Genomic DNA, 94,120 nt, shown 5'->3' with positions numbered 1-94,120 from the left:
GGATGCCTGAATGTAGGTCCGCATTGCCTCGGCATCCGCTTCGATCCGGTCGATCCGATATTTTACGAGATCCCCGATTGAGATGAGGCCGATCATCCGCCCTTCCTCCACGACCGGTAAGTGGCGGATGCGTCGACGCGTCATCAGCGACAGCGCGCCAAGCGCCGCCTCATCGCGCGTCACCGTGATTGCCGGGGCCGTCATCACGTCACCCACTGCCCGCTCCAGCGCTGACGCGCCGTGTTCCGCCAGCGCATGGATCACGTCCCGCTCGGAAAAGATGCCGACGACATCCTCACCATCCAGCACCGGTACCGCGCCGATACGATGCTGCGCGAGCAACGCCACCGCTTCGGCAACGGTGGCGGTTCGGGCGATCGCGGTTACGGCATCGCCCTTTGCTTGCAGAATCGCTTTGATAGTCATGGCATCCTCTCCTTGGCCCATGTGCGTCAGCGGCTCATTTCGAGTCTCGCCGGGCTTGAAAGACTCCTCCTTTCGGGATCAAAGCGCAAGCGTGGACGTGCAACCATCAGCCCTCGACAAACCCGATGCGGCCGCGTTCGCTTGGGCGCGCTTCCGGCGCATCCTTGGCTGGATGGCGGTCGGCACCGCGATCTTCATCGCCCTAGCGATTTGGGCGCTGGAGATGGCTTACGGACCACTGTCGTGGGTAGCGATCCTGGCGGTGATCGGCGGTGGTGGCGGGTCGATCATGCTGGGTGCTGTGCTGATGGGGTTAAGCTTTTTCAGCTCGGGTACCGGCCATGACGAAGCCGTTGAAAGGTTCGACGGCTGACGATCAATCATCGTCGATCTGCCGGTATCGCAACGTGACACGTCCGTTTGCCGGTACCGTCACCGGCAAACGCAGGGCTCCGTCGCGGCGCACGGGAGTGACCGAAGCTTTACGGACGCGACCCGGTACGGCGAGGATTTCCGCCTCGAACCGGATCGGCCGAGGGTTCGCATTGCGGACGATCAGCCCGTATTCCTTCCAATGCTTGCCGCTGGCCGCGTGGACCGCCTCGACGGTCACTTGCGTCGCGTTGGCGACGTCGATCTCGACATCCTCGCCGATCGCCTTGTCGGCGATGCCCCCCTCGCCTACCAGCAGCGGCACGCCGGCGCGCGGTGCGAAGACCGCGACCGGACCTGCCGGCAGCGGTAGTCCAAGGCCGGCATCCTTGCGGTTGCGCGCACGCAGCACGGTGCGGACCGGGCCGGGATTGCCCTCGCGCAAGCGCACCCGGTAGAACACCTCGACCGGCACGGCGCCGCGATGGAGCAACGCGACCTGCTTCTGCGCCCGCGCCGCGACGGTCGTACGGTCAGGAACACGGTACAGCTTGAGATCGCCCAGATCCTCCTGAACCGCCATTCGCGCACCCGTCACGACGATATCCATCGCCGCCATCGGCGGCGGTGGCGGCGGTGGTAGGGCAAGTAAATGCATCGTTTCCTCCTTTACCTCCGGCGCAGACAGACATTGCAACGCGATCGACCGAATACCGCTACGCTCCCACGCATACGGCGCGCGCCCCTCACGCTTCACCGTGCCCGCAACCACCATCGTCTCGGCATCTGGAAAGCCCGTGACATCGCTGCTCGCCAGCGTCAGCCAGGCGACCAGATCGGCATGCGCGCCATCCGGGCTGAGTGTCGCGACGTAATTGGCCTGCCAGTCGAACCCCCAGGCGAGGTAGGACAGCGTGACCGTCACCGTGCGCGCGACTGGCGAGTCGAGCAGGATCGACAGCGTCGGCTTGGCGGGCAGCGCGGGCGGCACGCCGTGATACCCGATCGCCCCCTGCCCGCCGTGACAGTCGACCGCCTCGAACCCCTGCGCGGTCTGAACGATCGCCGCGCCATCCGGGCCGGAGCGGAGGATACCTTCCTCCTCGCGCACCTGCTTGCCGATATGACGGCGGATCGTCACCGGGCGGCCGAAGCTCGCCGCATACAGCGTGCGCGGCGACAAAAGATCGGCGTCCAGGTTCTTTTCGCGTACGCCGTCGGGCAAGCCGCTGACGATCGCACTTTCCGGCAGGATCCCCGCCGCCACGCCCTGAAAGCGCACCACCGCTGGCCCCGCCGGCAGCGTCAGCGTGCGCCGTTCGGTAATCAGCGCATAGCCGCGTGCCCAATTGCGATCGATCGCCGTCTTCGCCGCACGGTCGGGCGCGCGGTAGATCGTCACCGCCAGCCCGGCGGGTGCCGGAGAGTCGATCGCCGGCGGCTCCTGCCCAGCCGCCGGCGCGGCGAGAACCGCCAGCAGGGCAAGGGCCCTCCGCACGCGCGGCATCAATAGCGGGTGTCGAAGGTCGCGGTCAGCGTCGCCGAGCCGTTGGCGGGGACAGTCACCCGCCACACCGCCTCGTCCGCACCCGGCCGCTCGCTCTTCTGGCTCTCCTCGACAATGCGCGTGTCGTGCCCCCCGCCGTCGAGTCCAGCCTGCGCGAGTTCCACCATGGCGGCGTCGCTACGCGCGTTGGTGAACTGGTAGCGCATCGTCGTGCGCCACCGTTCGTCGCCGACCCGCTCGCGCTTCTCGACGGTGGGCAGGATCTTCACGTCGAACGCCTCGCCCGTCTTCAGCGCGAGCGCGGATCCCATCGGCGTATGCGGGATCGCGCTTTCGCCGATGAACTGCGGGCTGCCCCGCACGTCGCGCATATACACCCGCACCGTGCCGGCCGGCAGCGCATCCCCCAGCCCACCCTCCTTCGCGGCGGAGAATTGCAGCACGGTGTCAACGCTCTGCGCCTCGCTGAGCTTGCCGAGCCAGCTGTTGCGGTAGGAATACGCCTTGCTGGCGGGCACGCCGGTCGCGTTGAGGAAACTGACCTGCTTGGTCTGCGCGTTTGCGATCGTGGTGCGGTCACGCAGCGGATAGACGTAGAAATCGCCGAGCTGTTCACGCGACGACGTTTCCGTGCCTGACTTATTGCCGCGCGGACCGGTGTTGCCGAACCGGTTGGGCCGGTAGGTGTCGTTGTCGTCGCCACCGACCGTACCCGCCACCAGCAGCGTCTTGGCGTTCGCGAACGTCGTACCGCTGGTGTTCGACAGCGTGATCCAGCCCTGCACGTCGAGCTTACCGGCGCGTGCGTCGAACAAGGCGACGTAATCCGCCTTCCACGCGAGCCCGCGCGACAGATAGCTGAGCGTCACCGGCCGCGTTCCGGCGATCGCCGCGTCGAGCGTGATCGACAGCGTCGGTCGCGCCCGCAGTCCCGGCGGCAGCGCCGGGAACACGACATGCGCATTGTCACGCAGAACCTCAATGCGATCGCCGATCTGGACGATCGTGCCGCCGTTGTTGGCCAGTACGCGCGCACTCTCGCGCGTTTCGGTGCCGGTGGCGGGATTGGTCCGCACCACCGTCACGGTCTGGCCGACCGCCTTGTTCATCAGCGCGTTGGGGGAAAGCAGGTCGTAGTCGAAATTCTGTTCGACGATGCCCGCGTCGGGCGCGGCGAGGGTGACGGTCTCTGGCCGAATTTGCGCGGACACGTCGGGAAATTCCTCGCGGCTGATACCGCGCGGTAGCGTCATCTGCCGCGTGTCCTGCACCAGCGCGAGATCGTTGTTGTAGATGGTGACCGCGACATCGCCCTGCCGGCTCGGGCCAGCGGGCGCGGACTGCGCAAAGGCGGGTCCGGCGATCAACGCAAGCACCCCGCCACAAATCGAAAGCCGCATCGCCATCTCCCCCGTTCTGGCCGTTAGCGTTGCGCTACGGCTGCTACGCGGGGATGACAATGCGGCTCGAGAAATCGCCGATTGGGGAAGATCTACGCTTCGACGGGCGCGGTCGCGGGCGGACGACCACGGCGGCGGCGCGGTTTCTCCGCCTCGCCGTCCGTCGCAGCAGGGGCAACCTCGCTCGCCTCACTCGGCGCGGGCACCGGTGCGGCGGTGAGCGACGGCGGCAGCAACCCGGCGTCGAACGTCGGCGCGGCCTCACCCTCAGCCGGCAAGACCCGACGCGGACGGCCACGACGGCGCGGCTCGGCGGCCGGCGCCTCGGCCTGCGGTGCCTCGACCGTCGACACTTCGGCAACTACGCCGGCGGTTTCCGGCTCTACCGCAGGCTGCTGCTCGGCGCGGCCTTCTTCGGCACGTGCCTCACCGCGCGTATCCGGGCGATTGTCCTGACGCCCTTCCTGCCGAGCGTCCTGACGCGCTTCCTGTCGGTTGCCATCGCGCTGCGGGCGACAATCCTCGGTGCCGCGTTCCTGACGATAGTCCTGGCGATCCTGCCGCTGCGGGCGCTCGCCACCCTCGGCGTTCACGCGGCGCGGGCGTTCCTCGTCGTTGCCGCGGCCGCGCTGGGCATCGCCATACTGACCCCGTCCCTCACCACGCTGCGAGCCGTCCTGACCGGTCTGGTTACCCTGCTGGCCCTGACCATTATGGCCGCCGTTTTGAACGTGGCCGTTGCCGTTCTGCTGGCGCGGCTGTTGCTCGTTGCCGGCGGGCTCACCCTCGTCCTCGTAATCCTGCTCGTCCTGGTCGAACGTGTTGGCGCCACCGGGCCGACGGCCCTGCTGCTGCGCCTGGTTGTTCTCCTCGAAGCGTGAGCGCGTCTCGGCCAGCACGCGGAAATAATGGTCCGCGAACTGGAGGTAATATTCGATGTTGACGCGGTCGCCCTGCATCTGCGCATCGCGCGCCAGCGCCTTGTATTTCTCAAGCAGCTGCGCCGCGTTGCCACGCGCCCGGTTGTCGATACGATTGCCAGTGTCCTGGCCACGCCCCGAATTACCACCCTGCGGGCGCTGCTGCTGCCCGCCACGACCGCGACGACGGCCGGCTTGACGATTGTTGATCAACTGCTTTTCGTCCTGTCCTACGAAACCAAACCGGCGTGTGCTCCACGAACCTGTGAATGCAAGCCCCTCGGCCATTCTGACGCCACATCAGGGCGCCGAAAGCCTGCCACGATCGCCGGACCACAGCGATTGCATGACGAAGGGGGCGGGCAACCGGCCGATCTCAACCCGTGAAGGTGGTATCGCGTGCCCCAACACCCCTTCGATAGCGGGTGACGCAGCATTCTCCAAGCACAATATTGTTTTCGCGCTGCGACAGATCAAGTGGCGATCACCGCCCGCGCGTGCCCGGCGAGGTCACGGCGCAACGCGACGGTAAATCCGGCAGCGTCGAGCAGTTCGGAAACGGCGTCGGCCTGCGTAGCCCCGATCTCCAGGATCGCGGCACCTCCTGGCGCAAGCAGCGCGCGCAGTTGTGGAACGATGCGGCGATAGTCGTAGAGTCCATCCGCGCCCGCGAACAGCGCCGCACCCGGTTCATGGTCGCGCACCTCGCGCGGCAACCGCTCGTCCGTGCCGATATAGGGCGGATTGGCGAGGATCAGGTCGAAGTGTCCGGTCACGTCCGCCGCCCAATCGCCCAGCCGGAACGTCGCGCGCGCCGCCATGCCGAGGTTGCCGGCGTTGCGGCGCGCATAATCGAGCGCCGCTGGTGAGGCGTCCACGCCCAGCCCCGTCGCGTCCCGCCAATGATCCAGCGTCGCGAGCAGCAACGTGCCCGGTCCGGTACCGAGATCAAGTATCGTCTTCGGGGGCGCCGCACCGAAATGGTCGATCGCCGCCTCGATCAGCGTCTCGCTGTCGGCACGCGGCACCAGCACGCCCGGGCCGACCGCCAGGTCGATCGTCCAGAACGCACGGGAGCCGGTGATATACGCGATCGGTTCGTGCGCGAGCCGGCGTGCGACCAGCGCGGCGAACGCGGTCGGCGCAGGATCGTCGAGCCGGGCTAGCAACAAGGCTTCGCGGCTCGTTCGCATGGCATGCGCCATCAGCAATTCCGCGTCGAGACGCGGTGTCGGCGACGTCTCCGCGAGATCACGCGCGGCAGCGGCGATGGCGTGGCGGGCGGTCATTAGGGGCGCGTCGCGGCAAAGCCGCGCCGTCGGACGGCGCAAGCGCCGCCGGCCGCGCTTCGGTGTGGTCTGCCGCAGCATGCGGCAGACTGCCCTGCGTTACGAATCAAGGCTCGCCAGCCGGTCCGCCTCGTCCTCGGCGATCAGCGCGCCGATCAGATCGTCCATCTCACCCGCCAGAATTTCCGGCAAGCGGTGCAGCGTCAGGTTGATGCGGTGGTCGGTCACCCGCCCTTGCGGGAAATTGTAGGTGCGGATCCGCTCAGATCGATCACCCGAGCCGACCATCGACTTGCGCGCGCCGGCCCGTTCGGAATGGAGCCGCTCGCGCTCCTGCTCGTACAGCCGCGTGCGCAACACCTTGAGCGCCTTGGCCTTGTTCTTGTGCTGCGATTTCTCGTCCTGCTGGATCACCGTCAGGCCGGTCGGGATGTGGACGATCCGCACCGCCGAATCGGTGGTGTTGACCGATTGCCCGCCCGGCCCGGACGACCGGTACACGTCGATGCGCAGATCCTTGTCGTCGATCTTGATGTCGACGTCTTCCGCCTCGGGCAACACCGCCACCGTCGCCGCCGAGGTGTGGATGCGCCCGCCCGCCTCGGTGGTCGGCACGCGCTGGACCCGGTGCACGCCGCTTTCGAACTTCAGCCGCGCGAACACGCCCTTGCCCTCGACCGAGGCGATCGCCTCCTTGAAGCCGCCGCTTTCCGACGATGATGCCGAGATCAGCTCGACCCGCCAGCCCTGCCCCTCGGCATAGCGCTGGTACATGCGGAACAGGTCGCCCGCGAACAGTGCCGCCTCATCCCCGCCGGTGCCAGCGCGGATTTCGAGCATCGCCGCGCGTTCGTCCGCCGCGTCGCGTGGCAGCAGCGACAGCGCCAGCGCGCGCTCGGCCCGCGACAACGCGGCGCGGATCGTGTCGATCTCCTCGCGCGCCATCGCCTTCAGCTCGGGATCGCCATCCTCCTCCATCTCGGACAGCACGTCGAGTTCGGCGCGCAGCCGCCGCACCTCGCCAGCCGCGCGGGCGACCGGCTCCAACTCGGCATATTCCTTCGACACCGCGACGAAGCGATCCGACGGCAAATCGCCGGTCGCCATCTGCGCCTGCAACTCGTCGCGCCGCGCCTCGATCTGCGCGATCCGTTCGGGGGAGATACCGCCGCTCATGTCTGAGATGTGCCGCCAATCACTGCTTCTACTTTCGCTGCGTCAACGTCCTCCGGTCGCAGGATGCGATGTCCGACGTGAGCCTCGCCGTCGCGAAGATCGAGCGAGACCGCAATCGCGGGGTTCAGCTTCAGCGCCTTATCATAGCGCTTCTTGGGACTGCCCGACGCGAACAACTCGGCGCTGAATCCGGCTCGCCGCAGCGCCGACACCATCGCGAAAGAGCTGATCTCAAACGCCCGGTTCTCGACCACGACTGCCACATCGAGCGCTTCCACAGCCGGCTCCGCCAGCAGCATCGCCAGCCGCTCGATTCCCGCCGCCCAGCCGACACCCGGCGTCGCCGGTCCGCCGAGGCTCTCGATCAACCCGTCATAGCGACCACCGGCAAGCACCGTCCCCTGCGCGCCGAGCCGGTCGGTGACGAACTCGAACGCGGTATGGCGGTAATAATCCAGCCCGCGTACCAGCCGCCCGTTGCGCGTCCACGCCACGCCGGCCGCATCCAGCCCCTTGGTCACGCTTTCGAAGAACGCGCCGGCCTCGCTGGTCAGGTAATCGTCGATTCCCGGCGCGACATCGGCAATCGGCCGGTCGCGCGGGTCTTTGGAATCGAGGATGCGTAAGGGATTCTTGTCGAGCCGGGCGAGGCTATCCTCGCTCAGATCGCCGCGATGCGCCTCGAAATGCGCCACCAGCGCGGCGCGCCACGCATCGCGCGTTTCGGCATCGCCCAGCGTGTTGAGCTGCAACGTCACGCCCTCGGCAATGCCAAGTTCGTGCAGCAACTGATCGGCCAGCACCAGCAACTCGACGTCGGCGGCAGGCTCGGCCGCGCCGATCACCTCGGCGTCGATCTGGTGGAACTGGCGGAAGCGGCCCTTCTGCGGGCGTTCGTAGCGGAACACCGGGCCATGCGTGGCGAGCTTCAGCGGCGCGTACTGCTGCCACCCCTCGGTCAGATACGCGCGCGCGATGCCGGCGGTGAACTCCGGGCGCAGCGTCAGCGAATCGCCACCGCGATCCTCGAACGTGTACATCTCCTTCGACACCACGTCCGTCGTCTCGCCGAGCGAGCGCGCGAACACGGCGGTGGATTCGAACACCGGGATCTCGAGCCGCTGAAAACAATACAGCCGCCGCACCCGGTCGAACGTGTCGACCACCGTTGCGAAACGGCGCTGTTCCTCGCCGAAAATATCCTGCGTGCCGCGGATGCGTTTTGGGGTTTCGATGCGTGCCATAAAGCCGCGTCCTGTAGGCGCTGTCAGCGTGCTTGAAAAGCGGCTCCGCAAAGCGCAAGCGCTCAGCCCATGCAACGCCTCCACCTTGGCCAGAAAGTCGCGCCGCCGCGCTTCATCGCATTTGGCATCATCTTCGTCATCGGCCTGATCGCGGCGATCCCGCCGCTCGGCTGGAGCCGGGGCGCGATGGCCGCGTTCGATGCCGCCGCCCTCGTCTTCCTGCTGCTCGTCACCACGCTGCTCCGCCATGACGAGGCCGACCAGATGCGGCGCAACACGCGCACCAACGATGCCAACCGGGTCGGTCTGCTCGTCCTCACCGGGGTCACGATGCTCATCATTCTCGTCGCCGTCGGCAAGGAGATGCAGGGCAAAAGCGACCCGTGGGTGATCGCGCTGGTGGTCGCGACGCTGGTGCTGGCGTGGCTGTTCTCGAACACCATTTATGCGCTGCACTATGCGCACCTGTACTACGGCGAGGACGAGGATTCGGGTAAGGACGCCGGCGGCCTCAACATCCCGAAATGCCAGGAACCGGATTACTGGGATTTTCTGTATTTCAGCTTCACGCTCGGCATGACGTTCCAGACATCGGACGTGGAGATCACCTCGCGTCGGATGCGCCGCGTCGTGCTCGGCCAGTGTCTCGCGGCGTTCGTGTTCAACCTCGGCGTGCTGGCCTTCACGATCAACACGCTCGGCAGCGGCGGGAACTGACTGCCCGAACGGACTGGACGGAGGCGCGACAGCCGGTCTAGGCTGGGTGCATCATCCCTGCTTTCGCTGGATTTTCATGCACCGCACACTTGCTCTCGCGCTCGTCGCCCTTGCCGCCGTTTCCCCCGCCGCAATTTCCCCCGCAAGGGCCGAAAACTCCAAACCGCAGCCGGTGCCGTTCGTCGATACGATCCCGGCCCCGCGCGACGTGGCGTTTTCCGGTACGGTCACGCTCAACATCGACGCGACCGATACCAAGCGCGGCATTTTCACCACGCAGGAGACGATCACCGGCGTGAGCGCAGGGCATATGGTGCTGCTGTTCCCGAAGTGGCTGCCGGGCAACCATTCGCCTACGGGTCAGATCGACAAGCTCGCCGGGCTGCACATCATGGCTGGCGGTAAGGAAATCCCGTGGACGCGTGACCCGGTCGACGTCACCGCGTTCCATCTTGACGTACCGCAGGGCGCGAACGCGCTCGACATCAAGCTGCAATTCCTGTCCGCCACCAAGAGCGATCAGGGTTCGATCGTGATGTCGCAGAACCTGCTGCGCCTCCAGTGGAACTCGATGAGCCTGTATCCGGCCGGTTACTTCACCCGTGACATCCCGGTGCAGGCGACCGTGACCTACCCGACCGGCTGGGCCGCCGCCTCCGGCCTGCCAGCGACGGCGAACGGCTCGGTCTATCGCTACCAAGTGACCAACTACGAGACGCTGGTCGATTCGCCGGTGCTGGCCGGGCGCTATTACAAGAAGTGGGCACTGTCGCCGCGCGTGAACCTCAACGTGTTCGCCGACAATGCCGCCGAACTCGCCGCCACGCCCGAACAGATCGATGCGCACAAGCGCCTCGTCACCCAGGCGGTCAAGCTGTTCGGCGCGCAGCATTACGACACCTATGAGTTCCTGCTGGCGATCTCCGACCAGATCGGCGGCATCGGCCTCGAACACCACCGCTCGTCGGAGGACGGCGTGAAGCTCGGCTACTTCCTCAACTGGAAGGACGGCCCGGGCCCGCGCAACCTGCTGCCGCACGAATACACGCATAGCTGGGACGGCAAGTTCCGCCGTGGCGCCGAGCTGTGGACGCCCGATTACCGCACGCCGATGATCGACAATTCGCTGTGGGTCTACGAAGGCCAGACGCAGTTCTGGGGATATGTGCTGCAAGCGCGTTCGGGCATCGTGTCGAAGCAGGACACGCTCGACATGTATGCCGGGATCCTCGCGCAGCTCGATAACCGGCCGGGCCGCAACTGGAAGCCGCTGATCGATACCACCAACGATCCGACCATGTCGCAGCGCCGCCCGCGCGGCTGGGTCAGCTACCAGCGCTCCGAGGATTACTACAACGAGGGCCTGCTGGTGTGGATGGAGGTCGATTCGATCCTGCGCCGCGAATCGCATGGCAAGAAGTCGATCGATGATTTCGCCCGCGCCTTCTTCGGTCTGACCGATGGCGACTTTGGCGAAGTCACGTTCAAGTTCAGTGACGTGGTGAACACGCTCAACCAGATCCAGCCGTACGATTGGGCCGGGTTGCTGTCGAAGCGGCTGACCGAGGTCGGCCAGCCCGCGCCGATCACCGGCTTCGCTGCCAACGGCTACAAGCTCATCTATACCGACACGCCGTCGCCTTATGCGAAACAAGCCGAGAAGACGCGCAAGATCAACGATTACAGCTACTCGCTTGGTGTAACCGTCGGCAAAGAGGCGGAAATCACCGCGGTCGGCTGGGACACGCCGGCGTTCAAGGCGGCACTCACCCCCGGCGACACGATCGTCGCGGTCAACGGCACCGCCTATAGCGACGACGTGCTGAAAGCCGCGATCACCGCCGCCAAGACCGGCACCACCCCGATCACGCTGCTGGTCAAGCATGACGACGGGATCGAAACCGTCGCGATCGATTATCACGGCGGCCTGCGCTACCCGCATCTCGAAAAGATCGGCACCGCAGAGGGTGGTCTGGATCACTTACTGCAACCGCGCTAACGGGCTGCCACAGACACCTCAGGACAGGATAGCAGAATGCGGATCGACATGATTCCCACCGGCAAGAACCCGCCGGAAGACCTCAACGTCATTATCGAGGTTCCCGTCGGCGGTGAGCCGGTGAAGTATGAGTTCGACAAGGCGAGCGGCGCACTGTTCGTCGATCGCATCCTGCACACGCCGATGCGCTACCCGGCGAACTACGGCTTCATCCCGCACACGCTGTCGCCCGATGGCGACCCGCTCGACGCGTTGGTGGTGGCACGTTCGCCGTTCATCCCGGGCTGCGTGGTGCGCGTGCGCCCGATCGCGGTGCTGAACCTGGAAGACGAAGCCGGCGGCGACGAGAAGCTGCTGACCGTGCCGGTCGACACGACCTTCCCCTATTACAGCAACATCGGCGAGGGAAGCGACCTCCCCGAGATCGTCATGCAGCAGATCGAACACTTCTTCACCCACTACAAGGATTTGGAGAAGAAGAAGTGGGTCCGCGTCGGCAAGTGGCTCGGCGCCGACGATGCCAAGCGCATCGTGATGGAATCGATCGAACGTTACAAGCAGTCGGGCAAGGAACCGCACGCGGTTTGATGACGTGAGGGCGTGTTCCACGTGCCGTGGGACACGCCTTTAACCCTCAGGCATCGTCGGCAAGGATCGCCAACGCTACCGCATCGCGATTACATCGCAGCGCCGCCCAGCGACCGATCGCGGCGCGCATACCTCCGCCAACCACTCGCCGACCGCTATCAGCGTTCCGCCAGCCCCGTCAGCGCAGTTCCGGACAGCCGCTGGACGGTCCACGCATCCATCGCCTCCGCACCGATCCGGCGGTATAGTTCGACAGCGGGCGTGTTCCAGTCGAGCACCCACCATTCAAACCGTGCGCAGCCACGCTCCACCGCCACGCCGGCGAGATGCCGCAGCAACGCCGATCCCGCCCCGGCGCCGCGTGCGGCCGGCGTGATGTAGAGATCGTCGAGCCAGATGCCGCGCCGCCCGGTCCACGTCGAGAAGGTGTGGTAGAACACCGCCATGCCGACGCGAACGCCGTCGACCTCCGCGATCAACGCCTCGGCCGCCGGCTGCGCGCCGAACAGCGCCGCGTGCATCAGCGCCTCGGTCGACACCACGGCGTCGGGCGCCCTCTCGAACGCCGCCAGTTCGTGGACGAAGCTCATGATGGTCGGCACGTCGTCAGCGCGTGCGAAGCGGATCGTCAAGGTCACAAGGCAGTCTCCAGCACGGCCACCGGCGCACGGACGCGCAACCCGGCCAGACACCCGCAGATGATGAGCGCCGCGCCGGCCAGCGTAAACGGCGACAGCGTTTCCGAAAACACCAGCCAGCCAAGCAGCGACGCCCAGATGAACGCGGTATATTCACTCGGCGCAAGCTCGCTCGCCCGGCCACGCGCATAGGCCCAGGACAGCAACATCAGCGATGTCGTCGCCAGCATCGCCGCACCGACCAGCGCCAGCCAGTGCGCAGGCGCCGGTAGCGTGGCGAAGACCGGCGCCACGGCCAGCATGATCGCGGCGACGATGGCGGTCTGGAAGAACGCGATTTCGACCGGGCGGGCGACCTGCGCCTGCTGCCGCATCAGGACGATGTTCCACGCATAGCACAATGCTGAACCCAGCACCGCCAGCGAGCCGAGCGCCGCCTCCGCCCCCAAGTCCGCGCGCGCCTGTCCGGCGAAGATCACGCCGACGCCGGCGACGGCGATGCCCGAGCCGATCAGCGCGCCCCGCCCGATCCGCTCCTTCAGCACGATCGCCGCGAGCAGCATCGCGGCCAGCGGTGCGACGAACGTCAGCGACACCGCCTGCGCCATCGGCACGCGCGCCAGACCCCAGAAGAACAGGATCGTCATCGTACCCGAGATGCAGCCGCGCAGCAGATGGACCCGCAACACCGCGGGTGCCGGCCAGCGGGTGCGCGTCGCGATGAAGATCGTCCCGGTGATGACCGTTCCCGCCACGCTGCGCCACAGGATCGCATCATAGGCGCCGATCGCAAGCGAAAGCCCCTTCATCACCGCGTCCATCGTCGAGAACACAGCGATACCGACGGTCGCAACGGCAAAAGGCATGACAGGCGAAGCGGGGCGCATTACGCGCACGCTCTAGCGTGCGGGCGGCGTTCCGTCTGCGACAAAGACGCCCGGCAATGGTGCGTCCGGCGGATAAGACCAGTGGATCAGTCGATCCGCATCGTATCGCCGCTGATGCTGACGGTGCTCATATGCCGCAGATAGCTCTGCCCGAGCAACGAGACGTCGCTTTCCGCCAACACCACGCCGCTGATGTCGCTCGCGCGTTTGCCGTCGAGATCGATGCCGGCGATCCGCACCGCCTGCCCGCGCACCGGGCCGGACGCACCGCGACCGATCACCTCGAAGTGCGCCGGGTCGAAGGCGATGTGCGCCCGCCGAGCATCGTCCTGCGTCAACGCCACGGTGTCGGCACCCGTATCGACAACGAAGCGGATCGGTTCGTCGTTGACGTTGGCGACCGTCAGGAAATGCCCGCTCGGCGCGCGATCGATCACGGTCGGCACGGGCGTGGCCTCGGCCGGCGCAGCGGGAGCGGTTGCCGCCACCGCCGGGGCACGCTTCGCGGCCGGCAGGGCAAGCCCGATCGCGATGCCCGCGACGGTGACGATGGCGAACGCGAGCTTCATATGCGCGACGCTAATGTGTGGCGCTTGCGGGCGCGTTGACGGGGATAGTTAATGCAGGAGCGCGCTTATTCCGCCGCCACCGCCTCCGGCACCGCCGCCGCTTCCATCTCCGCCGCCTTGGCTTCGACCAGCTTGACGATATGGTCGAGCATCTCGTCGTCGCCGATCGTGTGCGCGGTGACGCCCGACAGATACACCATGTGCTTGCCGTTGCCGCCGCCGGTCAGGCCGATATCGGTTTCGCGTGCTTCGCCGGGGCCGTTGACCACGCAGCCGAGCACCGACAGCGAAAGCGGCGTGCGGATATGCTGGAGCCGCGATTCGAGCGCCTCGACGGTACGGATCACGTCGAAGCCCTGCCGCGCGCACGACGGGCACGACACCACGCGCACGCCGCGGTTGCGAATGCCGAGTGCTTTCAGGATCTCGAACCCGACGCGGACTTCCTCCTCGGGCTCCGCCGACAGCGAAACGCGCAGCGTGTCGCCGATGCCGTACCACAGCAGCGAACCGATCCCGATCGCAGACTTCACCGTCCCGCCGACGAACCCGCCCGCCTCGGTGATGCCGAGGTGCAATGGGCAATCCACCGCCTCGGCGAGCTGCTGATAGGCGGCGACCGCGAGGAACAGGTCGGACGCCTTCACCGCCACTTTATATTCGTGGAAATCGTGATCCTGGAGCAGCTTGATATGGTCGAGCGCGGATTCGACCAAAGCGTCCGGGCAAGGCTCGCCGTATTTCTCGAGCAGATGCTTTTCAAGACTACCGCCGTTCACGCCGATGCGGATCGCGCAGCCGTTCGCCTTGGCGGCGTTGACGACTTCCTTGACACGTTCCGCCGAGCCGATGTTGCCGGGGTTGATGCGCAGGCAGGCCGCCCCCGCGTCGGCCGCTTCCAGCGCGCGCTTGTAGTGAAAGTGGATGTCCGCGACGATCGGCACGTGGGCAGCGCGCACGATCTGTTTCAGCGCGGTCGTGCTCTCCACGTCGGGGCAGGACACGCGGATGATGTCGACCCCGGCCTCCTCGCAGCGGCGGATCTGGTCGACCGTCGCCTTGATATCTTCGGTCGGCGTGTTGGTCATCGTCTGCACCGTCACCGGCGCATCGCCGCCGACGGGAACGTTGCCGACCATGATCTGGCGGCTCTGACGACGGACGATATCGCGCCACGGACGAAGGGACATGGGGAGATTCCTTGTGGGTTCGCCGGCGCATATAGCGCTTTGTGCGGCGAAGGTGAACCTCTCCCCTTCCCCCTTTCTAGAAGGCTGAAGGTTCAGGAAGCGCGCACGCCCCGCCGCAGGAACGTCTTTGCGCGCAGCTCCGCATTCTCGCGCAGGTTCATATAGGCAAGGTTGTAATCGACCTTATGATAATTGCCGATCGGGATCATCATGTCGACGAACGCGCGGCTCGGTGCCGTCACGTACAGTGCGCCGTCATCGCAGCGCGCCGCGACCAGCCCCGGTTCGACCGCGCGGGGCAGCGCCGCAGACCCGTGCAGCCACCCGCCCCTGTCGAGCCGCGCCGGCGCCCACGCGTCCCCGGTCGACCAGTCGAGCGGATTGATGCAATAGTGCGGTCGCCTGAGCGCGTCTGTCGGGAAGCCGGATTGCTCGGCCACGAACACGCGCTGGCGCGAGGCATTGTGCCCCTCGGCATAACTCGACCACGCGATCACGCAGCCGGTATCGTCGGCATGCTGGCAGGGCCGGGTCGTGCGAAGCGCACGAAACCAGTCGCGCTCGATCCAGGCACCGATCAGATATGCCGCGATCATCTGCCGCGCCACCGGCCGCCCGTCGATCTCGCGCTCGATCAGCAGCCGCCCGAGCCGCGAACCCTGGCTGTGCCCGGCAAGGATGAAAGGCCGTCCCCGATTCCACACCAGGAACTGCCGGAACGCGCGCGCTACGTCGGAATAGGCGACCTCGGTCGCGCGCACGCTGCTCTCGCTCCACCGCACGTAGCCGCCAAGCGTCATCTGCCGGTAGCGCGGCGCATAGATCGCGCAGCAGCCGTTGAACACGCTCGCCTGATCACGGATCGTGGTGCCGGCGACGCGCGCGTTGAGATCGGCATCGTGCGTGCTGGCATTCCACTGCTCGCCGCTGGTGAATACGGTCGGGTAGAGGAAGAACACCGCCACCTTCGCGCGGCGCTGATCGACCTTTCGGACGCCGGCCGGGCCATCGTCGGCCGGATCGTGCATGTCGGGCAGCGACACCCATTCGGAACGCTCCGCGTAATCGGGTGCTGGCGGCGTGCGCGCGGGATCGAACGGTACGGCCGGCGGCTGGCTGTCGGTCGAACTGCCGAACGCGCCGAAGAACTGCGGGCGCGCCTCGCCGGCGCCGAACATCACCAGCAGCCCTGCACCGCACACCGCCATAGCCTGCCTGAACCGCATCCGTGCCCCGTCTTGCCGCACGCCCCACCGCGCTTGCCGCGCCGTAGCATGGCGTAGCCCGCCCGCGTAAGCACACTTCTGTTACATTTGCGGGGGTGGCGCTCACGCCCACGCGGCCATAGAGAGCGGCGATGGAACGGCATCACGGCATGGACTGGCTGCGGATCGGCGCCTTCGCGCTGCTGATCCTCTACCATATCGGCATGGTGTTCGTGCCGTGGGATTTCCACGTGAAGACCGCGCACCCGATCCCCTGGGTGGCGATTCCGATGATGGCGGCGAACAGCTGGCGGCTCATGCTGCTGTTCGTGATTTCCGGCTACGCCAGCCGCGCGTTGCTGTCGAAAGGCACGAAGCTCGGCCACTTCATGGCGACCCGCAGCACGCGGCTGCTGATCCCGCTGATCTTCGGCGTAGTGGCAGTGGTGCCGGTGCAGCCGTGGATCGAATTGGCCGTCAAATACCATTACCCACACGATTTCGGCTGGTTCTGGCTGCACGACTATTTCGGCTTCCACCGCCTGCACGGCATCGGGTTGCCGACGTGGCAGCATCTGTGGTTCGTCGGGTATCTGTGGTGCTACACGCTCGCGCTGACGGTGATGATCGCGCTTGGCGGCTGGCTGCGGGCGCAGCGGGCGTTCGACTGGGTCTTCGGCACGGTGCTGATCGTCATCGTGCCGATCGCGTGGCTGCTCGCCGTCGACATGCTGCTGCCCGGCGCGCGCGAGACGCATGATCCGCTCCACGACAGCGTCGCGCACCTGCATTACTTCCCCGGCTTCCTGTTCGGTTTCGCGCTCGCCCGCTCGGAAGCTGCGATGGCGACGATCGGGCGGTGGTGGAAACCGGCGGGCGTGGTTGCGCTGCTCGCCTATGCCGTGGTTGCCGCGATTGAGTGGCGCTGGCCCGGCAACACTATGCCCGCGCACCCGTGGGGTGTCACCTTCGCCACCGCGCGGGTGGTGCAGGGCTGGTGTTCGGTGATCGCGCTGATCGGCATCGCCGACCGCTATTGGAACAGCGACACGCCGTGGCGCCGCACCCTCACCGAGGCGGTGTTCCCATTCTACATCGTCCACCAGACCATCATCGTGCTGGTCGAATACTGGCTGCTGCCGCTCCACGCCGCCCCGCTGGTCGAGTTCGCGGTGCTGGTCCCGGCCACGGTGGCTGGATGCTGGGCATTCTATCTGATCGGGCGCGAGGTCGGCTGGCTGCGGCCGTTGATCGGGCTGAAGCGGCGCGTCAAGGGGGCGACGATATGAGCTGGGCACTGGCGATTCATGGCGGCGCGGGCGGCATGACGCGCGAGCATCTCCCGCGCGCGACCGATACCGGTGCGCGCGCCGCCTTGGCCGAGGCATTGCGGGCTGGCGAAACCGTGCTGGCCGCCGGCGGCGCGGCGCTCGACGCGGTTGAGGCGGCGGTCAAGGTGCTGGAGGACGATCCGCACTTCAATGCCGGGCGCGGCGCGGCGCTCAGCTACGAGGGCGTTGCCGAACTCGATGCCGCGATCATGCATGGCGCGACCCGTGCGGCCGGGGCGGTCGCCGGCGTTACCGCGACCCGCCACCCGGTCACCCTGGCGCGCACGGTAATGGAGCACAGCCCGCATGTCCTGCTCGGTGGCGCCGGCGCGGAAGCGTTCGCGCTGGAGCACGGAATCGAGCCGGCGACGCAAGACTGGTTGGTCCTGCCCGAACGCCGCGAGCAACTCGCCATCATGCGTGCGGCGAAGGGCGGCGCGTTCGATGTCGAGATGAAGTTCGGCACGGTCGGCGCGGTCGCGCGCGACGTTCACGGCCACCTCGCCGCCGCCACCTCGACCGGCGGCGTCACCGGCAAACGCTGGGGCCGAATCGGCGATTCGCCGCTGATCGGCGCGGGCACCTATGCCGATGACCGCGCCTGCGCCGTCTCCGCCACCGGCTCGGGCGAGTATTTCATCCGCACCGCCTGCGGCCATGAGATCGCCGCGCGCATCCGCCTGGGCGGCGAGGATGCGGCGACGGCAACGCGCGGCGTCCTCGCCGAGATCGTCGCGATGGGTGGCACCGGCGGCATCATCGTCATGCCGCGCGCTGGCGCGCCGATCTGGAGCCTCGCCACCAAGGGGATGTACCGTGGCCGCATCAGCGACGGCACGCCCGTGGAGGTCGCGATCTACGCCGACGAGTGACCGCGCGCTTTCACCCGCACACCGCAGCGGGTATGGCGCGAGCCATGATTCGTCCTGTCGCGTTCCTCGCCGCCGCCGCGCTCGTCAGCGTCGCCGCCCCTGCCAGTGCCTATTGGGAGTTCGGTCACGAGACGATCGCAAAGATCGGCTACGCCAACGCCAGTCCGAAGGCGCGCGCGGGCGTACGCCGCCTGCTCGCCCATGCCGATCTGCTCGACACGCCCGAGTGCAAGGCATCAACCATCGAAGGCGCAAGCACTTGGGCGGATTGCGTCAAGCCGCTGAAAGGTGCCGACGGCAAACCGCGCTTCGGCTACGCCTACACATGGCACTTCCAAGACGTGAACGTCTGCGCGCCGTTCAGCCTGACCGAGGCCTGCAAGGACGGGAATTGCGTCTCCGCGCAGATCGAACGCGACGTGAAAACGCTGCGTGACCGCCACGCTCCGATGAAGGACAAGGTGCTGGCGCTGGTGTTCCTGATCCATTTCACCGGCGATCTCCACCAGCCGCTCCATGCCGGTGAAAAGGGCGACAAGGGTGGCAACGACGTGAAAGCCACGTACGGCACGCTCATCAGCCCGCGCCTCAACCTCCACTCGGTCTGGGACGGTTACCTCGCCGAGCGCGCGATCACCACCGGCCCTACGCTGGTGCGACGTTACCCTGCCGCCGTGCGCGCGCGGATCGCCGCCGGCACCGTGACCGACTGGAGCCGCGAGAGCTGGCAGGTCGCGCACGATACGGTCTATGAAAGCGCCCTGCATGGCGACGCCTGCGCCCCCACGCCGCCGCGCGTCACGCTGAGCGAGGACGACATTGAGAGGCTCGTGCCGATCGCCCGCCTCGAAGTGGAACGCGGCGGCCTGCGGCTGGCGAAGCTGCTCGACAAGGCGCTCGGCTAAGCTTCAACGGTCGTCGCGAAAGCCCCAGCGCCAGCGCAAGCCGCCATCGGTCTTTCGCGCCACCAGCACGCAGAACGCCGCGACCAACGCGACCGTCACCACGATCCGCTCCGCCGGGGTCGGCATCAGCCGAACCGCCGCGATCGTCACGACCGAGAACACGATCGTCACCAGCCAGCCCTGCCACGTCACCGGAGTCGCGCCATAGCCGAACGCCTTGGGCACGAACCAATAGCCCTCCCGCGCCCGGAAATGCGTCTTCACATCCTCAAGCATCGTCATCCTCCGCCTTGGGTGGCCGGCCGCGTCGGGCCGGTTGGGGCGCCTCGAGCTTTACCCCCCGCCGCGTCAGCGCCTCGCGCAACAGGCATTCGAACTCGGCGTTGACGCTCCGCAGGTCGGCCGCCGCCGCCCGCTCGACCGCAGCGTAGAGCGCGGGGTCGAGACGCAACGGGAACGCCTTGCGGGGCGCGTTCGCCACTATTGGTACAGCGTACCGGTGTTGACGACCGGCTGGGTATCGCGCTCACCACACAGCACGACCATCAGGTTGGACACCATCGCCGCGCGCCGCTCGTCATCGAGCTCCACCACGTTTTTCTCGCTGAGCAGCGCCAGCGCCATCTCGACCATGCCGACCGCACCCGCCACCAGCGTCTGCCGCGCCGCCACCACCGCCTGTGCCTGCTGCCGCCGGAGCATCGCGCCGGCGATCTCGGGCGCGTAGGCGAGATGGGTAAAGCCGCACTCGTCCACTGTGATCCCCGCCACCTTGAGCCGGGCGAGCAGTTCCTCGCGCAATTCCGCGCCGACCTGATCGTGATTGCCGCGCAGGGTGATCTCCTGATGCTCATAGTCATCATAGGGGTAGCGCGCGCCGATCGTGCGCACCGCCGCCTCGATCTGCACCACCACGAACGCCTTGTAATCGTCGATGTCGAACAGCGCCTGCGCGGTGTCGGTCACGCGCCACACCACCTGCGCGGCGATCTCGATCGGGTTGCCGCGCAGGTCGTTCACCTTGAGCCGCTCGGAGATCATGTTGTTGGCGCGCACCGACACCTTCTTGTGCCCGAGCCACGGCAACAGCCAGCGTAAACCCGTGTTACGGTCGGTGCCCTGATACGATCCGAACAGCGTGATCGCCATCGCCTGGTTGGGCTGAAGCATGTAGAAGCCGCACGACACGAACAGGAACACGACGATCGCCACCGTCAGCACGCCGCCACCCAGCCGCGGCGCGTCATTCAGCAGCGAGGCGCCCCACAACCCCGCACCAACCGCGGCCAACAGCACCACCAGCATGACATAGCCGCTGAACGTACCCGCTGCGCGTTCGCTCGACAGTGTCAAAGCGGTATTCCGCGATCCCGACTCGACCATCATTCCCTCCCGTTAAGTGATATCACATTTATATCATACAGGGTGGCGCGACAAGCGGGATCAAGCACCCATGAAAAAAGGCGCGGGGATCAGCCCCCGCGCCTCCTGGATTGCTGGGGGAAGACGATCAGTTCAGGACGATCGTCACCGCACGGCGGTTCTGCGCCCAGCTCGCCTCGTCCGAACCGAGTGCGATCGGGCGTTCCTTGCCGTAGCTGATCGTCGAGATCCGCGACGGGTTCACGCCGCGCGACGCAAGATAGTTCTTCGCCGAATTGGCGCGGCGGTCGCCCAGCGCGAGGTTGTACTCCCGCGTGCCGCGCTCGTCGCAATGCCCTTCCAGGCTGATCGGTACGTTCGGATATTTGATCAGCCACGCGGCCTGACTGTCGAGCGTGGCGCGCGCCTCGCCGTTGATGTCGTACTTGTCGAGATCGAAGTGGATCGTGTTGCTCGTCACCGAGCGTTCGAAATCGGCGCGCGAACCGGGCACGACATTACCGTACCCCCCAGCCTGCGATGCATCCGGGCCGGTCGCGCTCGGCGGCGGCGGCAACTGCGCGGGCGGCTTCTTGGCGCAACCCGCCACCGCGATGAGGGATGCGGTGATGAGCAGGGTCGTGGTCAGTTTTGCCATGTGGCTTCTCCTTCGATCGTTCAGCTCTCGGATGGTGCACGCAAACGCATGGGGGCAGCCCCGCACAGGGTGGGGCAATATCACATCAGGGGCGTAACGGTCCCCAAGCCGGATCGGATCCATCAAGCGGCGTGGATAGCCTGCGTTCGTTCACGCCGGTCAGGTCGACCGACCACAGATCGGCGGTGCCGCCACCGCCACGCCCGGAGCGGAAGAACATCAGGACACGGCCATTGGGCGACCAGGTCGGGCCTTCGTCCTGCCAGTCGTCGGTGAGCAGTCGCTCTTCGCCACCGGCCGGGCTCATCACGCCGATGCGGAAATTCCCGGCCATGCGCGTGAAGGCGATGAGGTTGCCGCGCGGGCTCCACACCGGTGTCGCATAGCGCCCTCCGCCAAAGCTGATGCGCCGCTGTTGCGATCCGTCCGCGTTCATCACGTAAAGCTGCTGCGAGCCCGACCGGTCGCTTTCGAACACGATGCGGCTGCCATCCGGCGAATAGCTGCCGCCAGTGTCAATGCCCGGCGTATCGGTCAGCCGCTGCGCCTGCCCGCCCGCCAGTGGCACGCGGTAGATGTTGGTGCTGCCGGCGACCGCCTTGGAGAACAACACCCAGCGCCCATCCGGAGAAACCCGTGGCGCGAACGTCAGATTGCCGGCCGGTACAAGCTGCCGCTGGCTATGGCTGGCGATATTGTAGACGTAGATCGCCGGCTTATCGTTGATGTAGCTCATATACACGATCGAGCGTTGGTCGGGCGTGAAACGCGGCGTCAGCACGATCGACTGGCCGTTGGTAAGGAAACTGTGGCCGGCGCCGTCCTGATCCATGATGGCGAGGCGCTTGACCCGCTTGCCCTTCGGCCCGCTCTCCGCGACGTACACCACGCGGCTGTCGAAATACGGGCCTTCGCCGGTCAGCTTGGAATAGACCATGTCGGCGCACTTGTGCCCAGCCCGACGCCATTCCCCCGGCGACACCACGAAGCCCTGCCGCGCCAGTTCGGTGCGCGCGAACACGTCGTACAGATAGCAGCCGACCGTCAGCGTGCCGTCGCCGTTCGCGCGCACGAACCCCTGCACCAGTGCGGACGCACCCGCCCCGCCCCAATAATCGAACGTCGGCGCGGTGACTTCGGGATAGGGCACGCCCTTCAGCGCGCTCGCCGGGGACGGTTTGAACAGGCCTGAGCTTTTGAGATCGTTGGTGACGATCTGCGACAATTGCTGGCCGAGCGCATCGGTGCGCCCCGCCGGCGTGTCCACCGCCTGTGCGGTCGGGAACGCCGGGATGGCGATGCCGAGCGGCGCTGCCTGCCCGCCCGTCACGTCCACCACCAGTTCGCCCGAGGGCTGACCCGCCGGCTGGCCGCTTACCGGGCCGGGCGCCGGGGATTGCGGCGGCTGCGGCGCGGGCTCGGACTGCGCAACCGCGCCGGCACCGATCAGGCCGGCCGCCAACGTCAGGATGGTCTTGTGAAGCATGGTCCTATCCTCAACCGGGCAGATGAAAGCGCAAGGTGAAACTCTTCCACCCGCGTGGCACGTCGTAAAGCTCGGGCGGCAGACCGCGCAGCGGCGTGCAGCCCTTGAACGAGGCAATCGCCGCGCGATCGACCGCTTCGACATAGCGTTCGTTCTCGTTGTCGACGCCGCCATGATCGCTGTCGATCACCGGCGTGCCGGCAAGCGACCCGTCCCGGTTGATCTGCAGCCGTACCTTGACGAGGATCCGCGACACGCCGGGTCCGCTGACATGCTGCTGCGCCGCGCACGGCTGCACCTGCCGCTGGATCGCCGAACCGATATCGGCGGCGGCCTGCGCGTTCATCACCGCACCGGGAGCGGCGGCGGATGGTTTGGCGGCCGACGGGCTCTGGGTCAGGCCTTTGCGGAAATCATCGTCGAGCAGCGATCCGCGTGGGCGCTTGAGCGTGGATTTGGCATCGCCGCCGGTGCCCTTGGCTTTGGTCGGCGGGGTCTGCGCCTTGGTCGGCGCGGCGGCGGCGTGCTTCGCTTCGCTCTTGGCGGTGGTCGGCTTCGCCTCGCTATGCTTCGCCTCGCTCTTGGCGGTGCTTGGCTTGGCCTCGCTGTGCTTAGCCTCGGCCTTGCTGTTCGCCTTGGTCGTCGCCTTCTTCGGCTCGGCCTTGGCCTCCTTGGCCTCGACCGGCTTCTTCTCCGGCTTGGGCTTCTCGGGTTTCGGCACGGGCTTCGGCACGGGCGCGGGTTCCGGCTTTGGCTTGGGCCTCGGCGCGGGGGCAGGCTCCGCCTTCGCAACCGGCTTCGGTTTGGGGGCGGGCGCCGGCTCGGGCGCGGGCTTGGGCGGCGCGGGTGCCTTTTCCGGCTGCGGCGCAGGTTCGGGCTGCGGCTCCGGCGGCGCGGCATCCTCGGGCGGGCCGGCGTCGGGCGATTTCGACTGCGCGGGCGGCTCGACCGACTTGGGCGCCTGCGCCTCGATCGCGACATCCTCGGCGAGCGACACGTCGATCGGCTTGGGCTTGTACAGATCCGGGTTGACCGGCGGATGAAACGCCAGCGACAGACACGCGAACAGCAGGATATGCCCGGCGACGGCGATGCCGAGGCCAATCTTCTCGGTGCGCTGCATCAGCGCACGCCTCCCGCCCGGACCATTTGGTTCACCGCTCGTCCTGCGGCGTGGTCAGCAGCGCGACGCGATTCAGCCCGGCGCGGTTGAGTTCGCCCATTACGCGCATCACCTTGCCGTAATCGAGCGCGCGGTCGGCGCGCAGGAAGATCTGCGGGGGCTTGCCGGTGGCATCGGTCTTCTGCGCGACCTGGGCGAGCACGTCGGGCAGCAGATCGTCCGTGACGAGCGCCTTGTCGACATGCAGCGTCCCGTCCCGCTCGACCGATATTTCGACCGGCTGCTGCTCCTGCTCGAGCGCCTTCGCCCGGCTATCGGGCAGATCGACCGGCACGCCCGCGGTCATCAGCGGCGCGGTCACCATGAAGATGATGAGCAGCACCAGCATCACGTCGACCATCGGCGTGACGTTGATGTCCGCCATCGGCGCGCGCCGCCCGCGCCCGCGCTGCGAGGGGAGGTTCATCGCCACCGGTCAGCGCTTCCCGTCGGCTTCGAGCTGGCGGCTGAGCGTGGCGTGGAAACCATCGGCGAAGCGGTTGAGCCGCGCCTCGATTCTGTTGATGCCGTGGCTGAAGCGGTTGTACGCGATGACGGCGGGAATGGCGGCGAATAGGCCGATCGCGGTAGCGAACAGCGCCTCGGCGATGCCGGGGCCTACCGCCGCCAGCGACGAATTCTGCTTGGCGGCGATCTCGGTAAAGCTGTGCATGATGCCCCACACCGTGCCGAACAGCCCGACGAACGGCGCGACCGAACCGACCGTCGCCAGCACGTTCAGACCGTCCGACAATTCAGCGACCTCGGCCGCCGCCGCTGCGTCCATCGCCGTCGCCAGCCGCTCACGCGTGCCGCCCCGGTCGATCGTCCCGCCCACGGTCGAGCGGCGCCATTCCTTGACGCCGGCTGCGAACACCCGTGCGGTCGGCAGCTTGCTCTCGCTTTCGGTCCGGTAGAAGGCGTCGATATCCTCCGCCTTCCAGAAATCGCGCTCGAACCGCTTGATGCCTTTGCGGATCTTGCCGAGCCGCAGGAGGAAACCGATGATGATCGCCCAGGTCCAGACGCTGGCGAGCAGCAGCCCGGCCATCACGATCTTTACGATCCAGTCGGCCTGAAGGAACAGCGCGATCGGCGACAGGCTGGTCGCATCGGTGTTTAGGATCAGGTTCACGCGGGTCTTTCCCCCTGGTTCGTTTCTGGTTGCGCTGCGCGTTCGGGCAGGAAACGCCCGAACGCCTCGATCCACGCCGCCGGCTGCCTTCGCGCGCGGCCCGAAGGCGCTGCGAAGGCGACCGTGACGTGGCCTTCCGCGAGTACAACCGCGCCGCGCCTGACTCGTTGCTGAATGACCAGCCGGGCCGCGCCGAGTTTCTCAAGCCGCGTCGTCACCACCACCGCGTCGCCCAGCCGCGCCGGCGCGCGGTAGCGGATCGCCAGATCAGTGACGACATAATTGCCCTCGCCACCCGCATGCGCGGCCTGCTGGTCGATCCCCAGCACGCGCAGCATGTCCGAGCGGCCGCGTTCCATGAACTTCAGATAGTTGGCATGGTAGACCATGCCGGACAGATCGGTATCCTCGAAATAGACGCGCACCGGCAATTGGTGCTCGTCTCCCACGATACGGCCTTCGGTCGGCAAATCGGTGTCGCGCGCTGGCATCGTGACTGGCTGTACCGAAGCGGGACGCCCGCGCAAACCCCGTCGTATCGGAGTTTTTGGGTGAAGCGGCATATCATCACGTACTTCACCCTCCCCGACGCAGCCCGGGGAAGGCAGCAAGGGAGCCTATCCCCGCTTCGCCAGCGCGACGTCCGCTTCGCCGACCAGCGTGGCGATGATGTCGGCGATCGGTTCTTCCTTGGTGACCATCCCGACCGACTGGCCCGCCATCACGCTGCCATGCTCGACATCGCCGTCGATCACTGCGCGGCGGAGAGCGCCCGCCCAGTAATGTTCGATCTGCAACTGCGCCTCGACCATCGCCGTCTTGCCGTCGTCGAGCGAAAGCGCGACCTCGCGCTGCTTGGCGCTGAACAGTTCGCCGCCGGCGTTCTTGAGCGCGCGCACCGGGATCACCGGCAGGCGCGGATCGAGCTGCACGCTCGCCACCGCATCGCGGGCGGAGGCGCGCAGGAACGCCTTCTTGAAATTGGGGTGCGCAATCGATTCGGTCGCGCAGACGAAGCGCGTGCCGAGCTGGACGCCCGCCGCGCCCATCTCGAGATACGCGGCGATCGCCTCGCCCCGGCCGATCCCGCCCGCCACGAACACCGGCACCTTGTCGGCGACTTCGGGCAGGATCTCCTGCGCGAGCACGCTGGTCGAGACCGGGCCGATATGCCCGCCCGCCTCCATGCCTTCCACCACCAGCGCATCGACGCCGCTGCGGATCAGCTTCTTGGCGAGGCTGAGCGCCGGCGCGAAGCAGATCAGCTTGGCGCCGCCCGCCTTGATCGCCTCCAGGCTCCCCGCCGGCGGCAGCCCGCCCGCCAGCACGACATGCGTGACCTGATGACGCGTGCACACCGCGATCAGCTCCATCAGCTGCGGGTGCATGGTGATGAGGTTGACGCCGAACGGCTTGTCCGTCAGCGCCTTGGTGGCGGCGATCTCGGCATCGAGCAGCGCAGGCGTCATCGCGCCGCACGCGATCAGCCCGAAGCCGCCTGCATTCGACATCGCCGCGACAAGGTTGCGCTCCGACACCCAAGACATCGCGCCGCACAGGATCGCCACCTCGCTGCCGAGGAATTCGACGCCGCGCGCCATGAGTTGGGTGAGGCGCGCCGCGCCGGTCGTGCTGGTCATGCAGCGGCCATAAAGTCTCGTGCGCGAAAAGAAAGCATGGCCGTTGCGTCGCACATGCTTATCTTAGGGAATGCTCCGCCAGTCCGTCGCAGAAATCCTCGTCACCACGCCCGGTCAGGGGCTGCATAGCTGCACCGATGCGGTGGCGCGCTGGGTGGCGGGCACCGGCATCGACACCGGGCTGCTTACGCTGCTGCTGCGTCACACCTCCGCTTCGCTGCTGGTGCAGGAGAACGCCGCGCCCGCCGCCGCGCGCGACCTCGAACGCTATTTCGCCAAGATCGCGCCGGAAAGCCGTAGTTACGAACACGACGACGAAGGGCCGGACGACATGCCCGCCCACCTACGCGCCGCGCTCACCGCGACCAGTCTGTCGATCCCGGTGGCGGGTGGCCGCATGATGCTCGGTACCTGGCAGGGCATCTACTTGTTCGAACACCGCCGCGCCGCCCACCGCCGCCGCATCGCGGTGCATCTGATCGGCGAATAACCGCTTGGGGCCTGCCGCCGGTTCGGTCATGATCGCCGCGCTTCTTCCGGGGGAACATCGATGATCGCCAAGCTGCTCTGCGCCACCCTGCTGTGCCTGCCTGCAATGGCGTTCGCGCAGACGCCGCCGCCCGCGATCTTCACCGATCCGCCGCGCGATGCCGCCGCGCCCGCCCGCATGGAGGTGCTGCACGTCCCCTCGCACGGCGTGAGCATCAATGCGGTCGGCTATCTCGCGGCCGGCAAGGGCATGCACCCCACGCTCGTCCTGCTGCACGGCCTGCCTGGTAACGAAAAGAACCTCGATCTCGCGCAGGCGGTGCGCCGCGCCGGCTGGAACGTCGTCACCTTCAACTATCGCGGGTCGTGGGGCAGCCCCGGCACCTACAGCTTCACGCATTGCATCGAGGATACCGATGCGGTGCTCGATTTCCTGAAACAGCCGGCGGTGGCGGCGAAATACGGCATCGAGACCACCCGGCTGGTGCTCGGCGGGCACAGCCTTGGCGGCTGGACGACCGCGCAGGTCGCCGCGCACCGCCGCGACCTCAAGGGGGCGATCCTGATCTCGGCGGCGGACATGGCGAGTTCGGCGACCCTGCCGCGCGACCAGCGTATCGCCTTCCTCGCCGACAATCACGAAACGTTGCAGTCCAGCAACGAAGCGCTTGCCGACGAGATCGCTGCCAATGTCGCGACGTTCCGGCTGAACACCACCGCGCCCGGCCTCGCCAAGACGCCGCTGCTGGTAATCACCTCAGACGATGGCCTTGCGCCGGCCGACGAGGCGCTGGTGGCGAAGGTCCGCGCCGCCGGCAACGCCCGCGTCGCGACGCAGCACCATGCCACCGACCACAGCTATTCCGATGCGCGCATCTGGCTGGAAAGCGCGGTGGTGACGTGGCTGGCGACGCTGCCGTAACGTCCCCCAGCCCTTCCCCGGCCTTTACCGGGGAGGGAAGTGACCGCCCGGATCAGGCGGCGACATCCTCCGCATCCAGCCCGTAGGCGGTATGCAGCACGCGGACCGCCAGCTCGGTCTCATCCTCGTGGATCAGCACGCTGACCTTGATCTCCGAGGTGGAGATCGCCTGGATGTTGATGCTGCGCGCGCCAAGCGTCGTGAACATCGTCGAGGCGACGCCAGCATGGCTGCGCATGCCGACGCCCACCACCGAAATCTTCGCAACACGCGTATCGTGCACCAGTTCGGCGAAGCCGATCTTCGCGCGCGCCTGATTGAGCGCCTCGATCGAGCGCGCGAGATCGGCCTGCGGCACGGTGAACGTCACGTCGGTCGACCCGGCGTTATGCGCGATGTTCTGAATGATCATGTCGACGTTGATGTTCGATCCCGCCAGCGGCTCGAAGATCGCCGCGACCGCGCCGGGGGTGTCGGGCACCGCGGTCAGCGTGATCTTGGCTTCGTTCTTGTCGTGCGCGATGCCGGTGATGAGCTGGCGTTCCACGTCGTCTATCTCCTCTTCGCCGACAATCATCGTGCCGGGCAGTGTATCGGCCATCGGTGCGTCCGGCCCCGTGAACGAGGACAGCACCTGCACGCGAACCTGTTCCTTCATGGCAAGACCCACCGATCGCGTCTGCAACACCTTGGCGCCGACGCTGGCGAGTTCGAGCATTTCCTCATAGGTCACGCGCTTCAGTTTGCGCGCACGCGGCACGATGCGCGGGTCGGTCGTGTAGACACCGTCCACATCCGTGTAGATGTCGCAGCGGTCCGCCTTCATCGCCGCCGCCACTGCCACCGCCGAAGTGTCCGATCCGCCGCGACCCAGCGTGGTGATGCGCTGGTCGTCGGTCACGCCCTGGAAGCCGGGGATCACCGCCACCTCGCCGCGCGCCAGACTTGCGTCGAGCGCCACCGTGTCGATCGTGCCGATCCGTGCCGAGGCGTGCGCGTCCGACGTGTGGATGGGGAGCTGCCAGCCGAGCCAGCTGCGTGCCGGTACGCCCGCCGCCTGTAGCGCGATGGCGAGCAAGCCGCTCGTCACCTGCTCGCCTGCCGAGACAACCACGTCATATTCCTTCGGGTCGTAAAGCGACGACGCCTCGCGGCAGAAGCCGACCAGCCGGTCGGTTTCGCCCGCCATCGCCGAGACGACCACCGCGACCTGATTGCCGGCTTCGACCTCGCGTTTCACCCGCGCCGCCACACTCCGGATGCGCTCCATGCCGGCCATCGAGGTGCCGCCGAATTTCATCACGATGCGGGCCATTGGGGTGTCGCAAAATCCTTGGGTTGGAAGGGGCGTCCTGATAGGAACCGGGTGAGACGATGGCAAGCCAAGCTAAGGTTAGGGCCAGCAAAGCCCAGCTAAGCCGCTTGCTCTGGCCCGAGCGAACGACGGGCACACGCGCAACCTTCCCACGCAGGTGAGTTTATGACAGCCACGACGATCGACCCGAAGGAAGCCGCCCACTTCGGCACGCTCGCTGCCGAATGGTGGGATCCGAAGGGCAGTTCCGCGATGCTGCACCGGCTCAATCCACCGCGGCTGCGCTACCTGCGCGAACAGATCGACGCGCATTTCGGCGGCGACCAGACCAGCTTCACCCCGCTCGCCGGCAAACGTGCGCTCGATGTCGGCTGCGGCGCGGGTCTGTTGTGCGAACCGCTCGCCCGGCTGAGCGCGAGCGTGACCGGGGTCGACGCCGCGCCGGAGAACATCGCCGCCGCCGCCGCCCACGCCGCCGCCTCCGGCCTCGCCATCAACTATCGCACCGGCAGCGTCGAGGGGCTTGGCGGCGAGACGTTCGATCTTGTCACCAGCATGGAGGTGATCGAGCACGTGACCGATCCCGCCGGTTTCGTAGGTGGCCTTGTCGGTGCATTGGCCGAGGGCGGGCTGCTGGTGATGTCCACGCCCAACCGCACGCCCGTGTCGCGGCTGGCGATGATTACCGTCGGCGAAGGCTCGGGGCGCATCCCGAAAGGCACGCACGACTGGGACAAGTTCCTGACCCCCGACGAACTGGAAGCACTGCTGACCGCCGCAGGGATGCGCGTGATCGACCGGCGTGGCCTTAGCTTCTCGCCGGCCAAGGGCTTCGTGCTGAGCGACGACCTCAACCTCGATTACTTCCTCACGGCAGTGCGCGGCTGAAGCGGAAAGGAATAGCACCGGAGGACGGATTGCGCCCACTTGCGGCCAATGCGTGTCCCGGCTTACATCGTCGAATGCTATCTCCGCTTCCTCCGACACTCAAATGCGTCGCCAGCATTGTCGAAGTAAGAACCCAGTCAATTGTACTGTCAGGACGAGGTGAGTTAATTCGAGCTTTTTTAGGACAAGAAGAAAAACGGAGCGGTCCCCTTGAGGTGTCTCTCTCGCCAGATGATGATGATGGCAACGCTACCGCTATCGTGCGATATGGTATCGATGTGCCATACCGCTCTATTGGCGGTTTGATTTACTACGCGCAAGTTGCGAAATTGCGTGTGGCTGGGTGGGCTTTTCAGCCGCCGGTATGTCCGCCGGAGAAGACACGCCCGTAATCTCGAATGTCCACGCACCAGCGAGAGCAAGACATTCCCGCCTACAAGCCCACTCGCTTCTCAAGCCACCGCGCCGCCACCTCGGGCGACTGCTTGTCGGCATCCCGATCGACCAGATAGTTCGCCTGCCGCATCGCCGCGACGGGGACGCGCCCGATGAGCGGCCGCAGCGCCGCCTGGAACCGTGCATCATGCGCGTGAGCCGGCGACAGTAGCAGGATCGCGTCATACCCCGGGATCGCGCCCTTCGGGTCGGACAGCACCGTCAGCCTGTCCGCCGCGATCCGTCCGTCGGAGGAGAAGGCCGGGATCACGTCGGCGGCACCACTTTCGAGCGCGCGGTACATGAAGGTCGGCTGGTACGGATGCGCCGAGCCGAACTCCAGCCCATAGGCGCGCTTCACCGCCGCCCACTCGGGCCGGTCGAGGAATTCGATATCGGTCGCCAGCCGCAGCCCGTGCGCGATGGGAACCAGATCGGCGATCGTCTTGACGCCGCGCCGTGCCGCATCGTCGCCCCGCATCGCAAAGGCATAGGCATTTTCGAAGCCGAGCTTGCCCAGCACGGTCACGCCACGCGTCTTCTTCGCCCAGTCGCGCACGCCGGCCAGGATGGCATCGCGCGACGGCACGTCGCTGCGCTTCATCGTGTCGGCCCAGATCGTGCCGGTATAGTCGACATAGACGTCGATCGTCCCGCTGGACAGCGCGTTAAGCGCCACGCCCGAACCCAGCCCCTCGCGGTACTCGACCTGGTAACCCGCCGCCTCCAGCCGGTGTCCGATCACGCGGGATAGGATATATTGCTCGGAAAAGCTCTTGGCGCCGATCACCACGCGCTTGCCGCCGCCCTGCATCCACATCGGCGCGAACGCGAGCGCCACCCCCACCGCCAGCACCGCGACCGCACCCAAGACGCGTCCGCGCCGGCGCGCCGCGATGCCGTGTTCGACCAGCCCGAGCAGAGCGTCCACCGCCAGTGCGAGCGCCGCCGCGCTGAAACATCCGGCCAGCACCAGCGCCCAGTTCTGCGTCTGGAGGCCGGCGAAGATCATGTCGCCAAGGCTCGGCTGGCCAACCGTGGTGGACAGGGTCGCCGCGCCGATCGTCCAGACCGCGGCCGTGCGGATACCGGCCATCACCACCGGCGCGACCAGCGGCGCCTCGACCAGCCGCAGCTTCTGCCACGCGGTCATACCCACCCCGTCCGCCGCCTCGATGATCGCAGGATCGAGCCCGGTCAGCCCGGTGACGGCGTTTCGCAGGATCGGCAGCAGCGCGTACAGCGTGAGCGCAAGCAGCGACGGCACGAAGCCAAGCGCTGGTATCCCGCCGCCTACGAGCGTGGAAAGCGACAGCAGGAGGGGGTAGAACAACGCCAGCAACGCGAGCGTCGGGATGGTCTGGATCAGGCTGGCGAACCCGAGCGTCACGCGCGCCACGTGTGGCCGCCTGGCCGACACGATCGCCATCGGCAGGCTGATGACGATGCCGAGCAGCAACGCGGAAAACGCCAGCAGCAGGTGTTGCGCGAGGAGTGGCGGCACGCGCTGCATCGCATCGAGAAACCCGCTCATTCCCGCCCCGCCGATCCGATACTGCGGCGGCTCACAGGTGTCCGCCGATCTCACGCAGTCGGCGTGCCTGTTCGCGCGGCACCGCGACCAGCGCATCCGCCTCCGCGCCGCCTTTCCCGGCGAGCAACGCTGCCGGCACCTCGTCCGCGACGATCCGCCCGCCTGCCATCACCAGCACGCGGTCGGCGAGGATCAGCGCCTCGGCCATATCGTGTGTCACCATGATGGTGGTGAGGCCAAGCCGGTCGTGCAGCGCGCGGATCGCCACCCCCAACTGGTCGCGGGTGACGGGGTCGAGCGCGCCGAACGGTTCGTCCATCAGCATCAGCCCCGGTTCGAGCGCGAGCGCGCGCGCCACACCCACGCGCTGGCGTTGACCACCAGATAGCGCATCGGGCATCCGCTTCGCGAAATCCGGCGGCAGGTCGACCAGATCGAGCAACTCGGCAATACGGCCTTGCTGATCCTTCTCACCCGTCAATCGAAAGCCGATTGCGATGTTCTCCGCCACACTCAGGTGCGGAAACAGGCCGATGTTCTGGAACACGTAGCCGATCCGACGCCGCAGCGCGAACGCCGCGCCCTTGGTCACGTCCGCGCCGGCGATATGGATCGCGCCGCGGCTCGGCTCGATCAGGCGGTTGACCATCTTCAACAGCGTCGACTTGCCCGATCCCGACGCGCCGACCAAGGCTACGAAACTGCCGCCGGCGATCTCGATCGACACGTCGTCGACCGCGACCGCACCGCCCGCGTAAATCTTGGAAGCGCCTACAAAGGCGACCGGAGGGCCGGTTTCGCGGGAGAGTGCCATCACTGCGGTTGTGCGGGAGGTACGGCGATGCGTCAAACGCGAAACGCCGCCCGACTTGCGTGATCGCCTGCCTTGCTGCCGCGCCTGCACCCGGCAGACCAGGGGGCCGCGTCAAACATCGGCTGCATTGCCGTATCCCGTGCGGCATGCGAGCAACAGCCATCCAGTCAACCTGAGCCACGTCGCTGTCTCTGGCCCGCGCAACAGCAACCATAAAGGCCATCAACACACACGCGCACCGGGACCGTCCGGCCCTGCAACGGCCCGCTGCCGTGGCCGGATTGTCACGCTTTTGCGAAATCGTCATCACCCCGTAACGACATGGGAGCCAATTGCCGCAACGCGGCGTTACGCGGCGATTATATACCGAGTGCATGCAGGGGATTTGCCAGTGTCGAAGTTGTTCCACCGCGGTTTTGCCGCCGCTCTTCCGGTCGCCGTGCTGCTTGCCGCCGCTCCGGCGTCCGCGCAGACGGAGGGCGCGGCTGCCAATGCCGATCTTGCGGCGAAGCTGGGTGGCGACAATGTTACGGTCGGCGTGGCTGGCGCGTACCTGCCGGATTATGAAGGTTCGAACGACTACCGCTTCACGCCTGCGCCGGCAGTGATCGGCCAGTTCAAGGGCTTCGCCTTCTCGTTGATCGGCAACCGCGCCTCGATCGACCTGATCCCGAACCGCCCCGGCCAGACCCTCGATTTCCAGGCCGGCCCGATCGGCGTGATCAACTTCAACCGCACCTCGCGCAAGAACATCGACGATCCACGCGTCCGTGCGCTCGGCAAGATCGATACCGCGATCGAACTCGGCGGCTATGTCGGCATCGGCAAGACCGGCATCATCACCAGCCCGTATGACAAGCTGTCGGTATCGGTCAGCTACCGTCACGACGTGTCGAACGTGCACGATAGCGGCATATGGCAGCCGTCGATCAACTATCTGACCCCGCTCAGCCGCAAGGCCGCGGTCGGCCTCGTCGCATCCGCGGAACATGTCGAGCGCGGCTATGGCCAGACCTACTTCAGCATCTCGCCGACGCAGAGCATGCTGAGCGGCCTGCCGACGTACAACGCCCGTTCCGGCTGGAAAGACTATCAGGTCGGCGGCTTCTTCACCTATTCGCTGACCGGCGATCTGCTGCACGGCGTGAAATTGGTCGCAGGCGGCAGCTATTCGCGGCTACTCAACAGCTATTCGTACAGCCCGATCGTCCGCACCGCCGGCAACCCGAACCAGTGGATCGGCGCGGCCGGGCTTGCGTACACCTTCTAAACCGTCTCTACGGGGCGCATGTGTGCGTCCCGCTGCGACTCCGGCCGTTCTTGCCCTGCGTGGGCGGGGGCGGCCGTGTCGTATCCGGCCTGGCCGATGGCGCGCACCCTGGCTCCAGGTGACACGCCGGAAGGACGAGAATGACTGCCCTGCACGAGGATGCTCCCGAAACCCGTGACGAGACGCAAAACGAGCGCCGCGCCTTCTTCCGCACCGCGCTCGGCGCTGCTGCGATTACCGCGACGGGCGCCGCCGCGCTCACCGTCAGCGGGGTCGCCTTCGCCGATACCGTCGCCGATTCCTCGATCGTCAATTTCGCGCTGAACTTCGAATATCTGCTCGCGCAATTCTACGGCCTCGCGGCAAACGGCGCTGGCCTCCCCGCCGCACAGTTGACCGGCGCGGGAACCGCCGGGGCGGTAACCGGCGGCCGGCAGGCGACCTTTACCGATCCCGTCGTGGCGCAGATCGCCAGCGAATTCGCCACCGAGGCCGCCGCGCGCGTCGCTTTCCTGCGCACAACCGCAGGCGCCGACGTAATCGCGCAGCCCAAGATCGACCTCGACGTGACCGCCACCAGCGCGTTCAGCACCGCGATGCGCGCCGCCGGTCTCGTCGCCTCCGGCGCGGGCTTTGACGTGTACGCGAGCGACAGCAACTTCCTGCTCGCCGCGTTCCTGCTCGAGGATGTCGTCGCAACCGCCTACAAGGGCCTCGTCACCAGCGTGAGCGACGCCACCAACCGCGAATCGCTCGTCGGCCTGCTCGGCGCGACCGCCTATCATGCCGGCACCATTCGTACGTTGCTCTACGCCAAGGGCGCGGTAAGCGGCTCGACCCTACGCGCCAATGCGGATGCGATCTCCAACGCGCGCGACGCGCTCGACGGCGGCAGCAGCGACGACGATCAGGGCATTTCGCCGACGACCGATGCCAACGGCAATCTCGTCTCGAACATCTCGCCCACCGCCGCCAACGGGCAGACCTACACCCGCGCGACGACGGCGGTGCTCAACATCGTCTATCTCAACAGCCTGTCGGTCTCGCTCGGCGGTTTCTTCCCCGCCGGCGTGAACGGCACCACCGTCGCCAGCGGCGCGAACTGACCGGCGCCAGACACGCCCGAGCCATCCCGAATTTTCGCCCGGAGAGTTTTCCCGTGACCGATATCCTTCAAACCGCCGACGACCGCCGCAGCCTCGCGCGCCGCAACTTCCTGCGCGGCACCGCGCAGATCGGTGCGGCGGCCGGTGGCCTCGCGCTGCTCAGCGCCTGCGGCGGCAGCAGCGACGATACGACCGTAACGCCGACGCCGACTCCCACGCCGAGCAGCACCAGCGCGATCATCGACGCCGATGCGCTCAACCTCCTGCTTAACCTGCAATATCTTCAGGCGCAGTTCGGCCAGTTCGTGACGACCGGCACCAACATCTCGGCGATCGCCGATACTCAGACGACCACCGGCAGCGGAAACTTCCCCGGCGGCGGCGCGGCGCTGCTCACCGGCACCGGCACGCAAGGGTCGGTCACGGGCGGTCGCGCGGTCAGCTTCGCCAACGCCACCATCGGCCAATATGCGCGCGAGATCGCCGCAGACGATCTCGCCCATCTGCGGTTCCTGCGCTCGGCGCTGGGTTCCTCGGCAGTGGCACAGCCCGCGCTCAACATCGACGGCAGCGCGAGCGGTGCCTTCACCCGGATCGCGCAGCTTGGTGGCTACGCCGCCGCCGGCGTGACGTTCGACCCGTATGCGAGCGACCTGAATTTCCTGCTCGCCACCTTCGTGTTCAAGGATCTCGTGGTCACAGCGTTGAAGGGCGTGTCGACGCTGCTCACCAGCGTAGTGTACCTCGATGCGGTGGCGGGGATGCTCGCGACGCAATCCTACCATGCCGCGCTGATCCGCACGACGCTGTACACGATGGGCCAGGGCAGCGCCGCCGGACAGTTCAGCAACGCGCGCGACGGCCTCGACGGGTCGGCCGATATCGATCAGGGCATCACCGGTACCGCCACCGCCGCCAACATCGCGCCGGTCGACGGCAACGGGCGGGTCTACACGCGCACCGCCGGGCAGGTTCTTAACGTCCTCTACCTCAACAGCGCCGCGGTCACGTCAGGCGGGTTCTATCCGGCCGGCGTCAACGGAAACATTAAGACCAGCGCAGCAAGCAACGCCTGATCCTGACGCCGGCGCGCGGGGCGCTCAACCTCGCGCGGCCTGTCGATTTAGCCGCCAGCACAGGCGCCATAGCCCCTGCGTCGCGTGCGTTAGCCCATCGCCAAAGCGCAGGACGCGCGCCTTTGCCGCCCGAACTGCGGCATCGTCAGGGCTGGACGGCTCCTCCGAACCGACCTATCATCACGCCATCCCCCGGGGAGCCTTGAGGCTGAGAGGGGCGGTGCAATTCCGCTCGACCCGTTGAACCTGATCCGGCCCCGCAAGGGCTTACCGGCGTAGGGAGGGAGCGGTCTGGCAAGGTCCGTTTTCTCTCATTTGAGGAGACGACGCATGGCCGACCTGCCCACCAGAACCGAAATCGGTGTCACCACCGGACCAATCCGGGGTTCCAGGAAAATCCACGTCACGTCCCCGAACATACCCGGCGCGGGCGTGGCGATGCGCGAGATCCACCTCGAACCCGGTTGCGGCGAGCCGCCGCTGCGCGTCTACGACACCTCCGGTGCCTACACCGATCCGGCCGCGCTGATCGATATCAACACCGGTCTGGCCGAACTGCGCCGCGGCTGGATCGAGGCGCGGGACGACGTCGAACGCTACGACGGTCGCGAAATCCGGCCGGAAGACAATGGCTTGTCTGGCCCCGATCGTTTGGCCGGCGTGCCGCAATACCCCAACGTCGTAAAGCGTCCGCTGCGCGCCCGACCCGGCATGAACGTCAGCCAGATGCACTACGCGCGTCGCGGCATCATCACGCCTGAGATGGAATATGTCGCGATCCGCGAGAACCTCGGCCGTGCAGAGGCAAAGGAAAAGCTCGTCCGCGACGGTCAGGATTGGGGTGCCTCGATCCCCGATTATGTGACGCCCGAATTCGTCCGCGACGAGGTTGCCCGTGGTCGTGCGATCATCCCGTCGAACATCAACCACCCCGAAAGTGAGCCGATGGCGATCGGGCGCAACTTTCTAGTCAAGATCAACGCCAACATCGGCAACTCGGCCGTCGCCTCGAACGTGGCGAGCGAGGTCGACAAGATGGTCTGGTCGATCCGCTGGGGCGCGGACACGGTGATGGACCTCTCCACCGGCCGCAACATCCACGACACGCGCGAATGGATCATCCGCAATTCGCCCGTCCCGATCGGCACCGTGCCGATCTATCAGGCGCTGGAAAAGGTCGGCGGCATTGCCGAGGATCTGACCTGGGAGATGTTCCGCGACACGCTGATCGAACAGGCCGAACAGGGCGTGGATTACTTCACCATCCATGCCGGTGTTCGTCTGCCCTACATCCCGATGACCGCCAAGCGCGTCACCGGCATCGTTTCGCGCGGCGGCTCGATCATGGCGAAATGGTGCCTCGCGCACCACAAGGAGAGCTTCCTCTACGAGCGGTTTGACGAGATTACCGAGATCATGAAGGCGTATGACATCGCCTATTCGCTTGGCGACGGGCTGCGCCCGGGCTCGAACGCCGATGCCAACGACGAAGCGCAGTTCGCCGAACTCTATACGTTGGGCGAGCTTACCAAGCGCGCGTGGGAGCAGGACGTGCAGGTGATGATCGAAGGCCCCGGCCATGTGCCGATGCACAAGATCAAGGAGAATATGGATAAGCAACTCGCCGCCTGCGGCGAGGCACCGTTCTACACGCTCGGGCCGCTGGTGACGGATATCGCGCCGGGCTACGACCATATCACCAGCGGCATCGGTGCCGCGATGATCGGCTGGTTCGGCACGGCGATGCTCTGCTACGTCACGCCCAAGGAGCATCTGGGGCTCCCCGACCGCGACGACGTGAAGGTCGGCGTGGTGACATACAAGCTGGCGGCACACGCGGCCGATCTGGCGAAAGGCCACCCCGCCGCCAAGCTGCGCGACGATGCGCTGTCTCGCGCGCGCTTCGAATTCCGCTGGCGCGACCAGTTCAACCTCTCGCTCGATCCCGACACGGCCGAGCAGTTTCACGACCAGACCTTGCCGGCGGAAGGCGCCAAGAGCGCGCATTTCTGCTCGATGTGCGGACCGAAGTTCTGCTCGATGAAGATCACGCAGGAAGTCCGGGACTTTGCCGCCAAGCAGAACGCACCGGTCGCAACGTTCGTCGCAGCCGACGAGGCCGAGGCTGGCATGGCGGCGATGAGCCAAGTGTTCAAGGAAACCGGCAGCGAGCTCTACATGGGCGCCGGCGACCGCGAGCACGACTAAGCGCTAGCAAGGGGCTCAAGACGGTCCGGGTGGTTGCCCGGGCCGGCTCCTACCGCGCGGGAAGATCGTTCCCGCCAGCCTTCGCAGTCGCTGCTAGGCCTGTGTGGCCTGCCACGCCGCCGTCAGCGCCGCCGCACGCTCGCCGACGACCGTCGCGCTGTCGCCCGGCTTGAATAGCGCGCCGCCGACGCCGATGCCCTCCGCACCACCATCGAGCCAGTCCTGCAACGTCTCGGCATTGGTGCCGCCGACCGCCCACACCTTCACGTCGCGTGGCAAGACGTCGCGCACGGCCTTCAGGTATGCCGGGCCGAGGCTGGCACCAGGGAACAGCTTGAGTCGCCGCGCACCGGCTGCGATCGCCTGGAACGCTTCGCTCGGCGTCATGAAGCCGGGCAGCGCCTCAAGCCCGAGCGCCACCCCGCGCGCGATCACCGCCGGATTGGTATTCGGCGTCACCAGCAGCCGTCCGCCCGCGCCCGTAAGCGCCTCGACCGCTTCGACGCTCAGCACGGTACCGCCCCCGATCAGCGCGCGATCGCCGAAAGCCTTGGCTATGGCGGCGATGCTAATCAGTGGCTCGGGCGAGTTGAACGGCACTTCAAGAATGCGCACCCCGTTGTCGATCAACGCGGCGGCGACATCGAGCGCCTCATCGGGGCGCAGGCCGCGCAGGATTGCGGCAACCGGGGGCACGCCCTCCGCGAGCAGTTCGTCGAGCGTCATGAAACCTCCTTATGACAGTCCGGCAAGCACGCAGGCATCGCCGTCGAGGCGCTGCACCGCGATGCCATTCCGCGCGAACGCCTGTGTATATAGGTCGGCGAGACGCGGATCGCCGATGATCGTCACATCGCTCGTGTTCGCCAGCGTGGCGCGCATCTCCGCGATCTCGCCACCGATGACGAGACCGGATAGATAGCCCAACGCCCAGTCGGGCGTCTTGCCGCCCCGCAACTGCATGGCGCGCGCACCGAACAGACTACTCAGGACGCCGCGCTCAGCGCGGACGAGACCGGCGGCGAAACCCTCCGCCTCCGCACCGGCATCACCAGCCGCCATGCCACGCGCAAGTGTGGAATGCTGGCGCAGCAGCGCGAATACCTCACCGGTCAGGATGGTGCGGACGCCGGTGATCGCGCCATCCTCGATCACCGCCCATTTACTGTGTGTGCCGGGCAGGACGACGATGTGCCGACCGCCCGCGAGGTCGGGCGCGAGCGCCAGCGCGCCGTAGAGTTGCGTTTCCTCGCCGCGCATCACGTCCGGCACGCCTTCGGCATCGACACAGGCAAGCCCGGCCATGATCTCGACCGGCACACCGTCGAGCGTCAGCGCGGTCGCCGCAGCCAGCCACGCGTCGCGAGTGGCGGGGCAATCGGCATAGGGTACCTCACGCCAACCGTCGCGCGCGCCGACCATGCCGCACAGTCGGATCGTTTCGGGCGAACCCTCGCCCGCCCAGCTGGCAAGCGCAGCACGTAGCACCGCCTCGGGCACAATCCCGGGTGTGCCGATCCCGTCACCGTAGACGCGGTCGGTCACCGCGCCGTCTTCGATCCGGAACAGCCGCAGCCGGGTCGTGCCCCAGTCGCCGAGAACGCGATACCCGCTCACGCCGGCAAGCGCATCTCGGGCAGCGCCACGCCGGGCGCCGGCGCGTCGAACGCGAACAAGCCGCCGGCAAGCGGCTGGCCGTTCAGTTCCGCCTCCGACAAGCCTTTGCGTGCGGTGGTCACGTAGCCAGTGCGCAGGTCCGGGCCGCCGAACGCGACCTTTGTGCAGTTCGCGCAGGGCATCGCCACAATTGCGAGCAACGTGCCGTCCGGCGCGTACCGCCGCACCTGCCAGCCACCCCACAGGCCGACCCACAGGCACCCTTCGGAATCAAGCGTCACGCCGTCCGGGTGGCCGTCCTTCTCGGCGATGGTAACGAACACCTCGCCTTTTGCCAGACTGGTCTCGCTGGAAATATCGCAGCGGTAGATCGTGCGGCCAAGCGTATCGACGTGGTAGATCGTGCCGCCATCGGCGGAAATCGCCGGGCCGTTGGTGATGACGCAATCGCCACCGACCGGCCGCAGATCGACAGCATCGAACACGTGGATCGCGCCGGTAAGCGCTTCTTCCTCATTGTCCATGGTGCCGACCCACAGCCGGCCCGATGGATCGACGGTGGCATCGTTGGTGCGGTTGTGCGCAGGCATGTCGATCTTCGCGACCGGCCCGGTCAGCTTGCCGTCTTCGAGCAGATACAGTCCGTCGACCGAGCCCACCAACAGTCTGCCGCCCTCGGCCGGAACGAGGAAACTGGGCATGCCGCCAACCTCGAACGACTGCCGTTCATCCGTCGCGGGATCGTAGCGGTGGACCCTGCCGCCTTTGATGTCGACGAACCACAGCGCGTTCTCGCGCCCGATCCATGCAGGCCCTTCGCCCAGCGTGGCTGCGACCGGCCACACCAGCCGGGGTTCGATCGCCGCCGTCATTTGGCAACCGCCACGGCGGAGCGGCAGCCCCATAGCGCATAAGCCAGCACCACGACCTCACACACGGCTGTCAGGATGAACGACGATTGCAGGCCGTAGGTATCGGCCAGAATGCCCTGCACGAACACCAGCGCGCCACCCGCGATCGCCATGATCATCAGGCCCGAACCCTCTTCGGTCAAAGGGCCAAGCCCACGGATCGCCAGCGTGAAGATCGTCGGGAACATGATCGAGTGGAACAGCCCAACCGCGATCAGCGCCCACATCGCGACATGCCCGGTTGTACCGAGCACGACGAGCATGACCAGCAGTGCGAAACCGGCGAACACCGCCAGCACGTTTTCGGCGCGGAACTTCTGCATGATCGCGGAGCCGGCGAAGCGGCCGACCATCATCCCGCCCCACAGCAGCGTCAGATACTGACCCGCCTGCTCATGCGTCAGATCGGCGATGTTCGGCTGGCTGACGAAGTTCACGAACAGATTGGCGACACCGATCTCGGCGAGGAGATAGGCGACCATCGTCGGGATGCCGAGCACCAGCGCGCGGTGCTTCCACAGCGACAGATGCTTGCGCTCTTCCGCAGCGACGCGGCTGGTCGCGTTCTGGCCGATGACCGGCAGCGGGAAGCGTGCGATCACCACCGCCAGCACAACCAGCACGGCCGCGACGAGCAGATATGGCAGCACCACCGAATGCGCATCGGCAAGCCGTTCCGCCGGGGTGAGGATACGCCCCGCCTTGGCGGTGCCGCTGACCGAGCGCCCGAGGATCAGGTATGCGCCAAACGCCGGCGCCAGCATCGTGCCGGCCGAGTTCATCGCCTGCACGAGATTGAGCCGCGACGACGCCGTCTCGGGCGAGCCGATCACCGCGACGTATGGATTGGCGGCGACCTGCAACAAGGTGATGCCGCTGGCGATCACGAACAGCATGACCAGCGTCACGCCATATGACGGGATCGATGCGGCGAGGATCATGCCGAGCGCGCCCGCCGCCATGATGGCCAAGCCCGTGACGAGCGACTTCTGATAGCCGATCCGCTCGATCAGCTTGGCCGACGGGATCGATGCGAAGAAATAGGCGATGAACCACACCGATTCGATCAGCGTGGTCTGGAGGTAGCTCAGATCGAACACGGCGCGCAGATGCGGCAGCAGCGTGTTGTTGATGACGGTGATGAAGCCCCACATGAAGAACAATGTGGCGAGCAACGTCAGCGCCGGGCCGTAAGACCGGCCGCCACCCGAGGCAGTCGCCGTGGCGCCCCCTCCCGAATTCATGATTGGACCTGCCACACACCCTCACGTGCTGATTGATTCTGTAATTGTATGAGTATATCCCGCGTCTACAGCCGTCAATGCGATCGGCGCCTTTCGCCACGGGATAAGCCATGAGCAACACGCCACCCAAACTCCGCAGCCGCGCCTGGTTCGACAACCCGGACAACATCGACATGACCGCGCTCTACCTTGAGCGCTATCTGAACTTCGGGCTCAGTCTGGAAGAGCTGCAATCGGGCAAGCCGATCATCGGTATCGCGCAGACCGGCTCGGACCTCAGCCCCTGCAACCGCCATCACCTCGTGCTGGCCGAGCGCGTGCGCGAGGGTATTCGCGAGATGGGCGGCATCGCCATGGAATTTCCGGTCCATCCGATCCAGGAGACCGGCAAGCGTCCGACCGCCGGGCTCGACCGTAACCTGTCGTACCTCGGGCTGGTCGAACTGCTGTACGGCTACCCGCTCGACGGTGTCGTGCTGACGATCGGCTGCGACAAGACGACGCCGGCCTGCCTGATGGCGGCGGCGACCGTGAACATTCCGGCGATCGCGCTGTCGGTCGGGCCGATGCTCAACGGCTGGCACAAGGGCGAGCGCACCGGCTCGGGCACGATCGTCTGGAAGGCGCGCCAGATGCTCGCCGCTGGCGAGATCGACAACGCCGAGTTCATCCGCCTCGTCGCATCGTCCGCGCCGTCGACCGGCTATTGCAACACGATGGGCACGGCGACGACGATGAACTCGCTGGCCGAGGCGCTTGGCATGTCGCTGCCAGGTTCGGCGGCGATCCCGGCGCCGTATCGCGACCGTCAGGAAGTGGCCTACATCACCGGTAAGCGCATTGTTGAGATGGTAGCGGAGGACCTCAAGCCCTCCGACATCCTCACCCGCGAGTCGTTCGAGAACGCCATCGTTGTGAATTCGGCGATCGGCGGCTCGACCAATGCCCCCATCCACCTTGCCGCGATTGCCCGTCATGTCGGCGTCGATCTGCCGATCGATACCTGGCAGGAGAAGGGCCACAAGGTGCCGTTGCTGGTCAATCTTCAGCCCGCCGGCGAATATCTCGGTGAGGATTACTATCGCGCCGGCGGTGTTCCCGCCGTGACCGCGCAGCTCATGAAGCACGGGCTGATTCACGAGGGTGCGATGACCGTCAATGGCAAGTCGATGGGCGATAATTGCCGCGACGCCGTTATCGAGGACGAGAAGGTGATCCGCCCGTTCGAGACACCACTCGTCGAGGAGGCCGGCTTCATTGTCCTGCGCGGCAACCTGTTCACCTCGGCGATCATGAAGACCAGCGTGATCTCGCCCGAGTTCCGCGACCGTTACCTGTCCAACCCGAACGATCTAGAGGCGTTCGAAGGTCCGGCGGTGGTGTTCGACGGGCCTGAGGATTATCATCACAATATCGACGATCCGGCGCTCGGCATCACGTCTGAAACCTTGTTGTTCATGCGCGGTGCCGGCCCGATCGGCTATCCCGGCGCGGCAGAAGTGGTCAACATGCGACCGCCCGCATACCTCATCACCGAGGGTGTTCACGCGCTGCCGTGCATCGGTGACGGTCGGCAGTCGGGTACGTCCGGCAGTCCTTCGATCCTCAACGCATCGCCCGAAGCAGCGGCGATGGGCGGTCTTGCCCTGATCCGTACCGGTGACCGCGTTCGCATCGATCTTGGCAAGGGCACCGCTGACATCGTCATATCCGACGCCGAATTGGCCGAACGCCGGCAGGCGCTGGTCGACGCGGGCGGCTATGCCTATCCGGCCTCGCAGACGCCCTGGCAGGAGATGCAGCGTGCGGTGGTCGGCCAGTTGGACACCGGCGCGATTCTGGAAGGCTCGGAAAAGTACCAGCGCATCGCACAGACGCGTGGCCTGCCGCGCGACAGCCACTAAGTCCTACACGCGACATCCCTCGAAGCCGGCATTTGCTGCCTTCCCACCCTGAAATGGGAGACTTTATGTACAACGGTGCAATTCTGATCGGCGCGGGCGAAACCCGCGCCGCCGACACCTTCACTGCCGTAAACCCGACGACCGGCGCGGCCGGCGACGTCGCGTTCAGCAACGCCGGCCCGGCCGAGGTCGCCAAGGCCACCGCGCTCGCCGCCGCAGCGTTCGAGGTGTTCTCGACCACCTCGCTCGACGCGCGCGCGACCTTCATCGAGACCGTTGCCGACAACATCCTCGCGCTGAAGGACGATCTCGTCGCGACCGCCAACGCGGAGACGGCGCTGCCGCTCGCGCGGCTTCAGGGCGAAACCGGTCGCACCGTCGGCCAGTTGAAGATGTTTGCCGCCGAAGTCCGCGCCGGCCTGTGGCTCGACGCGACGATCGATCCGGCCATGCCGGACCGTGCGCCGCTGCCGCGCGCCGACTTGCGCCGCGTCAACGTCGCACTTGGACCGGTGGCGGTGTTCGGCGCGTCGAACTTCCCGCTCGCCTTCTCGGTCGCGGGCGGTGACACGGCGGCGGCGTTCGCGGCGGGTTGCCCGGTCGTGGTCAAGGGCCATGCCGCGCACCCCGGCACCGGCGAACTGGTCGCGCGTGCGATCCAGCAGGCGGTTGCTTCGTGTGGCCTGCCCGAGGGCGTGTTTTCCTATCTGCCCGGCACGTCGAACGAACTCGGCGGTGCGCTCGTGTCCGATCCGGTCATCAAGGCGGTCGGCTTCACTGGTTCGCGCGGCGGTGGCCTCGCGCTGATGAAGATCGCCGCGCAGCGTGCAGAGCCGATTCCGGTCTATGCCGAAATGTCGAGCATCAATCCGGTCGTGCTGCTGCCCGGCGCGCTTGCCGCGCGGGCGGACGCGATGGGTCCGGCGTTCGTCGGTTCGCTGACGATGGGTGCAGGCCAGTTCTGCACCAACCCCGGCCTCGTCATCGCCATCGACGGACCTGACCTCGACACGTTCGTCGCCTCGGCGGCGAAGGCGCTGACTGCGGCACAGCCCGCCGTCATGCTCACCCCCGGCATCCACGCCAGCTTCGAGCGCGGTGTTGAGGAACTGGCGAGCCACGCCGCCGTCATCACCGTAGCGCGCGGCTGCGTCGGCGATGGCGTCAACCAGGCGGTCGGCGCGCTGTTCACCACGGACGCGACCAAGTTCACCGCCGACGAGGCGCTGAGCCATGAAGTATTCGGATCGTCCTCGATCCTCGTACGGTGCAAGGACATCGCTGAGATCAAGACGGTGATCGCCAAGCTCGAAGGCCAGCTCACCGCGACGATCCAGAGCGGTGACGGCGACGAGGCGGCGGCCGGCGAACTGCTGCCGGTGCTCCAGTCCAAGGTCGGTCGTATCCTGTTCAACGGCTGGCCGACCGGCGTCGAGGTCAGCCATGCGATGGTGCATGGCGGCCCGTTCCCGGCGACTTCGGATGGGCGCAGCACCTCGGTCGGCACGCTGGCGATGGCGCGTTTCCTACGCCCGGTCTGCTATCAGGACACGCCTGACACGCTGCTGCCGCCAGCACTTCAGGCGGCGAACCCGTGGGGCATCGCGCGCCGCACCAACGGCGTGCTGGAACTGGGCAAATGATCCGCTCGCTCGTCCAGTTCGACGATGGCGCGCGCGGTGTCGCCGCGCTCGACGAGCGCGGCGCGGCGCGGCGCGTCACCGGCGTGACGACCACGCTGGAACTGGCGCAGCGGGCGATTGCGGCAGGCACCAGCCTCGCCGCAGCCGCCGAAGCCGCGCTGGGCGAGTCGGTGGATCTTGGCGGCGTGAAGCTGCTCTCGCCGATCGACCATGCCGACCCGGCGCACACGCTGGTCAGCGGCACCGGCCTGACGCATCTCGGCTCGGCGGAAGGCCGCGACAAGATGCACGCCAAGGCCGCCGACGCGCAGACCGATTCGATGAAGATGTTCCTGATGGGCGTCGAAGGCGGCAAGCCCGCTGATGGCGGCATCGGCGCGCAGCCGGAGTGGTTCTACAAGGGCGACGGCGCGATCCTGGTCGATCCGGGTGTACCGCTCACCATGCCCAAGTTCGCCGAGGATGGCGGCGAGGAGCCTGAGATCGCCGGCATCTACCTGATCGACGCCGATGGCGCACCGGTTCGGCTCGGCTTCGCGCTCGGCAACGAGTTCTCCGATCACGTCACCGAACGCGGCAATTATCTGTGGCTCGCCCACTCCAAACTGCGGCAAGCGGCTCTCGGCCCCGAACTGCGGCTCGGCGATCTGCCTGAAGACGTTCGCGGCACCAGCCGTATCGTTCGGGGCGGCGAGGTGCTGTGGGAGAAACCGTTCGTATCGGGTGAGGCGAACATGTCGCATAGCCTCGCCAACCTCGAACATCATCACTTCAAATACGACGGCTTCCTGCGCCCCGGCGATCTGCACGTGCATTTCTTCGGCACCGCCACCCTGTCCTTCTCGGACGGCGTGCGCACGCAGATCGGCGATGTGTTTGAAGTCGAGGCCGACGCCTTCCTGCTGCCGGTGCGCAACCCGCTCGCGCAAGCGACGGATGCCGGCATGGCCAAGGTTCGCAGCCTGTGAGTGGGCTGAAACTCGGCCTCGTCGGACTTGGCAAGATCGCGCGCGACCAGCATCTCCCTGCGATCGCCAGGACGGACGGGATCGATCTCGTCGCGGTCGCCAGCCGCAACGCCAAGGGTGAAGGCGTCGCCAACTACGCCGATCTTGGCGCGATGCTGGCGGGTTCGCCCGAACTTGATGCGATCGTATTGTGCCAGCCGCCGCAGGCGCGGTTCGAGGCGGCGGTGACCGCGATCACTGCGGGCAAGCACGTCTTCCTCGAAAAGCCACCGGGCGCGACCGTATCCGAGGTCGAGGCGCTGATCGCGCTTGCTCGCAAGCAGAGCGTCAGCCTGTTCGCGAGCTGGCATTCGCGCTACGCCGCCGCCGTCGCGGCCGCGCGCGACTGGATCGCGCAGACGACGATCCGCCGCATCGATATCGCGTGGAAGGAAGACGTTCGTCACTGGCACCCCGGCCAGCCGTGGATCTGGCAGGCGGGCGGCTTCGGCGTGTTCGATCCCGGCATCAACGCGCTGTCGATTTTAACCGAGATCGTGCCGGATCGGGTATCGCTGCTCAGCGCCAACCTCGAGGTTCCGTCCAACTGCGAGGCGCCGATCGGTGCCACGCTGACGATGCGGACCGGATCGGGCGCGCCGATCGACACCGTATTTGACTGGCGCCAGACCGGGCCGCAGACGTGGGATATCGTTGTTGAGACCGAGGCGGGCACGCTGCGGCTTGCCGAGGGCGGCAACCGCTGGTTCCTTGGTGACGAAGAACAACAAGCGGATGCAGAAGAAGAATATCCGGCGATGTACCGACGTTTCGTCGACATCGCGGGTCGCAACGAGATCGACGTCGATCTCGCGCCGCTGCAACTCGTCGCCGATGCATTCCTGTGCGGCCGCCACGCCGCGACGGAGGCGTTCCACGACTGAGGCCGGGGATCGGGAGGCGCGCTTGGACGGACACAAAGCTGACGAGCCCGGCGCGCCGAAATCGGCCTTACGCATCCACCAGACGATCGCGCGCGATATCGGCATCGCGATCCTGACTGGTCGGCACGAACCCGGCGCCTTGTTCGAGGGCGAAATCGAGAGTGCGGGGCGGCTGCGCGTATCGCGTACCGCCTACCGCGAGGCGGTACGCATCCTTGCCGCCAAGGGGCTGATCGAAAGCCGCCCCAAGGCAGGAACCCGCGTGACGCCGCGTGCACGATGGAATCTGCTAGATCCTGAACTGCTCGCCTGGATGTTCAGCGATGAGCCTGATCCCGCGTTCGTGCGCGACCTGTTCGAGCTGCGTGGTATCATCGAACCCGCCGCCGCAGAACGCGCCGCCGTGCGTCGCACGGACGCTCAGGCGGTTGAACTGACACACGCACTTGCGGCGATGCATGCGCATGGCCTGTCGACGGCTGCGGGGCGCGCCGCCGACCAGCGTTTTCACAATGCAATCCTCGCCGCCACCCATAACGCTGCGTTGGCAAGCCTCGCCAGTTCGGTCGGGGCAGCGGTAAGCTGGACCACCACCTTCAAGCACCGCAAGCAGAGCCTGCCTCGTGATCCAGTCGTCGATCACGAAGCCGTGCTGGATGCCATTATTGCCAAGAACGCCGCGTCCGCTGGCTATGCGATGCGCGTCCTGCTCGACAACGCGCTGGCCGACATGGACCTGGCACTTTCGTCGTAACCGCCTTGTGGCGCCATACGTTCAGGGTTCGCCGTGGCTGTTAGCGCCTGCACATCCGGCGAACCTTTGGCATACCGGCCTGCTTGTATTTGACGCCGGCATCGTGACCAACCACGCAGACGCACGCAGGCGCACGCAGGCAGTCGCTGCCACACATGCTGCTCGCGGAGCACAACTGCCCGGAAGGCAAATCAAAGTTCGGATCTGAACCGCTTCACCAACCATCGCGGTGTTCGGCTGGTGGAGCTGAGGGGAATCGAACCCCTGACCTCTGCAGTGCGATCGTAGGACACAGCGCGGATTTCCGCGGCTCTCGAACTATCTAGCACCCCGGCGGCCATTTAGAAACCGGCGGTTTTCCGTGTGCCGAATCGCGGCACACCGGAGCGACACCGGAACGTCTGAAAGTACCAACAACCCAAGAAACGCGCCTCAGCCGAGGCGCGTCCGAACACGTCCGTACGGCGAAATCATGCATTTCAGCCGGCGGTTTCGTGCGTCCACTGGACTTCGAGCCTTGGGTTCTCCTCATGTCGCTTCACGACACGCATTCCTACCCGTCCCCTCCTGCCATCCTGACCGGCGGATCAGGACTATGAGCATCACTTCGTTTGGCGCCCTCGCCCACAAACTCGCCGGCGGCCGGAAGCGCAAAGGCGACGCCGAGAACCCGACCGACCCGGTGCGCTCATATAGCTGGGATGTGGACGATCATCGCGCCAAGCCAGGGCAACCAATCGGCGACGGGTCGCCCCAGCAAGGCTGGGCGTTTACCAATGCGCTTGTAGCCACGTTCCGAGAGCTGTGCCGCGAGCACAAGACGAAGCGCTACGATGGCCCACATAAGGTGCAGGATACGTTCTTGCGCGCTTACGAGCAGATGCTTGCATACCTCGACTACAAGAACGGCGACTTTTTCCCAAGCTATGATCGCATCAAGGAAGACACCGGTCTGAGTCGTAGCACTGTGATCGCGATGGTGGAATGCGCCGAATACTGGGGACTGTTGTGTCATGTCCGCCGCAGCGAAAAGACGAAAGATGCCGAGGGGCCATCGCGGAAGCAGGTCTCAAACGCGTACTACTTCGACTGCGAGCGACGCATGCCAAGGGATCTCTGGGCCGCCTTCTGGAAGAAGCTCGTAGCCAACCTGAAACGCCTCCACGGCGCCGCTGCTCGCGCGGCAGCGTTCTTGAAGCGGGCCTTCAATAGCGTCGCTCAGCCAGCCCCCAGGGCCGCTGGAAAGGAACTGGCAGAGCAGCTCTCCCTCATGAAATCCGGCATCGACCGGAGGAACGCCCTAGCCTTCAGCCCGAGTCCATAAAGTAACCACTACCCGGAGCGAAGGTTAAGGATGGAAGGGAATTCCTGCGGAATACGTTAGTTTGATCTCCCCCTCACGCGGCAAATGATACGCCCCACGCACCCGATCGCCCAGCACCGGCGGTCGGAGCGTGGCGGCTTGCGCCGCCCCGTGCTCGGCGAGGGGGAGAGGCACGAATTTCGTCGACCTATTCGGCCGGGCGTCCAGCCGGGCCGTCGATCAAAAGCCGGTCAAATGTCATCGGCAATTACAAGCCGCAGAAAGGCGCGAGTTTGACGTCGCGACGTTGTTCCCGAAAGCACGTGGGATCACCCACCGATCAATAAAGCCGCCCACTTCTCGAGCACGATCCGGCGCGGATCCAACTGCTCGCTGCGATTGTAGGCTGCCTCCACTTTCGCCGCGCGGCCGTCGTCACTCTTAAGCGCGTGGCCAAGGATGCGATCGATCACGCCGCGTTCGGCGGGCAGCGCCTCGTTCATGATCGTCGAGAATGTGGCGCGCCAGCCATGCGGCACGTGCCGTCCGGCATAGCCGGCCCGATCATACAGGTCGCCAATTGCGCCCTCGGCGAACGGCAAGTCGCTGCGCGTGCCCGGGAAGATCAGCTCGCCGCCGTGCCCGAAAGCACGTGCCACGCGCAGGATCTCCACGGCCGCCGGCGCGAGCGGCACCTGATGATCAAACGCCGCGTCGTCCTTCTTCACCCGGGCGAGCTTCATGCGTGCCGCCGGCACGCGCCACAGTGGCGCCGGACCGTCGAGATCCTCGATCTCTGACCAGCGCGCGCCGCGAAGCGCGTCCAGGCGGACGGCCGTCAGCGCGAGAAATCGCGATGCCAGGCGCACGATCGGCCGGCCGGGCGCGCGATCGCACGCGGCGAGCAGCTCGCGCGCGTCGGCGATCGTCAATAGCGCTGGCTGGCGCCGCTTGCGCGGCGCGGCGGCGAGCGCGGCCGCGACCGGCTTTGCCGGATTGGCGGTGGCCTGGTCGTGCGAGATCGCGAAGGCGAAGATCGCCTCGATGCGCTGGCGCAGCCGGCGCGCGGTTTCGATCCGGCCGCGCGCCTCGACGACTTCCAAGAGCTCGCGCACGTTGGACGCACTGATCTCGTCGCAGGGGAACGCGCCGATCGGCGCGAACACGTCGCGCTCGAGGCTGGTGAGCACGTCGGCCGCGTGCGCCTGGGCCCAGCCCGACTGCTTCCGCGCGTGCCAGGATCGCGCGACCTGTTCGAAGGTCATCAGCACTGCCTTGGCGGCCGCCGGCGACGCGGGCTTGATGCCGCGTGCGATCTGCTGTCGCGCCTGGTCGAGGTGCTGGCGCGCAGAATTAAGAGAGATCTCGGGATAGCAGCCGATCGTCAGCAGTTGCTCGGCGCCGGCGAGCCGGTACTTGATCCGCCACGTCGCGCGGCCGCTGGTGGCGACGTGCAGGTGCAAGCCGCGTTCGTCGAACATCTTGTAGGCGCGCGAACGCGACCGCGCGGCCTTGACCACGGCGTTAGTGAGCATGATAACCTCTGTTAAAGAATAGATTGCTGAAATGGCGTAAAGTCACGCCCATTACTTGAACTAGACTCGCGGCGATTGATGACGCTGCTGTAAACTTTGCACGTGGATCAGTAACTTATGTCAGCATAGAGCGACGGGGGCGCAAATTGATTATGCCGAACAAAGAACTGATTGACCGGCTCCGCTTTTTAGAAGCGTACGAGTGCGAAAAGGCGATCGCTGCGCAGGATCGGCAACAGCGCGAAATGCATTTCATGAAAGCTGCAGTTCACGCTGCATGCATGGTGCACGTCACGCAGCAGACAGAGGGCGCGATCGCGAAGCTGATTGAGATCGACGGTAGACCGATCGGCGCATAATCTCTCCATCGCGCGGCGGAGGACACCTCCGCCGCGCTTCAACTAGCGCGCGCGATCCGCTGCGGGCTCAATAAGCGAACGGTGATGATACCCCTGCGCTTATCCCAACGGCAGCGCGGATTTACGATCGCCAATGTCTGAAGGTGGTGGCAAGCGGACATTGCTGCGCAAGGGGGTTTCGAGCATCCTGTGTATCAGAGGGATCACCGACATTCGTAGGATAGGCGGATTATGCGAACTGCATCTTGGGCGTGGTGGTCCCTATTGCTGTCTGCGGTAACGATTTGCTCAAATGCTGACGCATGCAGCGTTGCCGCCTCGTATCGCGTGCCGACCACGTTGCAGTTAGTCGAACAGGCGGACGCCATCGTCATCACGAGGATTGTCGATGGCGGACCCGCAACATTCAAACCTTTTGCGAGGCTTGGAGGGCGAAGGGCTCGGCTTATCCCTCTTACAACGCTGAAAGGCCACTATTCCGGTCAGCGCATACGTTTTGACGAAGCTACCCTCGATTTGCCGAAGGCAAGACTTCTGGCAACACCAAGCGACCCTCGTAACATCGTGGATGCAAACCCTGATGCTTTCGCAGGATCATGCAATAGATTTGTCTTCAAAAAGGACATGATTGTCATAGCTTTTTTGAAAAAGGATGGCGGAGATTTTGTTTCGTTCGCTCCGCCGTTTTCAAGAGCGCTTGAAGACGTGCCAAACCTACGTTCCCTATGGGTCAAGTGTGTTCAAATGTATGCAGCGATAGCGGCAAAACCCGAATCGTCACGCCGTCGAGAAATGGTCCGTCGAAGAGACACTCTGCGGTTCGCCATCAACGATCCAGATGATCGATTGCTTGCACTAGAGCTAGACCGAGCGCTCCTGAGCACGAAGATCTGACGCCCGTTATTGGACGGCTGCCGTCGGTCTGTTTTTCGTCTCGATAGCGGCCGGGCGGCTTTCGGGCGAACCGATCGACGCGGGAGCGCCGGAACGTCTTGAGGTGGTGGACAGCGGTCCGGCGGGTTTCGGCGATCAATCGCGGATATCTGACGTCGGCTCATTGTCCGCCAGGGCGTCAAAATTCACCTCGAACATAAAGCGTCGGACGTAGGGCGATGAAGCCGTGGAGTAGTCGGGGAGACCCGCAATACCCTCGGCGAAGCGATCGACAAATGCTTGCACATCGGTTTGTGGAACGTCGTAGCAATCCACACGAACGATTACGGTCTTTCCGTGGGCAGCGGGAAACTGATCGGCGAGTTGGCCGTCGAGCGCCGCGTCCAGGCATCCGAACATGCGCGCTTGCAGTTCGCGCAGATGGTCCTCAACGGTTCCGGCCCAAGGTCCCTCTACGAGGACCATCAAGCAGGCATCTCGCTCCTCGTCGAACGCTACAAAATTGACGGAGACTTCGCCCATACCTGCGTGTTCCTACTCCCGCTTACGGCACACCTGCATCGCCTGATGTACGGCGGCAAGTGGGCGCTAGCGGTCATCGGGGCGGAAGGGGTATCGCGATCGATCCCGCTGGCGGCGGTGCCTGACCAGGGCGGAGGGTGCCTCCGCCCTGGTCACGGGCGATCGGCAATAGGCGGTGTGGGTGCCTGATCGTCGATGCGACGAACAATGACCACCACCTCTACCGCGTCGCCTCCAGCTTCACCGATCGCCTCAACCACCTCGCCATCGTCCATCATTACGTCGAGCGAACCGCCTAGGTTCACTTCGGTCAGCGCCGAGGCGACGACAGCAGTTACGTCTTTAATATCGGCCATACCGCCTATGTAGCACGGGCTAGCATCAGCTAATAGTCACGGAGTACGGAGGGTGCCTTAAGCGCGATCTGTATGTCCGGCTCTGGGCGCTTCCAGTCTGACTGCTTTTCTTGCCATTCCAAACACGGACGCGGCGGAGACCGCCTCCGCCGCGTGGCGGTGGATGCTCCGGCACTTGATCAGCGAACGATGATGATACCCCCGCGCTTACCCCACCGACGTTGTTAACTTCCAACGGCGAATGTCTGGAGGTGGTGGTTAGCGGCCATTCCGCTTTGACAGTGCAGAGCCACGCATCAAGGCCAACCAAAATTGCGCGACCAACGTATAAGGCAGCCACCAAAGGCCGTACCAGCCGGGCGGCGCGGTGAACCCATCTACCAGTGAGGAAGCAGCAAAGCAGAACGGCAATGCGAAGCAGGCCGACACGAAGGCGCTGCGGACGGGGCGGGCTGTGTCCCACGCCAGCAAGCTGCCAGCAGCGTCGTTCCCACGAAGGCAGAGCCACGTTGTTAAGCAAACGACTGGCGAGAGCATGACAGCAAGGAAGATGCTGCTTATCATCGGGATGATGATCGTATCGCTCTCGGGCGGAAGCACCCCTGCCTCTCCAACAGCAGGCCAATAAATCCAGCTTGTGGCCGGAAATCCGAGGATCACAAGGGCGGCAAGCGTCCATGCTATGGGCTTACCAAAGAGCACGCGTGAAGCGATCATATGGGGGTTATGCCATGCGACTGAATGTCCGCAAGTGGGCGGCTGCCGTCCGTCTGCTTTTCTTCCCCTTAGCCGCCGGTCGGCTTTCGGGCGAAACGATCGGCAAAATGGCGATGGAACGGCTTGAGGTGGTGGACTGCGGAAGGACTGCTTTCCTCCCCGGTAGCAGCCGATTAGCTTTGTGGCGCCGCATAATCTTGGGGTCAGGGCGGCTTGCGCTCCGTGTCAGCCGTTAGTGGTCAGTCTTTGGCGCTAGTAGAGCAGTTGCGCCGTCAGCAAATCTGATTGTGAGGGTTTTGCCCCTTAAAGACCAATCGTGCGCGTCACTCATCCGCGTCCAGAACTGACTTCCCGTCTTCATCGAAGATGCGTTCGCACAACCGACAGTCGTGATGATTGTCGCTCCCGCCTGATTCCGAGCAAATGCGCCTTTCGCGCCCGCAGGATCGGCAATCCATGTTAATTCATCGCCACCAACATCGTTGCAAGCGGCGGTTCCAACGATGCTGTTATTGGCCAAGAACCGGAGAGTGGCAGCTTCAGGGTCGGCGTGCTTGACGGACCGACCTTCGAATTGGCGCAGGCTCCATTTCCCCACGACTAATCCGGCGTTCTGCACCGGCACGTTTGCCAAGGCCGCGCCTGCCGTTAGCAGCGTGCCACATCCGATCATCAGGGCAGCGATCTTCATAGGTATGTCCTACGTCCGCTTTCAAGCCTTTGATAGGCTCGCTTAAACGGCGTTTATTGGGCGACTGCCGTCCGTCTGCTTTTCTTCCCCTTAGTCGGCTTTCGGGCGGAACGATCGGCAAAATGGCGATGGAACGGCTTGAGGTCCGGCAGGTTTCGGAGGAGAGTCAACCCTGGCGTTTTTCCAGAGGCTGGCTATGTTTCCTACCTATGCTCGAATGCCACTTTTGCCATTTGTTCGGGCAACGAAGTTCGTCGCGCTCGTCCCGGCGGTATTCCTGATGCCTATTACGACCGCTGCCGCCCCTGCCGCGCATTCGCGGCCCACGATGGAGCAGATAGGGCGTCTAGAAAGGCTTCTTGTGTTGCCCGAGGGGGCAACGGGGCCGCTGCAACGCTATAATCGTTACTATGCGGGCACGATCCAGAACGGACGAAGATTGATATCGGGAGAGTTGGATTATGAAATTCATAATCGGCGGACGACGATAAAACTGGTGCCGCAACGACTATTTCCCGGCCGAAATTTGTTCGACGCAGGCTGTGACGTCATCTGGGTCACGTTTGATCCACAGGCCAACGTTTTTACTGATGTTACGTGCCAACCCGAAATGAAATTACCCCTTCCGGGCTCAGGTCATTAAGCAACTGCGCAAAGCAGAATAACAATTCTGCCGGTGATGCCGGCTATTGGGCGCTTACTGCCCGTCTGCTTTTTCCTAGGATTTATCGTAAACGCGGTGGAGGATTGCTCCGCCGCGCGATGACAGGGATGGCGCTTTTGTGCGGTATTCCAGAGGTATCGGCTAGGGGCTTACCCCAGCCGATACCCCCAGCTGATCAGTTCCGCACGATCAATTCTCCCGCTCGCTTTGCACCGCCGGCGCTTGCTGTGCCGACCGTATAGGTCGTCTCGATGTCCGAGAGGTTAAAGCGAGCGAACACGGCGCGGGCGCCAGGCGTGTCGTTGATCGACAGGATGAACTTGCCGGCGATCCCCCCCAGCTGGTCAGCCAGGCGCTCGAAGTCGGCACGCTCGAAGCCGTCGCCATAGTCCTTCTCGCAGTTCCAATATGGCGGATCGAGATAGAACAGCGTCTCGGCCGAGTCATAGCGGCGGATCACGTCTGCATAGGGCAGGCACTCGATCGTCACGCCGGCGAGGCGCTCGTGGATCTCCGGCAGCTTCTCGCGTAGTTTAGTGACGTCGAAGCGGGCCGGTGCCTTCTTGTCGACGCCGAAGTTCCGGCCGGTGACCTTGCCACCGAACGATAGCTGCTGAAGGTACAGGAAGCGCGCAGCGCGCTCGAGGTCGGTCAGCGTGTCGGCATTGGTCGCGATCAACCGCTCGAAGTCTGCTCGGCTGGTGAGCTGCCACTTCAGCGTGTCCATGAACGCTTCGTAGTGGCGCTGGAGGATCCGGAACAACGTCGCGACGTCGCGCGACAAATCGTTGATGACCTCGACCGGCGCAGCGGCGTGGCGCTTGAGGAAAATGCCGCCCATGCCGACGAACGGCTCGACATAGGTGCGGTGCGGGGTCTCGCCGATTAGGCCGACCAGGTGGCGGGAGAGATTGCGCTTGCCGCCGAGATAAGGCGCAGGGGTTCTTACAGCGATGGAGCCGGTCATAGAGTCCTTCTGTGGGGGGAAGGCGCGCCGGCTAGACGCGCGAGATTGCCGCCGATCGGCGCGATCGACGGGGCCGCAGCCAAACGACTGCGGGATCTAGTGGGGCGCCAATGGCGCCGAATGGGGGGAAGTGGCTTCGGGGGAACCTCGGGCTGCCTGCTCGATCGTGCCGCCGCCTGGTACCGGGCGGTAGCCGTGCAGAGCCAGGCAGCTGCACCCTACGTGTTCCCACGAAGGGTCTTCTATTCCGCAGGCCACCCGGCGAACCGGTGATGACCTGGCTGACCGCACGCGCGCGCGGGTTCGACCTTCCGGCTAGTCCAGTCGAACGCTGGCGCTATGCCAGCGTCCCGGTCGGCCGTCGAGAGGTTCGATGCCGCTCAGCTGGCGATCGTCAGCTTGCGGTGCGAGAGCTTGCCATCGGCGCGCATCCGCTCGAAGCGGACATGCGTTGCGGCTGGGAAGAGCACCTGGCGAGCTGCTTGCCATTCTCCAGGCGTAAGCGGCTCGCCGATCCAGCCAGCGAGGTGAAGCACCGCGCCGTCCTCTTCCGGCGTCACTACGATCATACGATCATAGCGCGGCCCGCTATCGGGGTGAACGCGGACCAGATACGAACCGGCCGGGATCAGCGTGGCGCCGAGGCGGCCGGCGCCGAGGGGAGCGGTGCGGATCTCGACATCAGCGCTTGACGCCGCCGGCGCACTATCTGCGCATCGAGGTTGTAGCGCCTGGTGTTTCACTTGCCGCGCAGCTGCTCGAGGTAGGCACTATGCGGAACGGCGGCCCGCGTGCCCTTCTTTGGCTCGATCTTCAGCGGGTATGCTTCCGGCCACTCGCGACCAGCGCCCCACCAGGTGACGCCGAACCACGTCTCTGGGTGCGCCTTCACTTCGGCGACGGCTTGCGCGAGGTACCCTGCGCAGACGTTCTGCACGCCTCCGGCGTTTCCGCCAGCACCTTCGCCCATGTACGCCTTGAGCCCGCGCGCAGCAGCGCCGGCTCGGAGCGCGTCATACCACATGCCGCTCGCGGGATCACACTCCCAGTGCGTGCCGGTGGAACCCTTGTCCCAGTACATATGGCCTTCGAGCAGGATGTTGGTGTCGCCTAGGCCACCCTGCCGATCCATCGCACACGCTGCGCTCTCGCATGCCTTGTACGAAGGCTCATGCTTGTCGAAGCGAAAGGCAGCGCTGGAACCAGGCCACTCGACGGCGAAGGTGTTCTGGAAGCCGGCAGCGCGGAGGCCGGCGATGATTGCCTTGGTGTCAGCCGCCCACTGCACCCAGTCGTTCGTCACGACCGGATCGTTGAAGTTGCGCGGCTCGTTCATGAAGTCGATCACGACGCGTGTGTTGGTCTTGTACGGCGCCGCCTTATCGATCCAGTAGGCGATCTGGTTTGGCGCCGTGTCCCACGTGAATTGGTGCCGATCCATCACGACGGTCGCACCCTTGGCGAGCAGGCCGTCGATCGACTTGTAGAGCGTGGCCTTCGGCGTGACATCCTTGAACGCGACGCGGACTAGTTGGAAGCCCTGCGCTGGCGCCGTGTACCAGTCGATATCGTCCTGGTTGGGGCATAGCGCGCCATTGGTCGCCTGGTAACATCCCGCCAAGTTGACGCCGAACGGGTTGAGCTTTGCGGGGGCGGGCGTGGTGACGACCGGCGCGACAAGCGCCGGAATGCCGTCGAGCACCTGGTATCTGTAGCCGTCCGGATCGTAGCCGATCGACTTCGTCAGTACCTTAAGCCTCGTTGCGCCGCCTGACATGGTGAAGAATCCGCGTCCCATGCGGTTCGGGCAAACGCCCTTCGCGCACGTGATCACGTCGCCGACCGGGTTGTTCTGCACCGCCTTGCCGGAGGTGAGGATGTCGCCGGTATGAACCACCAGCGGGCCGTCCACGATCGGGATTGTGTCGGCGATCGCCGGCGTCGCGAACAGCGCTAACGCTGCTGCTATAACGGATCGGATCATTGCTGTGCCTCCAAACTACAATTTGGGTTTGCTCAGCCGATTTCATGACGTTACCGTTAGAAATGGCTAGATTTCGAGATGCGATTTACTTCCTCCCGCTGCACGCAGGGGCCGCCATTTCGAAATGGTGGAGGAAGATGTTGGCTGATGACCGGGCGCGCGTTGCCGAGAGAAAGCGGCGGGAGAGCTTAGGCATCTGCGTCAGATGCGGTGACGAAGAGGCGTACCTCACTACCCGGTGCGCCTCGTGCCAAGACGTGATGTAGATTCCTACGGTGCGGGGTATCAGCCCGGCACCGTAGCGGTATCGAACGAACGGAAGTTTGGACCGCCGTTGGCACCGGAGATCGCAGCGTAGCGCAGGGTTTGCTCTGCCGAGGCAAAGCGCGAGGTGACACCCGCCGAAGCGCTGCCGCAATGGGCGGCGGGGCTGATCGAGACGCTGCCGAGCTTGCCGGTACGGATATCGATACCGCCAGTGAGCGTCGCAGGATCTGCCGTCGCCGATCCGTTCCAATTGGTATAGGTGCCGCTCGCTACCTTGAACGTTCGGAACCACAGCAGTCCGGTGTCAGCATCAAAGCAGTACTGCACGATATCGCCATTTTGCGGATAGTAAGTGCCGCTGTTGATGATCGTGTTGTTGAACTGCACGATATCGCCCCAAGCGGCGATGGCTAGACCGCCTGAAGCGGTAGCATTAACGAGACTGCCATTCTTCGCGTAAATGTACGGCTCGAACGCTTCAGTGCAGAGGCCGATTTGGTTGGGGCCGTTGCTGTTCGTGATGATTTCCCAATACCACTTGCCCGACCCTACCGGCATACGCGGCAAGCCGCGCACCATCGAAGATGTGTTGCCTGTGGTGGTGACCGAGAAGGTCTTGAGATCCGACGACAGCTGCCCATTGCCACCCACGTCGTACTTGGAGAAGGTCAGGCCCTGAACACGAGGGGTTCGCGTGGCCTGATTGATGACCGCCTGCAATCCGGCCTGATAGATCGCCGCCATCCGCGCATAGCCGGCGTTGCTCGGGTGCGTGCCATCCGGGGTGTTCGGAGCGTAGTGTGCCTGTGTGTCATATGCGGGGTCGGCCGCGTAATCGCACAGGTAATCGTAGCCTAGGTCGCTGCTCCAATAGGCGCGGATCGACAGATTGATCGGCGCGGTGTTGCCGTCGAAGTTGTGGTCAACGCCCGTGTCCGTTGAGGTGTACGTGACGTTCGTGCGCGAGATGATCGTGCTGCCGATGCTCCGCTGATAGCCAGTTGCGCGAGCCTGCCGCTGATACGAACGGAGCGCGCGGTAGATCTGATATTCCGCGCTGATCGTATTGTCGTTCGTGCCGGCGTGCATCGTGACGATGTTCATGGCTTTGGTGGAGTCATAGGACGGTCCCGCGCCAATGCCTTGACCGCCTGCGCCGCCTGCCGGGCCTGCGCCCGGCGCGAGAATGGCAGAGCCGCCAGTGCCATTGTAACCATTCGCCATGCTGAGCGCGGTTTCCCCGCTCTGCGACACCTTACGGTACTGGTATGTGGTCGAGCCAGTGTTGCCCGCAGCGTAACCGGGCAGCTGGAACGGGTTAGCGTCCATCACCTGATCGACGTAGGAGGTGATCCCGCCGCTGCCCTGCAAACCGGTCGTGATGCTGTCGCCCTCGGCAACGATCAGGACCGACGTCGGCAACGCACCAGCGGCGACGTCGTCATTTAGGATCGTGCCCGTCGCGCTGGTAGCTGCGCCTGCCACGTAGCCGGCCGGCGTCGAGATCAGCACGGTGAACGTCTCGTTGCCCTCGACGACGGTATCACCGTTTACACTGATCGAGAATGTGCCGCTGGCCTGTCCATCGGCGAGTGCGACCGAACCGCCGGCCGGGTAGACACCGCCGGTGAAGTCGTCCGCGCTGGTGTTGCCCGCCGTGAAGGTCCACGGCACCGACACCGCGCCCGACGTGGCGGAACGGGTAACAGTGTATGTGAAAACGGTAGCACCGCTGTTGCCCTCAGCTTTCGACTGCGCGCCGGAAATGGTGACGGTAGGCGACGCCACCGCCGCGATCGTGACCGGGACGGTGACGCCAGTGGCACCGGCGGCGTTGGCCGTCACGTTAACCGAGCCGGCAGATAGTGCAGTTGCGCCGGTGACGACTTTCCATCCGTTCGTTGCATCGCCGGCGATCGCGAAGCGGCCGTCATTCGGGCTGACGGTTGGGATCACGCCAGCGGGCACGTTGCCGAGCGCGAAGAGCAAGGTGCCGGCTGCTGCGTTCGCAGCCACCGCTGCAATCGTCGGTACCGCTGCGAGAACCGATGGAGCTACCTGCGTGCCGGCGTACGTGGCAATCTGGTTTATCGTCGCCAACACCCGACGCCCCCCCTGATACACCGGGAGGTACTCGCCTCCGACCAGGGCGTCGGCGCCGCGAACGGACAGAGTTAGCGGCTCTCGGAACGACGGGCCATGCGTCGAGACAATCGCCCCCAGCGTCGACACCCGCAGGCTGCCGTTCTGGAAAAGCGTGGTGATCTCCGCGCCGCTGATCGCGTCTGCACCTGGCAGACCCACCACCGCTGGCGCACCGGAAAACGGCGCCTTGGTCAGACAAGCTGCCTGAAGGGTCGTCAGAACGCGGCGGCCGCCTTGATAGATCGGCAGCAGCTCGGCGCCGGTGAGGGTGTCCGCAAGCGGCAGGTTCGCGACAGCGACATCGTAGGTCATGATTTTTCCTTGGGAAAGACGGGCGCGGTGAAGGCGCGGAGTTGCTCGGCCGCGATCAGCTCTTCAGCTTGCCGAGCAGGGAAGAGAGCTTGCCGGCTGCAATCTGCGCGATGACAGCGGCCTTCGCGTTTGCGTTCAGGTCGGCGACGACGGCAGCTGCGGGCGCGACGGCTTCAGTCTGGGCAGCGATGGCGGTGATGTTCGTGGCAACATCGGCGATGACGTCGCCGGCAGGTGCGCCCATTGTCGCGGTGCCGACGATCGACGTGGTATCAAAAACGCGATTACGCGGCTCGACCGCGAGCACCTTGGCGGCTTTGCGGATCGCGCCCAGGACGCCCTTGCGGCTGTCCGGGATCAGTCGGCCGACCGCCTTGGCGCCGAGGTGGAGCAAGCCGAGCGCGAGGATCAGCGTCGGCGAGGAAGCGAGCGTGGCGGCCGAGGCGACGATCGGCGCGATGCTGGTGATGACGTTCATAAGTGTTCTCCTGTCAAAGGTCGGTGAGGCACATCGCGCGCTCGCGCGTCCGGCGCTTGGCGAGGCCGGTGACGACGACCGGGCGGCCGTTCACGCGGGCCTTGTTCCAAGCGAGCATCGCGTCGCAGCCGCCGCGCCAGTCGCGCGCGTTGAAGCGCTTCGCGATCGTGGATCCGCAGAAGGCAGAGACGCCGATGTTGAAGGCGGTGCGGGTCGCGGCCGCGAGCTGGTAGCGGCGATCGGTGAGTGTTGGGGTACAGGCGAGCACGCCGCGCAGATGCGTCTCGGCATCGCCGGCGAGCTTGGCCTGGCAGTACGCATCGGAGCGGGTGACGCCGACGCGGACCTCGGGGCCGGTGTGACCGAAGCACTCGGTGGGGATGCGGGCGATATCGAGGTAGCCGGTGTTGCGCTTGCCCTCGTCCTGCTCGAGCGCCGGCGTTGCCAGGGCCAGCGCCGCGACCGAGACAGCACTAAGGGCGCCGGCGATCGCGCGTGCGATCCCCGGCGTGTTGTTCGACGCCATCGTGTTTCTCCTAGGGGGTGACCGCCTCGTCGGCGGCAGGCTCGCATTCGGGTGCCCGGATTGCTTTCCGCACACTGGCGGAGCCGTGGATCAGCAGCGCGGTCTCGAGGCGCATGATTTGCTCGCGGTTGGCTTGCAGGTCGGACTGGAGCTGCGTGATCCGTGGCTCGAGGAAGAACCGCCAGACCATGCCGGCGACGGCGAGCCACATGGTCGTGGCGGTCGCCCAGCCCGCACCGAAGGCAAGCGCCAGCAAACCGCCCGACGAGCCGGTGTAATCAATATCGCGCATGTCGAGGATCCTTGCGGCCGGCCAGGCCCGAAGCTCAGGCCGGAATTTTGTTGCCGGTCTTCCAGATGCCCGAGTTGAGCAGCAGGTTGGGCGTGTGGACCGGGTCGAGGTAGTTGCCGTTGCTAGGATCCAGCGCGAATGGGTAGCTGACCCCGAACCCTGATGCGTACCAGGTGTAGCCGAACCACACGTTCGCGTTGTCGAGCAGGAATTGCAGCTCGTTGGCGATCACCGGGCCACAGATCTCCTGGCCTTGAACGGATGGCGACCCTGCGCCAGTTTCGCCGAGGAACAACCCGTAGCCGTTGTCGCGAGTGAAGCCGTGGGCGTTTGCCCAGTCCGTCGCATCCTTGAGGCGAGCGGCGCCGGCGTCAGGGACACAGATGCCGGAAGTGCCCGAGGCATCCTTGTCGTTGTAGCTGTGGAGGTGGAACAGCATGTTCCGCGCTGGATCGTAGCTGAGCAGGTTGGCGTCGGCGTTGCCGTTCTTGACGAAGTTCAGCGCCGACGAATATTCGGTCATTTCCCGGTGAACGATGCCTAGGAAGTCCGTTCGCGACCGCACCGCGTTGGTCAGCCACTGCATTGTCGCAGCCCACTGCGCCGGCGCGATGGCGGAGCCGACCTCCTTTGGCTCGTTCATGAAGTCCACGTCCCAGCGGCCCATCGGCAGCTCGACCAGCATCGCCTGTACGAAGCGAACCCAGAAGTCGACGAGCTGCGCCGGCGTGGTCTCCGCGTCGGGATTGTCGAAGCGATACCGCGCCACATCGTAGGTCGCGGTGCCGTCCGCCGCGATCTGGAGGTTGAAGTTGCGCTCGCCGAACTCATGATTGTCGAACAGGATGCGCGTGTCAGGATAGGCGGTCAGCCAGTAGCGTGCCGCCTCAATGACGCGGCGCATATCCTGGCTGCTGAACTTCGTGAACGGAACGTCGTCGCCGTAATAGAGCGGCCCGAAGGCCTGGTGCTGGAGGCGCTGCGACTTGAACGGGAACCGCATGTAGCGGCCGCCCATCCGATAGAAATAGTCCATCTGCTGATGCTGGTTGGCAGGATCAGCCTCTTCCGGCTTCGACGGGTAATAGTACCGGCCGCCGTTATAGACCATGTAACTGCCCTGCGGCGCGTTCGCCCACACCGACGCCGGCTTCTGCGCCGTATAGTTCGGTGTGTAGAGGACGTTGAACTCGCCGCCGGCGGCGTTCCAGCCGTACAGGTTGCGCACCGTGTCGGCGATCGGCACGGTGAGGTAGACGCAGGCATCGCCGATGACGATGTAGCTGTTGACCGTGCCCCGCACATCGTCGAGCCGCAGGCTGTGCTTGCCTGAGCCGGCATGCGGCACCGTGAAGGTCACCGCGCCGAGCGCGACGTTCGGGTTGGTGGTGGCCAGGCGGCCGTTGACCAGCGCCATGAAGCCGCTGTCGCTCAGGGCCTGCTGGAGCGCCGCGTCGAAGCCGGGCGGCGGGTTGATCGACGAGAGCGCAACCGTGCTATCCGAGTTGTCGGGGCCTTGGATCGTGTAGGTGATCGTCGTGCCGTCGGTGGTGGCGCGCAGCTCCCAGTAGCGGCTCGGCGCGTCGATCAGGGTGCGCGACGTCGAGTTGCCGCTGAAGGTGACCGGCACGTATTCGCGCCAATAGTCATTTTCGTAGGTGTCCCCGTTGTCTGTCGGAGGCGAGATGCCCTTCGTCGACAGGCCTGCCTTGTAGAAGAACTTGCGGCCGGTCGGGACGTAGTAGACCCAGTCCTTCTGATTGTAGATCGTGCCGGCGTCCCAGTTGCCGGCATAGTTGGCGACACCGCCAAAGTCATCGATGTCACCTTCGTAGATGACCGAGGCGAGGAAATCGATCTGCTTGGGCGGTTCGGCGTCGTTGTTGCGGGTGACCTCGAAGTCCATGATCATCGGCGTGCCGCTGACATAGCTTTCGGGGAAAGTGATCGTGCCACCGTTGAACCATTGCAGCGCCGTTGCCTGCGTCCAGGGCTTCACGGTGCCGATTAGGCCGGCCGCCTGGGCGGCGCCTGGGATGATGTTGCGCAGCCCTGGCGTGATATCGTTCTGCCCGAGGTTGGCCGCGTAGATCTTGACGGTGGTGTTCGTGGCAACGTTGTAGCCGACAACCTGGATGCGGAATTGACCGCCCTCCTGCACCGTCGAGACCGCCGGGCTGCCGCCGGCGCCGAGGCTCTGGACGTAGATGGTCGGGATGCCGGCCGGCGTGCGCGAGCTGTCGCGCACATACACGTAGGAGCCACCGATCTGCGAGCGGAGGCCATCGTCCTTGGGCACACCGCCCTCGTTGGTCGGGATCGCCTTCAGCAGCATCTGGAACGGGCGGCCCTTAGTGCCATCTGGCAGCGCGCCCTGGTTGTCCGATCGGTTGCGGCGCACGTAGTTGGTGAAGGTGTATTGCAGGCTTGGCTTGTAGTCGGCCGTGGCGGTGAACATCACGTCGAGTGTTCCGACACCCTGCGGCGTGCCCGCCTTCAGCTGGAGCTTGGTGACGGTCAGGCCGCCGACGCGCGCGACCTCCTTGCGGAAGGTATCCTCCCAGCTTTCGATCCAGTTGCCCGCGCCGGCGATTTGCTCGGTGATCCAGATGATGATCCGCGCACCCGCCTTCAGGTTGAGCCCACGAAGCTGAAAGGTGATTGGGTCGCCCTCGTCGACATAGCGCGGCGTGATGCGCTCGAGCACCCATGTCGCGGGGACGTCCTGCGGCTTGATCGCCGCACCGACGAAGAAGGTCCAAAGCGCGCTCATGCGGCAACGGCGCCCGCAATCGAGAAGAAGTTGTTCGCTTTCGCCGAGTTGATGCTCTCGCAAACTGCCACCGCCAGCGCGCCTTTGTTGGCGGTTGCGAAGGCGTTCTGCCCGTTGCGCAGGTTGCTGTTGGTCGTGTTGGTCAGGTCATTCGCCTTGCGGAAGCGCAGGCGGTTGTCGGCATACTGGATGACGGCGACGTTCCAGCCGGCTGGCAGATTGTCGGGTAGCAGCAACAGGATGTCATTCGAACCGCCGGCATTCGACAGCATGATGAACAGCTTGCCGCTGTCCGAGGGCTTGAACGTGTACTGGAAGTTGCCCTCGGTGTTATAGCCAGGCGTCTGGCCGACCTGGATCGTACCGCCGTTGGCGACGATCATCTTCTGGCTATCGGCCGCGAGCTGGTCGACGCACTTCGCGAGCCGGCAGGAGCCGAGGCTCGTCGGAAGCGGATAGGTGCCGTCTCCGTTAGGGCCACCGCCGGCGACGCCGTTGCACCAATCGGTGATCATGTCGCCAAAGTTGTCGATCAGCTTCTGCAGATTCTGGATGGCGACGGCGAGGTCGTCCATCGTGATCTGAGGAGGTGCATCAGCCATGCTGACCGCCTGCCTGCTCGATCGCCACCAGGGCGTCGTTTTCGACCCGGTGGGTCGTTGCGAGGCTGACAGCCGCCTCGTCAACGATCAGGAACGGCCGGCCGGTGCGGATCGCCTCCTGCTCGGGCAGATCGCCCACGCCGTCGATCGCGCCCGATTCAGCCTGATAGAAGACCACGGCAACCATCAGCTCACTCCATGTAGTGCGAAGGCACGCATCGTTCGGGCTTTGACGCTGTCGTCGGAGTCGATGTTCGCCACGACGCGCACCGTGTAGGTGCCCGCGTTCGGCATGAAGCGCGCCCAAAGGAGCGGAACGGTGTCCTGCTTAGAACCGATGCCGGTCGAAGCCGGGCCGGCGACGCCGTCGATCTCAACCCAGACGGACCAGGGGTTCGCACCATCGCGGTTGAAGTTGCAGACGGCCGAGACGTCGATCGTGCCCGGGCCGTACAGCGTCACCGTGCCGCGCAGCAGCTCGTCCGCAACGCCACCGCCCTTGCCGGGATAGCTGTTGAGGTTGGTGATGATCGTCGGAACGCCGGTGGTGCCACGTGTGCCCGGCCGGATCACGGCGATCTCAGCTTCCGGAATCTTGACGATGCCGTCCTCGATCAGCAGCGGTGTGAAGTACCGGCCGCCCATGCCCTTCGTCGTGACGCGGAAGTTGTCGGTCAGGATCATGTAATCCGCGACCTTGTTGGTCAGCGTGTTGTACGAGCCGGTGATCGTGCCGTCTTCGTCGAGCACGTTCATCGCCCGGATCTGCGTCGACCCGTCCGGCCCGGCGATGATCTCCTTGAGCGAGGTGATCGAAGTCTCGTGCCCGGCGATCTGGCCAACGATCGTGTCGATCATCTGGCCGAGGATCTTGTCGGGCGTCCCGACCGCCGTGTTCTGGCTGATGACGAAGATCATGCCGCCGTTGCCGTCAGGCTGCGCCGCGCCGATCAGGTTGACCGTCTGCTTGCCGTTGAAGTCCGGATCCTCAATCGTCGTTTGCAGGTTCGTGATCGCGACCGTTGCCGCCGATCCGTCCTGCAACGCTTTCAAGGCGGCAAGCTCGGCCGCCTTGGTTGCGCCGAAAGCGGTTGCGTATAGCGCGTTCAGGCCATTGACCTTCATCGCCTCGACCAGCGCGTCAGCGGTGGTGTCGCCGACCGGGCTTTGCCCAGGCGCGCCATAGGTCGCCTTGTCGTCAGGCTTGTTGCCGTCGTCGTTGGCGACCGCGCTCCACAGCGCGGTAGTGGCGGCCTCGCCGATCGCGAAATCAGCGGGTTGTTGCCCTTGTCGTAGATGATCGGGTCGGCCGCGAGCACCGGGGGCGCGTCGCTCGCGTCCCAGGAATAGATGACGGGATGTTCGACCGACAGTGTCATGTCGCACGAGCCGCCCTGGCCGAGTTCCTGGGAAGCGACACGGAACAGGGCGCGCTTGAAGCCGAGCGGCGCGAAGGTGAACGGCACCGGATCGCCGACCGTGTACTTCCAGGCGCGGATATCGAAGGTGGCGGAGAAGCTGCGCTGGTACTGGCGGCGCTCGAGCGCCTGCTTGGCGATCCGCTGCGCCTGGCTCGGGCTTTCCACCACGCCCAGGTCGAGCGACATGATGCGGTCCTGCCCATCGAGGCTCGCGATCCGCACCTCGGGATAGTCGATCAGCTGGTAGAGCGAAGCCGAGGTCGCATCGACATAGCGGCCGCGCACGACGTTGGGCGTCGCCTCAAGCGCGGGATCTGGATCCCAGGTGAAGCCGCCGATCACGTCGTCGTCGTTGAGACCATCGTCGGCTGCGGCTGCCGCAAGGTCGTTGTGCGCGATCACGAGCGCGAGCTTGCCGCCGGTGTCGCGGAAGCGACCAGCGCAAGCCGCGCAGAGCATGTCGAGGATCTGCTTGGGGTCGTCACCCTCGGAGATCACGCCGGCACCGTGATAGCGTGGCTCGGTGCCGCCAGCGGAGCGGTTGACCTGCTCATCGCAGAGGTTCGCCGCGACCTGAAACGCGACCAGATCGAGCCGGCGCCCGGGCACGCCCGAACCGGTCGCCAGCCGCATTTCGCCAGTGCCCGGGTTGCGGATGCGCCAGCCGAGCACGACACGCAGGATCTGAAGCGCGAGGTTCTCGCCGAGCACCGCGCCGTCGTCTGCGGTATAGCGCCAGGTCGACTGATCGTCCCAGCGCATCGGGCCGGAGCCACCCGGCACGGTCGAATCGCGGCGCGGGTCATAGAGCTTGGCACCGCGCCCGATGATGGTGATCCGCGTCGGGATCGAGCTCGAAAACGGGCTCGTCGCCTTCTTGCTGTTGCCGGTCGTCTTGAAGCGCAGGCGCAGATAGGCGCAGCCGGTCAGGCGTGCCGAGCTGTTCCACTTGCCACTGGCAAAGGTGAAGGCGTTGGCCGGTGAGCCTTCGAGAACGATGTTGGGGACCGAGAAATAGCCGTTGTACTTGGCGACGACGCCGGTGGTCTGTGACCAAGCCATCTCCTGGTCGAGCCAGATCTCCTCGACGCCGTCTACCGCGTGGCTGGCGAGCGCGACGATCCAGTCGCAATATTCCTGATCGTTGCCCGACCATTCCTCATAGCGGATATCGGTCGCCATTGCGGTCTCGCCGAGCACGGACTTGCGGAACGCGCGCGGGTCGATCGTCGCGACCAGGCGGTCGGTCTGTGAGGAAGCGACATGCGGGTTGGAAAGCGCCGTGCCGATCGTCGACAGCGCCGCCGCGCCGAGCAGCAACGTGCCGGCGCCGACACCGAACGTCGCGCCGACCAGCGCACCGCCGACAGATAGCGCGGTGCTGAGCGAGGTGCCGGCGACCAGCGCCAGGCCGGTGCCGGCGGTCGCAACGGCGAGCACGGCCGCGCCGACCACAAGGCCGGCGATCTTTAGAACCTTGGCCACGCCCTAGAAGCCGAACCGGACGTGCCAGGCGCGGGCATTGCACCAGCGCCGACGCTCGATCTTGACCAGGCCCTCGCGCTCGCCCTCGAGGCCGACCGCAATCAGCGCCGAGCCGCAGCAGATCCCAAGCGCTCCATCCGACATGACGATATCGCCGCGATGCGCCAGCGCGGCCGAGACGCTCTCGAACTTCGCATCGAGCGTTGCCGCGAGCGTGCCCTTGCCGAAGCGGGTGAGCGCGCGCACCGAGCCGATCGCGGTAGAATAGCGCCCGCGAAACTCGGGCATCGGATCAACGCCGGTCATCGCCTCGACCGCGCCGGCGGTGAAGATGCAGCAGTCGTGCGTGCCCCAGGCGAAGGGCCGCGCGCGAAGAGGATCGAGATACGCGGCAAGCCGCGCATCCCAGTCGGGCTTGCGGTACATGGGCGATCCTCAGGTGCGGCGGTTTGCGCCGTTTGCGACTGCGATCGCGAGCTCAGCCGAGCGGTCGCCGGCGTCGTAGCTAAGCTGGTCGAGATAGGTGCGGTTCGACGCCTGGCCGAAGAAGGCGAGATACGTCTCGACGCTGAGCTGGATCGTCTGGCTGGTGCGATCGCCGACGATCTTCGGCACCGACATATAGCCGGTGAAATAGGACCAGATCGCGCCGACGCGGGTCAGCTGCTGCGGATCGAGCATGGCGCGCCACAAGCGGCAGTCGCGGCCGGAATAATTGGCGCGGTCGCCGAGCTCGGTCATCAGCTCGTCATCGACGCCGGCGAGACCGGACAGCGTCAGCACCAGCGTGTCGGTGCCGCCTTCCTGCGCCTTGACCGGGCCGACCGAGACGACGCGCGGATCCACCGCCTGGAAGGTGAAGCCGTCGAGATCCTCGTCGCCGGTACCGGCAAACGAGAAGCTGTAGGGCGCGTTGGTCACGCGGATCGGGCCGGTGGCAAGATCGAGCAGGCAGAAGGTCACCGGGCGGCGGACATCGGCCGCCAGCGCGGCGTTGGCGTTGGTGTCGGGACGGCTGTCCACTAGAACGCCTCCTCGCACTCGAAGCTGATTGCATAGTTCTGGCCGATGCCCGCTTCCCAGCCGGCTTTCGGATCGGTCATCACCATGACGGCGTAGGGCCGGCGCACCTCGATTGGGTCACCGTCGTTCGGCTGCACGCGGATGTACGGCTTGATGCTGATGGTCGCCTTGCCGTTCGCGTCAGCAACGACCGCCGCCTGCACGCTGAGCAGCTGCTCGCCGATTGTGATGAAGTTGCCGCGCCGCAGCTTCAGCCCGGGCGAGCTCCAGCCGCGCGTGGCGATGCTGTGGCCGAACTGCGCCGCGCCGTCGACGACGACGCCGGTCTCGCCGCACTGGTCGCGCTCGCAGGCGATCAGCGGAAAGCGATTGGCGATGCCGTCGCAGTCAAAGATGAACGCGCGCCAGTCGAGCGCGCGGTCCTCGCCGAGGATCGGGGGCATCGTCACCGTGGCATGCATGCGGGCCGCCGCGGCGAGTAGCGTCATCCGCCGCTTGCCAGTGAATTCGCCGCGGTTCGCCTGGCCGGGCTGCTCGATGTCCCACTTGATCTTCTGCGGTACCGGCGAGGCCGGAAAAGCGATCAGCATCAGCTAAAGCCCCCCGGCAGCGACGGCCGCTTGAGCGAGCGAACCGTTTCGGCTTTCGCGCCCATGATGATCGGGCCGGCAGCGGCACCGACGGTGCGCGCGGCAACGCTCTGCATGCTGACGTTGAAGTCCGCCGCCGCCTCGATCTTGGCGTGCAGGTCGACCGCAAGTCGCTGGACGCGCGAGCTGGTGCCGGTGATGTTGCCGATCGACGGCGCGGCCATGCTCGACAGGCGCGGCGTGCCGACGATGCCGCCGATCGCGAACTTGGGCAGCCGGCCCTTGTTCATGGCATCGATCAGCGGCCAATGCTCGCGCGTGGCCTGGGCGGTCACGATCGACTCGCCGTTGGACACCATCAACGGCTTCTTGCCGTCGACCATCGCGAGGATGCTGTCCGAGGTACCGCTGCCCGGGCCAGAAATCCGGCCGCCGGTGGCCTTGCCCTCGACCTTGCCGCCGCCGGCGAGCTTCAGCCCGAGGAAGCTGCCGCCGCCGATCGCCGAGACGATCAGCTTCTCGATCGCGATCCGCGCCAGGTCGGCGATGATCGCCGAGGGCATCTTTTTAAAGGCGGACGCCACGCTCTCGGTGCCGCTGATCAGGCCGGTGAGGCCGCTTTCGAGGTTCTCGAGGCCATCGACCGCTACGCCCTGAAGTGCCTCGTTGGTGTCGTCGGTCGCCTGCTTCAGATGCTGGCGATACTGCGCGATCGGGCCGGCGTTCTTCTGATCGAGGTTGGCCTGGTCGGCATCGCGTAGCTTGCCGAGCGCCTCGAGGCGCTGCGCGGCGATCTTCTTCTCGGTCTCGCTGGTGTCGCGCGACGCGATCACACCCTCGAGCTTGGCCTTTTCCTCGTCATACTGGATGTTGAGGATCCGCTGCTCGAGGTCGCGACGCTGGGCGGCGGTTGTGACCAGCGCCTCTTGCTTTGACAGCAGCTCGGCCTCGTTGGAACGGCCGGCCGAAGCGATCTGCAGGCTTTCGTCCGCCGCACGCTGCTTTTCCCGCGCGTCGACGACCTGCGCCTCGAGCTGGGCGCGCTCGTCGTTGAGGCGCTGCAATTCGGCCGTGCGCTTCTTGGCGACGTCGCCGTCACCAAAGCGGCCCTGCTTGGCTTGGTCGGCGATCTCGGCATTGCGGTTCTGCCGCTCGTCCTCGATCCGTGCCTTTTCGATGTTGGCGCGCTCGACCGCCGAGTTGGTCAGATCGGCCTTGGCCGACGCGATCTCGTTGTCGGCCTGGCGTTCGGCTGCGGTGAACGCCTTGTCGTCGGCGGCAGCATCCTTTGCCGCCGCTTCCTGCTGACGCGCTTGCTTCGCGGCATCCCGGGAAGCCTTATTGGCGGCGGTGCGGCCGGCCTTGGCGTCACGGTCGCCCTGCGCGCCGGCAGCCGCGTCGCGGAACTTGGCGGCATCGGCTGCGGCCGCTGCCTTGGCGGCGGTCGGCGACAGGTCGTTCGGGCCGCCCTTGCCACGGTACTTCTTATACTGCGTCAGCTCGAACGCCTGCGCCTGGAGCTCGTCGACCTGCGACTTGATCCCGCGCTTGCGGGCGACGACCAGATCGCGGGTGACCTGGGCGAGCTCACCATTGACGTCGAAGCCACCGGTTTTGTCGTTCTCGGTGATCCGCCCTTCTAAAGGCTTGGCCTTGGATTCGAACGCTGCCTGGTAGTTCCGCTGCTGAATGGCGCGATTTTCGGCGACGATTCGCGCGTCGTCGGCATTGGCTTTCTGGTCAGCCGCTGAAAGCGGTCCACCACCTCGAATGGCATCCTGGAAGATACTTGGCCGGCGGGCGTTGATCCGAGCCTGCGCCTCGTTCGCGCGCTTCTCGGCGTCAACCGATTCCGTTGCGAACCGCAAGATCTGCTCGTGTTGGCGCGCCTTCGCTAATTCGTAGAGCTTCTGTGCCGCTTGACCGACTGCGCCGGCGAAGGACAGCATCTGACCGGTTGCGCCCGAGGCGGAATTACCGGCCTGCGCGATTCCAGAAGCAGCCGATTTGCCAGTTGCGGCAAGCACAGCGAGGTTGGTGTTGAGATTGCGGCTTGCCTCAGCCGTTGCCGTCATGGAGGCGGCAGTCGCCTTGTTGCGCTCATCGGCAGCAGTTGCCGCATTGCGATAGAGTAGGAAGGCCCCGACCAGCGCGCCGATCGCGAGCACGGCCGCTCCGCCGGCGACCGAGCCACCGATCAACGTCAAGCCGCCGGCGAGGAGGCGCGTTGCAGCGGCACCGGCGCGTGATGCGATGGTCGCGCGAGCCGTTGCAGCCTCCGCCACGCCGGTTGCCAACGCCGACCGCTCCTGGGCACCGCCAAGCGCACCCTCGGCGACCGCGAGCTCGCCATCGACGATCGCCAGGCGCTCGCGCGCGGCCGTCAGACGCTGCGTCGCAAAAGTCGCGTCGTTATTGGCGCGCACCTGAGCAGCGAGTGCGGGGTTGCGTTGATCGAGGCCACCTTGCGTGAGGGAGACCGCAGCCGCCTGCGCCGCCGCTCTACGTTCCGCTACCAGGGCGCGCTCGGCTGCGATTTGCTCGGCGAGCTCCACCTGTTCGGCCTGGCGTGCGGCGATCGTCGCTTCGATCGAGGCGACCTCCTCGGCTGCGCTGGCCGCCGCCAGCTGCGCCGACTTGGCGGCGAGCTGGGTACGGCTGACGAACGCGGCGTTGCCGCTCAGCACCTGTGCTGCCAGCGCGCGATCGGCATCCGCAACCGTTGCGACAATCGTCGAGACAGCGCCGAACGCGAGCCCTGCAGCTTTCACGGTGCCGAAGCCGACCGCGATCGTCGTCAGCGCCGGGAGGACGATGCCGAGGTTGTTGGCGAGCGTGGTGATGCCGAGCGAGACGCGCTCGGTTGCGCTCAAGCTGGCATCGGTCTCGCCGATATACTTGCCGAGCGCGTTATTGAGCACGACGAAGGATGCGCCGATCGTCAGGTTCGCCTTGCTGGCCTGCTGCTCGAGCTGCGCCGAACCCTTCAGGAAGCCGTCGAAAAAGTCCTTGGAGGTGACCGAGCCCTTCACGACGTCGGCGCGCAAAGCGGCAACCGAGCCCTTGTACTTATCGATGCCGTTCGCGACCGCCTGGAGGATCGGCCGCGCGCCCTCGTTGACGCTGTTGAACTCTTCGGCGTGGACCGTGCCCGAGCCGAGCAGCTGGCCGAGCTGAAGCAGCGCGCCTTGCGCTTCCTCAGCGGAGCCGCCCTGGACCTTCAGCGCGGCGCCGACGCCGTTGGTAAATTTGATGAGCTGCGACTGCGTCGCGCCGAGCGTATTGCCCGCCTGAGACGCGCGGCTGTAGAGCGTGCCGACCGTCTCGAGCTGTACGCCGTAACGCTGGGCGATGTCGAACAGCTGGTTCTGCGTCTTGCCGAGCGCCGAGCCTTCCAGGCCAGCGACCTTTAGCTGGTTGGTGAACCGCGTGTAGCCGTCCGCATAGTCCTTGATGTGGTCGACGGAGAATGCGGCCGCGATGCCGGATGCCGAGGCTAGCAGCGCCGACTTGATGCCCTCCGACGAGCGCCGCACATTGGCCTCGGCCTGGCTGACCGACGTGCCGATCGTGGCAATCTCTTTGCGCGCCGACGCAATCGACGTGTTGAGGTTGCCGAGTGGCTGCCCCAGCTCGCCGAAACGGCGATCGGTCGCGTCGAGCCGGCGCTGCGTGTCGGTCGCGAACTGATCGACACGCGCCTGGCCGGCGTTGAGGTTGCGGCGCAGCAGCTCGACCGAGGCATCGACCTGGAGGAGCAGCTGCTTGACGTCGGGTGTCCCGGCCATCGCTTACTCCTCGTCGGGTTGCTTGTTCATCGCCTTCCAGACCTCGAAAGCGGCCCAGAATTCGTGCGGCGTGGATGACCAAAAATGTGCCGGCGACCACCCGAGAGCGACCGTGGCGATGCCGGCTAGTCGGCGACGGGGATCCCGGTCGTCATCATCCCCGTCGCCTTCGGTTCCCCCGAGGGCAGGCACCCGCCAGTAAGGGCGCGGCCGAGGACGATCGCGATGCGCGGCTGCACCGCCATCCCGCCGACGTCGAACAGCAGCGCGCCGATCGAGTCGACATTGGCGTGCTTGGCGGCGGTCAGCGTCGCCTTTTCACCCGCCGATGCATATTCGTCTGCTACCGCCTCACGGCCCCAGGCGCGCACCAGCTCGGTGACGACGATCGCCTGCGCCTCGAGGGTCAGCGCTGCCTGCTCAGCCAGCTGCGCGATGTTGATGAGCGGCAGGCCGGTCTTCTGCTCCATCGCGATGATCGCGGTGTAGGAGGGACGGAGCACGAAGCTCTGCCCCTCCAGTACTAGGACGACCTCACCGCGCAGCGCGTTGGCGTCATCCATGACTTAGCCCAGCACGTCCTTGACGGGCGCGGCAGCGGCCGTGAACTCGGCCTTTGCTTTGACCGCGTCGTTCTGGCCAAACTCGGTCGAGCTGAGGTTTCCGTAGACCAGGCCCTGGAACACGGCATCGGCCGTCGCGCCGGCCGCGCCGCCCTTGCGGATCTGGATGTTGAAGGCGACCGCCGGCGCTGCATTGCACTGCGACTCAAGCAGCGTGTAGCCGGTCGCGTCGGGCAGGTTCGGGATGATGTCGAGCGAGATCTTGAGCGACTTTAAACCCGGTGCCGAGGTGCCGTAGCCGGCCTCGTCCTTGGTCGTGGTGTCGATCGAGCCGGCGTCGCGGCTGATCGAGACCGATTGCTGCCCCTTGACCAGGTTGTAGGTGCCCGGCGTGGCGCTTTCGATCCACAGCAGGTAATCGTTACCAAGCTTCTTCGCCATTGTGCTTCTCCCATGCGAAAAAGCCCCGCTGGCGAAGCGGGGCGGAGGTTGACTGAAGGGGTGACGTTCAGTCCTCGCTGAAGGCGAGGATCGTCAGGATTGTGGTGCCGACGTAGCCGGAGCCATCTTCGGACAGGGCCGCATCGCTGCTGTCGAGCGAGACGTGCAGGTTCCAGTTGTCGACCGTGTAGGACCGGCCAGCCATGATCGTCTCGATCTGCCCCTGCAAAGCCGAGCACGGCGCGCGCTCGTCGCCTTCGGTCAGCACCACCAGCGTCAGCGTGATGCGGCGGTCGGGATCGTTGGCGCCGGCGAAGGGCACGCTTTCCATGTCGCCGATGATGACCATCGGTAGCGGCGCGGTGTCGGGCACGTCCTGGTAGACGGCCGCATCGGTGATGTTCTCGCTCAGCTGCTCATAGGCAAGCAGATCACAAGCCTCGGTCGCGCTAGTCATCGCTGCCGCCAGTGCCAATGCGTGCCAGGATGCGGCTGAACAGCGGCTTCACCTCGCGCATGGTGGCGTCGCGCAGATCCGGGTACTCGCCGGAGACGAAGCGATCGCCCTGGAGCGCCCGCACCTTCATGGACGCGCCACGGCGCGGGCCGCGCGCGATCGTCACGGTCTGTGCCTTGCGGCCTTTGTCGAGGACGAAACCATAGAAGAGCTTGGATCGGCCGCGCTTGGTCCCGAGCAGGCCGACCTGGAGGCGCAGCGTCTTGGGCAGCACCTTGTACTTCACGCCCTGGCGTAGCGCGCCAGTCTTGAACTTGGCGCGCGCCTGCATCGCCGCCTGGGCACGTCGCCCGACGCGGCCGAAGGCACTCACAAGGTCGGCGCGGGCCTCGTCGGGCATCGCTTTGACGACGCGCGCGAACTGTTTGCGGCCTTTGACCTTCGAGCTCATCGGCCATTCTCTCCGCTCGCGCAGGTCATCACCAGCTCGTCGCCGGCGATGCTCAGCGTGACCGACTTAACGTTCATGGTGATGCCCTTCCACACCAGCCGGTGCGTAGGGGTGACATCGGGGCGTGGCCGGATCGTCACACGCCAGAGCTGGACCGCACGCTCGACCAGGTGCTTGACTGCTTCGTCGCCGCGAAGCGCCAATACCTTGGCCGGTACGCTTAAGGCGATCGAGCGCCAGGGGTCTCGACCATCCGCCGGCTTGAAGCCGCCCCGGCCGTTGCTGACCAGGTTCTGCTTCTGGATGGTGATGCGGTGCCGTAGGCGGCCGGCGCGCAGGCTCATGGCGTCGCCACCAGGCGGAGCGGCTCAAGCAGCCACTTCACCGCCAGCGGCAGCTCCGCCGGCGTGCCGCGCGTGTCGACCACCGCACCTTCGCGATTGGCGTACCAGTTGCCGACGAGCAGGCGGATCGCATGGCACACGATCTGAAGATCGTCATCCGTTAGCGGCGCAAGCGTGTAGCGCACGATCACGGCGCCTGGCGTACGTGCCGTTGTCGGCCAAGCACCGATCGGGCCGATGCGAGCGGGTGAGCGCGTGAGATCCGCGACATATTCAGCCACATCGAGCAGCTGCTCGGTGCCGTCGGTCGCGCGATAGGCAATCTGCTCGACCGCTGTCACCGTCCCGGCCGGCAGGAAAATGGTAGCGTCCCTGGCGACACCGTCATGACGGTGTGGGCTGGCCGGGAAGCGATCGAGCGTCAGCGAAGCCTCTGCGGTGACGATCGCGCAGCCGATTCGTAGCTCACAGGCGCGGCGCGCGGCTACGATCAGCGCCTGAAGGTAGTCATCCTCGCTCGCGTCAACCGGCGCGGTCGGATCCGCGTCGTCCTCGCCCGTCTCGCCCGCACCGAGGCGAAGATGCACCTTGATGTCGTCGAGCGAGACGGGTTCGGTCATGACTTAGGCGACGCCCTTCAGCGTCGCGCGCATCTTGGCGATCGAGGCAGCGATCGGCGTGCCGGTCGCGTGCGCGCCGCTGAACGTCACGGTCACCTTCAGGTAGCGCTTGCCGCCGATATAGCCGATCCGCTGGATATCAGCGGCAGCCTTCGGCGCGACGATCGAGCGGACGATGCCACTGGTGATCGCCAAGGGCGCGAGGCCATCCTTGACGACATCGAGGTCGGTCACCGGCACCGCGTCGCTGCCATCGGCGAGATCGCCGACCGTCAGCGACACTTCGATCTTGTTGGCGGTGCTGAAGGCGATGCCGCCAACGCCGATGTGTAGCAGCACCGTCGCCGACTGAAAATCGATCATATCGAGCACGGCCGACGACTGCGTCGCGCTGAGAACGGCGGGAGTGAGGGCCTCGACCGGGAAAAGCCCGGTCGCGGCGTCGCGATTGGGGGTCATGGGACGTCCTTTTTGCTGGTGGGTCCGACGCCAACGCCGGCTCTCACGCGCGCCCGGGTCGACGTGCGAAAGAGCCGGCGGCTCCAGTGGAGCCGCCGGGGGCCGTAATTTAGGCTGCGGTGCCGATCTTGAGGAGCTTCAGCGCCTCGAAGTTGACCACGCCGCCACCGACGCGCTTGCGCATGTGGTATTTCACGAAGCCCGGGCGCGTGATGTTGTCGCGGATCACCGAGACACCGAGGCGATCGACGATCGTGTAGGCCTCGGCGAAGTTGCCGAACGCGAACGGCGTGCTGCCCGCCGCGATCTGGGGCATATCTTCGCCATCGGTCACGCCATAGCCGAAGATCGACTCGACCAGCGCGCCGCCGCTCAGGCGGAGGTCGACCAGGTAGTTGCCCTGGCCGTCTTTCAGCTTGCGGACGGTGCCGAGCGACTTGCGCGCGCTCATGAAGCCCGCACCTTGGCGGTAACCCGCCTTCAGCGAGAAGATCATGTCGATGAAGGCATCCGCCGTGGCCAGGCCATCCGCCTTGCCGCTGAGGATGTACTGCAACACGCCCCATTTGCGCGCGGCATCATCATCCAGCGTGGAGCTATACGCCAGGAAGCCCTTCGGCTTCTTGTTGCCGTCGCCGTTGACGAACGCGGTGTTCTCCTTGCGGCCGAACTTCATCACCGACTTGTCCGAGATCCACGCCTCGATGTCGATCTTGGCGTCTTCGAGCAGCTTCTGCGTCACCATCGGGTACGCGTAAAGCTAGTTGACGTCGATCGCCCACATGCCGAGCTGGCTCATATCGGTCTGCGGACGCGCGTCCGTTTCGCCGACCCAGGCGGCATCGCCTTCACCGTTGTCGATCGGGCCTTCGAGGCGATCGGTGCCGATCGACACGACGTTCGCCAGCTGGCGCATCGGCGTGGTCTCGTAAAGCTTCTTGACCATGCGGCCGGTATTGTCGGGCGAAACCCAGAAGCCGCCGGCGGGATCGGCGCCGACCATCATGGTGGTGGCCTTGACCTCGTTGCGGCGCAGATAGTTGCCGAGATCGGCGCGATAGTCCTTCAGCTCGGCCGCCGTATAGCCGCTCTTGCCGACGAGATCGCCGAATGCGGCGGCTGCCTTCTGCTCGGCCGCGCTATCGCCTGTGCCTTCGAGCTGCAGGCGGTTGGCCTTCGCTTCCAGACCATCGAGCTGCTTCTTCAGCTCGGCCTTGAGATCGTCGATACCCTTGTTGAGCTTCTCGACCTCGTCCTTGGTGACGGCGTCTTCGCCCTTCTTCTCCGCCTGCTTCAGCCGCTCGTCATTCTTGGTCTTGAACTCCTCGAACGTCTTGCCGAGCATCTCGACAGCCTGTTTCACCTCGGTGTTGAGGGGAACATCTTCCTTACGCTCCGGGGCGCGGCCGAGCGGGAGCGGCGACGCGCCGGCGAGGAGCGCGCCCATATTTCCGATGAACATGATGGTGACTTTCTGATCAGGAAAGCGCGGTCGACGCTTTCCGCAGGGACATGAGCAGGTCTTTCGTCCCGTCGCGGGCGGCCTGTTCGAGCGGGTCACCACCATCACGGAGGTGTTTCTTGACGATCGCCACGGCCTTCACGGCTTCGGCACTCGAAAGATTGCATTCGGAGCGCAGCACGCGCTCGAGCTCGCGCGGATCGAACGCGCCTTTGACGCCGGTGATCTGCGCTTCGGGAAGCATCGGGAAGGTGACGACGCTCACCTCCCAGAGATCGACCTTCTTGAGGCTGCGGGCACCCGTCGCGCGGTCGATCGCGTAATCCTGTGTACGGTAGCCGATCGAGAGGCCGCGAATGGCCTTGGCCTTGATCAGCGCGCGCACCGCTGCCGCCTGGGGCACCTCGAGCACGAGCTGGCCGCTCAGTTTCAGGCCCTTTTCGTCCTCGGAATACTCGTCCCAGACGCCGATCGGCGCCGAAGCGTCGTGATTCCACAGCATCGGCACACCGGCCGAGCCCTTTGCGCGCAGCGACGCCTTGAACGCGCCCGGCAAAACGATGTCGCCGCCGCGATCGATCAGGTTGAAAACCGAGCCATAGCCGTCGATTTTGCCGGTCTCATCGTCAAATTTGAACTCGAGATCGCAGGAAAGGCGGTCCATTTACTGCTCCTTGGGCGGTGTCGTAGGCTTGGCGGCCGGCACAGGCAGGTCGCGGCCGTCCTGGATCGCCATGTTCGCCTCGACGATGTACTGATCGCCGCCGGGGTCGCTGCGCGGGTTAAGGTTCTCGCCTGCGCGCCAGTCGTTGGCGTTGATGACGCCGTTGCGGCGCTGGATCTGACGACCTTCCTGTCGGCTTTTGAAATCGCCGCGCATCGAGACGTCGAGATCGAAGCGAAGCTGTAGGCCCTGGCGCTTGTCAGCCGGGGTGAGCAGCGAAACCTCACCGGATTGTTCGAGGCGGCCGGCCCAGGGCATCAGCGTGTATTGCCGGTGCGCCAGGAACATCTGCTCGGAGCTGGAATAGGTCGCGACCTTGTCGGCGAGGCCGACCATGATCGGCATGACGCGGACGCCGCGACAAACTTCCTGGACCTGGTAGTTGCGGGTGGCCAGATGCTCGGTGTCGACGCCCGACATCTGCTGGTTGAACCACTTGGCGCCGCGATCGAGCACCATCGGCGCGCCGGAGAGATCGCCGGCTGCGGCGTAGCGCTTCAGCCATGTCACCATCTGCTCGTGCTGCTTGGCCGTAAGCTCGCCGTCGATCGCGTAAACGCCGCTCTGCTTGGTGCCGCCGCTGTGGAGCTCGGCATGGCTGCCCTCGAGCGCCAGGCTCAGGCCGAGTGCCTCGCGCACCAGGCGGACGGTCTCCATGCCCATCCAGCCGTTCCAGCTCGGCCCGCGAATGTGCCAGATCAGGTTGTTGGGTACGGTGCGGAAGCCGCCATCTTCGCCGGCGACGTCGTAGCGCAGCGTGCGATCGGGCAGCCGCGTCACCTGAACCTTGGCCGGCTCGAGCACGAGCAGCTCGTGTATCCGGCCGGAGTCGCCGACGCGGTTGATGAACACGTAGGCGTTGCCGCAGAGCATGACGTGGAAGACGATCGTCTCCCACAGCGAGAATGCGGTTAGACCCTCGCTCGGCTCGAGGTAGAGCAGCTGGTGGAGATCATGATCGCTGGCAACGTCGAAGCCGCCGCCACTGCGCGGCCGCATCAGGCTGCACCGCGACACCGCGATATCCTCGCCAACCACCCGGCAGCACGCCAGCATCGCCGTCACCTGAAGCGCGGTCGACCAGTTGATGCTGATGCCGGTCTTGCTGGCGGCATCGAGCAGGAAGCCCGGCAGCCAGTCGAGCGTCTGCGCATCGGCGCTTTTGCGCGAAGGGGCGGCAAGCGCGCCGAACAAGCCGCGCATCAGCGCTGGCGCACCAGCATCACGACGGCGCCGACGATGACGAGGCCGGTCAGGATCGTCGCGGCCGCGAAGCTCAGCTGGGCGACGCCGTAAACGACGATGCCGACGCCGACGACGCCGGCCGCCTCGAGCGCCAGATTGTAGAGCTTGCTCATGCATCCTCCCAGAAGGATTTCGCGGCCGGCTGCTCGGAGAGCGCCACGCCGATCGCCGCGATCAGCGCGACGGGATTGTCGATCTTGGCCTCGACACGCGGTTTGCGCGGGTAGACGTTGTCCTTGGCGTCCAGCTGGGCGACGACGTTGCTCATTTCCCATTCCATCACCGGGCAGCCGGCGTGACGGATCAGCTCGGCCTTGGTCCAGGCGTCGAGCTCCTTCATGGGATCGGAGAAGTTGACGACAGTCGGCCGCACCTCGATCACTGGCGCGCCTGATTTCATCAGCCGGGTCACCAGCATGGTCGCCTGGGCGGGATCATAGGCGACGTGCTCGACGTCGAGGATCTCGCGGATGAGGCCGATCGCGATCTCGATCTCCTCATAGTCGGTGATGTTGCCCTCGCTGACGTCGAGCAGGCCCTGCGCATCCCAGCCCTGGTACGCGCTGACGTCCTCGACCGCCTTGGTAGGCAGAAAGTAGCGGCCGAGCCGAATGTACGGGTCGGCTTTGGTCGGGCGGTCGCCTTCCGGCAGGATCAGCACCTCGAGCGCGGCGATATCGACCTTGGAGGCAAGATCGAGGCTGAGGATCGCGCGCCGGCCGCGAAATTGCGCGATCGCGTCGGCGAACCGCACCGGGATCGTGTCCGTCGCGCACCGGCGCCAGGCTTCGATGTCGAAATAGGCCGACTTTGCGGCGACCCATAGGTTGAGGTGCTTGGTCTTGAAGATGCCGCGCTTTCGCGGCGTCGAAATAGCGTCGCGCTGCCGCGCCAGCAAATAGTCGAGACCAACCGATATGCCGATGCAGGGATTCGCCTTGCGGAGCGCGGCTTCCGACTTCCAGTCGTCCTCTTCGTCGATCGAATATTCGGCGAAGAATGTGTCGTCGTCGATCGGCGGGCCGCCGTTGTGGCCGATGCCGGCGAGCCGCTCGCGCTGCTCCAGGATCATCGCGTAGCATGGGCCGGCCAGGTTCTCGCCGGCGGTGGTGATGAGCAGCTGGAGCGGCTGATCGCGCGCGCCCATGCCGGTGATCATCGTGTCGACCTGGGCGTCGTCGGCGTGCTCGTGATATTCGTCGTGGATCGAGCAGCTTGGCGACTGGCCGTCGCCGGGATCGCCGATGATGGTCTCCATGCGCGAGCCATCGTCCGGACGAAGCAGCTGCTTCGCCAGCACCTCGATGTTGTACCGTTCCTTCAGCCGCTTCAGCTTCTGGACCATCAGTTTCGCGGGCCGGAACACCTCCCAGGCCTGCTTTTCGTTGGTCGCGCCCGAGTAAACCTCGGCGCCGAACTCGTTGTCGGCGCACAGCATGTACAGCGCGATGCCCGAGGCGATCGCCGACTTGCCGTTTTTTCGCGGCACCACCAGCATCCAACGGCGAAACCGGCGCGTATCTTTCTGCGTCCCGACTTTGTGGACCCAGCCGAATACGACGCAGATGTTCCAGATCTGCCAGGGTTCGGACACCAGGCGCTTCTTTTGGCGCGCCCACGGCCCCTTGGTATGCGGCAAGCGCTCGATGAACTGGCACGGCCGCGCGGCGCGCACCTCGTCGAAGCGGAACGGGAAGTCATCGCCGGCGCTGCGTACCAGCTCGGTGATGAACCGCTCGCACTGCAAGCGGATCTGTTTGCCTGCCGGGATCTTGCCCGAAACGACATCGCCGGCATACTGCCGCGCGATCGCCGCATGGTCACGCGCCGGCGCGCTCGGCGCGCTCGCCACCGCGTCTAGGTGTTAAGCGGCTCAGTGCCGCGATTGCTGCCGCCTCGGTTTGATTTCATGGCCGCCACCTCAGAAATCAAATTCGTCAGAGCCGGCGCCGTCGTCTTTCTTGCCGCCGGTGAGCCGCAGGAAGGCCGAAGGGGTCAGCCCCAGCTCGCCGAGCAGCGACTGCGTCTGCCGCAAGGCGTCCGACAGCATCGCGACTTCCGGGCGCGCGCGCAGCATCGTTGTCACGACCTGCTGCCCATCGACTTTTCGCACCGTCGAACTCTCGCAAGTGTCGCCCGACATCTCGAGCACCGCCTGCCAGCGCTGGATCTGCTCCTGGCGCTGCGCGAGGATCGCGACGAGCTGAATGAACGCTATATCGGCGCGGCCCTGCTGCTCGAGGATGGCGGCGGTTTCACGGAACAGCAGCTGCGCGAGATCGGACAGGTGCAACGGCGGGACCATGCAGCTCGCCGGCGTCGCCGGCAGCTTCGCACGCTCGGTTCCGGTCAAAGCTAGGGCTGGATCCTTGCGCTTTCGGCCAGCGCCTGGCCGCGATCCACCGCTCGGCATCGGCCATTCTCCCGGGGATCATTTTGGTTTTGAATTCGGCCGCGCGAGAATTTGACTAACGTGCGGTGTCCGGCCCGAGGGGTGCCAGAGATCTGACCCGCCCCCGGGGTTGAGGGGTGACATCCCACGATGTGAGACGTTTCAGCGGTCGGCGGTGCGACCGCGCTGGTTCGACACGCGTTCGGCCGCGCTCTTCGCGTCGTGGCAAGGGATGCAGAGCCCTTGCTTGTTGGACCGTTCGTCGCTGCCGCCCTCGCTCAGTGGCTTGATGTGGTCGACGCGCGTGCTGGCGGACGTGCGGCCGAGTTCGAGGCAGGCACGACAAAGCGGCTCCTCGGCAAGCACCTGGGCGCGATCGCGCTGGCCGGCGCGGCCACGCTTGCGCTTGTCGCCGTAGATCGAGGCGCGCTGCCAAGCCTTGCGATCAGTCGCGCCAGGACGGCGAAGCAAAGGAGGCTGGGTCGGCATCGATGCGCTACCTGCCGCTCGATCGAGGGACCAAGCGGCTGAGCAGGTAATCGGTCAGGTCTGCGGTTGCCCGAGGCAAGGCGCGGCACTCGGCTGGGTTGATCGTGCCTGCGCAGCGATCGACAGGCCCGGCGCATGCGGCGAGCGACAAGGCAACCGCCAGCGGCAGCGCGACTGTCACCAGGCGCAGCGTCGTCCGTCCTTGCTGACCTCGAGCGGCGGATTGATCGCCTTGGCTGCCGTGCCGCGAACGATCGCGCGCAGCTCGCCGGCGGTGCGCTCGAGATCGTCATGCACGTCTCGGCGCGCCGTGAGGTCACGCTCTGAGGTCTCGTAACGCTCGGCGAGCACGAACAGGTAATCGCCCAGGTCGCGCAGGCGCACGCCTTGCGAGGGGGCAGTTGGTGCGGCCATCGCCACCTCCGAAGCTGGATATGCTTACGACTTCCTCCGCGACGGTGTCGCGGGGAGTTAGTAGCGGGCGCGCAAGGGTCGTTGCCCCAGTTCGTCTTTCCCGAAAGCCGCTTAGGCGGCGGTGCTCCGGAGAGCTGTGTTGTCGTTTAACGAGGCTGGAAGTACGCGCCAACCCTCAATTTTCCATGAACGGTTGCCGAAGCGGACGTGAGCGTATGGCCCATTTGCCCGTTCGAACACACCGCGAATGCCGACCAGCGCTGGCATGTCGCTCACCTCGACCTCGGCGCCATCCTTCAGCTCGATCGGCGCGCGTCGAAGAGATGCTCGGCGATCGCGCTCGAGCTGCTGCTCGGCACGCCGGCGTGCGGCCGCAGACTTGATGGCGGCGATGCGGATCTTCTCGGCAGCCGCGTGGCTTTCCGCGTCATGCATCGCTTTGATGGTTGCGGCAGCTTCGGTTTCCTCCGCGCGCAAGCCGGTGATCTCGGCCTCGTGAATTTGCGGGACGCGGCCGTCGACGATGAAGACCGAAAACGCAGGGTGAGGCGAGCGCTCCGCTTTGGCGGCGTTGATCAGATCCGCCAGGAAGCGCTCTTGGGCGAACACGAAGGTTGGGAGGATCGGGATCTGGCTTTCGATCGCGCGGTTTCCCGACGGCGTGTTCGCCCGAACGTATTTGCGCAGCGTGCGCTCCGGCGTCCAGGCTTCGAGCCCGGCGCTATTAAGCGATCGCGACAGCGCCAGCGTGTGACCGCCGCTTGTCCGCAGGATGACCCAGCGGTTCACGCTGATGCCATGTCGAGCGTGACTGCCCGCCACCCGGCATCGCCGGCGTCGCGGCGATGGAACCGCACGTAGGTTTTCGAACCAATTACCCGCATGCTTTCGCGGATCGCTTCCATTGCCCGCTGCCAACGCTCGTCCTCGATTGCTACCCGCAGCAGCATGAAGACTTCGGCGCGATTGATCGTGCCCTGCTGGTCGACCTGGAATACGCGGTTGACCAGCGCGCGCAGCTCGACACCGCCGGTCGCTGCCCATTCGCTCAGGCACTCATCGATGAGCGACTTCGCCGCCTGGATTTCGGGGCCAAACTCGACCTGGTCGGCGACCTGCACGAGCACGCGCTGCGTTCCATCGAACGTGGTCAGCGTGATGTTGCCCTTGGTGCCGCCGATCTTGGCGCCGAACTCCTGCGCGATTAGCGCTTGATGCGCGCTGACCTGCTCGAACACTTCACGCTTGAACGTGGTGAGCATCTCCGAAAGGTCGACTGCGTCACCAAGTAGTCGGCGGACGAGCTCGTCCATGAGCAGATCCGCCGGCTTGATGGCGGCGATCGGCACAAGCGCGCCCTTGGCGTCGCGCAGGTACGGCTGACCGCCGACGTCGATCGCGGCGGGATGCGAGGCGCCGCTCATTAGGCGATGCCCGCCGCCAGTGCGCCGGCGCTCATAATCGAGCGGGCGTTGGTGAGCGTAATCCGCGCTGCGTTGCCCCGGCCGACCTCGGTGAGCAGCTGCGCGTACTGCTCCTTCGTGATCTCCACCTTCTCGCCTTCAATGGCGTCAAGTGCAGCCTTCGCGCGTGCAACGTCGATCATGGAACCCCCGGCTAGTCTATGTCGGGGATATGCTCAAAAGGTGGGATCTTCGGGAGATAGCCAAATGTAGAGGGGGTGACTTGAAGAACGCCGAGTGGCGGAGCGTGTTTATAACCAAGCAAACCAAGCGCCTGTTCTATGGCGCTACGACAACGCACCACGTCACGAATGGCGATGCCTCTACGCGACGCGGGTGAACGCTCCAGGTAGCCTTCGCGGACCAACTGCTCGACAAACTGAGCGGCGCGCGATCGGTGAACTGCCGGCCGCATTGCGCGCCCGATCTCTCCATAAGACGGAGCGATCCCGGATCGTGAGATCCGCTCAACGATATAAGCCAGCGCTTCCACCCTGCGTAGCGGTGCTGGCGCGTCCCCTTGCATGGCAGGATTGTAACAAATTTCTTGGTTCGCCGCCACGTCACGCTTCATCCGCGTAGCATCCGAAGCCTGGCGGGTCTGCACTGAGCTTGCGCGGGGAAGTTGCGCTGTAATTTCAAGAGGAGTGCACAATCGTGGTCTCGGAAAGTGGCGTTCGATGTGATAATCAGACCCAATTTGAATGATAGTCCGCGCGAGACAGGATCTAGTAATGGCAGTTGGGAAGGTTAGAGTCCGAGTTGATACCCCCGGCCAAGCTAGTCAGTTGCTATCGATCTTACAAACCAAGTACGGAATTCTAATTATTATTCCGGCGCCCGCTCCTGAAATGCTAGCGTCAGGAGCCTCTCTAACCGATGAAAAAAGTTATCCGTTAAAATTTGTTGGCCAGCATGAGTACAGAGTCACGGCTCATGTTAGCCCAAAATCCAATGGAAACACAATAGTAAGACATCAGAAGACATCGGACGGGCGCTATTTAAAACAACATTCGTACTACGAACCTCGTGATGAAGACAATCTATGGCCGCTGTTTACTTCAAGATCGCCGCGAATGAACGACAAGCGATACCTTTTAAGGTCAAAAAAGTCCGATCGAGTTGAGTTTATAGGCACTTACAACCCAAAAAACTGTACCTTGATATATTCTGTTTATCTATCTGCACCAGGAGCAGCTCCTAACGTACAGAGGCATCTTATGTCTCGAAAGATAGAGTTCGAGTTTTTTACTGTTCATATTGTCTATGGCTATGCTTGGTGCCCAGCCTCTGATCAGTCGGTATATTTGTCTTCTAGAACTGCAGAGCGAGAGGAAGGCGACCGAACAAAAGACTTAATTATCAACGAGGGCGCTCTATCCCGTAGCGCTTCTGAACTAGACGGGTTGATCGAATTTGGCTTATTTTCAGCTGCAGAATTTAATGCTTTTAGTCTATGTATCCAGTCAGGAGGTGACCCAAATAGCTTACTTTATCGAGAGTTCATGGAGATGTGCGGAACTATTCGCCGATATCCTGCGCCCTTAACCTTTGCCAAGGCGATACTGGGCGATCATTGAAGCGGTCATGCGGCAGGTTGATGCTTCACGACAGCTACCCAAACCTTTTCGTACGGACGCGCCCTGCGCCGGAAGAACAGCAGCGCATTTCTGATATTATTTTGCAATGCACACGAATGCGGCGGAGAACCCCTCAGCCGCCCCCAGATTAAACGTCAGCCTATTAGCGCCGTCGTGCGCCCAACGCAAAAGCCATACCCCTGTGATACCCCTCCATTTGCCAGTCTGCACGAATGTCTAACATGGGGGATAAGCGGTAGCCGGCTTCTCAAGGGCAATTGGCCGAGCAAGCAATTACGAAGAATGTCTCAGATCAGTCCTGCTGCTACGAGCAATTCAGCTAATTTATTTTCGACCAATGCAGCGCGCGAAAGAGCATGGTGATCGATCTTCTTCGCTAACCGCATCGCTGCCAAGCCTTTTCTGTAAGCCGGCCATTCTTGGATCAGTGCGGTGAGCGCAAGTGGGGTACTCCCAGGCCGTCGCTGCGCGCAACCTTCTAGGTGCCGAAGCAACAAGGCTTCATGGCACGTGTGTTGCCAAATTAACACAAGGCCGGCCTGTGCAGCCAAGGGCGCGATCTGCCCATCACGATCCGGCGAGATATTAAGCTTGTCATCGTCCAATAAGATGAAAGATCGTTCGTAATCACCGTGGCGTTCGGATCGTTCGCCCGCGCGCTGAATAGCCAATTGCACCAGCGCGAGGGGATCGCCGCCACCGGGCTGAAGCAACACGGCGTCAAGGTGCACAGGGATCCGCAAGCTGTCCGCAATGCGGCCCAACAGGACAGCGTAGCCCTGTTCGCTCTCACCCTCGCAACCGACAAAAAGGCGCTTGCGCTGTGCGACGATAGATCGCGGTTGGCGGCTCATCCGATATAGGGGACAGCGCCGTAGCTGCCTCCTAGATATTTACGGTAAAAGTTGTCACCCCGGCGGACCGCTTGGATATCTTGAAGCGCATACACTTCGGTTCTCCCGTCCGATGACTTGGCGCAAAAAAGCACTTCTTCTTTGACAAGCTCCTCCAGCAACGATGCATTATGGCAGGTCATCCAAAGCTGAGCGTTATGCGGATTGCGAATAGGATCGTGAAACCAGCGAATAATTTCTGGCAGGATCAGTGGATGGATGGCTGTGTCGAGTTCGTCGAGGATCGCGATACCGCCCCTTTCGAGTGCGCCGAGGAGGTGGGGGTAGAGCCGCAAAAACGTACGAGTACCGTGGCTTTCCAAAATCAGTGGCATCAAACCATCATGACCTTCGTGCTGGAAGAGCGCAATCGGCCCAGTTGGACCGCTTTCGAGACGCATTTCGCGAATGCCGAGATCAATGCGCTCAATCTCTCGATTAAGCGCATCCACCAGCGCCGGGTTTTGAGAATAAAGAAGAACCATCGCTTCCTCGACCCCGTCGCTTCGCTCGATCAGAATATTGGAAGAAACGATGCTCGCGGCCTCCCACAACGCCATCGCGAACGGATGCCCAAGTTGCACTAATGTAGAAATTACGCTGGCATTAGGGCGGAGAACTTTGTCAAGCGCCTGTCGAAAGCCAGGCAGGCCGAAATTACCGGAAGCAGTAACCTTCCCTCTACTATCTCGTTCGAACAACTTGATTTTACGACGAGCTGGCGTTGGCCAATAATGGACTGATTCGGCTAAAACTCGTTGTGGTTCGTTGCGTGGCCCACCTATCTCAAGCGAATAAACATAACGGCACGCCGGCGAGTCTTCATCACTGGGATCAGATAGCCCGCCGAGCGTAATCGATAGCCGTGTCGGGCTGTCCGCCCCGTTATTACTGTTGAACCGCTCATAAGGTAGGCGAGCCATCGGCGTAAGCTGAAAACTATCTCGAACGAACCAAGCGATGAATGATAAGGCGCGTAAGACCGTCGATTTACCTGCGGCGTTGGGGCCGAAAATCGCCACTACTTTCGGCGCACGCTCAGGTGCGTCGTGCCAAACCGGCGCGAACCGCCCGGGGGTTTCAGGCACATTTTCTGCGACCGTCAGATCAATGATCTGTCGATCACGAATTGAATAGAAGTTCTCAATCTCTAGTCGGAAAAGCATAACCACCTCACCGGCAACATACGGGCGCCTACGAGACAACTTCAACATATTTTTGTCGAACTGGGGCTGAGCAGCCGTATGCTGCAGGTCGTTACATCTCAGGGATGTCCGCCGGCAAAAGGAGGTTGGGCCGTCAAGCCGATTTGTGAACATACAATTTTCGGCTGGTCACGTGGCGGAGATACCCTCCGGCGCGCGGCCGCGTTGCAATCGAATTCCCGATGTCTACGTATCTTAGCTAGATCAAAATACCCCCGTGCTACCCCGCCAGCGGGAAGGCAAATGGCATGCGTGGTTGCACGCCATAACAGCGAACCTGTTACAACGAGCACTTCCGCTCCTTTTTTGACAGAGGTAAAATATAATACGACGTGTCAGTCTTGAAGCAACATCGACTGCCAGCCTCGACGGCGGTTAACCGGCGAAATGCTTTTCAAATCTGAAGTCTGCACGATGTATGCGGACGATTTGCTTACGGCCACGGAAATATCTTTTGACTGGCCAAGCAGGATCCCGTTGAAGCTTCCTCGCTTGGTGACAAAATGAAAGCAATCTTTATGACAATGCGATTTAAGATCGTTACGATAAGCTCTGGCATCTACAAGCCCAGTAATTCCACCCGATAAAACGCTTAAAATCATAAGAAAAAGTCCGAAATTTACCGCGTTTAAATATAACAAGAACCGCAAAAATTTTTGTTTAGCACTATGCACTGGTAAACTTTTCGCAGTCATTCGACTATTGACCCAGTTCAATAGAACAAGAAACAAAAAAACCGCTACAACTATAAATGTCGATGTAGCAGCGAGATATGCATAACCAAAAGATACGGTATCTTGTACAGAGCTTTCGATTAATTCTGGACGAAATCCGAACGAACGGAACAAAACAAGTTTATAGACGTACCCTGTTAGGTAAGAAGCTGCAGAGACAACTACAGCTACTGGGGCGGCCAATTTTGTAATGATGTCCCAGGCTGGATGTTTGGAAATCGCACGCGCGTTCGCAACCTCGCTTTGAGCGTTTGTAGATACCGCGCTTTCCGCGCCCTGTGAGTTCAATGCCATCACCGTGAAATGCTTTGTCGCACCGCAAAGCGCAAGTCGGGCGGTACCGGCCCGACTGCTTTCCGTTTGCGCAGCGTGACCTTCTCCCATGCTCCGATCAACGAGTAATGCGCCTTCCGAAGCACGCGGCGGACAACTGCTCCGCCGCGTCCGTCAGATAGGGACGGTTTCGCGCCATCTATGGCTCGTCGTGCTCACGGTCGTACCCCTACGTTACCCCTCATCCGCCGGTGATATTCTGAAGCATGACCGCCAAGCTCTTCAACGAACCCTAAAATTTATGTTAGGAACAAAAAAAGAACAGGAGGTCGAGTCGGTTGGTGTTTGCGGTATCTCGATCGACACCCGCCTGCGAACAGGGCTGCGGCGTTTGTAGCGTTAGTTGCGCGGCCCTGTCCGACCTGCGCGACGCCCGACATGCTTCGCTGCTTGCGGCGCGAGATCAGTATCGAGCCGACCCGACTGAGGCGCGACTATCTCATCTGCGGCGGCGCGAAGGATTATGGGTAAGCTCATGGCGAGCTCATGAGCGAGCTCGTCCGCAGTTAGTCCAGGAGAAGCCTCAAAGAAGGCCGCCATCGCATCTGTCAGAGCTGCGGTGCTTGGAAGGGTGACGGGTTGGTTTGGAGCCCGTCGACCCGCCAGCCTTCTGGTGATCTGCAGAACCTCGCGTTGTTCTTCACCCGGCAGAATTTCAAAGCAATCCAACATCTCGCGGGCGGAAGCGCTGAGCTGGCGCGTGATAGGCGCGTCGCAGCTTGGGTCGTCAGTTTCACCGGCTAGGAAAGCCGCCGTGGTCTCCAACTCGCGAGCGATCTTGTGAAGTGACCTACTTGAGCGTGAGTCACTGTTGATGAGCGAATTGATGGTGCTCTGACTGACACCAACGCGGCGCGCGAGTTCAGCCTGAGATATGCCGACCTCGCGTCGTCTTTTCTCGATTCGCATGCCCAAAGTCATGCGTGGTCTATCTAACGGTTCGACGTTAGCGCTGCATAATTGTTTATGGCGTGACTCGCTTAACGCGTAGCCGTTAGGTGGCTGCATGTCGTTAGAACACGATCTCGAATCGCCTCTGGCACTCGCCGTCCGGAAAGCCGGTTCGCAAAGCGCGTTTGGTCGCCTGCTGGGCAAGTCGCAGTCGACTGTGCGGGAATGGCTGAAGCGCGAACTGCCTCCTGAGTTCGTCCTGAAGGTCGAGGCTCAGACCGGCGTGTCTCGTCATGATCTGCGCCCCGATATCTATCCGCGAGAAGGCGTCAGCCCAGCGCCAGGCTTTGAGGATCAAGTCGCCAGCGGCGTGGAGCCAATACGGTGATTGGGGCATCGCTTTCTTCTTTCAGCTGCCGGCGGGCCAGCTGGAACTCCCGCCGAGTGCGCGCGCGAATGAGCGCATTGCGGCCGGCCAAATTGATTTGCCCGCCACCAATCGACAGCGCCGGTCGGCCCCACCGGCTGACGCTGTCCCTCCCTAAGAAACTCGGCGCCGATCGTCTTTCCGCATCGGCGCCGCTTTTCCGCATGAGTGTCATCGTCGCTGAGGCAGTGCGGTGACCAAGCGGCGCCCACAATTCGAGGATGTGCTGCTGAAGGTGCTTGGCGACCTCACGCCGGCACGCTGTGCGGAGGTAACCGGACGTTTGCCCTCGTACCTGCGCGAGGCGAGCGACCCTGACCGCCCTCAGATGCTCACCGTCCGCGACATGATTGCGCTCGACATCGAGCACATCGGGTTTGACGGCAGGGCCCCCCTGTTCGCCGCCGTCGGCGCTGAACTCGCCCAGGCTCGCGCTGAGGTTTACCAAGATGCGGCTGCGATCCGAAACGCCACCCGCGACGTGCTGAAGGAAGACGGCGAAGCTCACGTGGCTCTGTTCGCTGCCAGCCAACCAGACGCTTCCGATCAAGACCTTCTGGCCGCGCTGAAGGAAACGAAAGAAGCGGTCGCTGCCCAGGCGCAAGTAATCGAGGTCGTACAGGTCGCGCTCCAGCATCGCGGGAGGCTGCCGCCCTGATCCTCCGGCGCTGACCTGACCAACACCACCATCGTCTCTGCCGAGCCCGTCGCAATCACGCGATTTCGGGCGCGGCTTTCTGCTGCCTGAGAGGTTCCGCCGTGCCACCGCTTACACCAGGTGCTTATCTCAAGATGCGTCGCTGCGCTGCTGGCCTCTCCGTCGCAGACGTTGCAGCCAAGATTGCGACCGCGCCACGGCTCGCAGAGCACGCACGCGCTGAGTTGATCGATCTGATCGAAGCCGATGCAGCACCGGCGAGCTTCGAGACGATCGTAGTGTTAAGTAATGTCTACTGGTTCGACTTCGACGTGCTTGCGACCCTGGTTCGGGCTGCCCTTGGCGCTGACCTCAAACTTCCGCGCATCTGTCGAATATGCGGGTGCAGCGACCGCGATCCATGTGTCCAAGACGTCGCGCTGGTCGGACAGGCGGTCTGCGAGTGGGTGAACGTAGATCTCTGTTCATCCTGCGCCACGCCGGGCGCGTACGCGTGAACGACTTTCCGCCGGCATCCCCCCGCTTCGTGCGTCTCGCCTGGATCGCGCTTGATGTCGCAACCGTGGTCGCAGGCATCGCCGCCGCATTCGCCTTCAGCCGTCACTTCGCTTCCGCATTGGTGACCATCACGATCCTCATCGCGATCACGGTCACCGCTTTCATCATCCTCTTACGGGAGTTCACCCGGTGAAACCGTACCTGATGCCGCTTGAGCGCCACGAGGCGCACATCATCCATCGCCAGGACTGCCGCTGCCCCAAATGCCGGCGTCCGATGAACCAAGTCACGCGCAGCTCCGCGCTGTTCGCCGGCGGCATGGCGCTCGGCTTCGCAATCGTCGCGGTACAAGGCAATCTGGAGGCGGCGCTTCGTGCGCTGTTCGGCCTGTGAGCGAGAACATCGCCGCCGACCAGCTGCGCCTTCTCATCGAGCGCATTGAGCGTCTCGAGGAAGAGAAGAAGGGCATCGCTGACGACATCGCCGATGTCTATGGCGAGGCCAAGTCTACCGGCTTCGACGTGAAGACGATCCGCACGATTGTCCGCCTGCGCAAGATGGAGAAGCACCACCGCGACGAGGCGGACATGCTGCTCGAAACCTACAAGCAAGCGCTGGGGTTGGCGTGATGCTTCATGGAACTATCGAAGCCGATGGTCTCAGCTGGCCAGCGCAAACCTATGTCGATGCGCTTCGCTTCCGCGAAATCGACGCATTCGATCCACCATGTCTCGATGAGCGCGTGCAGCTCATCACGATCGACCGAGATTTGCGCGTCCTGCCGGCTGCGTTCGCCGACGAAATCGATTGGCCCCGCACGGTCGCCTTTCGGCCGCTCGAACATACCAGCGCGGCAACGCCGTGCCGAATATGCGGCCAGCCAAGTCTCAGCATCGAGGGTGACATCTGCGAGCCATGCGATGACGAGCGCGGCGGACTATGGCCGGAATACTGATGGCCAAA

General features: G+C 64.9%; 102 protein-coding genes, 1 pseudogene and 1 riboswitch. Of the genes and pseudogenes, 30 read left to right on the top strand and 73 right to left on the bottom strand.

Annotated elements, in window-relative coordinates; genetic code table 11:
• A partial coding sequence (locus L8F97_RS10130; protein ID WP_242149055.1) for a CBS domain-containing protein occupies positions 1–426 on the bottom strand: 426 nt, incomplete at its 3' end.
• A 97-nt stretch (positions 427–523) separates the two neighbouring features.
• Between L8F97_RS10130 and L8F97_RS10125 the strand changes: the two genes are divergently transcribed.
• Complete coding sequence (locus L8F97_RS10125; protein ID WP_313931944.1) at positions 524–799, top strand: hypothetical protein; 276 nt, start codon at positions 524–526, stop codon at positions 797–799.
• 3 nt (positions 800–802) lie between these two features.
• On the opposite strand, the gene L8F97_RS10120 is transcribed toward L8F97_RS10125, so the two are convergent.
• From L8F97_RS10120 to hisS, 6 genes are all read right to left on the bottom strand, one after another.
• Positions 803–2,305, bottom strand: coding sequence for a DUF4139 domain-containing protein (locus tag L8F97_RS10120; protein WP_242149052.1), 1,503 nt, complete (start codon positions 2,303–2,305; stop codon positions 803–805).
• Positions 2,305–3,705, bottom strand: coding sequence for a DUF4139 domain-containing protein (locus L8F97_RS10115; RefSeq protein WP_242149050.1), 1,401 nt, complete (start codon positions 3,703–3,705; stop codon positions 2,305–2,307). The genes L8F97_RS10120 and L8F97_RS10115 overlap by 1 nt, the downstream gene beginning before the upstream one ends.
• Positions 3,706–3,797: 92 nt before the next feature.
• Positions 3,798–4,838 (bottom strand): DUF4167 domain-containing protein, encoded by a 1,041-nt coding sequence (locus L8F97_RS10110; RefSeq protein ID WP_242149048.1) that lies wholly within the window; start codon positions 4,836–4,838, stop codon positions 3,798–3,800.
• 260 nt (positions 4,839–5,098) lie between these two features.
• Positions 5,099–5,914, bottom strand: a complete 816-nt coding sequence (gene prmC / locus L8F97_RS10105; RefSeq protein WP_242149046.1) for a peptide chain release factor N(5)-glutamine methyltransferase — start codon at positions 5,912–5,914, stop codon at positions 5,099–5,101.
• Between the two features lie 99 nt (positions 5,915–6,013).
• Positions 6,014–7,090: a peptide chain release factor 1 gene (prfA, locus tag L8F97_RS10100; protein WP_242149044.1), complete on the bottom strand. Its 1,077-nt coding sequence runs from the start codon at positions 7,088–7,090 to the stop codon at positions 6,014–6,016.
• A complete protein-coding gene (gene hisS / locus L8F97_RS10095) occupies positions 7,087–8,334 on the bottom strand; it encodes a histidine--tRNA ligase (protein WP_242149042.1) in 1,248 nt (415 codons plus the stop codon). The genes prfA and hisS overlap by 4 nt, the downstream gene beginning before the upstream one ends.
• Before the next feature lie 69 nt (positions 8,335–8,403).
• Here hisS and L8F97_RS10090 point away from each other — a divergent pair, with 69 nt between their 5' ends.
• The 3 genes from L8F97_RS10090 (at position 8,404) to ppa (ending at position 11,638) form a co-directional block, all read left to right on the top strand.
• Positions 8,404–9,051, top strand: a complete 648-nt coding sequence (locus L8F97_RS10090; protein ID WP_242149040.1) for a DUF1345 domain-containing protein — start codon at positions 8,404–8,406, stop codon at positions 9,049–9,051.
• Positions 9,052–9,127: 76 nt separating this feature from the next.
• Complete coding sequence (locus L8F97_RS10085) at positions 9,128–11,050, top strand: M61 family metallopeptidase (RefSeq protein ID WP_242149038.1); 1,923 nt, start codon at positions 9,128–9,130, stop codon at positions 11,048–11,050.
• Between the two features lie 36 nt (positions 11,051–11,086).
• Entirely contained in the window at positions 11,087–11,638 is a 552-nt protein-coding gene (gene ppa / locus L8F97_RS10080; RefSeq protein ID WP_242149036.1) for an inorganic diphosphatase, read from the top strand.
• A gap of 158 nt (positions 11,639–11,796) precedes the next feature.
• Here the strand turns inward: ppa and L8F97_RS10075 are convergent, their stop codons facing one another.
• From L8F97_RS10075 to L8F97_RS10055, 5 genes are all read right to left on the bottom strand, one after another.
• Entirely contained in the window at positions 11,797–12,228 is a 432-nt protein-coding gene (locus L8F97_RS10075; protein ID WP_242149099.1) for a GNAT family N-acetyltransferase, read from the bottom strand.
• A gap of 44 nt (positions 12,229–12,272) precedes the next feature.
• Positions 12,273–13,142 carry a DMT family transporter gene (locus L8F97_RS10070; RefSeq protein WP_242149034.1) on the bottom strand — a complete coding sequence of 290 codons (870 nt, stop codon included), beginning with the start codon at positions 13,140–13,142 and terminating at the stop codon, positions 12,273–12,275.
• Between the two features lie 107 nt (positions 13,143–13,249).
• Positions 13,250–13,732, bottom strand: coding sequence for a TIGR02281 family clan AA aspartic protease (locus L8F97_RS10065; RefSeq protein WP_242149032.1), 483 nt, complete (start codon positions 13,730–13,732; stop codon positions 13,250–13,252).
• 65 nt (positions 13,733–13,797) lie between these two features.
• The gene (gene ispG / locus L8F97_RS10060; RefSeq protein ID WP_242149031.1) at positions 13,798–14,922 is read right to left on the bottom strand and encodes a flavodoxin-dependent (E)-4-hydroxy-3-methylbut-2-enyl-diphosphate synthase; all 1,125 of its coding nucleotides are present in this window, start codon (positions 14,920–14,922) and stop codon (positions 13,798–13,800) included.
• 92 nt (positions 14,923–15,014) lie between these two features.
• The gene (locus tag L8F97_RS10055) at positions 15,015–16,148 is read right to left on the bottom strand and encodes a DUF3089 domain-containing protein (RefSeq protein ID WP_242149029.1); all 1,134 of its coding nucleotides are present in this window, start codon (positions 16,146–16,148) and stop codon (positions 15,015–15,017) included.
• Between the two features lie 131 nt (positions 16,149–16,279).
• On the opposite strand from L8F97_RS10055, the gene L8F97_RS10050 reads away from it, so the two are divergent.
• The 3 genes from L8F97_RS10050 to L8F97_RS10040 are packed head-to-tail and all read left to right on the top strand — an operon-like array spanning position 16,280 to position 19,235.
• Positions 16,280–17,416 (top strand): acyltransferase family protein, encoded by a 1,137-nt coding sequence (locus tag L8F97_RS10050; protein ID WP_242149027.1) that lies wholly within the window; start codon positions 16,280–16,282, stop codon positions 17,414–17,416.
• The gene (locus tag L8F97_RS10045) at positions 17,413–18,330 is read left to right on the top strand and encodes an isoaspartyl peptidase/L-asparaginase family protein (RefSeq protein ID WP_242149026.1); all 918 of its coding nucleotides are present in this window, start codon (positions 17,413–17,415) and stop codon (positions 18,328–18,330) included. Before L8F97_RS10050 ends, L8F97_RS10045 begins: the two co-directional genes overlap by 4 nt.
• A gap of 44 nt (positions 18,331–18,374) precedes the next feature.
• The gene (locus L8F97_RS10040; RefSeq protein WP_242149024.1) at positions 18,375–19,235 is read left to right on the top strand and encodes a S1/P1 nuclease; all 861 of its coding nucleotides are present in this window, start codon (positions 18,375–18,377) and stop codon (positions 19,233–19,235) included.
• A 3-nt stretch (positions 19,236–19,238) separates the two neighbouring features.
• On the opposite strand, the gene L8F97_RS10035 is transcribed toward L8F97_RS10040, so the two are convergent.
• From L8F97_RS10035 to L8F97_RS09990, 10 genes are all read right to left on the bottom strand, one after another.
• Positions 19,239–19,517, bottom strand: coding sequence for a hypothetical protein (locus L8F97_RS10035; RefSeq protein WP_242149022.1), 279 nt, complete (start codon positions 19,515–19,517; stop codon positions 19,239–19,241).
• Positions 19,504–19,716 carry a toxin-antitoxin system HicB family antitoxin gene (locus L8F97_RS10030; RefSeq protein WP_242149021.1) on the bottom strand — a complete coding sequence of 71 codons (213 nt, stop codon included), beginning with the start codon at positions 19,714–19,716 and terminating at the stop codon, positions 19,504–19,506. The genes L8F97_RS10035 and L8F97_RS10030 overlap by 14 nt, the downstream gene beginning before the upstream one ends.
• Positions 19,716–20,618, bottom strand: a complete 903-nt coding sequence (locus L8F97_RS10025; protein ID WP_242149019.1) for an SPFH domain-containing protein — start codon at positions 20,616–20,618, stop codon at positions 19,716–19,718. Before L8F97_RS10025 ends, L8F97_RS10030 begins: the two co-directional genes overlap by 1 nt.
• 127 nt (positions 20,619–20,745) lie before the next feature.
• Positions 20,746–21,255 carry a peptidoglycan-associated lipoprotein Pal gene (pal, locus tag L8F97_RS10020; protein WP_242149017.1) on the bottom strand — a complete coding sequence of 170 codons (510 nt, stop codon included), beginning with the start codon at positions 21,253–21,255 and terminating at the stop codon, positions 20,746–20,748.
• 85 nt (positions 21,256–21,340) lie between these two features.
• Entirely contained in the window at positions 21,341–22,741 is a 1,401-nt protein-coding gene (gene tolB, locus L8F97_RS10015; RefSeq protein ID WP_242149015.1) for a Tol-Pal system beta propeller repeat protein TolB, read from the bottom strand.
• A gap of 10 nt (positions 22,742–22,751) precedes the next feature.
• Entirely contained in the window at positions 22,752–23,864 is a 1,113-nt protein-coding gene (gene tolA / locus L8F97_RS10010; RefSeq protein ID WP_242149013.1) for a cell envelope integrity protein TolA, read from the bottom strand.
• 31 nt (positions 23,865–23,895) lie between these two features.
• Positions 23,896–24,336 carry a protein TolR gene (tolR, locus tag L8F97_RS10005; RefSeq protein WP_242149012.1) on the bottom strand — a complete coding sequence of 147 codons (441 nt, stop codon included), beginning with the start codon at positions 24,334–24,336 and terminating at the stop codon, positions 23,896–23,898.
• A gap of 3 nt (positions 24,337–24,339) precedes the next feature.
• Positions 24,340–25,038 carry a protein TolQ gene (tolQ, locus tag L8F97_RS10000; RefSeq protein WP_242149010.1) on the bottom strand — a complete coding sequence of 233 codons (699 nt, stop codon included), beginning with the start codon at positions 25,036–25,038 and terminating at the stop codon, positions 24,340–24,342.
• Positions 25,035–25,529 (bottom strand): YbgC/FadM family acyl-CoA thioesterase, encoded by a 495-nt coding sequence (locus L8F97_RS09995; protein ID WP_242149008.1) that lies wholly within the window; start codon positions 25,527–25,529, stop codon positions 25,035–25,037. Before L8F97_RS09995 ends, tolQ begins: the two co-directional genes overlap by 4 nt.
• Positions 25,530–25,655: 126 nt before the next feature.
• Positions 25,656–26,639 (bottom strand): NAD(P)H-dependent flavin oxidoreductase, encoded by a 984-nt coding sequence (locus L8F97_RS09990; protein ID WP_242149098.1) that lies wholly within the window; start codon positions 26,637–26,639, stop codon positions 25,656–25,658.
• Positions 26,640–26,748: 109 nt separating this feature from the next.
• Here L8F97_RS09990 and L8F97_RS09985 point away from each other — a divergent pair, with 109 nt between their 5' ends.
• Complete coding sequence (locus L8F97_RS09985; protein ID WP_242149006.1) at positions 26,749–27,168, top strand: secondary thiamine-phosphate synthase enzyme YjbQ; 420 nt, start codon at positions 26,749–26,751, stop codon at positions 27,166–27,168.
• 60 nt (positions 27,169–27,228) lie between these two features.
• On the top strand, positions 27,229–28,089 hold the full coding sequence (locus L8F97_RS09980; RefSeq protein WP_242149004.1) for an alpha/beta hydrolase family protein: 861 nt from the start codon (positions 27,229–27,231) through the stop codon (positions 28,087–28,089).
• 52 nt (positions 28,090–28,141) lie between these two features.
• On the opposite strand, the gene L8F97_RS09975 is transcribed toward L8F97_RS09980, so the two are convergent.
• Entirely contained in the window at positions 28,142–29,404 is a 1,263-nt protein-coding gene (locus L8F97_RS09975; RefSeq protein WP_242149003.1) for an aspartate kinase, read from the bottom strand.
• A gap of 165 nt (positions 29,405–29,569) precedes the next feature.
• Here L8F97_RS09975 and ubiG point away from each other — a divergent pair, with 165 nt between their 5' ends.
• Entirely contained in the window at positions 29,570–30,292 is a 723-nt protein-coding gene (ubiG, locus tag L8F97_RS09970; RefSeq protein ID WP_242149001.1) for a bifunctional 2-polyprenyl-6-hydroxyphenol methylase/3-demethylubiquinol 3-O-methyltransferase UbiG, read from the top strand.
• A 433-nt stretch (positions 30,293–30,725) separates the two neighbouring features.
• Here ubiG and L8F97_RS09965 read toward each other — a convergent pair whose 3' ends face one another.
• Together L8F97_RS09965 and L8F97_RS09960 are read right to left on the bottom strand one after the other, a co-directional pair.
• Entirely contained in the window at positions 30,726–32,261 is a 1,536-nt protein-coding gene (locus tag L8F97_RS09965) for an ABC transporter permease/substrate-binding protein (RefSeq protein WP_242148999.1), read from the bottom strand.
• A gap of 31 nt (positions 32,262–32,292) precedes the next feature.
• Entirely contained in the window at positions 32,293–33,075 is a 783-nt protein-coding gene (locus L8F97_RS09960) for an ATP-binding cassette domain-containing protein (protein ID WP_242148997.1), read from the bottom strand.
• Positions 33,076–33,475: 400 nt separating this feature from the next.
• Between L8F97_RS09960 and L8F97_RS09955 the strand changes: the two genes are divergently transcribed.
• The 4 genes from L8F97_RS09955 to thiC all read left to right on the top strand — a co-directional run bounded on the left by L8F97_RS09955 (position 33,476) and on the right by thiC (position 38,735).
• Complete coding sequence (locus tag L8F97_RS09955; protein WP_277924891.1) at positions 33,476–34,345, top strand: MipA/OmpV family protein; 870 nt, start codon at positions 33,476–33,478, stop codon at positions 34,343–34,345.
• Positions 34,346–34,485: 140 nt separating this feature from the next.
• Positions 34,486–35,451 (top strand): ferritin-like domain-containing protein, encoded by a 966-nt coding sequence (locus L8F97_RS09950; protein WP_242148993.1) that lies wholly within the window; start codon positions 34,486–34,488, stop codon positions 35,449–35,451.
• 53 nt (positions 35,452–35,504) lie between these two features.
• Positions 35,505–36,527, top strand: a complete 1,023-nt coding sequence (locus tag L8F97_RS09945; RefSeq protein ID WP_242148991.1) for a ferritin-like domain-containing protein — start codon at positions 35,505–35,507, stop codon at positions 36,525–36,527.
• Between the two features lie 183 nt (positions 36,528–36,710).
• A riboswitch (TPP riboswitch) is annotated at positions 36,711–36,826 on the top strand.
• Between the two features lie 31 nt (positions 36,827–36,857).
• Positions 36,858–38,735, top strand: a complete 1,878-nt coding sequence (thiC, locus tag L8F97_RS09940) for a phosphomethylpyrimidine synthase ThiC (protein ID WP_242148990.1) — start codon at positions 36,858–36,860, stop codon at positions 38,733–38,735.
• 93 nt (positions 38,736–38,828) lie between these two features.
• Here the strand turns inward: thiC and L8F97_RS09935 are convergent, their stop codons facing one another.
• Genes L8F97_RS09935 through L8F97_RS09920 form a run of 4 tightly spaced genes read right to left on the bottom strand, consistent with a single transcriptional unit; the run spans position 38,829 to position 42,507 of the window.
• A complete protein-coding gene (locus L8F97_RS09935) occupies positions 38,829–39,461 on the bottom strand; it encodes a 2-dehydro-3-deoxy-6-phosphogalactonate aldolase (protein WP_242148988.1) in 633 nt (210 codons plus the stop codon).
• A gap of 9 nt (positions 39,462–39,470) precedes the next feature.
• The gene (locus tag L8F97_RS09930; protein WP_242148986.1) at positions 39,471–40,352 is read right to left on the bottom strand and encodes a 2-dehydro-3-deoxygalactonokinase; all 882 of its coding nucleotides are present in this window, start codon (positions 40,350–40,352) and stop codon (positions 39,471–39,473) included.
• Positions 40,349–41,224, bottom strand: coding sequence for an SMP-30/gluconolactonase/LRE family protein (locus tag L8F97_RS09925; RefSeq protein WP_242148984.1), 876 nt, complete (start codon positions 41,222–41,224; stop codon positions 40,349–40,351). Before L8F97_RS09925 ends, L8F97_RS09930 begins: the two co-directional genes overlap by 4 nt.
• Positions 41,221–42,507 carry a sugar MFS transporter gene (locus L8F97_RS09920; RefSeq protein WP_242148982.1) on the bottom strand — a complete coding sequence of 429 codons (1,287 nt, stop codon included), beginning with the start codon at positions 42,505–42,507 and terminating at the stop codon, positions 41,221–41,223. Before L8F97_RS09920 ends, L8F97_RS09925 begins: the two co-directional genes overlap by 4 nt.
• A gap of 110 nt (positions 42,508–42,617) precedes the next feature.
• Here L8F97_RS09920 and L8F97_RS09915 point away from each other — a divergent pair, with 110 nt between their 5' ends.
• The 6 genes from L8F97_RS09915 to L8F97_RS09890 all read left to right on the top strand — a co-directional run bounded on the left by L8F97_RS09915 (position 42,618) and on the right by L8F97_RS09890 (position 50,023).
• Positions 42,618–44,411 carry an IlvD/Edd family dehydratase gene (locus L8F97_RS09915; RefSeq protein ID WP_242148980.1) on the top strand — a complete coding sequence of 598 codons (1,794 nt, stop codon included), beginning with the start codon at positions 42,618–42,620 and terminating at the stop codon, positions 44,409–44,411.
• A gap of 65 nt (positions 44,412–44,476) precedes the next feature.
• Positions 44,477–46,054, top strand: a complete 1,578-nt coding sequence (locus L8F97_RS09910; protein WP_242148978.1) for an aldehyde dehydrogenase (NADP(+)) — start codon at positions 44,477–44,479, stop codon at positions 46,052–46,054.
• The gene (gene araD1, locus L8F97_RS09905; RefSeq protein WP_242148977.1) at positions 46,051–47,022 is read left to right on the top strand and encodes an AraD1 family protein; all 972 of its coding nucleotides are present in this window, start codon (positions 46,051–46,053) and stop codon (positions 47,020–47,022) included. Before L8F97_RS09910 ends, araD1 begins: the two co-directional genes overlap by 4 nt.
• Positions 47,019–47,945, top strand: coding sequence for a Gfo/Idh/MocA family protein (locus L8F97_RS09900; RefSeq protein ID WP_242148975.1), 927 nt, complete (start codon positions 47,019–47,021; stop codon positions 47,943–47,945). The genes araD1 and L8F97_RS09900 overlap by 4 nt, the downstream gene beginning before the upstream one ends.
• 22 nt (positions 47,946–47,967) lie before the next feature.
• Entirely contained in the window at positions 47,968–48,699 is a 732-nt protein-coding gene (locus tag L8F97_RS09895) for a FadR/GntR family transcriptional regulator (protein WP_242148974.1), read from the top strand.
• A 595-nt stretch (positions 48,700–49,294) separates the two neighbouring features.
• The gene (locus L8F97_RS09890) at positions 49,295–50,023 is read left to right on the top strand and encodes a helix-turn-helix domain-containing protein (RefSeq protein ID WP_242148972.1); all 729 of its coding nucleotides are present in this window, start codon (positions 49,295–49,297) and stop codon (positions 50,021–50,023) included.
• A 308-nt stretch (positions 50,024–50,331) separates the two neighbouring features.
• Here the strand turns inward: L8F97_RS09890 and L8F97_RS09885 are convergent, their stop codons facing one another.
• A complete protein-coding gene (locus L8F97_RS09885) occupies positions 50,332–51,537 on the bottom strand; it encodes a tyrosine-type recombinase/integrase (protein WP_242148970.1) in 1,206 nt (401 codons plus the stop codon).
• Positions 51,538–51,689: 152 nt separating this feature from the next.
• On the opposite strand from L8F97_RS09885, the gene L8F97_RS09880 reads away from it, so the two are divergent.
• Together L8F97_RS09880 and L8F97_RS09875 are read left to right on the top strand one after the other, a co-directional pair.
• Positions 51,690–51,896 carry a hypothetical protein gene (locus tag L8F97_RS09880; RefSeq protein WP_242148969.1) on the top strand — a complete coding sequence of 69 codons (207 nt, stop codon included), beginning with the start codon at positions 51,690–51,692 and terminating at the stop codon, positions 51,894–51,896.
• 231 nt (positions 51,897–52,127) lie between these two features.
• Positions 52,128–52,790, top strand: coding sequence for a hypothetical protein (locus tag L8F97_RS09875; protein ID WP_242148967.1), 663 nt, complete (start codon positions 52,128–52,130; stop codon positions 52,788–52,790).
• A 135-nt stretch (positions 52,791–52,925) separates the two neighbouring features.
• On the opposite strand, the gene L8F97_RS09870 is transcribed toward L8F97_RS09875, so the two are convergent.
• The 4 genes from L8F97_RS09870 to L8F97_RS09855 all read right to left on the bottom strand — a co-directional run bounded on the left by L8F97_RS09870 (position 52,926) and on the right by L8F97_RS09855 (position 55,076).
• Complete coding sequence (locus L8F97_RS09870; RefSeq protein WP_242148965.1) at positions 52,926–53,312, bottom strand: hypothetical protein; 387 nt, start codon at positions 53,310–53,312, stop codon at positions 52,926–52,928.
• Positions 53,313–53,464: 152 nt separating this feature from the next.
• Positions 53,465–53,668 (bottom strand): hypothetical protein, encoded by a 204-nt coding sequence (locus tag L8F97_RS09865; RefSeq protein WP_242148963.1) that lies wholly within the window; start codon positions 53,666–53,668, stop codon positions 53,465–53,467.
• A 258-nt stretch (positions 53,669–53,926) separates the two neighbouring features.
• On the bottom strand, positions 53,927–54,385 hold the full coding sequence (locus tag L8F97_RS09860) for a hypothetical protein (protein ID WP_242148961.1): 459 nt from the start codon (positions 54,383–54,385) through the stop codon (positions 53,927–53,929).
• A 232-nt stretch (positions 54,386–54,617) separates the two neighbouring features.
• On the bottom strand, positions 54,618–55,076 hold the full coding sequence (locus L8F97_RS09855) for an META domain-containing protein (RefSeq protein WP_242148959.1): 459 nt from the start codon (positions 55,074–55,076) through the stop codon (positions 54,618–54,620).
• Positions 55,077–55,272: 196 nt separating this feature from the next.
• On the opposite strand from L8F97_RS09855, the gene L8F97_RS09850 reads away from it, so the two are divergent.
• Complete coding sequence (locus L8F97_RS09850) at positions 55,273–55,719, top strand: hypothetical protein (RefSeq protein ID WP_242148957.1); 447 nt, start codon at positions 55,273–55,275, stop codon at positions 55,717–55,719.
• A gap of 196 nt (positions 55,720–55,915) precedes the next feature.
• Here the strand turns inward: L8F97_RS09850 and L8F97_RS09845 are convergent, their stop codons facing one another.
• The 35 genes and pseudogenes from L8F97_RS09845 to L8F97_RS09680 form a co-directional block, all read right to left on the bottom strand.
• Complete coding sequence (locus tag L8F97_RS09845; RefSeq protein ID WP_242148956.1) at positions 55,916–56,707, bottom strand: DNA adenine methylase; 792 nt, start codon at positions 56,705–56,707, stop codon at positions 55,916–55,918.
• A 380-nt stretch (positions 56,708–57,087) separates the two neighbouring features.
• A complete protein-coding gene (locus L8F97_RS09840) occupies positions 57,088–57,450 on the bottom strand; it encodes a hypothetical protein (protein WP_242148954.1) in 363 nt (120 codons plus the stop codon).
• Positions 57,447–58,691 carry a cellulase family glycosylhydrolase gene (locus tag L8F97_RS09835; RefSeq protein WP_242148952.1) on the bottom strand — a complete coding sequence of 415 codons (1,245 nt, stop codon included), beginning with the start codon at positions 58,689–58,691 and terminating at the stop codon, positions 57,447–57,449. The genes L8F97_RS09840 and L8F97_RS09835 overlap by 4 nt, the downstream gene beginning before the upstream one ends.
• A 285-nt stretch (positions 58,692–58,976) precedes the next feature.
• Complete coding sequence (locus L8F97_RS09830) at positions 58,977–61,415, bottom strand: hypothetical protein (RefSeq protein ID WP_242148951.1); 2,439 nt, start codon at positions 61,413–61,415, stop codon at positions 58,977–58,979.
• A gap of 55 nt (positions 61,416–61,470) precedes the next feature.
• A complete protein-coding gene (locus L8F97_RS09825) occupies positions 61,471–61,893 on the bottom strand; it encodes a hypothetical protein (protein WP_242148949.1) in 423 nt (140 codons plus the stop codon).
• A 13-nt stretch (positions 61,894–61,906) separates the two neighbouring features.
• On the bottom strand, positions 61,907–62,419 hold the full coding sequence (locus L8F97_RS09820; RefSeq protein ID WP_242148947.1) for a lysozyme: 513 nt from the start codon (positions 62,417–62,419) through the stop codon (positions 61,907–61,909).
• Positions 62,420–62,429: 10 nt separating this feature from the next.
• Complete coding sequence (locus L8F97_RS09815; protein ID WP_242148945.1) at positions 62,430–62,711, bottom strand: hypothetical protein; 282 nt, start codon at positions 62,709–62,711, stop codon at positions 62,430–62,432.
• 34 nt (positions 62,712–62,745) lie between these two features.
• Positions 62,746–65,484: a cellulase family glycosylhydrolase gene (locus tag L8F97_RS09810; protein ID WP_242148942.1), complete on the bottom strand. Its 2,739-nt coding sequence runs from the start codon at positions 65,482–65,484 to the stop codon at positions 62,746–62,748.
• Entirely contained in the window at positions 65,481–66,086 is a 606-nt protein-coding gene (locus tag L8F97_RS09805) for a hypothetical protein (protein ID WP_242148940.1), read from the bottom strand. The genes L8F97_RS09810 and L8F97_RS09805 overlap by 4 nt, the downstream gene beginning before the upstream one ends.
• A complete protein-coding gene (locus tag L8F97_RS09800) occupies positions 66,079–66,273 on the bottom strand; it encodes a hypothetical protein (protein ID WP_242148937.1) in 195 nt (64 codons plus the stop codon). Before L8F97_RS09800 ends, L8F97_RS09805 begins: the two co-directional genes overlap by 8 nt.
• Positions 66,273–67,211, bottom strand: coding sequence for a hypothetical protein (locus L8F97_RS09795; RefSeq protein ID WP_242148936.1), 939 nt, complete (start codon positions 67,209–67,211; stop codon positions 66,273–66,275). The genes L8F97_RS09800 and L8F97_RS09795 overlap by 1 nt, the downstream gene beginning before the upstream one ends.
• Positions 67,208–68,992 carry a phage tail protein gene (locus tag L8F97_RS22835; protein WP_242148934.1) on the bottom strand — a complete coding sequence of 595 codons (1,785 nt, stop codon included), beginning with the start codon at positions 68,990–68,992 and terminating at the stop codon, positions 67,208–67,210. The genes L8F97_RS09795 and L8F97_RS22835 overlap by 4 nt, the downstream gene beginning before the upstream one ends.
• Before the next feature lie 3 nt (positions 68,993–68,995).
• Entirely contained in the window at positions 68,996–69,418 is a 423-nt protein-coding gene (locus L8F97_RS09785; protein WP_242148932.1) for a DUF6950 family protein, read from the bottom strand.
• 9 nt (positions 69,419–69,427) lie between these two features.
• Entirely contained in the window at positions 69,428–70,015 is a 588-nt protein-coding gene (locus L8F97_RS09780) for a hypothetical protein (RefSeq protein WP_242148931.1), read from the bottom strand.
• The gene (locus L8F97_RS09775) at positions 70,015–70,605 is read right to left on the bottom strand and encodes a hypothetical protein (protein WP_242148929.1); all 591 of its coding nucleotides are present in this window, start codon (positions 70,603–70,605) and stop codon (positions 70,015–70,017) included. Before L8F97_RS09775 ends, L8F97_RS09780 begins: the two co-directional genes overlap by 1 nt.
• A complete protein-coding gene (locus L8F97_RS09770) occupies positions 70,605–74,393 on the bottom strand; it encodes a tape measure protein (RefSeq protein WP_242148927.1) in 3,789 nt (1,262 codons plus the stop codon). The genes L8F97_RS09775 and L8F97_RS09770 overlap by 1 nt, the downstream gene beginning before the upstream one ends.
• 3 nt (positions 74,394–74,396) lie before the next feature.
• Positions 74,397–74,585: a phage tail assembly chaperone gene (locus tag L8F97_RS22960; RefSeq protein WP_409929028.1), complete on the bottom strand. Its 189-nt coding sequence runs from the start codon at positions 74,583–74,585 to the stop codon at positions 74,397–74,399.
• Positions 74,519–74,956: a hypothetical protein gene (locus tag L8F97_RS09765; protein WP_242148925.1), complete on the bottom strand. Its 438-nt coding sequence runs from the start codon at positions 74,954–74,956 to the stop codon at positions 74,519–74,521. Before L8F97_RS09765 ends, L8F97_RS22960 begins: the two co-directional genes overlap by 67 nt.
• Positions 74,957–74,959: 3 nt before the next feature.
• Entirely contained in the window at positions 74,960–75,397 is a 438-nt protein-coding gene (locus L8F97_RS09760; protein ID WP_242148924.1) for a phage tail tube protein, read from the bottom strand.
• A gap of 67 nt (positions 75,398–75,464) precedes the next feature.
• The gene (locus L8F97_RS09755; protein WP_242148923.1) at positions 75,465–75,854 is read right to left on the bottom strand and encodes a DUF3168 domain-containing protein; all 390 of its coding nucleotides are present in this window, start codon (positions 75,852–75,854) and stop codon (positions 75,465–75,467) included.
• Positions 75,847–76,305, bottom strand: a complete 459-nt coding sequence (locus L8F97_RS09750) for a hypothetical protein (protein WP_242148921.1) — start codon at positions 76,303–76,305, stop codon at positions 75,847–75,849. Before L8F97_RS09750 ends, L8F97_RS09755 begins: the two co-directional genes overlap by 8 nt.
• Positions 76,302–76,649: a head-tail adaptor protein gene (locus L8F97_RS09745; protein ID WP_242148919.1), complete on the bottom strand. Its 348-nt coding sequence runs from the start codon at positions 76,647–76,649 to the stop codon at positions 76,302–76,304. Before L8F97_RS09745 ends, L8F97_RS09750 begins: the two co-directional genes overlap by 4 nt.
• Positions 76,646–77,269, bottom strand: coding sequence for a hypothetical protein (locus L8F97_RS09740; protein ID WP_242148917.1), 624 nt, complete (start codon positions 77,267–77,269; stop codon positions 76,646–76,648). Before L8F97_RS09740 ends, L8F97_RS09745 begins: the two co-directional genes overlap by 4 nt.
• A 3-nt stretch (positions 77,270–77,272) precedes the next feature.
• Positions 77,273–77,728: a hypothetical protein gene (locus L8F97_RS09735; protein WP_242148915.1), complete on the bottom strand. Its 456-nt coding sequence runs from the start codon at positions 77,726–77,728 to the stop codon at positions 77,273–77,275.
• Between the two features lie 109 nt (positions 77,729–77,837).
• Positions 77,838–79,175 (bottom strand): annotated as a pseudogene (locus L8F97_RS09730) (phage major capsid protein).
• Positions 79,176–79,206: 31 nt separating this feature from the next.
• Complete coding sequence (locus L8F97_RS09725) at positions 79,207–79,854, bottom strand: HK97 family phage prohead protease (protein WP_242148913.1); 648 nt, start codon at positions 79,852–79,854, stop codon at positions 79,207–79,209.
• Complete coding sequence (locus L8F97_RS09720; protein ID WP_242148911.1) at positions 79,855–81,117, bottom strand: phage portal protein; 1,263 nt, start codon at positions 81,115–81,117, stop codon at positions 79,855–79,857.
• The gene (locus L8F97_RS09715) at positions 81,117–81,272 is read right to left on the bottom strand and encodes a hypothetical protein (RefSeq protein WP_242148910.1); all 156 of its coding nucleotides are present in this window, start codon (positions 81,270–81,272) and stop codon (positions 81,117–81,119) included. Before L8F97_RS09715 ends, L8F97_RS09720 begins: the two co-directional genes overlap by 1 nt.
• Positions 81,269–83,011: a terminase large subunit gene (locus L8F97_RS09710; protein ID WP_242148908.1), complete on the bottom strand. Its 1,743-nt coding sequence runs from the start codon at positions 83,009–83,011 to the stop codon at positions 81,269–81,271. The genes L8F97_RS09715 and L8F97_RS09710 overlap by 4 nt, the downstream gene beginning before the upstream one ends.
• A 69-nt stretch (positions 83,012–83,080) precedes the next feature.
• Positions 83,081–83,452: a P27 family phage terminase small subunit gene (locus L8F97_RS09705; protein WP_242148906.1), complete on the bottom strand. Its 372-nt coding sequence runs from the start codon at positions 83,450–83,452 to the stop codon at positions 83,081–83,083.
• A gap of 261 nt (positions 83,453–83,713) precedes the next feature.
• Positions 83,714–84,040 carry an HNH endonuclease gene (locus L8F97_RS09700; protein ID WP_242148905.1) on the bottom strand — a complete coding sequence of 109 codons (327 nt, stop codon included), beginning with the start codon at positions 84,038–84,040 and terminating at the stop codon, positions 83,714–83,716.
• Between the two features lie 177 nt (positions 84,041–84,217).
• Positions 84,218–84,454 (bottom strand): hypothetical protein, encoded by a 237-nt coding sequence (locus tag L8F97_RS09695; RefSeq protein WP_242148903.1) that lies wholly within the window; start codon positions 84,452–84,454, stop codon positions 84,218–84,220.
• A gap of 785 nt (positions 84,455–85,239) precedes the next feature.
• Positions 85,240–85,878 carry a DUF3164 family protein gene (locus L8F97_RS09690; RefSeq protein ID WP_242148901.1) on the bottom strand — a complete coding sequence of 213 codons (639 nt, stop codon included), beginning with the start codon at positions 85,876–85,878 and terminating at the stop codon, positions 85,240–85,242.
• Positions 85,878–86,060 (bottom strand): hypothetical protein, encoded by a 183-nt coding sequence (locus L8F97_RS09685; protein ID WP_242148899.1) that lies wholly within the window; start codon positions 86,058–86,060, stop codon positions 85,878–85,880. The genes L8F97_RS09690 and L8F97_RS09685 overlap by 1 nt, the downstream gene beginning before the upstream one ends.
• A gap of 11 nt (positions 86,061–86,071) precedes the next feature.
• On the bottom strand, positions 86,072–86,491 hold the full coding sequence (locus L8F97_RS09680; RefSeq protein ID WP_242148898.1) for a hypothetical protein: 420 nt from the start codon (positions 86,489–86,491) through the stop codon (positions 86,072–86,074).
• A gap of 160 nt (positions 86,492–86,651) precedes the next feature.
• On the opposite strand from L8F97_RS09680, the gene L8F97_RS09675 reads away from it, so the two are divergent.
• Positions 86,652–87,497, top strand: coding sequence for a hypothetical protein (locus L8F97_RS09675; protein WP_242148896.1), 846 nt, complete (start codon positions 86,652–86,654; stop codon positions 87,495–87,497).
• A gap of 308 nt (positions 87,498–87,805) precedes the next feature.
• On the opposite strand, the gene L8F97_RS09670 is transcribed toward L8F97_RS09675, so the two are convergent.
• The 4 genes from L8F97_RS09670 to L8F97_RS09655 all read right to left on the bottom strand — a co-directional run bounded on the left by L8F97_RS09670 (position 87,806) and on the right by L8F97_RS09655 (position 91,604).
• Positions 87,806–88,372, bottom strand: a complete 567-nt coding sequence (locus tag L8F97_RS09670) for a hypothetical protein (RefSeq protein ID WP_242148894.1) — start codon at positions 88,370–88,372, stop codon at positions 87,806–87,808.
• Complete coding sequence (locus L8F97_RS09665) at positions 88,369–89,577, bottom strand: AAA family ATPase (RefSeq protein ID WP_242148893.1); 1,209 nt, start codon at positions 89,575–89,577, stop codon at positions 88,369–88,371. The genes L8F97_RS09670 and L8F97_RS09665 overlap by 4 nt, the downstream gene beginning before the upstream one ends.
• Positions 89,578–89,951: 374 nt before the next feature.
• Entirely contained in the window at positions 89,952–90,734 is a 783-nt protein-coding gene (locus L8F97_RS09660; RefSeq protein ID WP_242148891.1) for a hypothetical protein, read from the bottom strand.
• 288 nt (positions 90,735–91,022) lie between these two features.
• Positions 91,023–91,604, bottom strand: coding sequence for a helix-turn-helix domain-containing protein (locus tag L8F97_RS09655; RefSeq protein WP_242148889.1), 582 nt, complete (start codon positions 91,602–91,604; stop codon positions 91,023–91,025).
• Between the two features lie 85 nt (positions 91,605–91,689).
• Between L8F97_RS09655 and L8F97_RS09650 the strand changes: the two genes are divergently transcribed.
• The 6 genes from L8F97_RS09650 (at position 91,690) to L8F97_RS09625 (ending at position 94,112) form a co-directional block, all read left to right on the top strand.
• Positions 91,690–91,962, top strand: coding sequence for a transcriptional regulator (locus tag L8F97_RS09650; protein WP_242148887.1), 273 nt, complete (start codon positions 91,690–91,692; stop codon positions 91,960–91,962).
• 232 nt (positions 91,963–92,194) lie between these two features.
• A complete protein-coding gene (locus L8F97_RS09645) occupies positions 92,195–92,659 on the top strand; it encodes a hypothetical protein (protein WP_242148885.1) in 465 nt (154 codons plus the stop codon).
• A 224-nt stretch (positions 92,660–92,883) separates the two neighbouring features.
• Positions 92,884–93,156, top strand: a complete 273-nt coding sequence (locus L8F97_RS09640; RefSeq protein ID WP_242148884.1) for a hypothetical protein — start codon at positions 92,884–92,886, stop codon at positions 93,154–93,156.
• Positions 93,153–93,350 (top strand): hypothetical protein, encoded by a 198-nt coding sequence (locus tag L8F97_RS09635; RefSeq protein WP_242148881.1) that lies wholly within the window; start codon positions 93,153–93,155, stop codon positions 93,348–93,350. The genes L8F97_RS09640 and L8F97_RS09635 overlap by 4 nt, the downstream gene beginning before the upstream one ends.
• Before the next feature lie 196 nt (positions 93,351–93,546).
• Positions 93,547–93,786 carry a DUF2312 domain-containing protein gene (locus tag L8F97_RS09630; RefSeq protein ID WP_242148879.1) on the top strand — a complete coding sequence of 80 codons (240 nt, stop codon included), beginning with the start codon at positions 93,547–93,549 and terminating at the stop codon, positions 93,784–93,786.
• Entirely contained in the window at positions 93,786–94,112 is a 327-nt protein-coding gene (locus tag L8F97_RS09625; RefSeq protein ID WP_242148877.1) for a hypothetical protein, read from the top strand. The genes L8F97_RS09630 and L8F97_RS09625 overlap by 1 nt, the downstream gene beginning before the upstream one ends.
• Positions 94,113–94,120: the final 8 nt, after the last annotated feature.

Source organism: Sphingomonas sp. BAUL-RG-20F-R05-02 (genome assembly GCF_022662305.1).
Taxonomy (GTDB): domain Bacteria; phylum Pseudomonadota; class Alphaproteobacteria; order Sphingomonadales; family Sphingomonadaceae; genus Sphingomonas.
The sequence above is the reverse complement of the archived record's forward strand: the minus strand, read 5'-3'. Positions and strand labels throughout refer to the sequence as shown.

Coding starts and splice junctions, on each gene's coding strand:
- L8F97_RS09715 (WP_242148910.1), bottom strand. CDS start 81,272: ATGAGCAAGCTCTACAATCTGGCGCTCGAGGCGGCCGGCGTCGTCGGC.
- L8F97_RS09770 (WP_242148927.1), bottom strand. CDS start 74,393: ATGGCCGGGACACCCGACGTCAAGCAGCTGCTCCTCCAGGTCGATGCC.
- L8F97_RS09860 (WP_242148961.1), bottom strand. CDS start 54,385: ATGATCGCTTCACGCGTGCTCTTTGGTAAGCCCATAGCATGGACGCTT.
- L8F97_RS09655 (WP_242148889.1), bottom strand. CDS start 91,604: ATGACTTTGGGCATGCGAATCGAGAAAAGACGACGCGAGGTCGGCATA.
- ispG (WP_242149031.1), bottom strand. CDS start 14,922: ATGTCCCTTCGTCCGTGGCGCGATATCGTCCGTCGTCAGAGCCGCCAG.
- L8F97_RS10055 (WP_242149029.1), bottom strand. CDS start 16,148: ATGCGGTTCAGGCAGGCTATGGCGGTGTGCGGTGCAGGGCTGCTGGTG.
- L8F97_RS09785 (WP_242148932.1), bottom strand. CDS start 69,418: ATGTACCGCAAGCCCGACTGGGATGCGCGGCTTGCCGCGTATCTCGAT.
- L8F97_RS09935 (WP_242148988.1), bottom strand. CDS start 39,461: ATGACGCTCGACGAACTGCTCGCGGAGGGCGTGCCCCCGGTTGCCGCA.
- L8F97_RS10075 (WP_242149099.1), bottom strand. CDS start 12,228: ATGAGCTTCGTCCACGAACTGGCGGCGTTCGAGAGGGCGCCCGACGCC.
- L8F97_RS09735 (WP_242148915.1), bottom strand. CDS start 77,728: ATGACCCCCAATCGCGACGCCGCGACCGGGCTTTTCCCGGTCGAGGCC.
- L8F97_RS09925 (WP_242148984.1), bottom strand. CDS start 41,224: ATGACGGCGGCGATCGAACCCCGGCTGGTGTGGCCGGTCGCAGCCACG.
- L8F97_RS10040 (WP_242149024.1), top strand. CDS start 18,375: ATGATTCGTCCTGTCGCGTTCCTCGCCGCCGCCGCGCTCGTCAGCGTC.
- L8F97_RS09765 (WP_242148925.1), bottom strand. CDS start 74,956: ATGGATGACGCCAACGCGCTGCGCGGTGAGGTCGTCCTAGTACTGGAG.
- L8F97_RS09890 (WP_242148972.1), top strand. CDS start 49,295: ATGAGCATCACTTCGTTTGGCGCCCTCGCCCACAAACTCGCCGGCGGC.
- L8F97_RS09830 (WP_242148951.1), bottom strand. CDS start 61,415: ATGACCTACGATGTCGCTGTCGCGAACCTGCCGCTTGCGGACACCCTC.
- L8F97_RS09680 (WP_242148898.1), bottom strand. CDS start 86,491: ATGAAGCGTGACGTGGCGGCGAACCAAGAAATTTGTTACAATCCTGCC.
- L8F97_RS09670 (WP_242148894.1), bottom strand. CDS start 88,372: ATGAGCCGCCAACCGCGATCTATCGTCGCACAGCGCAAGCGCCTTTTT.
- L8F97_RS09795 (WP_242148936.1), bottom strand. CDS start 67,211: ATGAAGGTCAATGGCCTGAACGCGCTATACGCAACCGCTTTCGGCGCA.
- L8F97_RS09965 (WP_242148999.1), bottom strand. CDS start 32,261: ATGAGCGGGTTTCTCGATGCGATGCAGCGCGTGCCGCCACTCCTCGCG.
- L8F97_RS09665 (WP_242148893.1), bottom strand. CDS start 89,577: ATGCTTTTCCGACTAGAGATTGAGAACTTCTATTCAATTCGTGATCGA.
- L8F97_RS09695 (WP_242148903.1), bottom strand. CDS start 84,454: ATGGCCGCACCAACTGCCCCCTCGCAAGGCGTGCGCCTGCGCGACCTG.
- L8F97_RS09875 (WP_242148967.1), top strand. CDS start 52,128: ATGCGAACTGCATCTTGGGCGTGGTGGTCCCTATTGCTGTCTGCGGTA.
- L8F97_RS09820 (WP_242148947.1), bottom strand. CDS start 62,419: ATGGCGTCGAACAACACGCCGGGGATCGCACGCGCGATCGCCGGCGCC.
- L8F97_RS09870 (WP_242148965.1), bottom strand. CDS start 53,312: ATGGGCGAAGTCTCCGTCAATTTTGTAGCGTTCGACGAGGAGCGAGAT.
- L8F97_RS09835 (WP_242148952.1), bottom strand. CDS start 58,691: ATGATCCGATCCGTTATAGCAGCAGCGTTAGCGCTGTTCGCGACGCCG.
- L8F97_RS10115 (WP_242149050.1), bottom strand. CDS start 3,705: ATGCGGCTTTCGATTTGTGGCGGGGTGCTTGCGTTGATCGCCGGACCC.
- hisS (WP_242149042.1), bottom strand. CDS start 8,334: ATGGCACGCATCGAAACCCCAAAACGCATCCGCGGCACGCAGGATATT.
- L8F97_RS09885 (WP_242148970.1), bottom strand. CDS start 51,537: ATGCTCACTAACGCCGTGGTCAAGGCCGCGCGGTCGCGTTCGCGCGCC.
- L8F97_RS09845 (WP_242148956.1), bottom strand. CDS start 56,707: ATGACCGGCTCCATCGCTGTAAGAACCCCTGCGCCTTATCTCGGCGGC.
- L8F97_RS10050 (WP_242149027.1), top strand. CDS start 16,280: ATGGAACGGCATCACGGCATGGACTGGCTGCGGATCGGCGCCTTCGCG.
- L8F97_RS10085 (WP_242149038.1), top strand. CDS start 9,128: ATGCACCGCACACTTGCTCTCGCGCTCGTCGCCCTTGCCGCCGTTTCC.
- L8F97_RS09625 (WP_242148877.1), top strand. CDS start 93,786: ATGCTTCATGGAACTATCGAAGCCGATGGTCTCAGCTGGCCAGCGCAA.
- L8F97_RS09980 (WP_242149004.1), top strand. CDS start 27,229: ATGATCGCCAAGCTGCTCTGCGCCACCCTGCTGTGCCTGCCTGCAATG.
- L8F97_RS09825 (WP_242148949.1), bottom strand. CDS start 61,893: ATGAACGTCATCACCAGCATCGCGCCGATCGTCGCCTCGGCCGCCACG.
- L8F97_RS09720 (WP_242148911.1), bottom strand. CDS start 81,117: ATGCGCGGCTTGTTCGGCGCGCTTGCCGCCCCTTCGCGCAAAAGCGCC.
- L8F97_RS09975 (WP_242149003.1), bottom strand. CDS start 29,404: ATGGCCCGCATCGTGATGAAATTCGGCGGCACCTCGATGGCCGGCATG.
- L8F97_RS09915 (WP_242148980.1), top strand. CDS start 42,618: ATGAGCAACACGCCACCCAAACTCCGCAGCCGCGCCTGGTTCGACAAC.
- L8F97_RS09755 (WP_242148923.1), bottom strand. CDS start 75,854: ATGACTAGCGCGACCGAGGCTTGTGATCTGCTTGCCTATGAGCAGCTG.
- L8F97_RS09660 (WP_242148891.1), bottom strand. CDS start 90,734: ATGGGAGAAGGTCACGCTGCGCAAACGGAAAGCAGTCGGGCCGGTACC.
- L8F97_RS09920 (WP_242148982.1), bottom strand. CDS start 42,507: ATGAATTCGGGAGGGGGCGCCACGGCGACTGCCTCGGGTGGCGGCCGG.
- L8F97_RS10090 (WP_242149040.1), top strand. CDS start 8,404: ATGCAACGCCTCCACCTTGGCCAGAAAGTCGCGCCGCCGCGCTTCATC.
- L8F97_RS09685 (WP_242148899.1), bottom strand. CDS start 86,060: ATGATCGACGTTGCACGCGCGAAGGCTGCACTTGACGCCATTGAAGGC.
- L8F97_RS09995 (WP_242149008.1), bottom strand. CDS start 25,529: ATGCCAGCGCGCGACACCGATTTGCCGACCGAAGGCCGTATCGTGGGA.
- pal (WP_242149017.1), bottom strand. CDS start 21,255: ATGGCAAAACTGACCACGACCCTGCTCATCACCGCATCCCTCATCGCG.
- L8F97_RS10120 (WP_242149052.1), bottom strand. CDS start 2,305: ATGCCGCGCGTGCGGAGGGCCCTTGCCCTGCTGGCGGTTCTCGCCGCG.
- L8F97_RS09990 (WP_242149098.1), bottom strand. CDS start 26,639: ATGGCGCGCGGCGTCGAATTCCTCGGCAGCGAGGTGGCGATCCTGTGC.
- L8F97_RS09950 (WP_242148993.1), top strand. CDS start 34,486: ATGACTGCCCTGCACGAGGATGCTCCCGAAACCCGTGACGAGACGCAA.
- L8F97_RS09690 (WP_242148901.1), bottom strand. CDS start 85,878: ATGAGCGGCGCCTCGCATCCCGCCGCGATCGACGTCGGCGGTCAGCCG.
- L8F97_RS10070 (WP_242149034.1), bottom strand. CDS start 13,142: ATGCCTTTTGCCGTTGCGACCGTCGGTATCGCTGTGTTCTCGACGATG.
- L8F97_RS09740 (WP_242148917.1), bottom strand. CDS start 77,269: ATGACCGAACCCGTCTCGCTCGACGACATCAAGGTGCATCTTCGCCTC.
- L8F97_RS09910 (WP_242148978.1), top strand. CDS start 44,477: ATGTACAACGGTGCAATTCTGATCGGCGCGGGCGAAACCCGCGCCGCC.
- prmC (WP_242149046.1), bottom strand. CDS start 5,914: ATGACCGCCCGCCACGCCATCGCCGCTGCCGCGCGTGATCTCGCGGAG.
- ppa (WP_242149036.1), top strand. CDS start 11,087: ATGCGGATCGACATGATTCCCACCGGCAAGAACCCGCCGGAAGACCTC.
- prfA (WP_242149044.1), bottom strand. CDS start 7,090: ATGAGCGGCGGTATCTCCCCCGAACGGATCGCGCAGATCGAGGCGCGG.
- L8F97_RS09650 (WP_242148887.1), top strand. CDS start 91,690: ATGTCGTTAGAACACGATCTCGAATCGCCTCTGGCACTCGCCGTCCGG.
- tolB (WP_242149015.1), bottom strand. CDS start 22,741: ATGCTTCACAAGACCATCCTGACGTTGGCGGCCGGCCTGATCGGTGCC.
- L8F97_RS09745 (WP_242148919.1), bottom strand. CDS start 76,649: ATGAGCCTGCGCGCCGGCCGCCTACGGCACCGCATCACCATCCAGAAG.
- L8F97_RS09985 (WP_242149006.1), top strand. CDS start 26,749: ATGCTCCGCCAGTCCGTCGCAGAAATCCTCGTCACCACGCCCGGTCAG.
- thiC (WP_242148990.1), top strand. CDS start 36,858: ATGGCCGACCTGCCCACCAGAACCGAAATCGGTGTCACCACCGGACCA.
- L8F97_RS09865 (WP_242148963.1), bottom strand. CDS start 53,668: ATGGCCGATATTAAAGACGTAACTGCTGTCGTCGCCTCGGCGCTGACC.
- L8F97_RS09850 (WP_242148957.1), top strand. CDS start 55,273: ATGTTTCCTACCTATGCTCGAATGCCACTTTTGCCATTTGTTCGGGCA.
- L8F97_RS09855 (WP_242148959.1), bottom strand. CDS start 55,076: ATGAAGATCGCTGCCCTGATGATCGGATGTGGCACGCTGCTAACGGCA.
- L8F97_RS10065 (WP_242149032.1), bottom strand. CDS start 13,732: ATGAAGCTCGCGTTCGCCATCGTCACCGTCGCGGGCATCGCGATCGGG.
- L8F97_RS09880 (WP_242148969.1), top strand. CDS start 51,690: ATGCCGAACAAAGAACTGATTGACCGGCTCCGCTTTTTAGAAGCGTAC.
- L8F97_RS10025 (WP_242149019.1), bottom strand. CDS start 20,618: ATGGTCGAGTCGGGATCGCGGAATACCGCTTTGACACTGTCGAGCGAA.
- L8F97_RS09805 (WP_242148940.1), bottom strand. CDS start 66,086: ATGGCTGATGCACCTCCTCAGATCACGATGGACGACCTCGCCGTCGCC.
- L8F97_RS09725 (WP_242148913.1), bottom strand. CDS start 79,854: ATGGACCGCCTTTCCTGCGATCTCGAGTTCAAATTTGACGATGAGACC.
- L8F97_RS10045 (WP_242149026.1), top strand. CDS start 17,413: ATGAGCTGGGCACTGGCGATTCATGGCGGCGCGGGCGGCATGACGCGC.
- L8F97_RS09960 (WP_242148997.1), bottom strand. CDS start 33,075: ATGGCACTCTCCCGCGAAACCGGCCCTCCGGTCGCCTTTGTAGGCGCT.
- L8F97_RS09760 (WP_242148924.1), bottom strand. CDS start 75,397: ATGGCGAAGAAGCTTGGTAACGATTACCTGCTGTGGATCGAAAGCGCC.
- araD1 (WP_242148977.1), top strand. CDS start 46,051: ATGATCCGCTCGCTCGTCCAGTTCGACGATGGCGCGCGCGGTGTCGCC.
- L8F97_RS09700 (WP_242148905.1), bottom strand. CDS start 84,040: ATGCCGACCCAGCCTCCTTTGCTTCGCCGTCCTGGCGCGACTGATCGC.
- L8F97_RS09750 (WP_242148921.1), bottom strand. CDS start 76,305: ATGAGCTCGAAGGTCAAAGGCCGCAAACAGTTCGCGCGCGTCGTCAAA.
- L8F97_RS10035 (WP_242149022.1), bottom strand. CDS start 19,517: ATGACGATGCTTGAGGATGTGAAGACGCATTTCCGGGCGCGGGAGGGC.
- L8F97_RS09815 (WP_242148945.1), bottom strand. CDS start 62,711: ATGCGCGATATTGATTACACCGGCTCGTCGGGCGGTTTGCTGGCGCTT.
- L8F97_RS09800 (WP_242148937.1), bottom strand. CDS start 66,273: ATGGTTGCCGTGGTCTTCTATCAGGCTGAATCGGGCGCGATCGACGGC.
- L8F97_RS09810 (WP_242148942.1), bottom strand. CDS start 65,484: ATGAGCGCGCTTTGGACCTTCTTCGTCGGTGCGGCGATCAAGCCGCAG.
- L8F97_RS09775 (WP_242148929.1), bottom strand. CDS start 70,605: ATGCTGATCGCTTTTCCGGCCTCGCCGGTACCGCAGAAGATCAAGTGG.
- L8F97_RS09675 (WP_242148896.1), top strand. CDS start 86,652: ATGGCAGTTGGGAAGGTTAGAGTCCGAGTTGATACCCCCGGCCAAGCT.
- ubiG (WP_242149001.1), top strand. CDS start 29,570: ATGACAGCCACGACGATCGACCCGAAGGAAGCCGCCCACTTCGGCACG.
- tolA (WP_242149013.1), bottom strand. CDS start 23,864: ATGCAGCGCACCGAGAAGATTGGCCTCGGCATCGCCGTCGCCGGGCAT.